The organism is Amaricoccus macauensis, from assembly GCF_049800915.1.
Classification (GTDB): Bacteria; Pseudomonadota; Alphaproteobacteria; order Rhodobacterales; family Rhodobacteraceae; genus Amaricoccus; species Amaricoccus macauensis_A.
Genome location: NZ_JBNAFY010000006.1, coordinates 1 through 114517 on the forward strand (window position 1 = coordinate 1; position 114517 = coordinate 114517).

105 protein-coding genes and 1 tRNA gene (1 of these 106 cut by a window edge) are annotated in these 114517 nt (G+C 63.3%); 54 read left to right on the forward strand and 52 right to left on the reverse strand.

The features are described from left to right. Positions 1 to 542: 542 nt before the first annotated feature. Genes ACP15W_RS15130 through ACP15W_RS15140 form a run of 3 tightly spaced genes read left to right on the forward strand, consistent with a single transcriptional unit; the run spans position 543 to position 3802 of the window. Positions 543 to 1967 carry a YcjX family protein gene (locus ACP15W_RS15130; protein ID WP_424933758.1) on the forward strand — a complete coding sequence of 475 codons (1425 nt, stop codon included), beginning with the start codon at positions 543 to 545 and terminating at the stop codon, positions 1965 to 1967. After that, positions 1964 to 2995, forward strand: coding sequence for a YcjF family protein (locus tag ACP15W_RS15135; RefSeq protein ID WP_424933759.1), 1032 nt, complete (start codon positions 1964 to 1966; stop codon positions 2993 to 2995). The genes ACP15W_RS15130 and ACP15W_RS15135 overlap by 4 nt, the downstream gene beginning before the upstream one ends. 51 nt (positions 2996 to 3046) lie before the next feature. Beyond that, positions 3047 to 3802 (forward strand): alpha/beta hydrolase, encoded by a 756-nt coding sequence (locus ACP15W_RS15140; protein WP_424934046.1) that lies wholly within the window; start codon positions 3047 to 3049, stop codon positions 3800 to 3802. A 21-nt stretch (positions 3803 to 3823) separates the two neighbouring features. Here the strand turns inward: ACP15W_RS15140 and ACP15W_RS15145 are convergent, their stop codons facing one another. From ACP15W_RS15145 to ACP15W_RS15155, 3 genes are all read right to left on the reverse strand, one after another. Further along, positions 3824 to 4825, reverse strand: coding sequence for an LLM class flavin-dependent oxidoreductase (locus ACP15W_RS15145; RefSeq protein ID WP_424933760.1), 1002 nt, complete (start codon positions 4823 to 4825; stop codon positions 3824 to 3826). A gap of 93 nt (positions 4826 to 4918) precedes the next feature. Beyond that, positions 4919 to 5728: a glycosyl transferase gene (locus tag ACP15W_RS15150; protein WP_424933761.1), complete on the reverse strand. Its 810-nt coding sequence runs from the start codon at positions 5726 to 5728 to the stop codon at positions 4919 to 4921. Between the two features lie 42 nt (positions 5729 to 5770). Further along, positions 5771 to 5959 carry a DUF1674 domain-containing protein gene (locus ACP15W_RS15155; RefSeq protein WP_424933762.1) on the reverse strand — a complete coding sequence of 63 codons (189 nt, stop codon included), beginning with the start codon at positions 5957 to 5959 and terminating at the stop codon, positions 5771 to 5773. A gap of 66 nt (positions 5960 to 6025) precedes the next feature. Between ACP15W_RS15155 and htpX the strand changes: the two genes are divergently transcribed. The 6 genes from htpX to ACP15W_RS15185 all read left to right on the forward strand — a co-directional run bounded on the left by htpX (position 6026) and on the right by ACP15W_RS15185 (position 12922). Beyond that, positions 6026 to 6943, forward strand: a complete 918-nt coding sequence (htpX, locus tag ACP15W_RS15160) for a zinc metalloprotease HtpX (protein ID WP_424933763.1) — start codon at positions 6026 to 6028, stop codon at positions 6941 to 6943. Then, positions 6940 to 8226, forward strand: coding sequence for an RsmB/NOP family class I SAM-dependent RNA methyltransferase (locus ACP15W_RS15165; RefSeq protein WP_424933764.1), 1287 nt, complete (start codon positions 6940 to 6942; stop codon positions 8224 to 8226). Before htpX ends, ACP15W_RS15165 begins: the two co-directional genes overlap by 4 nt. Positions 8227 to 8301: 75 nt before the next feature. Beyond that, on the forward strand, positions 8302 to 10044 hold the full coding sequence (locus tag ACP15W_RS15170; RefSeq protein WP_424933765.1) for a heparinase II/III family protein: 1743 nt from the start codon (positions 8302 to 8304) through the stop codon (positions 10042 to 10044). A gap of 131 nt (positions 10045 to 10175) precedes the next feature. Continuing rightward, on the forward strand, positions 10176 to 11768 hold the full coding sequence (gene purH, locus ACP15W_RS15175) for a bifunctional phosphoribosylaminoimidazolecarboxamide formyltransferase/IMP cyclohydrolase (RefSeq protein WP_424933766.1): 1593 nt from the start codon (positions 10176 to 10178) through the stop codon (positions 11766 to 11768). A gap of 13 nt (positions 11769 to 11781) precedes the next feature. Then, positions 11782 to 12252, forward strand: coding sequence for a signal peptidase II (gene lspA / locus ACP15W_RS15180; RefSeq protein ID WP_424934047.1), 471 nt, complete (start codon positions 11782 to 11784; stop codon positions 12250 to 12252). A gap of 130 nt (positions 12253 to 12382) precedes the next feature. Next, positions 12383 to 12922: a DUF3035 domain-containing protein gene (locus ACP15W_RS15185; RefSeq protein WP_424933767.1), complete on the forward strand. Its 540-nt coding sequence runs from the start codon at positions 12383 to 12385 to the stop codon at positions 12920 to 12922. Between the two features lie 33 nt (positions 12923 to 12955). On the opposite strand, the gene ACP15W_RS15190 is transcribed toward ACP15W_RS15185, so the two are convergent. The 4 genes from ACP15W_RS15190 to ACP15W_RS15205 all read right to left on the reverse strand — a co-directional run bounded on the left by ACP15W_RS15190 (position 12956) and on the right by ACP15W_RS15205 (position 17869). Continuing rightward, positions 12956 to 14146 (reverse strand): multidrug effflux MFS transporter, encoded by a 1191-nt coding sequence (locus ACP15W_RS15190; protein WP_424933768.1) that lies wholly within the window; start codon positions 14144 to 14146, stop codon positions 12956 to 12958. Between the two features lie 122 nt (positions 14147 to 14268). After that, positions 14269 to 15156 carry a formyltetrahydrofolate deformylase gene (purU, locus tag ACP15W_RS15195; RefSeq protein WP_424933769.1) on the reverse strand — a complete coding sequence of 296 codons (888 nt, stop codon included), beginning with the start codon at positions 15154 to 15156 and terminating at the stop codon, positions 14269 to 14271. 108 nt (positions 15157 to 15264) lie between these two features. After that, on the reverse strand, positions 15265 to 16581 hold the full coding sequence (locus tag ACP15W_RS15200; RefSeq protein WP_424933770.1) for a DUF3422 family protein: 1317 nt from the start codon (positions 16579 to 16581) through the stop codon (positions 15265 to 15267). A gap of 118 nt (positions 16582 to 16699) precedes the next feature. After that, positions 16700 to 17869 (reverse strand): exo-alpha-sialidase, encoded by a 1170-nt coding sequence (locus ACP15W_RS15205; RefSeq protein ID WP_424934048.1) that lies wholly within the window; start codon positions 17867 to 17869, stop codon positions 16700 to 16702. 114 nt (positions 17870 to 17983) lie between these two features. On the opposite strand from ACP15W_RS15205, the gene ACP15W_RS15210 reads away from it, so the two are divergent. After that, positions 17984 to 18349, forward strand: coding sequence for a YigZ family protein (locus ACP15W_RS15210; RefSeq protein ID WP_424933771.1), 366 nt, complete (start codon positions 17984 to 17986; stop codon positions 18347 to 18349). Here the strand turns inward: ACP15W_RS15210 and ACP15W_RS15215 are convergent. Beyond that, positions 18342 to 19490, reverse strand: coding sequence for a DNA recombination protein RmuC (locus ACP15W_RS15215; protein ID WP_424933772.1), 1149 nt, complete (start codon positions 19488 to 19490; stop codon positions 18342 to 18344). The two genes, ACP15W_RS15210 and ACP15W_RS15215, sit on opposite strands and share 8 nt — an antisense overlap. Then, entirely contained in the window at positions 19487 to 21367 is a 1881-nt protein-coding gene (mutL, locus tag ACP15W_RS15220; protein WP_424933773.1) for a DNA mismatch repair endonuclease MutL, read from the reverse strand. The genes ACP15W_RS15215 and mutL overlap by 4 nt, the downstream gene beginning before the upstream one ends. Positions 21368 to 21686: 319 nt before the next feature. Here mutL and ACP15W_RS15225 point away from each other — a divergent pair, with 319 nt between their 5' ends. Continuing rightward, entirely contained in the window at positions 21687 to 23357 is a 1671-nt protein-coding gene (locus ACP15W_RS15225; RefSeq protein WP_424933774.1) for a putative transporter, read from the forward strand. A gap of 55 nt (positions 23358 to 23412) precedes the next feature. Then, the gene (locus ACP15W_RS15230; protein WP_424933775.1) at positions 23413 to 24678 is read left to right on the forward strand and encodes a malonyl-CoA decarboxylase; all 1266 of its coding nucleotides are present in this window, start codon (positions 23413 to 23415) and stop codon (positions 24676 to 24678) included. Between the two features lie 24 nt (positions 24679 to 24702). Here ACP15W_RS15230 and ACP15W_RS15235 read toward each other — a convergent pair whose 3' ends face one another. Then, positions 24703 to 25086 carry a SnoaL-like domain-containing protein gene (locus tag ACP15W_RS15235; RefSeq protein ID WP_424933776.1) on the reverse strand — a complete coding sequence of 128 codons (384 nt, stop codon included), beginning with the start codon at positions 25084 to 25086 and terminating at the stop codon, positions 24703 to 24705. A gap of 201 nt (positions 25087 to 25287) precedes the next feature. Beyond that, positions 25288 to 26871, reverse strand: a complete 1584-nt coding sequence (locus tag ACP15W_RS15240; protein WP_424933777.1) for an alkaline phosphatase D family protein — start codon at positions 26869 to 26871, stop codon at positions 25288 to 25290. 224 nt (positions 26872 to 27095) lie between these two features. Here ACP15W_RS15240 and ACP15W_RS15245 point away from each other — a divergent pair, with 224 nt between their 5' ends. Further along, positions 27096 to 28775, forward strand: a complete 1680-nt coding sequence (locus ACP15W_RS15245; RefSeq protein WP_424933778.1) for an FMN-binding glutamate synthase family protein — start codon at positions 27096 to 27098, stop codon at positions 28773 to 28775. A gap of 137 nt (positions 28776 to 28912) precedes the next feature. Continuing rightward, a complete protein-coding gene (locus ACP15W_RS15250; RefSeq protein WP_424933779.1) occupies positions 28913 to 29923 on the forward strand; it encodes a methyltransferase in 1011 nt (336 codons plus the stop codon). 21 nt (positions 29924 to 29944) lie between these two features. Here the strand turns inward: ACP15W_RS15250 and ACP15W_RS15255 are convergent, their stop codons facing one another. The 11 genes from ACP15W_RS15255 to ACP15W_RS15305 all read right to left on the reverse strand — a co-directional run bounded on the left by ACP15W_RS15255 (position 29945) and on the right by ACP15W_RS15305 (position 39988). After that, complete coding sequence (locus ACP15W_RS15255) at positions 29945 to 30418, reverse strand: MaoC family dehydratase (protein ID WP_424933780.1); 474 nt, start codon at positions 30416 to 30418, stop codon at positions 29945 to 29947. A gap of 11 nt (positions 30419 to 30429) precedes the next feature. Continuing rightward, on the reverse strand, positions 30430 to 30846 hold the full coding sequence (locus ACP15W_RS15260) for a hypothetical protein (RefSeq protein WP_424933781.1): 417 nt from the start codon (positions 30844 to 30846) through the stop codon (positions 30430 to 30432). A gap of 52 nt (positions 30847 to 30898) precedes the next feature. Next, entirely contained in the window at positions 30899 to 31615 is a 717-nt protein-coding gene (locus ACP15W_RS15265) for a GNAT family N-acetyltransferase (protein WP_424933782.1), read from the reverse strand. Between the two features lie 19 nt (positions 31616 to 31634). Further along, positions 31635 to 32699 (reverse strand): hypothetical protein, encoded by a 1065-nt coding sequence (locus ACP15W_RS15270; protein ID WP_424933783.1) that lies wholly within the window; start codon positions 32697 to 32699, stop codon positions 31635 to 31637. Between the two features lie 87 nt (positions 32700 to 32786). Next, the gene (locus tag ACP15W_RS15275) at positions 32787 to 33677 is read right to left on the reverse strand and encodes a DMT family transporter (RefSeq protein ID WP_424933784.1); all 891 of its coding nucleotides are present in this window, start codon (positions 33675 to 33677) and stop codon (positions 32787 to 32789) included. A 445-nt stretch (positions 33678 to 34122) separates the two neighbouring features. Then, a complete protein-coding gene (gene nqrF / locus ACP15W_RS15280; RefSeq protein ID WP_424933785.1) occupies positions 34123 to 35343 on the reverse strand; it encodes an NADH:ubiquinone reductase (Na(+)-transporting) subunit F in 1221 nt (406 codons plus the stop codon). 12 nt (positions 35344 to 35355) lie between these two features. Further along, entirely contained in the window at positions 35356 to 35964 is a 609-nt protein-coding gene (gene nqrE, locus ACP15W_RS15285; protein ID WP_424933786.1) for an NADH:ubiquinone reductase (Na(+)-transporting) subunit E, read from the reverse strand. Between the two features lies 1 nt (position 35965). Then, a complete protein-coding gene (locus tag ACP15W_RS15290) occupies positions 35966 to 36619 on the reverse strand; it encodes an NADH:ubiquinone reductase (Na(+)-transporting) subunit D (RefSeq protein WP_424933787.1) in 654 nt (217 codons plus the stop codon). After that, the gene (locus tag ACP15W_RS15295; protein WP_424933788.1) at positions 36619 to 37425 is read right to left on the reverse strand and encodes a Na(+)-translocating NADH-quinone reductase subunit C; all 807 of its coding nucleotides are present in this window, start codon (positions 37423 to 37425) and stop codon (positions 36619 to 36621) included. Before ACP15W_RS15295 ends, ACP15W_RS15290 begins: the two co-directional genes overlap by 1 nt. Next, the gene (locus ACP15W_RS15300; RefSeq protein ID WP_424933789.1) at positions 37418 to 38626 is read right to left on the reverse strand and encodes an NADH:ubiquinone reductase (Na(+)-transporting) subunit B; all 1209 of its coding nucleotides are present in this window, start codon (positions 38624 to 38626) and stop codon (positions 37418 to 37420) included. Before ACP15W_RS15300 ends, ACP15W_RS15295 begins: the two co-directional genes overlap by 8 nt. A 3-nt stretch (positions 38627 to 38629) precedes the next feature. Then, complete coding sequence (locus tag ACP15W_RS15305; RefSeq protein WP_424933790.1) at positions 38630 to 39988, reverse strand: Na(+)-translocating NADH-quinone reductase subunit A; 1359 nt, start codon at positions 39986 to 39988, stop codon at positions 38630 to 38632. Between the two features lie 282 nt (positions 39989 to 40270). Here ACP15W_RS15305 and ACP15W_RS15310 point away from each other — a divergent pair, with 282 nt between their 5' ends. Then, a complete protein-coding gene (locus ACP15W_RS15310) occupies positions 40271 to 41284 on the forward strand; it encodes an FAD:protein FMN transferase (RefSeq protein WP_424933791.1) in 1014 nt (337 codons plus the stop codon). A gap of 36 nt (positions 41285 to 41320) precedes the next feature. Beyond that, complete coding sequence (gene nqrM, locus ACP15W_RS15315) at positions 41321 to 41539, forward strand: (Na+)-NQR maturation NqrM (protein ID WP_424933792.1); 219 nt, start codon at positions 41321 to 41323, stop codon at positions 41537 to 41539. A gap of 36 nt (positions 41540 to 41575) precedes the next feature. Here the strand turns inward: nqrM and ACP15W_RS15320 are convergent, their stop codons facing one another. Then, positions 41576 to 41800 carry a hypothetical protein gene (locus tag ACP15W_RS15320; protein ID WP_424933793.1) on the reverse strand — a complete coding sequence of 75 codons (225 nt, stop codon included), beginning with the start codon at positions 41798 to 41800 and terminating at the stop codon, positions 41576 to 41578. 213 nt (positions 41801 to 42013) lie between these two features. On the opposite strand from ACP15W_RS15320, the gene ACP15W_RS15325 reads away from it, so the two are divergent. The 5 genes from ACP15W_RS15325 to mdoH all read left to right on the forward strand — a co-directional run bounded on the left by ACP15W_RS15325 (position 42014) and on the right by mdoH (position 49542). Then, positions 42014 to 42478 carry a DUF302 domain-containing protein gene (locus ACP15W_RS15325; RefSeq protein WP_424934049.1) on the forward strand — a complete coding sequence of 155 codons (465 nt, stop codon included), beginning with the start codon at positions 42014 to 42016 and terminating at the stop codon, positions 42476 to 42478. A 4-nt stretch (positions 42479 to 42482) separates the two neighbouring features. Then, positions 42483 to 44108 carry a thiamine pyrophosphate-binding protein gene (locus tag ACP15W_RS15330; RefSeq protein WP_424933794.1) on the forward strand — a complete coding sequence of 542 codons (1626 nt, stop codon included), beginning with the start codon at positions 42483 to 42485 and terminating at the stop codon, positions 44106 to 44108. A gap of 24 nt (positions 44109 to 44132) precedes the next feature. Then, the gene (locus ACP15W_RS15335; protein WP_424933795.1) at positions 44133 to 45329 is read left to right on the forward strand and encodes a CaiB/BaiF CoA transferase family protein; all 1197 of its coding nucleotides are present in this window, start codon (positions 44133 to 44135) and stop codon (positions 45327 to 45329) included. Between the two features lie 716 nt (positions 45330 to 46045). Continuing rightward, entirely contained in the window at positions 46046 to 47608 is a 1563-nt protein-coding gene (locus ACP15W_RS15340) for a glucan biosynthesis protein (protein ID WP_424933796.1), read from the forward strand. Further along, positions 47605 to 49542, forward strand: a complete 1938-nt coding sequence (mdoH, locus tag ACP15W_RS15345) for a glucans biosynthesis glucosyltransferase MdoH (protein WP_424933797.1) — start codon at positions 47605 to 47607, stop codon at positions 49540 to 49542. Before ACP15W_RS15340 ends, mdoH begins: the two co-directional genes overlap by 4 nt. A gap of 387 nt (positions 49543 to 49929) precedes the next feature. On the opposite strand, the gene ACP15W_RS15350 is transcribed toward mdoH, so the two are convergent. Beyond that, a complete protein-coding gene (locus tag ACP15W_RS15350) occupies positions 49930 to 50844 on the reverse strand; it encodes an AraC family transcriptional regulator (protein WP_424933798.1) in 915 nt (304 codons plus the stop codon). A gap of 217 nt (positions 50845 to 51061) precedes the next feature. Between ACP15W_RS15350 and ACP15W_RS15355 the strand changes: the two genes are divergently transcribed. The 9 genes from ACP15W_RS15355 to arsH all read left to right on the forward strand — a co-directional run bounded on the left by ACP15W_RS15355 (position 51062) and on the right by arsH (position 61835). Next, on the forward strand, positions 51062 to 51943 hold the full coding sequence (locus ACP15W_RS15355; protein WP_424933799.1) for an NmrA family NAD(P)-binding protein: 882 nt from the start codon (positions 51062 to 51064) through the stop codon (positions 51941 to 51943). Positions 51944 to 52248: 305 nt separating this feature from the next. Then, positions 52249 to 52935, forward strand: coding sequence for a ZIP family metal transporter (locus ACP15W_RS15360; RefSeq protein ID WP_424933800.1), 687 nt, complete (start codon positions 52249 to 52251; stop codon positions 52933 to 52935). 125 nt (positions 52936 to 53060) lie between these two features. Continuing rightward, complete coding sequence (smc, locus tag ACP15W_RS15365) at positions 53061 to 56528, forward strand: chromosome segregation protein SMC (RefSeq protein ID WP_424933801.1); 3468 nt, start codon at positions 53061 to 53063, stop codon at positions 56526 to 56528. Positions 56529 to 56623: 95 nt separating this feature from the next. Then, positions 56624 to 57472 (forward strand): UDP-2,3-diacylglucosamine diphosphatase, encoded by an 849-nt coding sequence (locus tag ACP15W_RS15370; RefSeq protein ID WP_424933802.1) that lies wholly within the window; start codon positions 56624 to 56626, stop codon positions 57470 to 57472. 5 nt (positions 57473 to 57477) lie between these two features. Beyond that, positions 57478 to 58704: a DUF3419 family protein gene (locus tag ACP15W_RS15375; RefSeq protein WP_424933803.1), complete on the forward strand. Its 1227-nt coding sequence runs from the start codon at positions 57478 to 57480 to the stop codon at positions 58702 to 58704. Between the two features lie 4 nt (positions 58705 to 58708). Next, positions 58709 to 59356, forward strand: coding sequence for a class I SAM-dependent methyltransferase (locus tag ACP15W_RS15380; RefSeq protein WP_424933804.1), 648 nt, complete (start codon positions 58709 to 58711; stop codon positions 59354 to 59356). A gap of 349 nt (positions 59357 to 59705) precedes the next feature. Then, complete coding sequence (locus ACP15W_RS15385; RefSeq protein WP_424933805.1) at positions 59706 to 60056, forward strand: ArsR/SmtB family transcription factor; 351 nt, start codon at positions 59706 to 59708, stop codon at positions 60054 to 60056. Next, a complete protein-coding gene (arsB, locus tag ACP15W_RS15390) occupies positions 60053 to 61099 on the forward strand; it encodes an ACR3 family arsenite efflux transporter (RefSeq protein WP_424933806.1) in 1047 nt (348 codons plus the stop codon). Before ACP15W_RS15385 ends, arsB begins: the two co-directional genes overlap by 4 nt. A 25-nt stretch (positions 61100 to 61124) precedes the next feature. Further along, entirely contained in the window at positions 61125 to 61835 is a 711-nt protein-coding gene (gene arsH / locus ACP15W_RS15395; RefSeq protein ID WP_424933807.1) for an arsenical resistance protein ArsH, read from the forward strand. Between the two features lie 10 nt (positions 61836 to 61845). Here the strand turns inward: arsH and ACP15W_RS15400 are convergent, their stop codons facing one another. From ACP15W_RS15400 to ACP15W_RS15435, 8 genes are all read right to left on the reverse strand, one after another. Further along, positions 61846 to 62142, reverse strand: a complete 297-nt coding sequence (locus tag ACP15W_RS15400) for an antibiotic biosynthesis monooxygenase family protein (RefSeq protein WP_424933808.1) — start codon at positions 62140 to 62142, stop codon at positions 61846 to 61848. A gap of 68 nt (positions 62143 to 62210) precedes the next feature. Next, positions 62211 to 62741, reverse strand: coding sequence for a hypothetical protein (locus tag ACP15W_RS15405; protein WP_424933809.1), 531 nt, complete (start codon positions 62739 to 62741; stop codon positions 62211 to 62213). A 283-nt stretch (positions 62742 to 63024) separates the two neighbouring features. After that, positions 63025 to 63813, reverse strand: coding sequence for a cytochrome c1 (locus ACP15W_RS15410; protein WP_424933810.1), 789 nt, complete (start codon positions 63811 to 63813; stop codon positions 63025 to 63027). A gap of 21 nt (positions 63814 to 63834) precedes the next feature. Next, the gene (locus ACP15W_RS15415; protein WP_424933811.1) at positions 63835 to 65136 is read right to left on the reverse strand and encodes a cytochrome b; all 1302 of its coding nucleotides are present in this window, start codon (positions 65134 to 65136) and stop codon (positions 63835 to 63837) included. Between the two features lie 21 nt (positions 65137 to 65157). After that, on the reverse strand, positions 65158 to 65718 hold the full coding sequence (petA, locus tag ACP15W_RS15420; protein ID WP_424933812.1) for a ubiquinol-cytochrome c reductase iron-sulfur subunit: 561 nt from the start codon (positions 65716 to 65718) through the stop codon (positions 65158 to 65160). Positions 65719 to 66017: 299 nt separating this feature from the next. Then, positions 66018 to 67526 (reverse strand): M10 family metallopeptidase, encoded by a 1509-nt coding sequence (locus tag ACP15W_RS15425; RefSeq protein ID WP_424933813.1) that lies wholly within the window; start codon positions 67524 to 67526, stop codon positions 66018 to 66020. Between the two features lie 145 nt (positions 67527 to 67671). Beyond that, positions 67672 to 68571: an RNA polymerase sigma factor RpoH gene (gene rpoH, locus ACP15W_RS15430; protein ID WP_424933814.1), complete on the reverse strand. Its 900-nt coding sequence runs from the start codon at positions 68569 to 68571 to the stop codon at positions 67672 to 67674. A gap of 123 nt (positions 68572 to 68694) precedes the next feature. Beyond that, positions 68695 to 69708 (reverse strand): RluA family pseudouridine synthase, encoded by a 1014-nt coding sequence (locus ACP15W_RS15435; protein ID WP_424933815.1) that lies wholly within the window; start codon positions 69706 to 69708, stop codon positions 68695 to 68697. Here ACP15W_RS15435 and ACP15W_RS15440 point away from each other — a divergent pair. Next, on the forward strand, positions 69707 to 70045 hold the full coding sequence (locus tag ACP15W_RS15440; RefSeq protein ID WP_424933816.1) for a DUF6476 family protein: 339 nt from the start codon (positions 69707 to 69709) through the stop codon (positions 70043 to 70045). The genes ACP15W_RS15435 and ACP15W_RS15440 overlap by 2 nt on opposite strands. 737 nt (positions 70046 to 70782) lie before the next feature. Here ACP15W_RS15440 and ACP15W_RS15445 read toward each other — a convergent pair. Then, positions 70783 to 70856 (reverse strand) — tRNA-Gly (locus ACP15W_RS15445). A 58-nt stretch (positions 70857 to 70914) separates the two neighbouring features. Then, a complete protein-coding gene (gene sbmA, locus ACP15W_RS15450; RefSeq protein ID WP_424933817.1) occupies positions 70915 to 72180 on the reverse strand; it encodes a peptide antibiotic transporter SbmA in 1266 nt (421 codons plus the stop codon). A 204-nt stretch (positions 72181 to 72384) separates the two neighbouring features. Here sbmA and hslV point away from each other — a divergent pair, with 204 nt between their 5' ends. Further along, positions 72385 to 72942: an ATP-dependent protease subunit HslV gene (gene hslV, locus ACP15W_RS15455; protein WP_424933818.1), complete on the forward strand. Its 558-nt coding sequence runs from the start codon at positions 72385 to 72387 to the stop codon at positions 72940 to 72942. Between the two features lie 18 nt (positions 72943 to 72960). Here the strand turns inward: hslV and ACP15W_RS15460 are convergent, their stop codons facing one another. After that, positions 72961 to 73365, reverse strand: coding sequence for a DM13 domain-containing protein (locus ACP15W_RS15460; RefSeq protein ID WP_424933819.1), 405 nt, complete (start codon positions 73363 to 73365; stop codon positions 72961 to 72963). A 250-nt stretch (positions 73366 to 73615) separates the two neighbouring features. Here ACP15W_RS15460 and hslU point away from each other — a divergent pair, with 250 nt between their 5' ends. After that, positions 73616 to 74923, forward strand: a complete 1308-nt coding sequence (hslU, locus tag ACP15W_RS15465; protein ID WP_424934050.1) for an ATP-dependent protease ATPase subunit HslU — start codon at positions 73616 to 73618, stop codon at positions 74921 to 74923. Between the two features lie 3 nt (positions 74924 to 74926). Here the strand turns inward: hslU and ACP15W_RS15470 are convergent, their stop codons facing one another. From ACP15W_RS15470 to ACP15W_RS15485, 4 genes are all read right to left on the reverse strand, one after another. After that, the gene (locus ACP15W_RS15470) at positions 74927 to 75160 is read right to left on the reverse strand and encodes a hypothetical protein (RefSeq protein ID WP_424933820.1); all 234 of its coding nucleotides are present in this window, start codon (positions 75158 to 75160) and stop codon (positions 74927 to 74929) included. A gap of 190 nt (positions 75161 to 75350) precedes the next feature. Continuing rightward, complete coding sequence (locus tag ACP15W_RS15475; RefSeq protein WP_424933821.1) at positions 75351 to 76529, reverse strand: MFS transporter; 1179 nt, start codon at positions 76527 to 76529, stop codon at positions 75351 to 75353. Next, entirely contained in the window at positions 76526 to 77371 is an 846-nt protein-coding gene (locus ACP15W_RS15480; protein WP_424933822.1) for a purine-nucleoside phosphorylase, read from the reverse strand. Before ACP15W_RS15480 ends, ACP15W_RS15475 begins: the two co-directional genes overlap by 4 nt. Further along, positions 77368 to 78678, reverse strand: a complete 1311-nt coding sequence (locus tag ACP15W_RS15485; protein WP_424933823.1) for an amidohydrolase family protein — start codon at positions 78676 to 78678, stop codon at positions 77368 to 77370. Before ACP15W_RS15485 ends, ACP15W_RS15480 begins: the two co-directional genes overlap by 4 nt. Before the next feature lie 93 nt (positions 78679 to 78771). On the opposite strand from ACP15W_RS15485, the gene ACP15W_RS15490 reads away from it, so the two are divergent. From ACP15W_RS15490 to ACP15W_RS15505, 4 genes are all read left to right on the forward strand, one after another. Further along, on the forward strand, positions 78772 to 79146 hold the full coding sequence (locus tag ACP15W_RS15490) for a cupin domain-containing protein (protein WP_424933824.1): 375 nt from the start codon (positions 78772 to 78774) through the stop codon (positions 79144 to 79146). 299 nt (positions 79147 to 79445) lie between these two features. Continuing rightward, positions 79446 to 81389 (forward strand): acetate--CoA ligase, encoded by a 1944-nt coding sequence (acs, locus tag ACP15W_RS15495; protein ID WP_424933825.1) that lies wholly within the window; start codon positions 79446 to 79448, stop codon positions 81387 to 81389. Between the two features lie 173 nt (positions 81390 to 81562). After that, complete coding sequence (locus tag ACP15W_RS15500) at positions 81563 to 82012, forward strand: cell wall hydrolase (protein WP_424933826.1); 450 nt, start codon at positions 81563 to 81565, stop codon at positions 82010 to 82012. Positions 82013 to 82090: 78 nt separating this feature from the next. Next, positions 82091 to 82570: a cell wall hydrolase gene (locus tag ACP15W_RS15505; RefSeq protein ID WP_424933827.1), complete on the forward strand. Its 480-nt coding sequence runs from the start codon at positions 82091 to 82093 to the stop codon at positions 82568 to 82570. Positions 82571 to 82589: 19 nt separating this feature from the next. On the opposite strand, the gene ACP15W_RS15510 is transcribed toward ACP15W_RS15505, so the two are convergent. Beyond that, entirely contained in the window at positions 82590 to 84179 is a 1590-nt protein-coding gene (locus tag ACP15W_RS15510) for a lysine--tRNA ligase (RefSeq protein ID WP_424933828.1), read from the reverse strand. 126 nt (positions 84180 to 84305) lie between these two features. On the opposite strand from ACP15W_RS15510, the gene ACP15W_RS15515 reads away from it, so the two are divergent. Then, a complete protein-coding gene (locus ACP15W_RS15515) occupies positions 84306 to 84752 on the forward strand; it encodes a tellurite resistance TerB family protein (protein WP_424933829.1) in 447 nt (148 codons plus the stop codon). Positions 84753 to 84781: 29 nt separating this feature from the next. On the opposite strand, the gene ACP15W_RS15520 is transcribed toward ACP15W_RS15515, so the two are convergent. Then, positions 84782 to 85978 carry a DUF1566 domain-containing protein gene (locus ACP15W_RS15520; protein ID WP_424933830.1) on the reverse strand — a complete coding sequence of 399 codons (1197 nt, stop codon included), beginning with the start codon at positions 85976 to 85978 and terminating at the stop codon, positions 84782 to 84784. Positions 85979 to 86453: 475 nt separating this feature from the next. Continuing rightward, a complete protein-coding gene (locus ACP15W_RS15525) occupies positions 86454 to 87821 on the reverse strand; it encodes an NAD(P)/FAD-dependent oxidoreductase (RefSeq protein WP_424933831.1) in 1368 nt (455 codons plus the stop codon). A 177-nt stretch (positions 87822 to 87998) separates the two neighbouring features. Between ACP15W_RS15525 and ACP15W_RS15530 the strand changes: the two genes are divergently transcribed. After that, positions 87999 to 88667 (forward strand): GntR family transcriptional regulator, encoded by a 669-nt coding sequence (locus ACP15W_RS15530; RefSeq protein WP_424933832.1) that lies wholly within the window; start codon positions 87999 to 88001, stop codon positions 88665 to 88667. 99 nt (positions 88668 to 88766) lie between these two features. Here the strand turns inward: ACP15W_RS15530 and pgeF are convergent, their stop codons facing one another. Genes pgeF through lgt form a run of 3 tightly spaced genes read right to left on the reverse strand, consistent with a single transcriptional unit; the run spans position 88767 to position 91479 of the window. Beyond that, positions 88767 to 89528, reverse strand: a complete 762-nt coding sequence (gene pgeF, locus ACP15W_RS15535; RefSeq protein WP_424933833.1) for a peptidoglycan editing factor PgeF — start codon at positions 89526 to 89528, stop codon at positions 88767 to 88769. Beyond that, the gene (locus tag ACP15W_RS15540) at positions 89525 to 90595 is read right to left on the reverse strand and encodes a class I SAM-dependent methyltransferase (RefSeq protein ID WP_424933834.1); all 1071 of its coding nucleotides are present in this window, start codon (positions 90593 to 90595) and stop codon (positions 89525 to 89527) included. Before ACP15W_RS15540 ends, pgeF begins: the two co-directional genes overlap by 4 nt. Further along, positions 90592 to 91479, reverse strand: coding sequence for a prolipoprotein diacylglyceryl transferase (lgt, locus tag ACP15W_RS15545; RefSeq protein WP_424933835.1), 888 nt, complete (start codon positions 91477 to 91479; stop codon positions 90592 to 90594). Before lgt ends, ACP15W_RS15540 begins: the two co-directional genes overlap by 4 nt. A 115-nt stretch (positions 91480 to 91594) precedes the next feature. On the opposite strand from lgt, the gene ACP15W_RS15550 reads away from it, so the two are divergent. From ACP15W_RS15550 to ACP15W_RS15585, 8 genes are all read left to right on the forward strand, one after another. After that, positions 91595 to 91864, forward strand: coding sequence for an accessory factor UbiK family protein (locus ACP15W_RS15550; RefSeq protein ID WP_424933836.1), 270 nt, complete (start codon positions 91595 to 91597; stop codon positions 91862 to 91864). Between the two features lie 177 nt (positions 91865 to 92041). Then, positions 92042 to 92545 carry a YbjN domain-containing protein gene (locus tag ACP15W_RS15555; protein ID WP_424933837.1) on the forward strand — a complete coding sequence of 168 codons (504 nt, stop codon included), beginning with the start codon at positions 92042 to 92044 and terminating at the stop codon, positions 92543 to 92545. 111 nt (positions 92546 to 92656) lie between these two features. After that, positions 92657 to 93481 carry a pyrroline-5-carboxylate reductase gene (proC, locus tag ACP15W_RS15560; RefSeq protein ID WP_424933838.1) on the forward strand — a complete coding sequence of 275 codons (825 nt, stop codon included), beginning with the start codon at positions 92657 to 92659 and terminating at the stop codon, positions 93479 to 93481. Positions 93482 to 93669: 188 nt separating this feature from the next. Then, positions 93670 to 94137: a phasin family protein gene (locus tag ACP15W_RS15565; protein ID WP_424933839.1), complete on the forward strand. Its 468-nt coding sequence runs from the start codon at positions 93670 to 93672 to the stop codon at positions 94135 to 94137. Positions 94138 to 94328: 191 nt separating this feature from the next. Continuing rightward, positions 94329 to 94667 (forward strand): tRNA-binding protein, encoded by a 339-nt coding sequence (locus ACP15W_RS15570; RefSeq protein ID WP_424933840.1) that lies wholly within the window; start codon positions 94329 to 94331, stop codon positions 94665 to 94667. Positions 94668 to 94689: 22 nt separating this feature from the next. Further along, complete coding sequence (locus ACP15W_RS15575; protein WP_424933841.1) at positions 94690 to 95655, forward strand: 2-hydroxyacid dehydrogenase; 966 nt, start codon at positions 94690 to 94692, stop codon at positions 95653 to 95655. A gap of 82 nt (positions 95656 to 95737) precedes the next feature. Then, positions 95738 to 97552 carry a M3 family oligoendopeptidase gene (locus ACP15W_RS15580; RefSeq protein WP_424933842.1) on the forward strand — a complete coding sequence of 605 codons (1815 nt, stop codon included), beginning with the start codon at positions 95738 to 95740 and terminating at the stop codon, positions 97550 to 97552. A 26-nt stretch (positions 97553 to 97578) separates the two neighbouring features. After that, a complete protein-coding gene (locus ACP15W_RS15585) occupies positions 97579 to 98154 on the forward strand; it encodes a hypothetical protein (RefSeq protein ID WP_424933843.1) in 576 nt (191 codons plus the stop codon). A gap of 3 nt (positions 98155 to 98157) precedes the next feature. Here the strand turns inward: ACP15W_RS15585 and ACP15W_RS15590 are convergent, their stop codons facing one another. The 5 genes from ACP15W_RS15590 to ACP15W_RS15610 all read right to left on the reverse strand — a co-directional run bounded on the left by ACP15W_RS15590 (position 98158) and on the right by ACP15W_RS15610 (position 106472). Further along, a complete protein-coding gene (locus tag ACP15W_RS15590; protein ID WP_424933844.1) occupies positions 98158 to 101334 on the reverse strand; it encodes an efflux RND transporter permease subunit in 3177 nt (1058 codons plus the stop codon). Positions 101335 to 101338: 4 nt separating this feature from the next. Continuing rightward, on the reverse strand, positions 101339 to 102499 hold the full coding sequence (locus tag ACP15W_RS15595; RefSeq protein WP_424933845.1) for an efflux RND transporter periplasmic adaptor subunit: 1161 nt from the start codon (positions 102497 to 102499) through the stop codon (positions 101339 to 101341). A 110-nt stretch (positions 102500 to 102609) separates the two neighbouring features. Further along, positions 102610 to 103704 (reverse strand): cysteine synthase A, encoded by a 1095-nt coding sequence (gene cysK, locus ACP15W_RS15600; protein ID WP_424933846.1) that lies wholly within the window; start codon positions 103702 to 103704, stop codon positions 102610 to 102612. 209 nt (positions 103705 to 103913) lie between these two features. Beyond that, on the reverse strand, positions 103914 to 105359 hold the full coding sequence (locus ACP15W_RS15605; protein WP_424934051.1) for a Do family serine endopeptidase: 1446 nt from the start codon (positions 105357 to 105359) through the stop codon (positions 103914 to 103916). Between the two features lie 228 nt (positions 105360 to 105587). Next, positions 105588 to 106472 (reverse strand): branched-chain amino acid aminotransferase, encoded by an 885-nt coding sequence (locus tag ACP15W_RS15610; RefSeq protein ID WP_424933847.1) that lies wholly within the window; start codon positions 106470 to 106472, stop codon positions 105588 to 105590. 103 nt (positions 106473 to 106575) lie between these two features. Here ACP15W_RS15610 and ACP15W_RS15615 point away from each other — a divergent pair, with 103 nt between their 5' ends. Continuing rightward, the gene (locus ACP15W_RS15615; protein ID WP_424933848.1) at positions 106576 to 107139 is read left to right on the forward strand and encodes a MarR family winged helix-turn-helix transcriptional regulator; all 564 of its coding nucleotides are present in this window, start codon (positions 106576 to 106578) and stop codon (positions 107137 to 107139) included. Next, a complete protein-coding gene (locus tag ACP15W_RS15620; RefSeq protein ID WP_424933849.1) occupies positions 107136 to 107840 on the forward strand; it encodes a response regulator in 705 nt (234 codons plus the stop codon). The genes ACP15W_RS15615 and ACP15W_RS15620 overlap by 4 nt, the downstream gene beginning before the upstream one ends. A gap of 24 nt (positions 107841 to 107864) precedes the next feature. Here ACP15W_RS15620 and ACP15W_RS15625 read toward each other — a convergent pair whose 3' ends face one another. Both ACP15W_RS15625 and rsmD read right to left on the reverse strand, forming a co-directional pair. Beyond that, positions 107865 to 108644, reverse strand: a complete 780-nt coding sequence (locus tag ACP15W_RS15625; RefSeq protein WP_424933850.1) for a DUF1013 domain-containing protein — start codon at positions 108642 to 108644, stop codon at positions 107865 to 107867. A 213-nt stretch (positions 108645 to 108857) separates the two neighbouring features. Continuing rightward, positions 108858 to 109439, reverse strand: a complete 582-nt coding sequence (gene rsmD, locus ACP15W_RS15630; protein WP_424933851.1) for a 16S rRNA (guanine(966)-N(2))-methyltransferase RsmD — start codon at positions 109437 to 109439, stop codon at positions 108858 to 108860. A 106-nt stretch (positions 109440 to 109545) separates the two neighbouring features. Here rsmD and ACP15W_RS15635 point away from each other — a divergent pair, with 106 nt between their 5' ends. From ACP15W_RS15635 to flhB, 5 genes are all read left to right on the forward strand, one after another. Further along, positions 109546 to 110031 (forward strand): peroxiredoxin, encoded by a 486-nt coding sequence (locus ACP15W_RS15635; protein WP_424933852.1) that lies wholly within the window; start codon positions 109546 to 109548, stop codon positions 110029 to 110031. A gap of 541 nt (positions 110032 to 110572) precedes the next feature. Then, on the forward strand, positions 110573 to 111385 hold the full coding sequence (locus ACP15W_RS15640) for a lytic transglycosylase domain-containing protein (RefSeq protein WP_424933853.1): 813 nt from the start codon (positions 110573 to 110575) through the stop codon (positions 111383 to 111385). 13 nt (positions 111386 to 111398) lie between these two features. Next, positions 111399 to 113489: a flagellar biosynthesis protein FlhA gene (gene flhA, locus ACP15W_RS15645; RefSeq protein WP_424933854.1), complete on the forward strand. Its 2091-nt coding sequence runs from the start codon at positions 111399 to 111401 to the stop codon at positions 113487 to 113489. 1 nt (position 113490) lies between these two features. Further along, positions 113491 to 114270, forward strand: coding sequence for a flagellar biosynthetic protein FliR (locus ACP15W_RS15650; RefSeq protein WP_424933855.1), 780 nt, complete (start codon positions 113491 to 113493; stop codon positions 114268 to 114270). After that, a protein-coding gene (gene flhB, locus ACP15W_RS15655; protein WP_424933856.1) for a flagellar type III secretion system protein FlhB crosses the window boundary here: on the forward strand, positions 114267 to 114517 show its 5' portion. Its footprint extends 844 nt past the window's final position; 251 of the gene's 1095 nt are visible here — the first part of the coding sequence; it begins with the start codon at positions 114267 to 114269; its stop codon lies beyond the right edge, outside the window. Before ACP15W_RS15650 ends, flhB begins: the two co-directional genes overlap by 4 nt.

Genomic DNA, 114517 nt, shown 5'->3' on the forward strand with positions numbered 1-114517 from the left:
CGAAGCCGCCAAACAGTGAAGCTGACAATCCCATCATCGGGCCGAAACCCTAGAGATCCGATATGCAAGAAGTCCGTCCGTCGTATGACAGAACCAAACACCCCACATATCCCTTCATCAAGATAATCATGTCAAAGAGCGCCACTCAGTCGGCAAAACAAACTTGGAAGCGTCTTTCTCGACGCGCCCTCGTTTGCGCTTTCCGGTGCCCCGTAGCCTCTCGGTCAGTGCCTCGTCCGCTGCGGTGAGGGGCTATCTAGAGATGGCCCCGGTGACTCGCAAGCGAAAAAATCCCGAAATCAGTAAAAAACTTTCAAAGCACTGATCCCAAACGATTTCTTCCATCACATTCCTGACGCACCCACAAATCCGCACAGAATCACACCCCCGCCCAAACACCGCAGAAACCCCAGAACCCCACCAAACAGAGAACAACGGGAAAAGGAGCAGAGTCCCAAACCGGCAATGCGGCCATATGCCCGCGCCATTGCAGCATGCGGGTAAACGAACTACCTCACCTGTTAACCAGATGGAGGTCCGACTTGCTCCTGAACCGCATTACCCAGAGCGTCACTCGAAGCATCGAGGACACCATAGAGGGGATCGGCGAGGCTCTGTTCGATCCAGTGATACGGCTGGGCGTCACGGGTCTGAGCCGTGCAGGCAAGACGGTGTTCATCACCTCGCTTGTCGCGAACATGCTCGATCGCGGCCGCATGCCGCAGCTCAAGGCGGTCTCCGATGGTCGCATCCGCTCCACCTTCCTGCAGCCCCATCCCGATCACACGGTCCCTCGCTTCGCCTTCGAAGACCACATGGCCGCGCTCACGGCACCGGAGCCGCATTGGCCCGAGAGCACGCGGTCGATCTCGACGCTGCGCCTATCGCTCAAGGTCCGCCCCTCGGGCCTGCTGACCGGGCTCGGGGGGCAGCGGACCATCCATCTCGACATCATCGACTATCCCGGTGAATGGCTGCTCGACCTGCCCCTCATGTCGCAGAGCTACGAGCAGTGGTCGGCGGCCGCCCTGGAGGCTGCGCGGGCCCCGTCCCGTGCGTCGCAGGCCGAAAGCTGGCTTGCCCGGCTCGAGGACTGCGACCCCGCCGCGAAACTCGACGAGCGGACGGCCACCGAACTTGCTGAGGCCTTCACAGCCTATCTTGCGGCTTCCCGCGCGGCCGGTCTTTCCTCGATGGCCCCCGGTCGCTTCCTGATGCCCGGCGACATGGAAGGCACGCCGGCGCTTACCTTCGCGCCCTTGCCGAAACCCGCGAAACCCGGCAGCGGCTCCCTCTGGCGGACCTTCGAGTCACGGTTCGAGTCCTACAAGCGTGTCGTGGTCGAGCCCTTCTTCCGCAACCATTTCGCCAAATTCGATCGGCAGATCGTTCTGATCGACGCACTCGGCGCGATATCCGACGGCCCCCCGGCGGTAGAGGACCTGCGCACGGCCATGGCGGAGATCCTCGCGTGCTTCCGGCCGGGACAGAACTCCTGGCTCGCCCCGATCCTCGGGCGCCGGGTCGATCGGATCCTCTTTGCCGCGACGAAGGCCGACCACCTGCACCACACGCAGCACGCCCGCCTCGCCGCGATCACGGAGGCTCTCGTCAAGGATGCCCGCGACCGCGCCAATTTCCGCGGTGCGAAGACCGGTGCGCTGGCCATCGCCAGTCTGCGCGCCACCGTGGAGCAGACCATCGAGCGAAACGGTCGTCAGATCGATCTCGTGCGCGGGAGGCTCTCGGACAACGGCGAGGACGGCGCCCTATTCCCGGGCAATCTACCGGAAAACCCGTCACACATTCTCTCGCCGGCGCGCCACGGCTCAACGGAGTGGGAAGGCGCGGCCTACAACATCACCCGCTTCGCGCCACCCAAGCTCGACCTGCGCCCCGGCGAAGCGCCGCCCCATATTCGCCTCGACCGGGCGATGGAATTCCTGATCGGAGACAAGCTCGCATGACCGGCCCCGACAACAAGACGGATGACGACGGTTTTGCCCCTTTCGTCCTCCGCGCATCGGATCTGCCCGAAACCGAGACGTCCAGTCCTGCCGATGCACCGCCCCCACCGGAAGATGTGACGAACGAAGAAGCTGCGATGACCAAGGTCACGCGCATCGCGGGTCGCAAGCGCAGGGGTATCGGCGCGTGGTTCTGGTCGGTCTTCACAGCTTTCCTGGGGCTGGTGATCTCGATCGCGGCCTACGACTACATCTCCGACCTGATGATCCGCTTTCCTGCCATCGGGACAGCTGCGCTCATGCTTCTCGTCGCGCTCGTTCTGATGCTGCTGATCCAGATCGGGCGGGAGATGCTGGCCTTCCGGCGCCTTGCCCGTATCGACAGCTTCCGCCGCGATTCCGCCTCCGCACTCGCTTCGGCGGATCACAAGGCCGCTCATGCGCTCTCCGAGCGGCTCGAACAGTTCTATGCCTCGCGCAGCGAACTGGCCTGGGGTGCCCGGTCGCTCAGCGAAGGTCGGGCGGACATGCTGGACGCCGATGCCATCATCGCCCTGACCGAGCGCAGCCTCTGCGGGCCTCTGGACCTGGAGGCCCGTCGGGAGGTCGAGGCCGCGGCGCGCACGGTGGCCGGGGTGACCGCCCTCATTCCGCTGGCGCTGGCCGACGTGCTCTCGGCCCTTTCAATGAACATTCGCATGATCCGGCGGATTGCGGAGGTCTACGGGGCGCACGCGGGTTTCTTCGGCTCCTGGCGGCTCCTTCGCTCCGTCGCGACCCACCTGATCGCGACCGGCGCGGTGGCCGTTGGCGACGATTTCATTTCCTCCGTCGCGGGGGGAAGCATGCTGACCCGCATTTCCCGCCGGTTCGGCGAAGGCATGGTCAATGGCGCCCTCACCGCGCGGGTGGGGGTCGCCGCCATGGAAGTCTGCCGACCCCTGCCCTTCTCGGCGCTCGACCGGCCTTCCGTGCGCGGGATCATGCGCCGCTCGGTCACTGGCCTCTTTCCCGATACGCGCAAGTAGAGACCCGCCATTTTGGCCTAGAGATCGACCAGCCCGACTGTTACCAACGCGATCATGGAACCAAGCTATCTCGAAACGGGCGATGGTCGCCGCATCGCCTATCACTTCACCGAAGGCGCGGAGCCGACGCTCATCTTTCTGGGCGGCTTCCGCTCCGACATGACCGGCACCAAGGCCAGCGTCCTGGAGGGTTGGGCCAAGGGCGCGGGACATGCCTTCCTGCGCTTCGACTATACCGGGCATGGGGCGTCCTCAGGCGACTTTCTCGATGGAAGCATCGGAGACTGGGCGCGGGACGCAGAGGACGCCATCACCCGCCTGACATCCGGCCCGCTCGTTCTCGTGGGTTCGAGCATGGGCGGCTGGATCAGCCTTCTGATGGCACGGCGGATCCCCGAACGGACCGCAGGCCTCATTGGCATTGCCGCTGCGCCGGACTTCACCGAAGATTCGATGTTCGAGGGGTTTACCCCCGCCCAGCGCGCGGAACTGGAAAGCGCGGGGTTTGTCGACACGCCTTCGGACTATTCCGATGAGCCGTATCGCATCACCCGGCGGCTGATCGAGGATGGACGGAACAACCTTGTCCTGCGATCTCCGCTTGATCTGCCTTTCCCCGTCCGGTTGCTGCATGGGACCGCCGACACGGATGTCCCGGTTTCCGTCGCGTTGCGCACCATGGAGCACGCGACCGGGCCCGATATCCGGCTGACCCTGGTGAAGGATGCCGATCACCGGTTCAGTGAGCCAGACAACCTTGCCCTTGTCGCGCGCACCATCGAAGAACTCGTCGCTCTTCGCGGATGATTGCCATTAGGGCCGGGTGCGTCAGGCCGCTTCAGCCTTGGGCAGATCCGACAGGACCTCGGCCGCGATCTCGAAAGACCGGCAGCGCGCCGAATGGTCATGAATCTGGCCCGTGACGATCACCTCGTCCGGGCGGTAGCGCTTCACCAGTTCGCCAATCTGCCGGCGCACCGTCTCCTTGCTTCCCGTCGCGGAAATCCGAAGGGCCTCGTTCACCGCTGAAAGGAAATGCCGGGGCACGATGCCGGAGATATCCTCGACCGGGCGCGGGAGCTTGCCGGGGCGACCGAGCCGAAGATTGGCAAAGGCTTGTTGCATGGAAGTCCTGAGATAGGCACCTTCCTCATCGGTATCGGCTGCAAAGACATTCATCGCCAGCATGAAGCGCGGCTTGGCGTTTTGCGCCGATGGCTGGAACCCCGAGCGATAGATCGCGATGGCATCATCGAGCGCGGCCGGTGCGAAGTGGGAGGCAAACGCGTAGGGCAGGCCAAGTTTCGCTGCCAATTGCGCGCCGAAGAGCGAGGAACCGAGGATCCAGACCGGCACATGGGTTCCCTCGCCAGGGATCGCCCGCACGTTTGCGCCCGCCCGCTCAGTGCCGAGATAGTCCATCAGCTCGACCACATCCCGCGGGAAGCTGTCTTCGCCCTGCATGTTGCGTCTCAGGGCGCGTGCAACTGCCAGATCGCCACCCGGCGCACGCCCCAGGCCGAGATCGATCCGGTTCGGGTGCATTTCCGCAAGCGTGCCGAACTGCTCGGCGATGGTCAGCGGCGCATGATTGGGGAGCATGATGCCGCCTGCACCAACGCGAATCGATCTCGTCGCATCGGCCACATGACCGATCAGGACCGCGGTTGCGGCACTCGCGATACCCGGCATGGCGTGATGCTCGGCGAGCCAGAACCGGTGATAGCCCCAGCTTTCGGCGTGACGGGCGAGATCGACAGTGTTGGAAATGGCCTTTGCCGTGGTTTCGCCTTCAGGGACCGGCGCGAGATCGAGAACCGAGAATTTCATTGCAGAGTCCTTGCTGACTGTTGCGCCTTATTTTGTATCGGTCAGACCAGAATTGAACCCTGCGAGCACAAAAAGCCTTCCGTCACCCCGGCCCTAGTCCTCGGACCAGGCATTCCCGACCCAGTCAGCAGGTCGGATATAGTGGCGCAGGTATCGAAACGGCGGGTCGCGGCGATCCTTCGAGAACAATCCCTGAAAGTGCGCCATCGGACCCTCGGTTGTGTAGTATTTGTTGAACTGCCCGGCAATCACGTGCGGCGGAAGCGTTCCGCCGGGAAAGATCACGACCCTTGCGCCCTCGGGCTGTCTGGGCGCGAGGAAGTAATTCAGCGGGAAGGGCCGTGTGCAATCCCGCCGGAAATGCCGGACCCATCCCGATGGCCAGAACTTGATCCCGTCCGGCGCATTGCGCGTCACGAAGCGTTGCTCGAAACGATACTCGTCGGCGACCGCCTGAGGGTCGGCCTTGAAGCGCTCCAATAGCGGAAGGAGCTTGCCAACCGGGAAACGGAAGATGGAGGTCTGACCGAGCCTCTCGAAGGGTGTGCTCTGGTTGCGGGCGAGGATCACGTCCTGAGGCTCGCCCTCCTCGAAGAACCCGTCCAGGTTCCCGACAACGACCATATCGAGGTCCATGAAGAGCACGGGGCCCTCCAGATCCGCAAGCTGCGCGCTCCAGAGGCGGGCCTTGGGCCAGATGCCCTGGGTACCCGTGGGCATTTCCACGTCCAGCTCGGGCAAAGGCTCGGTTCGAACCTCGGGCCGGATCCCTTCCGGGTTGTCACAGAAACAGGTGAAGGTGAAAGGCGGGGTGATATTGCGCGCCACGCCGGCGTAGAGCCGGTTGATGTAGCGTGGACCGTATTTCCGGCCCCAATTGATGCATATGATCTGCTTGGTCATGGGAGTCCCGGTCATCGCGCAGCCAGTGGCGGCACAGGGGCTTCAGAAATCGGACAGGATTCCCTTCCGTTCCCAATCGCCGAAGCGCGTCGGTTCCGGCCCATCGCGCCCGCCAAGCTCGGTCGGAAGCTCGAGAGGCGCAGCCTTCTGTCGGCGCTCGGCAGCTTCTTCCAACGCGCGTTTCGCCGCTGCGGCGATCCGCTCCTCTTTTTCGCTCGGTGTCTCGGACATATATTTCCCCCAGATCGGGTCTTAGTATATGGCCCGGAGGTTACGTGCTGCAAGGCCGGAGGAAACATGAACTATTTCAGAACAATGCTTCTGTTGGCCGCCATGACCGCCCTCTTCATGGGCGTCGGCTACCTGATCGGGGGCACGGGCGGAATGCTGATCGCGCTGGTCTTCGCGATCGGAACCAATGCGTTTGCCTACTGGAACTCCGACAAGATGGTCCTGCGGATGCACAACGCGGAGCCTGTGACCCAAGCCAGCGCGCCGGACCTCTATCAGATGGTCGGGGAACTCGCGCGCAATGCGGACCTGCCGATGCCGCGGGTCTACATCATTCATGACCAGCAGCCCAACGCCTTTGCCACGGGGCGCAATCCCGACAATGCCGCCGTGGCCGTCACCGCGGGCATCATGCGGCTCCTGAACAGAGAGGAACTTGCAGGCGTGGTGGCGCATGAGCTTGCCCATATCAAGAACCGCGACACGCTCACGATGACGATTGCCGCAACGGTGGCCGGTGCGGTCTCGATGCTTGCGCAGTTTGGCCTCTTCTTCGGCGGAAGCAGGGATGAGCGCAGCCCGTTCGGTTTCGTTGGCGTCATTCTGGCTGCATTGCTCGCACCGCTCGCCGCCACCATGATCCAGATGATGATCAGCCGGACGCGCGAATACTCCGCCGACCGGTTGGGGGCCGAAATCTGCGGTCAGCCGATGGCGCTCGCTTCCGCCCTCAAGAAGATCTCCGGCTATGCCGGCCGCATCGAAATGGAGAGCGCGGAGCGCAACCCGGCCTCGGCGCATATGTTCATCATCAATCCGCTTTCAGGGGCGCGCATGGACAATCTTTTTTCCACCCACCCCAATGTGGAAAACCGCATCCGCGCCTTGAGTGAAATGAGCGGCACCATGCAGCCCCGCTCACAGGCCACTGTGCGCAAGAGCACCATTCCGCGCGTTTCACGCCGTTCAGGACCTTGGGGTTGAGCGCGCCGGGCATCGCTGCCAGGCGGGCAGCGGCCGACCTCCTGTCCGGCGTGGTCGATCGGCATGAGAGCCTCGCGGATCAACTCGCCGCCTCGAACCGTAAGCGCGAGGATCTCGATCCGGCGGAACGGGCGCGTGCGCAGTCCCTCGCGACACGGACATTGCGGCACCTTGACCGGATCGATGCCCTGCTCGGCCAGTTCCTCGACCGCGCGCCGCCAAAGCCGGCACGCAATGCACTGAGGCTAGCTGTCGCGGAGGTGCATCTTGATGGCATCCCGCCACATGCCGCTGTCGACGGTGCGGTCCGCCTGGCCAAGTCTCATCAGAAATCACGCCATCTCTCGGGCCTCGTCAATGCGGTAGCAAGGCGCGCGGCCAATGCGACCGCGGAATGGCACTCCGCCGAGACCGTCCCGACGCAGGACTGGCTCTCGGCACGCATTGAGGCAATCTACGGAACCGATCCTGCTGTGGCGATCCAGGCAGTCCACCGGACCGAGCCACCGCTCGACCTGACCCCGCGGCGCCCTGCCGAGGCGGAAGACATCGCCGCCGAGCTCGGCGGTCAGCTTTTGCCGACCGGGTCGATCCGGCTCGAAAACCCCGGCCGGGTCACTGAGCTTGCGGGATTCGAGGAGGGCAAATGGTGGGTGCAGGATGCCGCCGCCGCCCTGCCCGCCCGGCTTCTTGGCAAGGTGCGTGGCGAGAAGTTACTCGATCTTTGCGCGGCACCGGGCGGCAAGACACTTCAGTTGGCCGCCGCCGGTGGGCAGGTTACAGCGCTTGATGTGTCGAGCCGTCGCCTGAAGCGTCTGCGCGAGAACCTCGCTCGGACGAAGCTCCCGGCCCGGATCGTGACGGCGGATGCGCTATCATGGGGGCCTGATGCGACCTTTGATGCGATCCTGCTCGACGCGCCCTGCTCGGCGACCGGAACGCTCCGCCGACACCCCGACCTGCCCCATATCCGAAAGCCGGAGGATGTCGCTAGCCTTGTCACGTTGCAGCGGGACCTCCTGACGCGGGCCTGGGACTGGCTCGCACCGGGCGGACGGCTGATCTACTGCACCTGTTCGCTCTTGCCGGAAGAAGGTGAGGCGCAGATTTCCGCATTTCTCGAGAGCCAGCCTTCCGCTCGGCTGGGTGTCGTGGAAACCGATGCTCTCGGCATTGCACCCGACTGGCTGGATGCAGCGGGGAGCCTGCGGTTGCGGCCGGATTTCTGGGCCGAGAGGGGCGGCATGGATGGCTTCTATGCCGCAGTCCTGCACAAGATGTGATGCAGACAGGTGACACCGGGCCGGTCTCACCTGTAGGTAGTGAGACACAACATGGTCTGACGCCCGGAAAACGGCATGTCTTTGACAATCAAGGCACTGCGTGAACGACTGGCTCGCCCGAGGCGACGCTGGGGCAACCGCATGGCCGCCAGACGGGCCAACCTGGGCGCGACGCCGGATGTGGCAGAGATGCTGCCCGAACCGGTCCTCTTCGGGGATGCCGACAGGGGAATGGCGCTGGTCGGGGGGACGTGGCAGGCTCTCGGACACGAGATCGCACTGGGCGAGAAGACTATCTGGGCGGCGCGCCTTCCCGACGCACGGCTGGAACCGGCACGACAAAGCTTCGGATGGCTCGATGACCTTGGAGCCCTCGGCAACAAGGCCGCCCGCACCCGCGCACAGAACTGGCTGCTCGACTGGATCAAGCGCTACGGCGCCGGCCTTGGTCCCGGCTGGACGCCTGAATGCGCGGGTCTGCGCGCCCAGCAATGGACCGCGCACGCGGCCCTGCTGGCAAAGGGGCTGGAGCCGAAACATGAAGACAGGTTCTGGCGCGCGCTTGCCGGCCAGCAACGCTATCTGACCCAGACCTGGCAGCAGGCCGACGCCGGATTGCCCCGCCTGCGGGCCCTCGCCGGTCTCGTTTGGAGCGGTATCATATTGCCGCATCGTGGCCACAGGGTCGCCATGGCCGAATTGGGCCAACTGGCTGAGACCCTGATCGACGGCAGCGGAGAGGTTGCAAGCCGCCGCCCCGAAGATCTGGCTGAAGCCCTGATCCTGCTGATTTGGACGGCGCGCGTTCTGGAGAATGCAGGCCAGCACGCACCTCCCGCGCACCTCTCCGCGATCGTGCGCGGTGTGCCTGTCCTGCGCCCCCTGCGCATGGGGGATGCGACTTTTGCGCGCTTCCACGGTGGTAGCCAGGGCGATCCCGACAGGCTGGATCAGGCGCTTGCGGAGTTGCGGATCGGCGTTCAGGCCAAACCGCCGCTCTCGATGGGCTTCTGTCGGCTGACCGGCGGCCGCACCGCTGTCGTGCTTGATGCCGCCGTTCCGCCAGCGGGTCCCCACGCACATCATGCCCATGCCAGCACATTGGCCTTCGAGATGAGCGTGAGCCGCCAGCCCCTCGTGGTCAATTGCGGGCCGGGGGAACCGTTCGGGCCGTCCTGGCACCTCGCCTCCCGTCAGACCGCGTTTCACTCGACGGTCGAAGTTGGCGGTCAGTCCTCGGCCTGGATCCGGTCCGGCGGCATCGTGTCCGGCACATTCGGGGCCCGGCTCACGGAGGGTCCGTTGCTCGTCTCGGTTCGTCAGGCGCAGGACGCGACCGGGCAATGGCTGCTGGCAACCCATGACGGATATTCGGCCAGCCGCGGTGTCATCCACGAGCGGCGCATATTTGTCGATGCGCGGGGCGCGGAAATCCGGGGCGAGGACATCCTCACGGTGCCCGACGCCCGCGCGCGATCCCAGTTCGACAAGTCGTCGTATGGACGCCCGACCACCTATGCTGCCCGCTTCCACCTCCACCCGGATCTCCGCGTCGATCACGACACGGTGCGCCAGCTCGTGCTCATGCTCCTGCCCACGGGCGAGGCATGGGTATTCAGGTCTACCGGGGGCGAGATTTCGCTGGAGGATTCGACCTACTTCGATCCTCGCACCGCACAGCCCATCGCCACGTTCCAGATTGTCGTGAATGGCGAGATCAAGGATTACCTCGGCCAGGCTGTCTGGTCCTTCAAGAGGCTCAAGGAGGCCCCGCGCGAAACGCCGGCCGAACCGGACAACGCCTTTCCCGAGACTTGAACAGGCCAGAATCGCACGTACGGCAGTTGCCCCTCAAGCAAGCGTCGAGTATCGGGAAGCCGCGCGGCCCGATATCGCCAAGGCCGCTCCTTTCGCTCATGTATCCGGTCCGCAACAAGGGTTTTCGAACAATGTCCACCGATCTCGTGCCAGTGAAGCGGGCGCTGCTTTCCGTATCCGACAAGACCGGTCTCGAGGATCTTGCCCGATCCCTCGTCGCGCGCGACATCGAACTCGTCTCCACCGGCGGCACGGCGAAAGCGATCAGGGAAGCCGGCCTTCCGGTCCGGGATGTCTCGAAGATGACCGAGTTCCCGGAAATGCTCGATGGCCGGGTAAAAACGCTGCACCCGATGGTCCATGGCGGCCTTCTGGCCGTGCGCGACGACCCCGCACATGCAGCCTCCATGCGTGAGTATGGCATCGAGGCGATCGATCTGCTGGTGGTCAACCTCTATCCTTTCGAGGCAACGGTCGCGAAAGGCGCGGATTACGACACCTGCATCGAGAACATCGATATTGGCGGGCCGGCCATGCTGCGTGCCGCCGCGAAGAACCACCGCTACGTGAGCGTCGTGACCGACGTGGAAGACTACGGCGCGCTTCTCGCCGAGCTGGAAGCCAACAACGGTGCGACGTCCTACGCCTTCCGGCAGAAACTGGCGCTGACGACCTATGCGCGCACCGGCGCCTATGATGCGGCCGTTTCTTCGTGGTTCGCGGGCGCACTCGGAGAGACATCGCCACGCCGCCGGGTCGTCGCGGGAACCTTGGCCCAGGATCTGCGCTATGGCGAGAACCCGCACCAGAACGCTGCCTTCTACCGCGACAGCAGCACCCGCCCGGGCGTGGCAACGGCCAAACAGTTGCAGGGCAAGGCGCTCTCTTACAACAACATCAATGACACGGATGCCGCATTCGAACTGGTGGCCGAATTCGCGCCCTCCGACGGTCCGGCCTGCGCCATCATAAAGCACGCCAACCCCTGCGGTGTGGCGCGCGGCGCGACGCTCGTGGACGCCTATCGCTCCGCCTTCGATTGCGACCGCACTTCGGCCTTCGGCGGGATCATCGCGCTCAACCAGACGCTTGACGCCCAGACGGCCATGGCGATCAGCGAGATCTTCACCGAGGTCGTGATCGCGCCCCAGATCAGCGCTGAAGCCGCGGAGATCTTCGCGAAGAAGAAGAACCTGCGTCTGCTGGAAACCGGCGGCCTTCCCGACCCGACCGATCCGCTCTTCGCCTGGCGCCAGGTCGCGGGGGGCTTCCTTGCCCAGGACAAGGACACGGGCCGCATAGCGGAGACGGATCTTCGGGTCGTGACGAAACGTGCCCCGAGCAATGCCGAACTGGCCGATCTCCTGTTTGCCTGGAAGGTCGCAAAGCACGTGAAGTCCAATGCCATCGTCTACGCCAAGAGTGGTGCCACGGTCGGCGTCGGCGCGGGACAGATGAGCCGCGTCGATTCGACGCGAATCGCTGCGCGCAAGGCCCAGGACATGGCAGAAGCTGTCGGACTGTCCGAATCCCCCACCCGTGGGTCCGTCGTGGCATCCGATGCCTTCTTTCCCTTCGCTGATGGCCTGTTGACCGCTGCGGAGGCCGGCGCCACGGCGGTGATCCAACCCGGCGGCTCGGTTCGGGACGACGAGGTGATCGCGGCTGCAGACGAAGCGGGGCTTGCGATGGTCTTCACCGGCATGCGCCACTTTCGGCACTGATCGCCCGGTGCCGATGCTTCTGCGAGCGCTTGCCGTTGCTCTGCCGGTCTTTCTGCTCGACCGGCTGAGCAAATACTGGGTCGTCGAGGTAATCGATCTGCGTAACCGACTGTTCGTACCAGTGCTTGACCCCTGGCTGAACTTCACCATGGCGTGGAACGAGGGCATCAATTTCGGCCTGATGGACATGGGCGGCAACGGACGGTGGGTTCTGATCGGGTTGGCTCTCGCGATCGTGCTGGGACTTGCGATCTGGATCCGCAAACAGGACAGCTGGCTGGTCGCCGCCGGGGCAGGTGCCATCATGGGGGGCGCGCTCGGAAACGTCTGGGATCGGATCCAGTACGGAGCTGTGGCCGATTTCCTCAACATGAGCTGCTGCGGCATCCAGAACCCGTTTGCCTTCAATATTGCCGACGCGGCGATCTTCGGGGGCGCCATCTTCATTGCCTTGTTCGTCCGAAGCGACGATGCACCTCGCTGATAGCCCCATGATCAACACATCCAGCGGGATTGTGCGGAGCATGTCGGCAGAGACCTATTATCAGATGGCATTTCCATCTGAACCGGTTTTGGTCTAGAGACGAGACCGTCAAAAACGGATAGCGCCGATCATGCCGATACCGCCCCGAAAGGTGACATACGCCGTCCTTCTCCTGCCGCTCGCGCTGCTTCTTGGCGGATGCGGAAACGGTGGGCTCGCGGGCGCATTGCGCTCGTCCGGCGTGACCAGCACCCCGGACGAATTCCTGGTTCTGCCCACCCGGCCGCTCGAAATGCCCGACGATCTTGCGGCTCTTCCCACGCCGACGCCGGGTCAGCGGAGCCGAGTGGAATACGAGCCCGAGGCGATCGCCGTCGCGGGGCTGACCGGCCGGGAAAGCACGGCTCGCACCGCCAACGGCACGGCGCTGCTCGCGCGCGCAGGCGTTGCCTCCAACACGCCGCAGATCCGGCAGATCCTCGCCGAAGAGGACGTGGTCTACCAGCAGAACCACAAGGGGCGCTTGCTCGAGTGGGTCTTCTCGCCAGACAAGGAATCGCTGGTCTACCGCGACATGATCCTCGATCCGGGCGCGGCCTACGAGGCGATGCGCGCACGTGGGGTCAAGGTTCCTGCGGCACCGCCCGAACTTCTCGAGGGCGACAACTGAGTTCGCCCCGGAAATCGGGCGGATTCGGCGCGTCTACAGCTTCTTCACGAGCCCCAATGCGAATATCACGAGTGCGGCGCAGGCACAGACGGCCATGATTCCCGCCATCGGGTAGGCCGTCCCGTCCTGCAGCATTCCCACCATCCCGCTGACCACAGCACCGAACCCGAACTGCACGACGCCGACGATGGCCGATGCGCTGCCCGTGAGCCCGCTTGCGGCCTTGAGCGAGATTGCCACCGAATTGGCCGACGACATCGGTATCGGGGCGAGGCAGAAGAAAGCAAGAATCACGACAACAGTCAGGGAATCGGTCCCGGCCATTCCGAGCAGGGCCAGGCCCGCGACGGCTGTCACGATGGATGCCGCGATCAGAACGTGCCGCAACTGGTAGTATGAGAGAAACAAACGGTTGAGCTGGGACAAGCCGATCATCCCGATCGCATTGAGAGCGAAGAGCCAGCCGAAGAGTTGCGGGCTCGCCCCAAAGACTTCCATGTAGACGAAAGGGCATGCCGCGACGAACGTAAAGAGGGCCGCGAGGCTGAAGCCCGCCCCGAATGTCGGAACGAGGAAATCCCGGTTCGTGAGCACGAGGCCATAGTTGCGCAGGACGCTTCCAAGGTTGAACGGCTTGCGCTCCTCCCGCGGCAGGGTCTCCGGAAGCCCCAGGAACGCGGCGATCCAGCAGCCCGCCCCAATCACTGCCAGCAGGATGAAGATCAGGTGCCAGCTCGCATGCGCGACGATATAGGCGCCGGTCATGGGCGCCAGAACGGGCGCAAGCCCGATGGCCAGCATCAGGAGCGACATCACGCGGGCGACCTCGGTTTCCTCGAAGAGATCGCTGATGATTGCCCGCCCGATGATCATGCCAGCACACGCGCCCACCGCCTGAAAGAACCGCAGGATGACGAAGCTTTCGATATTGGGTGCCAGCGCAAGCAACAGCGATGTGAGAGTGAAGCCGCCGATCCCCGCGAGCAGCGCACCCCTGCGGCCATAACTGTCGATTAGCGGGCCGTAGAGCAACTGGCCCAGTGCCAGCCCGAGGAAGAAGAGGGAGAGCCCTAGCTGGACCTCGGCCGCCGTGGCGTCGAAAACCCGCGCGAGCTCGGGAAAGCTCGCAAGATACATGTCGATGGCGAATGGGCCTGTGGCCGTGAGAGCCCCCAGAATGGCCACAAGCCGGACGAATGCCCTGCCCTCGATATGTGCAGTCATGGCAGGACCCCCGCAATACTCGAAAATCAATGTCAGTTGCCGCTGTGTTTCGCAGAATTCCCGTGGGAGCAAGGGCCGCCCCCTTTAACTGCCGCTCACAGAACCGTGAATCGGCCCTCGACCTAGCCCATGCGCTCGGAGGCGAACCCGCCCGGGCTTGCAGGAAAGACCACCGTTCGGCTGCCATTCATGAAGACCCGGCGATGGATCACCGCGTGGATGGCTCGGGCCAGAACCTGGGCCTCCACGTCGCGGCCGATCGCGACATAATCATCCACGCTCTGAGCATGGGTCACGCGGGCGGTGTCCTGTTCGATGATCGGACCTTCATCGAGATCGGTCGTGACGAAATGCGCAGTCGCACCAATGAGCTTCACACCGCGTTCATGTGCCTGCTGATAGGGCCGCGCACCCTTGAAACTCGGCAGGAACGAGTGGTGGATATTGATGATCCGGCCCGACATCTTCTCGCACAGTGCACCGGAGAGCACCTGCATGTAGCGGGCCAGAACCACGAGTTCCGTGCCCGATTCCTCGACGATCTCGAGAAGCTCGGCCTCTGCCTTGGGCTTGTTTTCCTTAGTCACCTTGATGTGGTGGAATGGGAGGTCATGGTTCACGACCACTTTCTGGTAGGTCATGTGGTTGGAGACGACACCCGTGACCTCGATGGGCAGCGCGCCGATCCGCCAGCGATAGAGCAGATCGTTGAGGCAGTGCCCGAAACTCGAGACCATCAACAAGACCTTCATCTTCCTGGAACTGTCGTGAAATGCCCATTCCATCTCGAAGCGCTCGGCGACCGCCTGGAATGACTCGCGCAGTGTTTCGAGATCCGCGCCCGTCTCACTGTCGAAGCTGGTGCGCATGAAGAAGTTGCCGGTCTGGCGATCATCGAACTGCGCACTGTCGCGGATATTGCAACCGTAATCGGCCAGGAACGTGGAAACGGCAGCGACGATCCCACGTGTGGAGGGGCATTGCACGGTGAGCACGAAGGATGTGGACATCGGATCTCCAGCCGTTTCTTGATGGGCCTGACAGCGCCTTATGCCCGGAAGCGACACCACCCGCGGCACGAAAAGCGACACCTTGCGGCTGGTTTTGTGCGGCGTGCCTCAACCATGACCGTCCTCTCCGTCTGTGAGGGTGTGCTTCAGGCGCCGCACACCGAGCCAGACCGCGATGACCACCGGTACGGTCAGGAGCGCGACGACATGGGTCTTGTCGAGACCGAGCTTGTAGCCGATTGGCGCGAGAAGGCCGGCGGCGAGGTTGACCGCATAGTAGCTGATTGCGACGACCGAGAGGCCCTCGACCGTCTCCTGCAAGCGAAGCTGAAGCGCCGCCCGTCGGTCCATCGCTTTGAGAATCTCGACATTCTGCTCCTGATTGGCAACGTCCACGCGGGTTCGCAGGAGGTTCGCGGCGCGTTCGGCGCGGCCCGAGAGTTCCGCAAGCCTTCCCTTCGATGAGCGACAGGTGCGCATGGCCGGATCGAACCGACGCATCATGAACTCGCTCAGAAGCTGGTGATCACCGATCCGCCTTTCTCGAAGCGCGCTGATCCGATGCATGACAATGGCCTCATAGGCCTCGAAAGCGCCGAACCGGAATGCCGTGGCGGAGGAAAGTGCCTCGATCTCTGCGGTCATCGTCAGCAGCCGCCGTAGAACCTCGGCGGCCTCGTTGCTCTCCCGCGCCATTCCGGCCGCGTTCTCCGCGAGTTCCCGGTCCAGATGCGCCACCGTGCCGGAGACCTTACGTGCCGTTGGCAGGGTCAGCATGGCCATGCTCTTGTAGGTCTCGACCTCGAGCACACGCTGCACGATTCGGCCCAATCGGCTATCGGTGATGTCGGGATGCGCCAGAACGGCAAAGCGCATGTGCCCGTGTTCATCGATCTGGAAATCACCGACGACCACCGCAGTGTCCTCCGTCACCGCGCTCGCGGTGAGGCTCTCGGGCACGAACCAGCCGGGGAAGTTCCGGTTCATGTAGTCCTCGCGGTCTTCCGGCTCGACCGTTTCCACATTCACGACACAGGAGGTCACGATCCGGCCCGGCGCATCGGCCAGCCAGTCGCGGGGAAAGAGGTTGAACAGATCCGGCGAGAACGGCTCGCTATGCGGTTCGGTCGCAAAGAGCGTGTAGGTCACGAACTCGGTGTGCATCTCCCATTTCAGGAAACCACGGCCCAGCTTGCCCGAATACTGGTCAGCATTCGGTGCGGGACGGGAAGCGCCATAGCGATCGAGAAGGGCCTCGAGATGGGCGAGATCTTCCGAGCGGTCCCTTTCAGCAGCGTTCTCGACCTTCTTGATCGCGAGATACATCGCGCGGCATGGAGCCTTAAGCACCGGGAAGGGCCGGGCGTGCAGTTCATTGGCAAGCGCATAACGCATCGGATGATCGGGAAGCGGGGTCTGCGCCATTCTCTGCTCCGGTTGGCCGTTGCGAGCAGCTTACAAGCCTCGTCCGGGCGAGTCATTGCGCCGAAAGGCTCAGGCGCGAACCGGCCTGCATCCTGTGTCGCCAGTGCCGCGTCGAATCTCAGACGCGCCCCGCGTGGTCGAGAACCTCGACGCCAAGGACGGTCGGCAAGTGCCGCGCGATCTCTGACCAGGTCTCACCTTCGTCAAGGCTCGCGAACACCGATCCGCTGTTGGTCCCGAAATAGACCCCGACCGGATCGCGACCATCTGTGGCCATGGCCTGCCGCAAGACGGTGAAGAAGCAGCTTTTCTGGGGCAGCCCGTCGCGCATGGCCAGCCAGCTTGCCCCGCCGTCGTCGGAGCGCCAAACCGCGCAGGCCGCGTCGGGCGGAAAGCGGCCGGCCATGTCGCCATTGAGCGGCAGGGTCCAGACCGTTTGACCATCGCGCGGGTGAACGGCGATGGGAAAGCCGAAGGACGAGGGCAATCCGGGTGTGATGTCATCCCAACTTCGCCCGCCATCGCGCGAGCGCCAGACGCCATGGTGGTTCTGCTGGTAGAGCAGATCGGCATCCCCGGGGGCACGGACCATGTTATGGACGCAATGCCCGGTTTCGCCATCCCGCGGCGCGGCCGGGTGGTCGTGCTGGTCGCTGCATTCCGCATTCGACAGCCGGTTGCGCCGCTCCCAGCTTGCCCCGCCATCTTCGGTCGCGAAGACACCGGCCGCGGAGATCGCCACCCAGATCTTGCCGGGATCGGCGGGATGCGTGACGATGGTGTGCAGCACCAGCCCGGCGCCCCCCGGCGTCCAGCTCTCGGCAGAGGGGTGATCGGTCAGCCCCTCGACCTTTTCCCATGTCCTTCCGCCATCGCGACTCGAGATCAGGCTGGCGGGCTTGGTCCCTGCATGAAGCAGGCCATGCGCATGGTGAAGCGACCAGATCTGGGAGAAATCCTCGTTGAAGGGGAGCGGCGCGTCCGTCCAGCCGATCATGGCCGCGAAATCGGGATCGTTGGCAGCCCATTCATCCATCTGGCCTTTGGTGAGTTTCGCAAGAGACCAGGTTTCACCGCCATCCTCTGAACGCCAGACACCGGCCCCATTCCAGTCGCCGCCGCCTCCGGCCCAGATCGTGCCGGTTTCGGGATCGCCCGCCATGTGGTTGATCGGCCAGCCATTGCAGAACGGTCCGCGCACCTCCCAGCCCGCGCGCTCCGCACCGCCCTCGACCAGGAATGCGCCTTTGCTGGTACCGACCAGTATCGTCACGCCACCCGACACCATGCGCCAATCCTCCCCGATGCCTTGCCCAAGAATAGCATCAGATTGTCCGATGACACAGTCGCGCGTGCGCCACCCCAGCTTGAACAATTTCCTGGCCACGCCTAATCCGGTTCAATGCTTATTCTGGACCACATCCTGACAGACCGGGGCTCGAAATACGCGGTCTCCGGCGGACCTGCCCGTTCTGGGGAGGCCGCACGCGAATTCGTCAAGGAGCTCAAGCGACGGAAGAAATTCGCAAAGGCAACGCACAATACCTGGGGGCTACTCTGCGAAGAAGGCCCGCTCAAGAACGATGACGGCGAAAGCGGCACAGGGATGGTTATCCTGCGGATGCTCGAACGCGAAGGCCTGCGCGACCATGTGGTGGTGGTGACGCGCTGGTATGGGGGCAAGCATCTGGGCGGCGACCGGTTCCGCCACGTTCAGGAGGCCGTGCGAGCCTATATCGAAGCGCTCAGGGCCGGCGAGGTCAGGTAGAGCCGAGCCTTACGACACCTTCGCCCAGGTCCTTCTCGTTGTCATCGCTGAAATCGACCGCTTCGAGCTTGCGCGCACGTGTCTGGGCCTTGTTGGTCGAAATGCGGATTTCCTCCACATCCTTCTGAGCCTGGCCGAAATGCCGCTCGAGATTGCCGACACGCGAGGACATGCGCTCGACATCACGGTAGAGCAAACCCAACTCGCGCCGGATCGCATGGGCCTCGGCCCGCAGCCGGGTGTCCTTGAGCACGGCGCGGAGCGTATGAAGCGTCGCCATGCAGGTCGTGGGCGAAACGATCCAGACACGGGCCTCGAAACCCTCGCGCACGATCTCCGAAAAACGCGCATGAAGCTCGGCATAAACCGCTTCGGAGGGCAGGAACATCAGAGCGCCTTCGGCGGTCTCGCCTTCGATGATGTATTTCTCCGATATGGCCTTGATATGGGCGCGAAGGGCGGCGCGCATCTGCCGCCGCGCCTCGTTGGTTTCCTGCGGCGTGTTCGCGTTGACCAACGCCTCGTAGGGTTCGAGCGGGAACTTCGCGTCGATCACGATCGGGCCCGGCGGGTGTGGCATCAGGATCATGCAATCGGCGCGGGTGCCATTCGAGAGCGTGGTCTGGAAGCTCACCGCATCGGGCGGCAACGCCTTGGTCACGATCTCCCGGAGCTGGATCTCGCCGAACGCACCACGGGTCTGCTTGTTGGAGAGGATGTCCTGCAGGCCGAGCACGTCGCCCGAGAGCTTCTCGATCCGGGTCTGCGCCTTGTCGATGGATTGCAGCCGCTGTTGCAGGTCGCCCAGCGAACGCGCCGTGTGCTGGGCCGAGCGGCCAAGGCTCTCGCCCATCGCGTTGGTCACTTCCGCCAAACGCCGCTCCATCGCCTCCGCCATCCGCGCCTGGGCCGCGGCCTGGGCCTCCGCCACATGCGTGATCCCGCCATGGAGCTGGTTCTGCCCGTCGTTCAGCGCCCGCACGGCCCCATCGAGATCCGCGAGGTGGCGTGCCAGGGGTTCCGCCGCGCGCGCTGCCCGCAAGGTCGTGCGCAGGACCAGCAGCGCCAGAACAAGACCCGCGATGGCAAGCCAGAGCAGTGGGTTTTGGAGGGAGATGGTGAAATCGCCAAGTTCGATCATGTGCGTCCGAAGAGCCGTTCGATATCGGCCAGCTTGAGTTCGATATAGGTGGGCCGGCCATGGTTGCACTGCCCGGAATGGGGCGTCGCTTCCATCTCGCGCAGAAGCGCGTTCATCTCCGGGCCAGACATGCGACGGCCCGACCGCACGGAGCCGTGGCACGCCATTCGGCTGAGTATCGCGTCGATACGCGCCTCGAGTGACCCGCGCCCCGAGCCCTCGGCGAGCGCATCCGCAATATCGCGCAGGAGGCTCGTTCCATCGACTTCGCCCAGAATGGCCGGTGTTTCGCGCAGGCAAAGCGCATTGCCGCCGAAAGGCTCGAACGCTAGGCCCAGCGCCTCGAGATCTTCACATGCGTCGAGAAGGCGGGCGTGGGCATCGGGGTCGAGCTCGACGACTTCGGGGATCAGCAGCATCTGCCGTGCCACCGTCGCCTCCGCGCGCTGCGCCTTGAGCCGTTCGTAGACCAGCCGTTCATGCGCTGCGTGCTGATCGACAATCACCATGCCGTCCTCGGTCTGGGCGACCACGTAGTTCTCGTGAAGCTGGGCCCGCGCGACACCGAGCGGGAGCGATTCCTGCTCGGGCTGGGCCTCCGCAGGCTCGGTCCCGGCATGATCCACCCCTGCACCCTCATCTGCACTGGAGGGTGGAACCTCCTCCACCCGCGCGGACCAAATGTCGGTCCCGAGGGTGGGTGCCGACGGCCGGGGCGTCGGCCAGGACCGGCGCTGCGACATATGGCTGGTTGCGGGTCCGGCTAACTGTGTTTCAGGGCGAAACGCGCCAAGCATGCCGACGCCCGATGTGGTCGAACCGCGGAACCCCGCATCCGCCAGCACCGCCTTCAGCCCGCCGACGATCAGCCCCCGCACGAGCCCCGGGTCGCGGAAACGGACCTCAGCCTTTGCCGGATGGACATTCACGTCCACCTCTTCCGGCGGGCAATCGAGAAACAGCGCTGCAACGGGATGACGGTCCCGCGAAAGTGTATCGGAATACGCTGCACGAAGGGCACCGACCAGAAGCTTGTCGCGCACGGGTCGCCCATTGACGAAAAGATACTGCGCCACCGCCGCCCCTCGGGAATAGGTGGGCAAAGCGGCAAAGCCGGAAAGCTGGAGCTCCTCGCGCGCCGTGTCGACGGGAAGCGCGTTTTCGGCAAACCCGCTCCCGAGAATGGCCGTAAGCCGTGCCCGGCGGCTCTCGAACAGATCCTCCGGGCCTGCATCGAGACGCAGGATCTGCCGGGGCGCGCCCGCATCACTCATATCGGTGAGCAGGAACGAAACCTGCGGCGCGGCCATGGCCAATCGGCGCACCACATCGCCGATAGCCTGGGCTTCGGCCCGATCCGTGCGCAGAAACTTGAGACGTGCCGGCGTGGCGGAGAAGAGGCTCTCGACTTCGACCACCGTTCCGCGCGCGAGCGCTGCGGGACGGACCTTGTCGCTCCAGTCACCCCGCACGCAAAGGGTCGCAGCCTCACCCGCTCCTTCCGCACGGGAGGTCAGCGTCAGACGTCCCGCCGCGCCGAGCGAGGCCAGGGCCTCGCCGCGAAACCCGAAGCTGCGGATATTCGCCAGATCGTCACCATCGAGCTTCGATGTCGCGTGGCGCGAGAGGGCAAGCTCGAGCTGACCCTCGGGAATGCCGTGACCGTCATCCGTGACCCGGATCAGGCGCTTTCCGCCGTCGGCATAGGCGATCTCGATACGGCGCGCGCCGGCGTCGATCGCATTCTCCACCAGTTCCTTGATCGCAGATGCCGGCCGTTCGACGACCTCACCGGCCGCAATCCTGTTGGCCGCAGCCGCATCGAGCTGCCGGATCGGTCGATAACTTTCCTTTATCTTGGGGGTCGCGAGTTCCATACCGCAATGACTAGCACGGCCTGCCGTCCGGATGCCATGGTTAATCGGTTAAGGCATGGAGGCACCCAAGGCTTTTGCGCCGCGAGCAGACACCGCCTTCGCGCAGCTTGAAGCACCCGAATTCTCCTCTGAAAATCAGCAGGTGCCGTTAAAAAGGGCATGCATCGGAGCGGCAATCGATGCAAGCCACATGAAAACTTTTCTGAAGTCTTGACTTGGCCACCCGCGCTCGGTGACGCTCGCCCCGCGGGTTTTTGCGAAAAATTTTCCGAGGCCGAGTTCGGCCCGGCCAAACTGTCAGAATCGGAACCCATTCTCGATGATGAATGCCTTTTTGAACCTCTCGGACATTGGTCTTGCAACAGTCGCGCTTTCCCTGGCGGGGGCTCTCGGACTGCTGATCGGCAAGCTGCAGTTCCGCGGCGTGGGTCTGGGCATTGGCGGGGTGCTCTTTGCTGGAATTGCCGTGGGGCATTTCGCCGGCATGGCCCAGATCGAGTTCAATCCCGAAACGATGGAGTTCGTGCGGGAGTTCGGCCTCATTCTGTTCGTGTTCACCATCGGCATACAGGTGGGACCCGGCTTCTTCGCCACCCTTCAGACCGCTGGGCTGAGACTGAATGCCGCAGCGGCCTGTGTCGTTCTCCTCGGGGTCATGGTCACGATCGCGCTTCATTTCGCGTTGCAGATCCCGGTGCCGGTGCTTGTCGGGCTCATGTCCGGCGCCGTCACGAACACGCCCGGCCTGGGTGCGGCGACGCAGGTTCTTGTGGATACCGGTGCAACGCCCGAAACCGTTGCCCTTCCCGGCCTCGGCTATGCGGTGGCCTACCCCTTCGGTATTCTCGGCATTCTCACGACCATGCTGCTCATCCGCTTCATCTTGAAGATTTCTCTTGAGGACGAAGCCGAAGACTTCTCCGCGGCAAGCCGGTCCGGCGCAAGTTCGCTTCCCACCATGAACGTCATCGTGCGAAACGCCAACCTCGACGGTCTGACACTGTCCGACGTGCCGGGCCTCTTCGATTCCGGCGTGGTTGCCTCACGAATGATGCGCGACGGCAAACTCGCCGTTCCCAAGCGGGACATGCGGATCGAGCCCGGAGATGTTCTGCATCTCGTGGGTCCCGCAGAGAGACTTCGCGACATGCAGCTCATTCTCGGCGAGGAAGCCGATGTTCCGCTGACGACCAAGGGCTCCGCTCTCACCTGGACACGGCTTGTGGTGACCGAGCACAAGATCCTCGGACGCAAGCTTCGCTCTCTCGGGCTTACCGAGACCCACGGGGTCAGCATTTCCCGCATCAACCGCTCGGGTGTCGAGCTTCCGGCGATGGCGGACAGCGCTCTGCTCTTCGGGGATATCGTCACGGTGGTCGGCCCGCCGGAAGGCATCGACGCCGTGCGCGGGGAGCTCGGCGATCAGAAGCGCCGGCTCGACGAGGTCCAGTTCACCGCCGTCTTCGTGGGAATCGCGCTCGGTGTGCTCTTCGGGTCCATCCCCTTCGCGGTGCCCGGTCTGCCCGCGCCGATCAAGCTCGGCCTTGCCGGCGGACCGCTCGTCATCGCGATCCTGCTGTCGCGCCTCGGGCATTTTGGTCCTTTCGTCTGGTTCATGCCACCTGTTGCGAACCACGCGCTGCGCGAACTGGGTATCGTGCTTTTCCTCGCGGTCGTGGGCATCAAGGCAGGGGACAAGTTTCTTGAAACGCTCATTCACGGCGATGGCCTGCTCTGGATGCTCTACGGCGCAATCATCACGCTCGTCCCGCTGATGATCGTTGGGTTCGTGGCAAGGCTTGTCTTCCGGTTCAACTATCTCTCGCTTTGTGGCGTGCTGGCCGGCTCGATGACCGATCCGCCCGCGCTCGCCTTTGCCAGCGGGATGAGCACGTCTTCGGCCGCCCCGATCGGCTATGCGACGGTCTATCCGCTGGTGATGTGCATGCGCATACTTGCACCACAGATCATTGTCCTGACTCTCATGTGAGGGGTCTGATGGCCTTGCTCTGGGATGCTACGGTCTAACTTGAGGAGTGTGGAACATGAGTCTGCTGGCCGACCTTCTCTCGCCCCTGTTCGACAGGCGCTATGCCTCGGCCGAGACCCGCGACAATCGGCCCATGCGCGATCTCGCGCATGATCTGCTGACCAGTCGCGGAGAGGTTTCGGGGATGGCGCTCGCCCGCCAGATCCTCGACCGCTATGCCTCCATGGAGGACGAGAACAAGCGCACGTTTCTGGAGTATCTCGGGCGCGAACTCGATTTGGACCCGGATGCGGTGCAGGTCGCTCTCGAAACCTATCGCGGCGATCCCTCGCGTCGGAATTATGTAACTCTCATGAGCGCCTCGGAACCGCCCAGGCAGGAGTTGTTCCGCCGCCTCAACCAGGTTCCGGGCGCGACGGGCAAATTGGTCGCGATGCGCGCGGATCTCATTCGCTTCGCCGACGGCGATCCGGCGCTCGCGCGGGTCGAGTCGGATCTCAAGCATCTGTTCAAATCCTGGTTCAACCGCGGCTTTCTCGTGCTTCGGCCGATGAACTGGGAAAGTCCCGCGCATATCCTGGAGAAGATCACGCGCTACGAGGCGGTTCACGCCATTCACTCCTGGGAGGATCTGCGCAGGAGGCTACAGCCAGAAGACAGGCGATGCTTCGGCTTCTTCCACCCGGTCATGCCCGATGAACCCCTGATCTTCGTGCAGGTGGCACTGACGAAGGGCATTCCCGGTTCGATTCAGGGGCTTCTGGCCGAGGAACGCGAGAACCTGCCCGTGGGCGAGGCGGATACTGCGGTTTTCTACTCGATCTCGAACTGTCAGGCGGGGCTTGCGGGCATCTCCTTCGGCAACTCCCTGATCAAGCAGGTCGTCGAGGATCTGTCGCGCGATCTGCCGCAGTTGAAGACCTTTGTCACGCTCTCGCCCATCCCCGGTCTGATGGCCTGGATGCGATCTGTCGGGCTGGAAAGCCATATGTCCAACCCCGAAACGCTCGGGCCGCTCGCAGGGCATTACCTACTGAATGCAAAGGATAAATCGGGGCGGCCACTCGATCCCGTGGCCCGGTTTCACCTCAATAACGGAGCGCTGGTTCACGCGATCCACGCAAAGGGCGATCTTTCGCCCAACGGAATCGCGCAGTCGGGCGGCGCAATGGTGAACTACCTCTACGACCTCAAGCGCATTTCGCGGAACCACGAGGATTTTGCAAACAACAAGAAGGTTGTCGCGGCAAAGGACGTGCAGAACCTGGCCCGCACGCCCCTGCCGGAAACGCAAGATTCGCCGGCAGATGCCGGGACCTGAACCACCCCAACCCGAGGCCTCGGGCTACATCGTGTAGTAGAATTCCTCGCGGATGATCTTGCCCGCATCATTGGTGGTGTAGACCGCAACTTCCTTCATTTTCATACGGTTACCACTGGACTTATCGGTCGCATCGAAGTCGAAGATGATGGCGAAACGGTCGTCGCCATGGGGGAAGGGGCCTTCGAGGTTGGAGGAGTGAACCTCCATGTTGTTGAGCCACCATTCGTGCTTGCCCTTGATGGCGGGCACGCCGACCGTCTCGCGGCTGTCGGAGCCGGGGCCGACCATGGCCTCGACCGACACGGCATCGGGGTCATAGAGGGTGTCGAGACCCTCTATCGTGTTCTCGTTGCGGCAAAATTCGGCAAGCTTTTCAGCCGTTTGCATCAAGGTTTCACGCGACATCTGCACCTCCCGCTGTTCATGTTATGTTCTAGTCATACGCCAATCGGACCGATTCGAGAAGTCTCCTCACGGCGCCCCGAAGAGGCGTATTCCTTCGATGCATATTCCATGCATATTTCATGCATACGATTTCGCGGCGGAGCCCGAAATGTTGCACGATGACCGGGCGGAGCGCCCGCCCGGCCAGAAGAGACTGCGCGATCAGGTGGCGCGGGCCGGATCGAGGGTGATCGACCACAGCTCGACATCATCGCGGTCCATGAGACGGACGGTCATCTGCTCGGTGTCGCCGTCGATATCCACGAGACCGAAGAACTGGAAGCCCATCGAGGGCGGCAGGTTGACGCCCTGCTCCTCGGAAGGCGCCTTCACGAAACGCACCTCGGGACCGAAGGTCATGTCGAGGTTGTTCGGGCCGAAGGTGCCGGCGTGGAGCGGACCGGAGACGAATTCCCAGAACGGCGCGAATTCCTGGAAGGCGGCACGCGACGGATCGTAGTGATGGGCGGCGGTGTAGTGGACATCCGCCGTCAGCCACACGGTGTTCATGATGGCTTCATCTCGGATGTAGCGCAGCAGGTCGGCGATCTCGAGTTCGCGGCCCAGCGGCGCGCCATCATCGGCATTGGAGATCGCCTCGACGAACTTGGTGTTGTCGTCGATCGTGTCCTGCACCACGAGGCCGATCGGCATGTCGGAGGCGATGACCTTCCAGGTGGCATTGGAAGCCGCAAGCTCGCGCTTGAGCCAGTCGACCTGTTCCTTGCCGAGCACGCGGGCCTCGTCGGTCAACTCCTCCTGCATGCCCAGCGAGTTCGGGCCGCGATAGGTCCGCAGATCGAGGAAGAAGATGTCGAGCATCGGCCCGTAGTTGACCTTGCGATAGACCCGGCCCGGCTCGGTGGGCGTGTAGCTGATCGGGGTCATCTCGTGGAAGGCGCGGCCCGCGCGGGCGGCGAGCAGTTCGACCGATTTCTCGGTGTAGCGCTCGTCGAGCACCTTGGCGGGCGACCAGTTGTTGACGACCTCATGGTCATCCCACTGGTAGAAGGTCGGCACGAGCGCATTCATGGCGCGGACGTGCTCGTCCATCATGTTGTATTTCCACTGGCCGCGGAACTCGTCGAGGGTTTCGGCGACCTTGCGCTTCTCGTCGATCATCACGACGTTCTGCCAGGTGCCGCCCTGGGCGATTTCGACCTCGTCTTCCATCGGGCCGTCGGCATAGATCGTGTCGCCCGAGTGGATGAAGAAATCGAGATCGTGGCCCGCCATGGTCTGGTAGGTCTTCATGCCGGTCTCGTCGATGCCCCAGCCCTGACCGGCGGTATCGCCCGACCAGGCGAAGCGGATGCTGCGGCGCTCGGTGGGCGCGGTGCGGAACTGGCCGACGATGGGCTCGGAGGTGGCGTTGATGTCCGAGAGATCGGCCGCGACCATGCGGTAGAAGATCTGCTGGTCGGGAGCGAGGCCCGGAACGAGCTGCTTCACCGCGAGATCGCTCTCGGGCAGGGCATTGATCGCGGGCAGGCGTATCGGGTCGGAAAAGCTCTCGGTGGTCGAGATTTCCATCATCACGCGCGCAGGACGGTCGGTGCGCGTCCAGATCATGCCCGAATTCGCACGCACATCCCCCGACTGCACCCCGTGGGTGAAGGTCGGGCGGGACTGGGCGCGGCTGATCGAGGGCATGGCGAGACCGGAGGCAAGCGCGGCCCCGGCACTGGTCGCGAGGAAGCGGCGACGAGACAGGGGAAGCGGGCGGCGGGGAGCTGGCTTTACCATGGCGGAGATCCACTGGCTGGAAATGTATGGGATTTTGTCGCGAAGGACGCCCGGCGACATTCCTCTTGCCATGCGACCGGAACGTAATGGATGCATGAACTTTTCGTTAAGGTCGCGGGACCCGAAGGTCGTCTTGAACGCTTTACTGGACTTCTGGCCACGCGCGCGCAATTCAGGTGTTGCGACAAAAAGTCGCAGAGACAGCTAGAGCCAGGCCAAAAAACATGCACTTCCTGATGCACTACGTTCGCTACACGACGCTCATTCTCGTCACGCTTCTCACCCTCCTGTCGCTCTATTTCGCGGTGACATGGTCGGCTTGGATGTGGGTGCCGACTGTGCTGTTTGCCGCGCTTTCGATCCTCGGCGTGCATGACATCTTCCAGAAGAAGCACTCGATCCTGCGCAATTACCCGGTTCTGGCGCATCTGCGGTTCGTGCTCGAAGATATCCGGCCCGAGATGCGGCAGTATTTCTTCGAGTCCGACAAGGACGAGGAGCCGTTCAGCCGCGAGACCCGCAGCCTCGTCTATCAGCGGGCGAAGAACGTCGAAGACAAGCGCCCCTTCGGCACCACCGAGCGGGTCTACGATCCGGGCTATTCCTGGCTCACCCATTCGGTTTCGCCGAAGCACATCACCGATTTCAATTTCCGGGTGCATGTGGGCGGGCCGGATTGTCGCCAGCCCTATGAGGCCTCGCTGCTCAACATCTCGGCCATGAGTTTCGGCTCGCTCTCGGCCAATGCGATCCTGGCCCTCAACACCGGCGCGAAGAAGGGCGGCTTTGCCCATGACACCGGCGAGGGCGGGATCAGCCGCTATCACCGGCAGGCCGGCGGTGACCTGATCTACCAGGTGGCCTCGGGCTATTTCGGCTGTCGCAACGACGATGGCAGCTTCAACCCCGAGAAGTTCGCCGCGCAAGCCTGCGATCCGCAGATCAAGATGATCGAGATAAAGCTGAGCCAGGGCGCCAAGCCGGGCCATGGCGGGATGCTGCCGGCGGCGAAGATCTCGCCGGAGATCGCGGAGGCGCGCGGCATTCCCATGGATCGCGACTGCATTTCGCCGGCCGCCCATACCGCCTTCTCGACGCCGATAGAACTGGTGCAGTTCATCGGGCAGCTGCGAGAACTCTCGGGCGGCAAGCCCATCGGCTTCAAGCTCTGCATCGGGCATCGCCGCGAATTCATGTGCATCGTCAAGGCGATGCTCGAGACCGGGATCAAGCCGGACTTCATCATCGTCGACGGCAAGGAGGGCGGCACGGGCGCGGCCCCTCTGGAGTTTGCCAACCGGGTCGGGATGCCGATGCTCGAGGGGCTGCATTTCGTGCACAACACGCTGCGCGGGGCGGGGCTGCGCGACGAGATCCGCATCGGGGCTGCGGGCAAGATCACCAGCGCCTATCATCTCGCGCGTGCCCTCGCGCTCGGTGCGGACTGGTGCAACGCCGCGCGCGGCTTCATGTTCGCGGTGGGCTGCATCCAGGCGCAGGCCTGCCACACCAACAAGTGCCCGGTCGGCATCACCACCCAGGACAAGCAGCGGCAGCGGGCCATCGACGTGCCGGACAAGAGCGAGCGGGTCTACCAGTTCCATCGCAACACGATGCACGCCCTGGGCGAGATCGCGGGCGCGGCCGGGCTGGAGCACCCGATCGACTTCATGCCCTATCACTTCATGTTCCGCAGCAAGGGCGCGGAGTTCGTCGACGGGAACGAGGCCTATCCCTATCTGCCCGACGGGTTCCTGCTTGCGGATACCGAGATCGAGGAGCTGCGCGAGTGGCATCGGCGCTGGGACCGGGCAGCGGCCGACAGCTTCGCGCCGCCCGTGATCCCGCACGGGCCTTTCCTCACGCCTGCCGGCGGCGAGAAGCGGCAGGTCGCGGCCTCCTGACGTCGCGCAGGCCGCTGCGATCGTTCATTTGGCAGGCAGCGGGACCATCGGGCCCGGTCTTTCTGGCGCTGGCGGTTCCCGTTCGGGGTTCGAGCCTCTAGGCTGCGGGGAGTTTCTTGCAGCAAGGGGTATGCGTTGTGACCGTATTGACGTCCGCAGAGGAAATTTCCGACATCGCCTTCGGGTTCATGGGATCGAAGGCGCTGTTTGCGGCGCTGCACTATGGGCTTTTCACGCGTCTGGCAGAGGGTCCGCTCACGGCCGAGGCGGCGGGTGCGGCCTGCGGGCTGCATCCCGAGCGGGCGCGCACCCTGCTCACGGCGCTGGCAGGCCTCGGGGTCGTCACGGTCGAGGCGGGCCGTTTCGCCAACTCTCCGGCGGCGGAGGCGTTCCTCGTGAAGGGGGCGAAATACGATTTCGGGGATTACCTGCGGCTTCAGGTGGACCGGCAGATGTATTCCCTGCTCGACCAGATCGAGGCGGCTCTCGGCGACACCCTGCCCGAAGGCGCGATCGGTTCCTATGACGAGTGGTTCTCCGACCCGGAGCAGGCGCGGATCTACTCCGAGAGCCAGCATTCCGGCTCGCTGGGGCCGGCGCGGGGGCTGGCGAAGACCGTGGATCTCTCGAAGGCACGCAAGCTTCTTGATGTCGGGGGCGGGACGGGTGCCTTCGCGATCACGCTCTGCAAGGCATTCCCCGAGCTTGAAGTGACGATCGTGGATTTCCCGAACGTGGCCGCGATCGGCCGGGGTTTTGTCGAAGAGGCGGGGCTCGGCGAGCGCATCACCTATCAGACCGGGAATGCGCTCGAGGCGGAGTGGCCGGCGGGGCAGGACGGGATCCTGATGTCCTACCTGTTCTCGGGGGTTCCGGTGGACACCCATGCCGGGCTGATCGCGCGGGCCTTCGATCATCTCGCGCCGGGGGGGCGGATCATGATCCACGATTTCGTCGTCAATGCGGACCGGACGGGGCCGAAGCTCGCCGCCCTCTGGCAGCTTCAGCACACCGCCTTCACGCCCAAGGCCGGATCGCTCGACGATGCGGGGCTGGCGGCGATGATCGAGGCGGCGGGGTTCGCGGATGTCTCGGTGGGCGAGATGATCCCCGGCATGACGATGCTCGGCACCGGGCTGCGCCCCTGAGCCCGCGCCGCAACCGGCGCCTCAGCCGCGGCGGAACACCATGACCCGCGAGGTCATTTCCTGCACCGCTTCATCCTTCTGATTGAGCGTGCGGCTTTGCACCGTCACGAAGCCCCGGTCGGGCTTCGAGCGGGAGGGGCGCACCTCGATCACTTCACTGACGACGCGCAAGGTATCACCGGGCCGGACCGGCCGTGACCAGGCAAGCTCGACACCCGCGCCGATCATGCCGCCCTTGATGGGCAGCCCGCCCGTGACCAGCAGGCGCATGGTGAGCGCAGCCGTATGCCAACCGCTTGCGGCCAGCCCGCCGAAAAAGCTTCCGCGCGCCGCTATCTCGTCGAGATGGAACGGCTGCGGATCGAACCGGGCCGCGAACCCCTTGATATCGGCAGCATCGACGGTGAGCGTGCCGCTCTCGTAAATCTGCCCGACAGCGAAATCCTCGAGCCCGAGCGCAACCGGCGTCCCCTGCCCTGCCGATACCTGTTCCATGCCAGCGCGGGTCAGAGACCGCGGGCCTTGTCGAGCGCTGACATGCAGCCCTGCTCGTCGCCGGCTGCGAGCGCATCGCGGGCCTCCTGGATCGCGGCGGAGGTGTCGTCTGGCCCACCATCGCTTCCGCCAGTACCAAGATCGGATTCGGTTGCGTCCATTTCCCGCGCCAGTTCCTCGTTCTGGGCTTCGAGCTCGGCGAGATCGCCATCGAGACTTCCTGTCTCGGCGGTGCCTGCTTCGGCGCTCTCCCCGCTGGAGGGTTCGAGCGCATCGATGGTGCCGCTTCCCAAGCCGGACAGGCCCGCCTCGCCAGCGCCGCTGGACGCGAGAAAGGAATCGAGTTCCGCCTGGCAATCCGCGAGAGCCATGGTGCCCGAAAGGGAGACTGCTGCGGCGAGAGCGGCGGGGACGGCAAAACGTTGCATGATCGAAGCTCCTTTTCCGGCCTGGGCTGCCGGGGTCAAATCAGGGGATGCGTCAAAGCGGGATCGACCCGCGGATCTCTTGCAGTGCGCGCAGCTGAATCCCTTCTGGAGTGAAATTAGCCGGATCGAGCCATGCTTGGAAGGCGGATCTGACACGGGGCCATTCGCCATCGAGGATCGAGAACCAGGCCGTGTCGCGGTTGCGGTGCTTGTAGATCGTGGCCTGACGGAAGGTGCCTTCATAGGTGAAGCCCAGCCGCTCGGCGGCACGACGCGAGGCGGCATTGAGCGCATCGCATTTCCACTCGTAGCGCCGGTAGCCGAGATCATCGAAGGCGTGCGCCATCATGAGATACATGGCCTCGGTCGCGGCGGTGGTGCCCTGCAGGCGGGGCGAGAAGGCGATGAAGCCCACCTCGATCACGCCGGTTTCGGGTGCAATGCGGAGATAGCTGGCGATGCCGAGGCCCGCGCCGGTCTCCGCATCGAGGATCGCGTGAAACAGCGGATCGTGGCTGCGTTGGGCGGTTTCGAGCCAGCCATCGAAATCGGCCTGATCCGCGAAGGGGCCTACGGGCATGTAGGTCCAGACCCGGCCCTCCCGATCCTCAGCGAAGGCTTCGTGGAGCGAGCGCCCGTGCCGGGCCGCGCGGATCGGTTCGAGCCGCACGAGGCGCCCGTTCAACGTCACGAGCGGCGGGCGGTCGGCCGGTTTCCAGTCGGGAAGCTCGGGGCCGATCGGCTGGCCGAGAGGATTCAGTCGGGTCATGTCATCACAGTCCGCGTCTTCAGGTCCGGGTCATCAGAACGGCAACCGCCACGTAGCGGAAGGGGTATCGTTCCGGCGTATCCCGCACCAGGCGCTCCGCCCGGCGATAGATGTCCTCCACAAGGTCGTCGAGCTCGGCGATTTCCGCGAAGGAAAGCCGAAGAACCGCCTCGGTGAAGGCCCTGAAGAAATTGGTGTAGTCCCTCGCGTAGGCCGCGCGATCCCCGGTGCGTTCGAATGCCTCGTTGAATGGCACCGGGGCCTCGTAGCTTTCGGCGCGCTCGATCCGGAAGGGCATGTCATCGGCCTCCGCGATCGCGGTGATTTCCTCGAGCGTGCGAAAATAGACCGGCTGGTAATAGGCCTCATAGGTTTCGCGGCTGATCCCCCCGACCTTCAGCACCTCGAGAACCGCATCGTTGAGCACATCGTAGATCCCGTCACAGGTTCGCCGGTCGCCCTCCGCGCCGAAGACCTGCAGCAGGAGCTTCCCGCCCGGAACGAGTTCCTCTGCACGCGCCGACAGGAAGGCGCGGATGTCTTCGGCGGCCCTCTGCCGGAAGACGCGATGCTCCTCCTCGCTGACCCTGCCGATACCGCGCAGGCGGCTGGGACCGTTCGGAAGGATGTAGCGCGGCAGCCGGTCCAGGGGCTTCTCGCTCAGGAATCCGATGGCGTTGAAGGTCATTGCGAGATGAGTCGAAGCGCGGGGCAGAAGCCGGTCGAACATCGACCCCCCGACGGCGCAGGAGGAGACACCAGGCCCCCCGAAGACGGAGGTCCCCTCGGGTCTCAGATCGCGAAAGAGCGCCGAGAAATCGTTGGTCGGCAGATCGCTGTGAATGGTGAGAATGTCTGCGTCCGTCCGCGCGCGCAGGGCCGGGACAATGCGTTGCATCAGCGCGATGGAATTGCGGCCCTCGGAGCATCCGAAATCCGCGAGCCCGATCGCGCCCGGTCCTTCGAGCGGCAGCGCGCTTACCGCGGCATCGAGCCAGGGCAGGACGTGTTCGATGGCGGACATCTGGGGGGCGGAGTTCCGGTTGTAGAACCCCTGCCCCATCATTCCGGTGGTTACTTGCATTGATTTCCCCTCCCGGCGCTCTTGCATGGCGCTCGGCGGAAGGGTGCGCTTCCTCCGCGGTTTACTCAAGCCTCGTCGCGGCGCGCGTCATCTTGCGCGTTCGCGGTAGATGATGAACACGCCGCTGGCGATGATGATGGATGCGCCGACATAGGTGGCGAGGTCGGGCAGTTCGCCCCAGATCACCCAGCCGAGCGCCGTGGCCCAAAGAAGCGCGCTGTAGTCGATGGGCGCGACCACGGCGGCGGGGGCGAAGCGGAAGGCCTGGGTCATCATGGTGACGCCCGCCGTGCCGAAGAGTGCGATGGCCAGAAAGAGCGGGAGATGTGCGGCCTGGGGCGTGACCCAGAAGAATGGGACGATGAGGGCGCTGAAGAGCAGGCCGGTGCCTGTCATGTAGAAGAGCAGCGTCCAGACGCTTTCGCGCGGATCGACCCAGCGCGCAGCGATCATCAGGATGGCGTAGAACAGCGCGGTGGTGAGCGGGAAGAGCGATGCGGGCTGGAAGGCCGCGCCGCCGGGGCGGATCACGATCATCGCCCCGATGAACCCCACCAGCACGGCGGACCAGCGCCGCCAGCCGACCTGCTCGCGCAGGATGATCGCGGACAGCGCCGTGATGAAGATCGGAGCGACGAAGACGAGCGCCGTGGCCTCCGCGAGTTCGAGCTGCTTGAGACCGGAGAAGAACAGGATCGTGGCGCAGAGCCAGAGCGCGCCGCGGAGGAAATGCGGCTTCGGGCGCCGGGACCGCATGGCCTCCGCTCCTCCGGTGATGAGCACGCAGAAGACCGCGAAAGGCATGGCGATCAGGTTGCGCAGGAAGAAGATCTGCACCGGGGAATAGCTCTCGGTCAGGGTCTTGGCGAAGGCATCGTTGATGCAGAGGCAGCCCACGCCCGTGGCCATCAGGAAGATGCCGGTGAGAGCCTGCTGGCCGGGTTTGCCGGTCCGTGGCGGTTCGACTGCGTGGTCCATGGTGGTGCCGTTTCGGTAGTGCCGGGCGACGTGGGCGCCCCACCGGCTGGGTCGCCCATGGAAGGGCCAGCGTCAAAGGAAAAAATCACTGGGGTCAGGTGAGCGGCTGACCACCTGGAGACGACTCAGGCCGAAAGAGCGCCAATCGGAAAACTCCACGGGATTTGCGCCTGCCTGTCGGGCGGATGCGCGCAGGCCCGGCGGTGCTGCGCACCCTGGGGCCGGGCCGTTGCCGTTCGGAGCAGGTGTTGGCCTGTTGTCCCGGCGCTTCGTCCGAAAAGAAAAGCTGCGCTCGCATCGAGCGCAGCCAAATCAGGGTCTCGCTAGAGCGTTTTCCGGGCGCACCCTTGCCAGGGCTCCGCCCGTGATTTCTGGATCCGAGCCTTACCGGGGCTCCGCCCGTTCGCGGCTGAAACGCTCCACCGGAGCGTTTCCGAGACGCCGCTCACCCACCGAAGTCGTCGAGCATGATGTCCTCGCGGTCGACGCCGAGGTCGAGGAGCATGTTGATGACCGACTGGTTCATGATGGGCGGACCGCACATGTAGTATTCGCAGTCTTCCGGCGCGGGGTGGTTCTTGAGGTATTCCTCAAAGAGCACGTTGTGGATGAAGCCGGTGTAGCCGGTCCAGTTGTCCTCGGGCATCGCGTCCGAAAGCGCCACATGCCATTCGAAGTTGGGGTTCTCGGCGGCCAGGCCGTCGAAATCCTCGACGTAGAACATCTCGCGCTTGGAGCGCGCGCCATACCAGAAGGAGATCTTGCGGTCGGTCTTGATCCGCTTGAGCTGGTCGAAAATGTGGCTGCGCATCGGTGCCATGCCGGCCCCGCCGCCGACGAAGATCATTTCCTTGTCGGTGTCGCGGGCGAAGAACTCGCCGAACGGACCCGAGATCGTCACCTCATCGCCGGGTTTGAGGTTGAAGATGAAGGAAGACATCTTGCCCGCCGGGATGCCCTGCGAGCCCGGAGGCGGCGAGGCGATGCGGACGTTGAGCATGATGATGCCCTCTTCCTGCGGGTAGTTCGCCATGGAGTAGGCGCGCTCGACCGGCTCGCTCACCTTGGAGGTCACGTCCCAGATCTTGAAGCGATCCCAATCCGGGTGGTACTCCTCCTCGATGTCGAAATCCTTGTAGGAGATGTCGTAGGGCGGGCATTCGATCTGGATGTAGCCCCCGGCGCGGAAGTTGACGTTCTCGCCCTCGGGCAGTTCCAGCACCAGCTCCTTGATGAAGGTCGCCACGTTGTGGTTGGAGCGGACCTTGCAGCGCCATTTCTTGACCCCGAAGACCTCTTCCGGGACCTGGACCTTCATGTCCTGCTTGACGGCGACCTGGCAGGAGAGGCGGTCGCCCTCGCGGGCCTCGCGCTTGGAGATGTGGCTTTCCTCGGTCGGCAGGATCGACCCGCCGCCCTCGAAGATCTTCACCCGGCACTGGGCGCAGGTGCCGCCACCACCGCAGGCCGAGGGCACGAAGAGTTTCGCCTCCGCGAGCGTCTGCAGCAGCTTGCCACCCGTGGGCACCGAGATGGTCTTCTCGTCATTGATCGTGATGTTGACGTTGCCCTGCGGCACCAGCTTGCTCTTGGCGAACATGATGATCGACACCAGCGCCAGAACGATGAGGGTGAAGAGGAGAACGCCGAGAAGGAAAGTGCTCATGACCCCACTCCCTCAGAGCTTGACGCCGGAGAAGGACATGAACCCGAGGGCCATGAGTCCGGCGGTGATGAAGGTGATGCCGAGGCCCTGAAGCCCGTCGGGGATGTCGGAATACTTGAGCTTCTCGCGCACGCCCGCCATGGCGGTGATCGCCAGCGCCCAGCCGATGCCCGACGACAGGCCGTAGGTCGCAGCTTCGGGGAAGCTGTAGTCGCGTTCCACCATGAACAGCGAGCCACCGAGGATGGCGCAGTTCACGGTGATGAGCGGCAGGAAGATCCCGAGCGCGTTGTAGAGCGGCGGGAAGAACTTATCGAGGATCATCTCGAGGATCTGCACCATGGCGGCGATCATCCCGATGTAGGAGATGAGGCCGAGGAAGGTGAGGTCCACGTCCGGGAACCCCGCCCAGGAGAGCGCGCCGGGCTTGAGCAGCCCGTTCAGGATCAGGTTGTTGGCGGGCACGGTGATCGCCTGCACGACGGTCACCGAGATGCCGAGGCCGATGGCGGTCTCGATCTTCTTCGACACCGCGATGAATGTACACATGCCGAGGAAGAAGGAGAGCGCGAGGTTCTCGACGAAGATCGCCTTTACGGCAAGAGAGAGAAGGCCTTCCATCTCAGTGCGCCTCCACCGTCTGGATACGATACTCGCGGGCTTCGACCTGTTCGGGCTTCCAGGTGCGGAAGGCCCAGATCAGCAGCCCGATTACGAAGAAGGCCGAGGGCGGCAGCAGCAGCAGGCCGTTCGGCACATACCAGCCGCCGTTGTTGACGGTCTGCAGGATGGTGATGCCGAAGAGCGAGCCGGAGCCGAAAAGCTCGCGGATGAAGCCCACCAGCATCAGGATCAGCGAATAGCCCAGCCCGTTGCCGACACCGTCGAAGAAGGAGGCCACCGGCGGGTTCTTCATGGCGAAGGCTTCGGCGCGACCCATCACGATGCAGTTGGTGATGATGAGGCCGACGAAGACCGAGAGCGTCTTGGAGATCTCGTAGAAGAAGGCCTTCAGGATCTGGTCCACCACGATCACGAGGCTCGCGATGATGACCATCTGCACGATGATGCGGATCGCGGACGGGATGTGGTTGCGCAGGAGCGAGATGAAGAAGCTCGCGCAGCCCGTCACCGCGATCACGGCGAGCGACATCACCGCCGAAACCTGGAGCGAGGAGGTCACCGCCAGCGCGGAGCAGAGGCCCAGGACCTGCAGGGTGATCGGATTGTTGTCGACGAGCGGGTCGACGAGGAGTTCCTTGCGCGTCTGAGCCATCAGGCGTCTCCTTCTTTCAAGCGTTCGAGATAGGGGCCGAAGCCCTCCTCACCCATCCAGTAGCGCACGAGGTTGTCGACACCGACCGAGGTCAGCGTCGCGCCGGCCAGTGCGTCGACATGGAATTCCTGCCCGGCGGGGGGAACGGTCTTCGCCACGGTGATCTCGAGGTCACCCTCCTCGTCGCGGAGTTTCTTGCCGTTCCACTGCGTGCGCCAGCGGGGGTTGTCCACCTCCGCGCCGAGGCCCGGCGTTTCGGCGTGTTCGTAGAACTGGAGGCCGAAGATGTCGTTGCCGTTCGCCTCGAGGGCGATGAAGCCCCAGAGCGTGGACCAGAGGCCGTAGCCGTTGATCGGCAGGATGACCTTGTCGATGGAGCCGTCCTCGGCCTCGAGGAGGTAGACGGTCCGGTAGTTCGGCTTGCGGCCGATGCCGGCGGGATCGTCGGTCAGCGCGACCGACAGGGTGAGATCCTGCATTGCCGCACGATCATCGTAGGTCACGGCGTCGATCTCGTCATTGTATTCGCCGGTCTCGAGTTCGACGACCTTGGGCGTGAAGAACTCGGTGAAGGCGGCGTTCACGTCCATGCCTTCCTCGTAGATCCCCGCGACCTGCAGGATGTTGATCCGCTTGTCGCGAAGCTGGTTCGCCTCCTGCACGGGGCGCAGGCTGACGGCGGCGAAGGCCACCACCATCGAGCAGAACAGGCAGAGCGTGACCGCGACGAAGATCGTCTTCGGGGTCGAGTCGACCGGCATCGCCTTGAAACGGGCGAGGAAGCCCTGAGGGTTTTCATCAGGCATGACGCTTGGCCCTCCGTGCGATGTTGGCCTTGACGACGAAGTAGTCGATCAGCGGTGCAAAGATGTTGGCAAACAGGATCGCGAGCATCATGCCTTCGGGGAAGGCCGGGTTGATGACGCGGATCATGACGACCATGAAGCCGATCAGCGCCCCGTAGATGTAGCGACCCATGTTGGTGTGGCTGGCCGAGACGGGCTCGGTCACCATGAAGGCGAGGCCGAAGGCGTAGCCGCCGATCACCATGTGCCAGTACCAGGGCATCGCGAACATCGGGTTCGTGTCGCTGCCGATCAGGTTCAGCAGCAGCGAGAAGGCGATGGTGCCGACCACGCAGCCGACCACGAGGCGGTAGTTGGCGATCTTGGTGTAGAGCAGGAACGCGAGCCCGATCAGCGCGGCGAGCGCCGAGGTTTCGCCGAGGCACCCCTGGATCGCCCCGAAGAAGGACTGCCACCAGGTGATGTCGTAGGCGTTCAGTGCCTGATGGCCCTCGGCGGCGGAGACGGCGAGCGCGGTCGCGCCCGAGAAGCCGTCCACCGGGGTCCAGACCGTGTCGCCGGACATCTGTGCGGGATAGGCGAAGTAGAGGAAGGCGCGGCCGACCAGCGCGGGATTGAGGAAGTTTTTCCCCGTTCCGCCAAAGACTTCCTTGCCGATCACCACCCCGAAGGAGATGCCGAGCGCCACCTGCCAGAGCGGCGTGGAGGCCGGCAGGATGAGCACGTAGAGCATGGAGGAGACGAGGAAGCCCTCGTTGACCTCATGGCCGCGCACCGTGGCAAAGACCACTTCCCAGAAGCCCCCCACCGCGAGCGTGACTATATATATGGGCAGGAAGTAGAGGAACCCGTGCACGAAGCAGGCAAAGGCGTTGTCAGGGTTCAGCCCGATGCCGCTCGCCTGCATGATCCAGGCGCGCCAGCCCGTGGCGCTTTCCGGGCCCAGCAGCGCGATGGCCGAGTTGGTCTGGAATCCGGTGTTCCAGAGGCCGATCAGGATGCAGGGGATCGTGGAGATGACCACGTAGGTCATGATCCGCTTCATGTCGACGAAGCTGCGCGCGTGGGGCGCGACCGTCGTGACCGTCCGCGGTGTGTAGACAAGCGATTCCACCATTTCGTAGAGCGGGAAATACTTCTCGTAGCGCCCGCCCTTGGTGAAATTGGGCTCGATCTTGTCGAAGAAGTCTCTGACTCCCATGCCTCAGCCCTCCTTCTCGATCTTCTCGAGGCTTGCGCGGAGCGCCAGCCCGTACTCGTATTTCGCGGGACAGGCGAAGGTGCAGAGCGCGAGGTCTTCCTCGTCGAGCTCCAGCGCGCCCAGCGCCTGTGCCGTATCGGTATCCATTACCAGCAGCGCCCGCAGAAGCTGCGTTGGCAGGTAATCCTGCGGCATCAGCTCCTCGAAGATGCCCGTGGGCACCATGGCGCGGCGGCCACCGTTGAGATTGGTGGTCAGGTTGAAGAGCATTCCCCTCTTCCGCCCCGATGCAAGCACCGGATGCACCGCGTATTTTTCGCGCTGTGGCGAGATCCAGCCCAGCACTTCCTGGTCGTGGTTCTCGGTGATCAGCGTCACCTGCCGGGCATAGCGCCCGAGATAGGCATAGGGGCCTTCGGCGCTGCGACCCGAAAGGACCGAGCCCGAGATCACGCGGATCGGTTCGTGATCGCTGTATTCATCGGCCACCAGATCGGGGATGTAGGCGCCCGTGTAGGTGCGCACGAGGCGCGGGTTGAGCGCGCGCGGCCCGGCGATCGAGATGATGCGCGAAGGATGGATGTGACCGGTCAGGAAGAGCTTCCCGATCGCGATAACGTCCTGGTAGCCGATGTGCCAGACGAATTTCTCGGCCGTGGGCGGTTCAAGGAAGTGGATATGCGTGCCGGGAAGCCCCGCCGGGTGCGGCCCGCTGAACTCGTGGATCTCGACGCCGTGGACGCCTGCGTGGGGAAGCGTCCGGCCGCTTTCCTTGCAGACGTAGATCTTGCCGTCCGTGAGGCGGGTGAGCGCCGTGAGACCGGCCTCGAACGCATCCGTCTCGGCCTCGATGATCGGAACCGGGTCGGGCGCATGGGGTTCGGTGTCCATCGCGGTGACGAAGATCGCGGCCGGGACATCGTCCTGGGCCGGAACCTTGGAGTAGGGCCGCGTGCGGAAGGCGGTCCAGAGCCCGGAGGCGTAGAGCTTGGACTGGATATCCTCGCGCGGGGCCTCGGGGAGAGCCTCGAGCGCGACCGGCCCGAAATCCTGGCCGTGGTCGAGGGCGTCGTCCACGTCGATCACGACGCTCTGGAGCACGCGTCTCGCGCCGCGGTTGATCGCCCGCACCCGCCCGCTGGCCGGCGCGACGTAGAAGACATCCGGTGAGGTCTTGTGGCAGAAGAGCGGGTCGCCGCGGCGAACGGTATCGCCTTCCGCAACCAGCATCTTCGGCTTCAGCCCAAGATAGTCATCACCGACAACTGCAACTGAGGCGGGCGCCCTGCCCGCATCGACTACCTGCTCGGGCGCCCCGCTCATTGGCAGGTCGAGGCCCCGTTTCAACACATGTTCCGACATCCGCACCGCTGTATCGCTGTCCCTGTTCCATCTCTTAAAGGTAAACAATCCGAGATGCGAGGGTCCAACATGCGCTCAGACGGGAAAATGGCGCCAGTGTGACCGTTCGCTTGCAAATGATGACGATCCGGGCAGTTTCGCTGCCCGGTCGGGCGGATTCGCGCGGTCGCATTCCTTTGTGCGGCATCTTTTGGCTCCATGCGAAATCACGCGATTGGCCGAGTTGACACCGGCCGATCAAGCTGTTGATACGAATTTTCGTATTCTCAGACGGAACCGTTCATGCGACTGATCGCCTGCATTGCGACCGCCTTCCTCCTTCTGGCCTCCTGCGACCGGACACCCGAGGTCATCAGAATCGCCGGCGAGACCATGGGGACGACCTATCATGTCACGGTCGTCGATCCGCCGTCCGAGGAGGACGCGGAGACCTTGCGCGACGCCATCGAGGCAAAGCTCGCGGCTGTCAACGGCTGCATGTCGACCTGGGATCCCGATTCGGAGATCTCCCGCTTCAACGCGATGCAATCGTCCGAGCCCATGGAGATCACCGAGAACATGGCGGAAGTCGTGCGCGCGGCGGATGCGATCCACGCGCTCTCGCACGGCAAGTTCGACATTACCCTCGGGCCGCTGATCGACCTCTGGGGCTTCGGGGAGCCGCGGCCCGGCGAGCCGATACCCTCCGACGAGGCGATCGCGGAAGCGCTCGAGATCGTCGGGCAGGCCCGTCTGATCGACCTCAAGCCCGGCCCCAGCCTCGCCAAGCGCGATCCGCGTGTCAGAGTGAACCTGTCGGCGATCGCCAAGGGATACGGGATCGACCAGGTGGCGGCCGTGCTGGCGGAGAAAGGCATCGAGAACTACCTCGTGGAGATCGGCGGGGATCTCGTCGCCTCGGGGCAGAACCCGCTGGGCGACGCCTGGGTGATCGGGATCGAACGCCCCGACGCACAGCAGCGCGCGGTCGAGATGGTCCTGCCGCTGACCGATCTGGGCGCGGCGACCTCTGGCGACTACCGCAACTTCTTCGAGGAGGACGGGGTGCGCTACAGCCATATCATCGACCCGACCACGGGCCGGCCCGTCACCCACCGCACCACTTCCGTCACGGTGGTGGCGAAGAGCGCGATGCTGGCGGACGGGCTGGCCACAGCACTTCTGGCAACCGGCGAGCGCCGCGGCATCGATCTCGCGGAGGAGAACAACATCGCCGCGCTCTTCATCGTTCACGATGGCGAGGGATTCGTCACACGCTCCACAAGCGCGTTTGAAAAGATCGCCAATCTGAAATAGGTTCAGGTCAAGTTCGGGAAAGAGGGAGCGGCACGCATGGTTGCGACATTCATTCTGGCATTCGTGTTCCTGCTGCTCATCGTTGTGGGCATGTCGCTTGGCGTCATGCTGATGGGCAAGCGGATCAAGGGAAGCTGCGGCGGGCTCAACGCCATTTCGGGCGCGGACAAGTGCCTGGTGTGCAGCCAGCCGATCGATCCCGACAGCCCGATCCGCGACAAGCTGGCCTGCAAGCGCGCGCGCAGCCGGGCCTGATACGCGCACACCGGAGAACAGCGGGGGCGCGTGGCTTCAGGCGCCCTGAACCGGTATGAAGGCCAGGGCGAAGAAGGCGATGGCCGCGGGCACACCGAAAGCCCAGGCCCGCTGCTCCCAACCGGGCTCCTGCGCCTTCCAGTTCAGCCGGAACGACCGACCGGCAAACAGCATCACCAGAAGCAGCACGATCGCGATGGTCGGCGAGAGCGTGAGCGATCCGAAGTCGGGGCGCGCGATCAGGGCGGGTGTGGTCAACATGCGCGTTACATAGCGCCGCGGACCTGCGCGCGGAAGGCTCTCCGGGCAGCATGGCGATCAATTGATCGGGCCGACTGATCGGGTCGACTGATCGGGTCGGCGCGGGCACCGTCGCCGCTCTGACATTTGTGTGACCGGGCTCGACGAAACGGCTGGCACCCGTCAAACGAAACGGCAAAGAATGACCGAACACAGGGAGCCATCGTCATGCGCATGTTCATTGCCGCCGCCGCACTCACCTTCGCCGCCGCACAGGTGGGGGCGCAGTCCATGGAACCGCGCGAGGGATGGTCGGTCTCCCCGACGACCAAGAGCTACGCAGACCTGGTCGAAGCCACCAAGGACGCGATAACCGGCGAGGGCTTCGGCGTCGTGACGGAGGCAGGACCGACGGAAGCCGCTGCCCAGCGCGGCGTGGAGATCCCCGGCAACCGGGTGATCGGCGCGTTCAACAACGTCTATGCGGTGCGCATCCTAGAGCTTTCGGTGCCCGCGATGATAGAGGCGCCGGTGCGCTTCTACGTCACGGAGAACGAGGACGGCACGGCCATGCTCTCCTACAAGCTGCCGAGCCATGTATTCGCGCCGTACTACGACGATGCGGGAGAGGAGCTGGAAACGATCGCAGGCGAGCTCGATGCCGCCTTCGCCGCGATTGCCGAAGTTGCGGTGAACTGAGCCGATGAGCCCGCGCGAGACCATCCGTGCCGCCGATGCCCTTGCACGGCGGCTTCATGAGGCCGGCTGCCGCCATGCTTTCGGCATTCCCGGTGGCGAGGTTCTGACCCTCGTCGATGCGCTGGAACGCGCGGGCATCCGCTTTACCCTCGTCAAGCACGAGAACGCGGCCGGGTTCATGGCCGAAGGGGTCTGGCATCGCACGGGCGCGCCGGGCGTCATGGTGGCGACACTCGGCCCTGGTGCGCTCAACGCGGTCAATGTCGCGGCCAATGCCGAGCAGGACCGGGTGCCGCTCATCGTTCTGACCGGCTGCGTCGATGAGGACGAGGCGCTGACCTACACCCACCAGGTGCTCGATCACCAGGCGGTGTTCCGGCCCGTGACCAAGGCGAGCTTCCGGATGAGTGCGGCGGGCGCGGACACGCTTGCCGACAAGGCGCTCGCCATCGCGACCGAGGCGCGGCCCGGTCCGGTGCATGTAGATGTGCCGATCTCGGTGGCAGATGCGCCCTGCCCATCCGCCGTGACGCGTCGCCGCCCGCAGGCAAGCCCGGTGGCGCCCGCCCCCGGCCCGGATCTGGAGCGCGCGCGGCAATGGCTGGCGGAGGCCGAGCGGCCAGTGATGATCGCGGGCCTCGATGCGGTGCGCGACGGGGCCGGTGCGGAGATCCGCGCGTTCGCCGAAGAGCACGGCGTGCCGCTTGTCACCAGCTACAAGGCCAAGGGCCTCCTGCCCGAGGATCACGCCATGGCGCTCGGGGGCGCGGGCCTCTCGCCCAAGGCCGATGCACTGCTGCTGCCCTTCATCCGGCAGGCGGATCTGGTCATCTCCGCGGGCTACGATCCGATCGAGATGCGCACTGGTTGGCGCGAGATCTGGGACCCGGCGGACACGCGCGTCATCGAGATCGAGGCCACTCCGAGTCATCACTACATGCATCAGGCGGGCCTGCGCTTCGTGGCCGATAGCGCCGCCGGCCTGCACGCGCTGCGCGAGGGCGTGTCACCGCGGCCAACCTGGGCTGGCGGGGAGATCCCCGCGCTGAAGGCCGGGCTTGCGGCGGCTTTCCCGGAGGATGAGGCCTGGGGGCCGGGGGCGGTGATCGCCGAGTGCCGCGAGGCTCTTCCGCCCGAGACCATCGCCACGGTCGATTCGGGCGCGCACCGCATCCTTCTGTCGCAGATGTGGCGCTGCACGGAGCCTTCGACACTGCTGCAATCCACCGGGCTCTGCACCATGGGATGCGCCGTGCCGCTGGCCATCGGCGCGAAGATCGCCGATCCCACCCGGCCCGTGGTGTCCTTCTCGGGCGATGCGGGCCTTCTGATGATCGCAGGCGAGCTTGCCACCGCGGCGGAACTTAACCTTCCGGTGATCTTCGTGGTGTTTGTGGATCAGAGCCTCGCGCTGATCGAATTGAAGCAGCGCCAGCGCCAGATGGGTAATGCGGGCGTCGACTTCCCGCGCCATGATTTCGCCGCCATCGGGCGCGCCTTCGGCGGCGAGGGGCATACCGTCACTTCGCGGGCGGAGTTGCGCACGGCGCTCGACGCGGCCCTCGTGTCCGAGCGCTTCACGGTGATCGCGGCGGAGATCGACCGGCAGGGCTATGACGGGCGGATCTGAGGCAATCGGGAGACGGCAAGGCAGATGACGGGCGCGCTGGACGGTATCACGGTTCTCGATCTCTCGCGGATCCTGGCGGGCCCCACCTGCACCCAACTTCTGGGCGATCTGGGCGCGACGGTCATCAAGATCGAGAACCCGGCCACGGGCGGCGACGATACGCGCCAGTGGGGACCGCCCTACGCGACCGATGCGGATGGCAACCCGACCGACCTCAGCGCCTATTTCCTCTCGGCCAATCGCAACAAGTTCTCGGTTGCGCTCGATATCGCGACCGCGGAGGGCCAGGAGACGATCCGCGCGCTGGCGGCTGAGGCCGATGTTGTGATCGAGAACTTCAAGCCCGGCGGCCTCGCCAAATACGGGCTCGACCACGAAAGCCTGCTGGGGCTCAACCCGGGGCTGGTCTATTGCTCGATCTCGGGCTTCGGCCAGACCGGGCCGAATGCGGCGAAACCGGGCTACGACCTGATGGCGCAGGGCTTCGGCGGCATCATGAGCCTGACGGGTCAGCCCGAGGGCGAGCCGATGAAGGTGGGCGTGGGCATCGCGGACGTGATGTGCGGGATGTATGCCACCGTGGGCATTCTCGCCGCGCTGCGCCACCGGGACCGGACCGGCGAGGGCCAGCATATCGACATCGCGCTGGTGGATTCGCAGATCGCCTGGCTCATCAACGAGGGGCTGAACTACCTCGTGAGCGGCGAGGTGCCCGCGCGGCGCGGCAACGGCCACCCCAATATCGTCCCCTACCAGGTTTTCGGCACGGCGGACGGACATGTGATCGTGGCGGTGGGCAATGACAGCCAGTTCCGGCGGTTCGCGAAGTTCATCGGGCGGCCCGATCTGGCCGACGACCCGCGCTATGCCACCAACCCCGCACGGCTGGAACATCGCGAGGCGCTGGTGGCCGAGGTCGCGAAAGAGCTGGCCAGATTGACGACCCAGGCGGTCGTGACGGGGCTGGAGGCGCTGCGGGTGCCGGTGGGCCCGGTGAACCGGCTCGACGAGGTCTTCTCCTCCGATCAGGTGGCCGCCCGGGAGATGCGGCTCTCGCTCGATCACCCGGCAATCGGCGGAGCGCAGGTGCCGGCCATCGGCAATCCGCTCAAGCTTTCGCGCACGCCGGTGAGCTATCGCCGCCCGCCGCCTGTCTTCGGGCAGGATACAGAAGCGATTCTATCGGGTATCGGCAGGCGCGATCCCGCGAAAAAGACTTGAGTTCGAGCGCGCGGCCGGAGTAGATCGCGACCCGCCGAGCCATATTCTCACCGGGCGACCTGATGGCACATGCTGTCAAAATTTCGGGCGTTCGGTGCTCTCGCTGCACAAAATGCACGCTTTGGCAGGATTTTCTTGTGCGTTGCGGGATGGGAGGTGGCGATTTGATGCATATGTATACAGCATGAAACTTGAACTATTCGGATGGCATTGCCCTACATGGCAACTTCTTCAATGCATGAGCCTTTTAATTTCTCATACGCACCGACGCTCTTGTCTCACTGTTCGGATACGAGTTCGCGATTTAACGGCTCGGTAAGGTGCGACATTTCTGCAGGTATTGGCAAACTTTCGCCGAATTTTAACATCCTCACAGTCACGTTTCTTGCGACAGCACCGAAGCAGTATATATCCGGCCTATCAAAGCGACGCCGTGGGGACGGCAATGCAATATGGAGGGAGACGCCATGGGAAGGGAGGCGACGTTTGACGCGATCGTCTCGAAGTGAACCGAAAGCGTTCGGTATGTGGCGCGGGTTGACCGCAGCCCCGGCCCGGACCGAACGGCAGACTTCTCTGGTCTCATGAAATCACACATCCCTGACCAAACCGGTCGCGCCCATGGCGGCCCGAATGACCCTGCCCGGCTCTCGCATTCCCGGGTCCTCACGCCTCAACCGCCCCATTTCGGGCATTCTCTGAAGTCCAGTTCCGGTATGATGAATCGCAGATCGATCCTGACAAGTCTTCTCGGCCTCGCAGCGGCGGGGATCGGGGGCGGTGTCGCCTCCCTCGTGCGGGCCGAGACCGTCGACCCCAGACCGGGCCCGCAGCTCGGCGAGGAGGCCGTACCGTTTTCGCTCGAGGGATTGCACGAGATCGCCAGGGAACTCGCCGGGCACGGCTACGACCCGGTGCCGGAAGTTCCCGAAGCCTGGCGGAATCTCAACTACGAGCAGTATCGCTCTATCTGGTACAATTCCGGCCGGGGCCTCTGGCAGGGAAGCGACAGGCCCGTCCGGGTCGACATGTTCGCGCCCGGCGCGTTCTACACCCGTCCTGTCGAGATCAACATCGTCTCGGACGGCATGGCGCGGCCCATGCAGTTCGATTTCGACCTGTTCAAGACCGGCGAGCTTCTGCCCGCCGATCTGCCCATGGACGACACGCTGGGCTATTCCGGCTTCCGCCTGCGGGGCAATGTGGCCGATCCGGGCGAATACAAGGAATTCCTGGTTTTCCAGGGCGCGAGCTATTTCCGCGCGATCGCACGCGGCGAGAACTACGGCCTCTCGGCGCGCGGACTCGCGATCCGCACCGGCGACGAGCGCGGCGAGGAATTCCCGGCCTTCACCAGGTTCTGGATCGAGGCCCCGGAACCGGGCGCGGAAGTGACCGTGATCCACGCGCTGCTCGATTCGCCGAGCACCACCGGGATCTACACCTTCGAGGCAGAGCCGGGCGACGTGACGCGGATCGCGGTGCGCGCCTCGCTCTACCCGCGCACCGACATCGACCACCTCGGCCTCGCGCCGCTGACCTCGATGTTCCTGTTCGACGAGACCAACCGCAACCGGTTCGACGATTTCCGCCCTGCCGTGCACGATTCGGACGGGCTGCTGATGTGGAACGGCAACGGCGAGGTGCTGTGGCGTCCGCTGGCCAACCCGAACGGCCTGCAGATCAGCAACTTCATCGACGAGAACCCCAAGGGGTTCGGGCTGATGCAGCGCAGCCGGAACTTCTCCGATTTCGCGGATCTCGAAGCGCTCTATCACACACGGCCCAGCCTCTGGATCGAACCGGGCTCCGACTGGGGCAACGGCTCGGTGACGCTGGTCGAGATCCCGGCCGAAAAAGAGATCTACGACAACATCGTCGCCTACTGGCGGCCGCGTGACACGGTGGCTTCCGGCGAGCGCTACGACTTCTCCTACCGGATGTTCTGGGGCGGAGAACCGATCCTGGGTCGCGACGTGGCGCGGGTCACGAACACGCGAGTCGGTCGGAACCATCATGGGCCCGGCATCGTTGTAACGGTGGATTTCGCCGCGCATGAGGCGTTCCCGGACAATCCCCGCGACGTGGCGGTTGTCCTGAACGACAATCGCGGCGGTGTGGTGTCGGAGGGGGTTCTTCAGCGAAACCCGGAAACGGGGGGGCTGAGGCTCGCCTTTACCTTCGAGCCCGGCGACGAGACGACTATTGAAATGAGGGCGCAACTCCTCAAGGACGGGCAGGTCATCAGTGAGACCTGGCTTTACAGGTGGACAGCATGAATACGATTTCGATCAAGGCCAATCCACAGAACGCACCCGCGGGAGCAGCAGGGCGTGACACGCCGCTGATGCCGCCCGAGGCCCCGTTGCAGCGGCCGATCCAGAACCTCTACGCGCCTTATCGCGACACGGCGGCACCCGGCGTCCAGTCCGGCCCGAACGTGGGTCTGTGGCGGCTTGCGACCTTCCTTCCGGCGATCGTCATGACCGCGGGTCTCATCGCGGCCTTCACGGAATGGTTCAGCCCCGACGGACATACCTCCTTCGAGATCCTGCTGATCATCCTGATCGCGACGACCTTCTTCTGGATCGCCCTCTCGGTCAGCACCGTGACGGTGGGGATCATCAACCGGCTGCGCGAGCGCAACAGCGCGGAGGCCGACACCCCGCCCGAGCCGCTGAAGGTCGCACTTCTGGTGCCGATCTACAACGAGGTGCCGTGGGACGTTTACGGCAATGCCGCCGCCATGCTCGAGGAGCTTCTGGAGCGGGATTGCGTGCACGACTACACGCTCTTCATCCTCAGCGACACGCGCGACGAGGCCATCGCGAAGCAGGAGTTGCAGGCGCTCGAGGAACTGCGCCGCTCCTTCCCGGTGGCCGAGAAGATCTGCTATCGCCGCCGCGTGGAGAACACTGACCGCAAGGTGGGCAACCTCGCCGACTGGGTCGAGCGCTGGGGCGGCGCCTACGAGGCGATGCTGGTGCTCGATGCGGACAGCCTGATGGCGGGCTCGGCGATCTCCGAACTGGCTGACGAGCTTTCGCGCGATCCGACCGCCGGTCTGATCCAGTCCTTCCCGCAGCTTTTCGGCGCGCAGTCGCTCTTCGGCCGGGTGCAGCAGTTCTCCTCCGCGATCTACGGCAGCCTGCTCTCCGAGGGTCTGGCAAAGTGGACCGACCGCGAGGGCAACTACTGGGGCCACAACGCGATCATCCGCACGGCGGCCTTCGCCTCCTGTGCCGGTCTGCCGCGCATCTGGACGCCGCAGGAAAAGGACGCACTGATTCTGAGCCACGACTTCGTCGAGGCAGGCCTCCTGCGCCGCGCCGGCTGGTCGGTGCGCTTCCTGCCGCGCATCCGGGGCAGCTACGAGGAAGTGCCGGCGACGCTGGTGGATTACGTGATCCGCGATCGTCGCTGGTGCCAGGGCAACCTGCAGCACCTCAACATCCTGAACTCGCGCGGCTTCCACGCCGTCTCGCGCTTCCATCTCTTCCAGGGCGCGATGGCCTACCTGCTGTCGCCCGCGTGGTTCATGCTGCTCGTCTCCTGGGCAATCATCGGTAATGGCGGCGAGAACAACGTGATCTCGTATTTCTCCGCCGCGAACCCGATGTTCCCCGAGTGGCCCGAGATGTCCTCGGTGAACAACTTCTTCATCCTGCTCTTCATGTACGGGATGCTGCTGGCGCCGAAGTTCATGGGCGCGTCGTCGGTCTGGATGACGGGCATCACGCTGCAGAAGCTCGGCGGGCTGAAGCAGTTCGTCATGTCCTTCCTGATCGAGATCGTGCTCTCCATCGCCTTTGCGCCCGTGCTCATGGTGCAGCAGACGGTGGCCGTGGTCCGGACGCTCTTCGGGATCAAGGAGACCTGGAACCCGCAGCAGCGCGCGGGTGGCAAGTATTCCATCAAGGAACTGGCGAAGTTCCACTGGCTCGAGACCTCGATCGGTGTCCTGCTGCTTTCGGGCATGTATCTCGGCATCGTGTCGATCTGGCTTCTGCCGATTGCCCTGAGCCTTGCCATCGCCATCCTGCTCTCGGCACTTTCGGGCGTGAACCTGCGCGAGATGAAGTGGAGCCGGAACCACATGGGCACGCCGGAGGAGTTCGACGAGCCCAACATCATCCGGCTTGCACGCGATTATCGCCTGCGTCTGCGCGGCATCCTCGAAGCCGGACCGGCCGACAAGATCGCCGCCGAGTAAGGCCAGCAGGATCGACAGATGGGGGCGTGAATGCGCAAGCGTCAGGCCCCTTTCCCGATGTCTTGACGCGCCGCGCGGCGCGCCCACGGCGACAGGCCCTTTGATAGGCGAACGCCCTCGCAAAAATCTGCGAGGGCGTTTTGTTGCGGGATGTCGGCTTTGCGGGACGAAGCGCCAATTCGCTTCAGCAGATTTTAGTGACCGCTATTTCAAGAAAGCTACGAACGGCACGCATCCTTGGCGAGCATTCTCTGCATTAATTTATCAAACGCTGCCAGGAAATGTGGTTATGCATTGTGCGCTTCCCATCCGAACGCATCTTTAAGAAACCGGATCAGTCGCAAAGTAGCACTAAGCCTCCAATTGTGTCCTACGCGAATTTTCTTCTCACAGTTCTGTTTCGATCTGACGGACAAAAGTTCTCGGGGCCGCTCCCATGGTTCTTCGGAAAGCAGCGGCGAACGCACTTTCCGAGCCGTATCCGACTTCGGTCGCGACCGTTGCGACGGACGAGCCCGGTAAGCGCAGCCGTTCGACCGCCAGCAACATGCGCCACTTCGTTAGGTACTCAATGGGGGACTGCCCAACGACAGCGCGAAACCTGACCGCGAAGGTCGTTCGCGACTGTGCGGCCACCGCGGCGAGGTCTTGGACTGTCCACGCCCGCGCGGGATCGGCGTGGATCGCGGCGATCGCGGGCATGATCTTGGGGTTCGTTAGGGACGAGAGCCATCCGGTCTGTTCGGTGTCGCCTTGCGCCAGGGTGCTGCGGATCACATGCACCAGAAGGACGTGCGACAAATGCGTGATGGTCAGGGCACTGCCGATCTGCGGATTGCGTAGCTCGGCGGCGAGGCGCGACAGAACCCACGGGACGACCCCGTCGTCCGCACCGTGCCGAAGCACCAAAACAGGGGGTAGGGTGCCCAACAGCATCCGCGCGTTTGGCCCTGCGAGCAGGAACCGCGCGCCCGTCATGAAGAAGTCTTCGCCCTTCCCGTACCGGGCAGTTCCGCCGAGACGTGCCGGTGCGTAGATCGACCTCGCGTCGGCGGAACGGATCGCCGCGCCCGACGACATGACGAAGGGCAGTCCGTGGGGCAAGATAACGCAATCCCCCGCCTTGAGCGCGACAGTGGGGCCGTCGTTCACAGACAGATTGCAACTACCGTCCACGATGCCGTTGCACTTCAACCCCTCGTGCGCTTCGAAGTGGATCGACCAGGTGCCGCCCGCGACGAGACCGGCGGCGACGCAGTCGTGCGGACGCAGAAGCGATACGATATCTGACAATGGGTCCATACGGACTTTCGAACGATTGCGATGATTTTAGGGACGATAGCGCATAGGTCATTCGACACCTACATCGTATTCAGGGTCGGAACAACTGCACGGGCAGTCGAACACGCACTGTCAATTGCGGACCCTCCGACCAGGATCCCGTCCCAAATTCATACATAACCGAGAGCTTCTCGCCTGCTGTGCTGCCCCGAAACCGAAATAGATTGGAAGCACCGCTATGATCCTCGTGACAACCCCAACCGGCGACATCGGTTCGCGTGTCTTGGCGAAACTGCTGGAGGCCAAAGAAGACGTGCGCGTAATCGCCCGAAGCTCCTCGAAACTCTCCGACGACGTGAAGGGGGCTGTCGATGTCGTCGTTGGGTCACACGCTGATGAGGCCGTTATATGCAAGGCTCTGTATGGGGTGGATGCCGTGTTCTGGCTCCCTCCCGGCAGCCCTACCGACGCGAACGCACATGCGGGCTACGTCGAGTTTTCCGAGGCTTTCGTTCGGGCGCTGCCGACTTCGGGCGTCAAGAACGTCGTCGGTGTTTCCGCGCTGGGAAGGGGATGGGAAAAGCCTGCGGGCCTCGTGTCGGCGAGCCTGGCGATGGACGAGACGATCGCGAACACTGGCGTTGCTTACCGTGCGCTTGCCTGCGCATCCCTGATGGACAATCAGCTGCGTCAGCTGGCACCGATCCGGGCGGCAGGCACATTCTACGCGCCCCACCCCAGCGACCTGAAGCTGCCGCATGTCGCGAAATCCGACGTGGCCGACGTCGCCGTGGGCCTACTGACGTCGCGGGACTGGCGGGGCTTCGAGGACGTTCCGCTGCTCGGGCCCGAGGACATCACCTTCGAGGAGATGGGCCGCGTCATGTCGAACGTGCTGGGGCGCGAGATCACTTTCCAATCCATGCCCATTGAGCAGTTCGAAGGAGTGATGCGGTCGATTGGGGCGAGCAAGGGCATGGTGCACGACTACGCCAGCATGATGATCGCCAAAAATGAAGGCATGGACCACATGCTGCCGGACGCTCCGCGCACGAACACACCGACGACGTTCCGACAGTGGTGCGAGGACGAGCTGAAACCTGCGCTATTTGATGGCTAATTGTTCAGCTTACGCTATGCACATAGAAATAAGGCCCTTCAATAACCCAGAACTACAAGCAAGAGGCGAAACTCTATTTGATTTTTCCATGTATTATTTCCGCCAACTTAAGACCGGACTTTGGCTGCGATGCAGAAATTTGGTAAAGTGGGCTCGAAGCGGTCATTGCCCGGAGAACGGTCGGCCATGTTCGGCCGTGTTTCAGCACATCCGGCAAGGGGGCTTGCGAAAGCCTGCGCGCCCTTTTCTTTTGCGCTGTCAGATGCATGTAAGCATCAACCGGGGCCGGGGGACGAGACACCGAGATGACATCCACGCTCATCATTGCCGCAATCGCGCTGTCGCTGATCATCGGCGCGGCCTGGGGTCTCTTCCTGCCGCTGCCCGCGCGACTCAAGGGCAATGCGATGGCCTTCGGCGGCGGCGCGCTGCTCAGCTCGCTGGTGCTGGAGCTCTTCGTCCCGGCGATCAACAGCGCAGGCATGAGCGCCGCGGCGACGGCGCTGCTCCTGGGCGCACTGGTGTTCTCCGTGCTCGATCACGTGATCGACGAGGTCTGGACGAATGCGGGCGGCATTGCCGTGCTGGCCGCCATCTCGCTCGACGGCATCCCGGAGAATTTCGCGCTGGGGGCGGAAATGGCGCAGAGCTCGGGGGCGGGGCTTTCGGCGCTGGCCGGGGCGATCTTCCTTTCGAACCTGCCCGAAGCGGCGGCCGGTGCGCACAGCATGCGGGACCGCTGGTCGCGGCGCAGCGTGATGGCCCTCTGGACGGGAACCGCGCTGGTACTCTCGTCCTGCACCTTGGTGGGGCGGTGGGCCCTGACCGATGTGCAGCCCGAATCCCTGTCGCTCATCAGCGCCTTCGCCGGGGGCGCGGTCATTGCCTCGCTCGTCACGGAGATCTTCCCGCAGGCCCACCGGGAGGATGACGATCTCACCGGCATATCCTCGGCGCTCGGCGTGATCTGCGCCACCATGCTCAGCCGTTAACCCTTTTCTCGAAGTCTCGGCAATATTTTGATAACCGCCGAGAGCCGCTACCAGATCATGCGTCTCCGCTTGACAGGACTGGCCGGAAAACCGATTCTGCCCCGGCACCTACAGGAAAGCGCAATTTGCACTTCACCCGCCTGCGTCTCGTCGGATTCAAGAGCTTCGTCGATCCGACCGAATTGCTGATTTCCCCAGGCCTGACCGGTGTCGTGGGGCCGAATGGTTGCGGCAAGTCGAACCTTCTGGAAGCGCTGCGCTGGGTGATGGGCGAGAACCGGGCCAAGGCGATGCGCGGCTCCGGCATGGAGGACGTGATCTTCGCGGGTTCCGGCGACCGGCCTGCGCGCAATCATGCCGAGGTCACCCTTACGCTCGACAACCGCGAGCGGCTGGCGCCTGCGGCATTCAACGCCTCCGACACGCTCGAGGTGATCCGGCGGATCACCCGCGATGCCGGGTCCGCCTACCGGGCCAACGGCAAGGAAGCCCGCGCACGCGACGTGCAGATGCTGTTTGCGGACGCCTCTACCGGCGCGCATTCCCCTGCCCTTGTGCGGCAGGGCCAGATTTCGGAGCTCATCAACGCCAAGCCCACCGCGCGGCGCCGGGTTCTCGAGGAGGCGGCGGGGATCTCGGGCCTCTACCAGCGCCGCCACGAGGCCGAACTGAAGCTGCGCGCGACCGAGACCAACCTCGAGCGCGTGGCGGATGTGCTCGACGCGCTCGATGCGCAGATCTCGACGCTCGAGCGCCAGGCGAAACAGGCGCGGCGCTACCGCGAGATCGCCGAGGCCCTGCGGCACACCGAGGCGCTTCTGCTCTGGCGGCTCTGGCGCGATGCGGAGAGCGACCGCGAACAGGCAGCCGCAGCCCTGATGGCGGCGACCCGCAAGGCCGGGGTGAGCCAGACGGAAGCTGCTTCCGCGCTCAAACAGCAGGCCGAGGCCGAGGAAGCCATCCCCGCATTGCGCGAGGAGGATGCCATCGCGGGTGCGGTCCTGCAGCGGCTGACCATCGAGCGCGACCGGCAGTCCGCCAAGGCCGACGAGGCCAGGCGGCAGATCGACGAGCTTGAGGCAAAGAAGACCCAGATCGCTGCCGACCTCAGCCGCGAGGCCGCACTGAACTCCGATGCGGACGGCATGATCGCCAAGCTGCGCGAGGAGGCAGAAGCGCTCGAAGCCGAAGGCGACGGACATGACGAGGCGCTGGAAGTCGCGCGGGAGATCGCGGAGGAAGCCGCCGCCGGGCTTGCGGCTGCCGAGGCGCGTCTCGATGCGAAATCGCAGGAATCGGCCAAGCTGATCGCGGATCACCGCGCCGCCCAACGCGCGCTCGAGGAGGCGCGGAAGCGCGAGGCCGAGGCGGGCCGGGCACTGGCACAGAACGAAGAGGCGCTGGCCAAGGCCGAGGCCGAACTGGAAGCTGCGAGCGAGGCGCTGGAAACCGCGGCCGAAGAGGCGGATTTCGCCGCCCATGAGGCGGGTGCTGCGGATGAGGCGCTGGCCGAGGCCGAGGCATTGATGGCCGAAACCCAGGCGCAGGAACAGGCCATTCGCGCCAGGCTCGCAGATGCAGAGGGCGCCGAGCGGGCGCTCGCCACGGAGGTCTCCGGGCTTGAGCGACTGCTGGGCCAGGACACCGGCTCGGTCGACCAGATTCTTGATGCGATCACGGTGGAGCCGGGCTTCGAGGCAGCGCTTGGCGCGGTCTTTGCCGAGGAACTGGCACTGCCTGCGCTCGATGGCACGGACGGGGCATCGGGCTGGCGGGCGCTGCCCGATCTGGAGCCGCAGCCGTTCCCGAGCAGCGTCGCGGTGCTCGCCCGTCATGTGACGGCCCCGCCCGAACTGGCCCGGCGTCTGGCCGCGACCGGGATCGTGGAGGCCGCCGAGGCCCCTGCCCTTCAGGCGAGCCTCAGGCCCGGCCAATGCCTGGTGAGCCGCGACGGCGATCTCTGGCGCTGGGACGGTCTGAGCATGGCGGCAGGCAGTGCGCCTTCCGCAGCCGCGCTCCGGCTTCAGCAGAAGAACCGGCTCGCGACACTCACCGCCGAACGGGACGAGGCGCAGGCGCTCGCGGACGAATTGAGGGGCGAGGCCTCGGATGCGCGGGCGGCACGGGATGCGGCACGCGATCAGGAGGCCCAGGCCCGGCGCGCGCGCAAGGCCGCAGAACAGGCGGCGAATGACACGGCCCGCGCGCTCGCCCGCGCGCAGACCGCCCGCGAAACTCTCGAAGGCCGGCTGGAAACGCTGAACTCGGCGCTCCGTCGCCGCAAGCAGGACATGGAAGAACTCGCCGCCGCGCGTGCGAAGGCCGAAGGTGAGGCCGGCGCGCTCGCCGATCCGGCACTGGCGCAGGCTGCCGTCGACGAGGAGAGGACACGGGTCGAGGCGGCGCGCATCCTGATGATGACCCGCCGCGCCGAAGCCGACGAGCTCGACCGGGCGGGCAAGGCGCGCGAGCGCAGGCTTCAGGATGTGGCGCGCGAGGCGGATGGATGGGCGAAGCGTCAGGCCAATGCCGCCGGGCGTCTCGCCGATCTCGAGCGCCGGGCGCTTGCCACCGAAGAGGCGCTGACGGAGGCGCGTGCCCTGCCCGAGGCGCTGAAGGACGAACTCGAACAGATTACCCAGTCGCTCGAGGAGGCCGAGGCGCGGCGCAGGAAGGCGTCCGATGCCCTGGCCGAAGCCGAAACCCGACTGCGCAGCCTCACGGCGGCGGCTCGCGAGGCGGAGAAGACCGCCAGCGAGGCGCGGGAGGGGCGCGCGCGCGTCGAGGCCCTGTCGGAAGCCGCGGAGATCGCAGCGGCCGCGGCGGCCGAACGGATCGAGGCCGAGCGCAATGTCACCCCGCAGGTGCTCATCGAACAGCTCGGCGACGATCCCACCCTGGTTCAGAGCGCCGATGCGCTCGATGCGCGGGCCGGGCAGCTCCGCCGCCAGCGCGACGGGCTGGGCGCGGTCAACCTGCGCGCCGAAGAGGACAGCCGCGAGGTGATCGCCGAGCGCGAGGCTCTTGTGAGCGAGAAGTCCGACCTCGAGGAGGCGATCCGCAAGCTCCGCCAGGGCATCGCCAATCTCAACCGGGAGGGGCGCGAGCGCCTGCTCGAGGCCTTCGACGAGGTGAACCGCAATTTCGCCATGCTCTTCCGCCACCTCTTCGGCGGGGGCGAGGCGAATCTGGTGCTGGTCGAGAGCGACGATCCGCTCGAAGCCGGGCTCGAGATCATGTGTCAGCCGCCGGGAAAGAAGCTCTCCACCCTGTCGCTGCTCTCGGGCGGCGAACAAACGCTCACGGCGCTTTCGCTCATCTTCGCGGTGTTTCTCGCCAATCCTTCGCCGATCTGCGTGCTCGACGAGGTGGATGCCCCGCTCGACGACGCCAATGTCACGCGATTCTGCGATCTGCTCGACGAAATGACCCGCCGCACGAAGACCCGCTTCCTCATCATCACGCACCACGCTGTTACCATGGGTCGCATGGATCGCCTTTTTGGGGTAACCATGGCCGAACAGGGAGTGAGCAAGCTCGTCTCGGTCGATCTGGCGGCAGCCGAACGGATCATGGAGACGGCGGTGGCGTGAGGGGAGACAATGACAAGACCGGCAGGACCTCGATGCGGTGCGCCGAGGGGCGCGGCCGGAAGGGTCACATTTCTGTTGCGCGGCTGCGATAGACAATGCCCCGACAGGAGCAGGACAGGGACAAGATGGTGAAGTATCGCACGATTTTCCTGTCCGACATCCATCTCGGCACCCGTGGGTGCCAGGCCGAACTTCTGCTCGATTTCCTCGCGCAGCACGAGGCCGACACCTACTACCTCGTGGGCGACATTCTCGACGGCTGGCGGCTGCGGCGCGGCTGGCACTGGCCGCAATCCCACAACGACGTGGTCCAGGCGCTCCTGGCCCGTGCCCATGACGGCGCGACCGTCTACTACATTCCGGGCAACCACGACGAGATCATGCGCAAGTATCTCGGCACCCATTTCGGCGGCATCGAGGTCATGGAACGGGCGGAGTTCGTCACCGCCGATGACCGGCGCTTCCTCGTGACCCATGGCGACCAGTTCGACGCGGTGGTGGTGAACGCGAAATGGCTCGCCCATGTGGGCGACCGGGCCTACAACCTCGCGCTCTGGCTCAACACCTGGGCCAATCGCATCCGCAGGCTCTGGGGCGGGCAGTACTGGTCGCTGTCGAACTGGGCCAAGCAGCAGGTGAAGCAGGCCGTCAACTTCATCGGCGAATACGAATCCGTGCTGACCGAAGAGGCCCGGCGCGGGGATTACGACGGCATCATCTGCGGCCATATCCACAACGCGAACATGCGCGAACTGAACGGCATCACCTATATCAACACCGGCGATTGGGTGGAGAGCTGCACGGCGGTCGTCGAACGCGAGGACGGCTCCCTGCACCTGATCGACTGGGCCGCGACCCTGCGCAAACGCCGCTCGGTGCCCGCCCTCAAGCAACTGCCGGACGACCGGAACGTCCGCTACCGCAAAAAGAAACAGGCAGCCTGACCTCCATGCAACACGCCCAGATCGTCCAGGACCAACTCGGTGAAGCCGTCCTGCAGAAAGGCAAGCTGAGCCTTACCGGCCTCCAGGAGCGCCTTTTCTCGCGTCTCTTCCAGAACCTCGTCTATGCCCAGATCTGGGAAGACCCGGTCGCGGACATGATGGCGCTGGAGATCGGCCCGGAAGATCACGTGGTCTGTATCGCCTCGGGCGGCTGCAACGTGATGTCCTATCTCACGGCGAGCCCGGCCGCGATCACGGCAGTGGACCTTTCGCCGGCGCATGTGGCACTCCTCAAGCTCAAGCTGGCGGCGGCGAGGCACCTGCCCGATCACGCGCGCTTCTACGATCTCTTCGGCCATGCCGATCAGCCGACCAACCCCGAGCTCTACGACACCTATCTCAAGGACAAGCTCGACCCGGTCACCCGCGCCTACTGGGAAGGGCGACCCTACGGGCGGCGGCGCATCCGCATGTTCACGCAAGGGTTCTACCGCCACGGGCTGCTGGGGCGGTTCATCGGCTCGGCACATGTGGCCTCCCGGCTGGGACAGGTGAAATACGACGCGCTTCTCTCGGCGGAGACGCTCGAGGATCAGCGGCGGTTCTTCGAGGAGAACATGGAGCCGCTCTTCGACAAGCCGCTGGTGAAATTCCTCGGACGCCGTCCGGCAGCCCTCTTCGGGCTCGGCATTCCGCCCGCACAGTTCGACAAGCTCGCGGCCGATGGCTCCGGCGACGTGATCCCGGTGCTGCGCGAACGGCTGCGCAAGCTGATGTGCGACTTCCCGCTTAACGACAACTACTTCGCCTGGCAGGCCTTCAACCGCGGTTACGGCCCGGAGGGGCGCGGGGGCGTCCCGCCCTACCTGGCGGAGGAGAATTTCGCCACGCTCAAGGCCAACACCGATCGGGTCCGGGTGCTCAACCGCTCGCTGACCGACATGCTGGCCGGGGAACCCGCCGCCTCGCGGAACGCCTATGTGCTGCTCGATGCGCAGGACTGGATGAACGACGGGCAGCTCAACGATCTCTGGACCCAGATCACCCGCACCGCCGTCAAGGGCGCCCGCGTGGTGTTCCGCACCGGCGGCACGGAGGACATCCTGCCGGGCCGGGTGAAGGAGGAGATCCTGTCGCGCTGGACCTATGACGCGGAGATGTCGCGCGCCTGCTTCGAGGCGGACCGCTCGGCGATCTACGGCGGCTTCCACCTCTATCGCTTCAACGGTTGAGGGCATGACGATCTCGGAAGGAAACGAGCCCTCGCATGCTGCGCTGATGAATGAGACCTACCGCTACCAGCGGTGGATCTATGACGCCACGCGCAAGTATTTCCTCTTCGGCCGCGATCACCTGATCGCCGATCTCGCCCCGCCCCCGGGCGGCAGCGTTCTGGAGGTGGGCTGCGGCACCGGGCGCAACCTGCGTATCATCGACCACTGCTATCCCGGCTGTGCGCTGCACGGGCTCGATATCTCCTCGGAAATGCTGCGCTCGGCGCGCAAGAAGCTCGGCGACGACGCCGTGCTGGCCGAAGCGGATGCCACCGACTTCGACGCCCAGGAGGTCTTTGGCCGCGCGGGGTTCGACCGGGTGGTCCTCTCCTTCGCCCTGTCGATGATCCCGGACTGGCGCGCGGCGTTGCGGCAGGCGGCGGGCGCGGTCGCACCGGGCGGATCGCTCCACGTGGTCGATTTCGGCACGCAGGAGGGAATGCCCGGCTGGTTCCGCGGGCCGCTGAATGCCTGGCTCGCGAAGTTTCATGTCGAGCCGCGCCACGATCTCGGTGCGGCGATTGCAGACCTCGCGAAAGAGACCGGCGCGAGCGTCACCTGCGAGCAGCTGCACCGCAGCTACTCGATCTACGCGACATTGCAGCGCTGATCACGCCCATACTGTAAAATCGCCGCCACGTGAGCCTGCAACGCATTCCGTGTGCTACGAGACTACGGCACGGAACAAGCCGAAGGCGCCGTGCCTGCGACGGCCCGTTCCGGCGGGCTGGCGCATCGTCGATGCAGGGGCATACCGCCGAACTAGGCCGTGTCGTCACCATAAACTGCGTCGAACAACCGGAATTGCGCCACCCCCCGGTCCGCCGCCGGCACGGCTTCACGAGTTGCAGCGGCTCGCGCAAGATCGAAACGCCGCGCCGCTGATTCCTTTTCCCACATCGTGAAATCGCCCCCGCACGGGCTTGACGCCAATAAGATATATCCATAGTTCCCGAAATATGGATATGAACCAGGCGCTCACTGCATTCTCGGCCCTGTCGCAGGACACGCGGCTTCGTGTTTTCCGGCTTCTCGTCAGGGCGGGCCCGAAGGGCATGCCGGCCGGAGAAATCAGCGAGGCGCTCGCCGTGCGACAGAACACCCTGTCGGCCAATCTCTCGATCCTGCTCGGCGCCGGTCTCGTGCGCAACACCCGCGAGGGCCGCTCGATCCGGTATTTCGCCGATTTCGACGGGCTCACCTCCCTGCTGAGGTTCCTGATGGAGGATTGCTGCGGCGGAAGCCCCGAGTTGTGCCAGACGCTGCTGGACGAAATTGCGTGCGACCCAAACCGCGAGGACTGCACATGACCGATACCCCGATGGAACAGGGCTCCCCGATGGGCCTGTTCGAACGTTACCTGTCTCTCTGGATTCTCATGGCCATCATCGTGGGCCTCATCCTGGGCGGCCTTGCGCCGGGGGTGGCCGAGGCCATCGCCAGCGCCGAGGTCGCATCCGTGAACCTCGTCGTGGCCGTGCTGATCTGGGCCATGGTCTACCCGATGATGGTGAATGTCGATTTCGGCGCGGTGAAGGGCGTGGCGAAGCAACCCCGCGGCCTCCTGATCACGCTTCTGGTCAACTGGCTCATCAAGCCCTTCACCATGGCAGGGCTCGCCGTCCTCTTCTTCGAGTATATCTTCGCCCCGCTGATCGCACCGGAGGATGCCGCACAATATATTGCCGGCCTCATCCTTCTGGGGGCCGCGCCCTGCACTGCGATGGTCTTCGTCTGGTCGCAGCTCACCCGCGGGGATGCCACCTATACACTGGTGCAGGTCTCGGTGAACGATCTCATCATGGTCGTGGCCTTCGCGCCCATCGTGGCCCTGCTGCTCGGCGTGACCGATATCCAGGTGCCGTGGGAGACGCTGCTCCTCTCCGTTGTGCTCTACGTGGTGCTGCCGCTCTGCGCCGGGCTCTACACCCGCAGCGTGCTCGGGTCCGACGAGGCGATCCACCGCTTCACGGAAAAGGTCAAACCCTTCTCGGTGATCGGCCTGATCGTGACGGTCATGATCCTCTTCAGTCTTCAGGGGCCGGTGATCCTGCAGAACCCCCTGGTGATCCTGCTCATTGCGATCCCCATCGTGATCCAGAGCTACGGGATCTTCGTCATCGCCTATGGCGCGGCATGGGCGCTAAAGGTCCCACACAAGATCGCCGCTCCCTGCGCGATGATTGGCACCTCGAACTTCTTCGAGCTTGCCGTCGCGGTCGCCATCAGCCTCTTCGGCCTTCATTCGGGTGCTGCCCTCGCGACCGTGGTGGGCGTGCTGGTGGAAGTGCCGGTCATGCTTTCGCTCGTGGCCTTCGCGAACCGCACGCGCGCCCGTTTCCCGGCCGCCTGACGCCCCTCTGCCAAGGTATCCTGCCGTGACCGATCTCCCGAACATCGACTTTGCCCAGCTTCAGCCCATCGACCCCACGCTCTACGCGCCGGCGGGCGATCCGGGCCATCCGCCGCGCATTCTTCTGCTCTACGGCTCGCTGCGCGAGCGGTCCTTCTCCCGCTTCCTGGCCGAGGAAGCGGGGCGCCTGCTCGAGTGGTATGGCGCCGAAACCCGCTTCTTCGATCCCCGCGGGCTGCCGCTGCCGGACGCGGAGACCGCGGACCATCCGAAAGTGGCCGAACTGCGGGATCTCGCCATGTGGGCCGAAGGCATGGTCTGGGTCTCGCCCGAGCGCCACGGCGCCATGACCGGCATCCTCAAGGCCCAGATCGACTGGCTGCCGCTCTCGCTCGGCGGCGTGCGGCCCACCCAGGGCAAGACGCTGGCGCTCGCGCAAGTCTCGGGCGGCTCGCAGAGCTTCAACACGCTCAACCAGATGCGCGTGCTCGGCCGATGGATGCGGATGGTGACGATCCCGAACCAGTCCTCGGTCGCCAAGGCCTGGGACGAGTTCGACGAGACCGGCCGCATGAAGCCCTCGGCCTACTACCTGCGGCTGGTGGATGTCATGGAGGAACTGATGAAATTCACCTGGATGACCCGCGCCCGCTCCGCGCACCTCACGGACCGCTACTCGGAGCGGGTCGAAAGCGCCGCGGAGCTCTCAAAGCGCGTGAACCAGGCGCGCATCTGATCCGGCGGCTTCAGACCTCGACGAGATCGTAGTGACTGATGCTGCGGCTCGCGACGATCTCGGCCTCCGCCGGGTCGATATGCGGGCTCGTGTAGTCTTCACCCACGAAGGCCTTGAGCGCGTCGAGGTCCCGCCAGATCATGACGAAGCTGAACGCGTTGGGCGTCTCCGGTCGCGCAGCCCCCGGCAGCACCTCGACGATCCCCTCCGTTCCCTTCATGAGCGGGATCGCGGTTTCGTGGAAGAACCGGCTGAAGTCCTTCTCCTTGCCCGGATGTGTCGTGACCTGGAAAATGCGCATGATCATCTTGCCCTCCCCCACCGGTCGCGGCCGCGACCGATGTGCCAAAGGCAGAGCATAACACATTCCCGCCCTCAGTAGCGGCGGCGCAGCCCGAGAACGATGGCGTTGGAACTCCCCGGCTGCTCGAACGTGTCAAACCCGTTCGAACGGTGGTGGAGCCGAAGGAACGGGTTGAAGCGCTGACGCGCATAGCCGAACTCCGCCTCCATGTACCAGTAGAACAGCACCCGCTGCGAGGCACCGCCCTTGTCGACCTCGATATCGGGCACGTCCGTCGTCAGCGATGGCCCGAGACCATAGGCGAAACTGCGCACCGGCAGCGACCATTTCGGCTCGTAGCGCAGCACGAAGGGCAGGTTGAACTCTCCATAGGTCTGGCCACCGAAATGCAGATTAGCCTGCGCCTCGACACCGCCGTAGATCCCGAAGCGCCCGAAGGGCCTGAACTGGGCGTAGGAAATCCCGATCAGCCCGTCGTCGTAGAATTCCTCGCTGTCAGGATGGCTCACCACATCCTGCCAGACCTGGCTCGACTGGATGCCGCCATAAAGCGCGGCTTCCCCCCGCCTTTCGGCACCGAATGCCTCGGCGCGAACCGCCATCAGGCATGACAAAAACAGACAAAGACAAATGAAAAACCGCACCAAACCGATCACCCATATCGCGGGAACACCCACAAGACCGGATCAGAGGGCGTTGTGCCCGCGTTGAAGCCCCCTCAACGCCCCCGTGCGGAAGCGCGGGGTCTCCGATCGCGCGCGCCGGATCTGCTCCGAACCGGTTCCCACGTTCGCGCGGCACGCGCCCTCAAGCTATAGCCTGCGATCGCGCACAAAAAAACCGGCAGAGCCGTGGCCCTGCCGGTTTTCTCGGTCACCGAGGTTGTCAGTGCTTGCCCTTGTGCGGCGCCCAGAGCTTCTTGTTGGTGAAGTAGAGCAGCACGGTGAGAACGACGAGGAAAAGCACGCCCGTCATGCCGGCACTCTTGCGCGCCATCATCTTCGGCTCCGCGGTCCACATCAGGAAGGCCGCGACATCCATCGCTTCCTGTTCCATCGTGGCCGGGGTGCCGTCCTCGTAGGTGACGTCATCGCCGTAGAGAACCGGGTTCATGGCCATGTAGCCGCCATAGGCCTCGTTCTCGTAAAGGATCGTGCCCGCCATTTCCTCTTCCTCGCCGGTGAACCCGACGAGCATGCTGGCGATGTATTCCGGGCCACCCATGCCGTTGACGAACTGGCTGATCCCGGTGCCGAGCGGCCCGTGGAAGCCCGCACGCGCCTTGGCCATCAGGCTCAGGTCCGGCGCGTTCGAGATCGAGGACTCGGGGAAGTGATCGGGCGGCGTGGCCGTGCGGAAATCGTCCAGTTCCGGGTCGAAGACCTCGTACTGGGCGGCATAGGCCCGCATCTGGTCTTCGGGCAGCGCCGGACCGCCCGGGTCCGACAGCGTGCGGAAGGCCACGTATTTCAGGCCGTGGCACGCCGCGCAGACCTCGGTGTAGACCTGAAGGCCGCGCTGGAGCTGGGCCTGGTCGTAGCTGCCGAAGGGCCCCTCGAACGAGAAGCTGTAGTCGTGGACATGGCCTTCCCCGCCGGCCGCGAGACCGGGCGCGGCACTGGCCGCGACGATCCCGAGAGCGGCAAGCCCGGAGAGAAGCGTTTTCTTCAACATCAGATCAATCCTCTCTCAAGCTTACTCGGCCGGGGTCTCTTCACCGGGCAACTTCATCGGGTAGTGCGCCTTGAAGTCCTGCTCGATCGTCTCGGGCTGCGGCAGGGGTTTCTCGATGAGCCCCAGGAGCGGCAGGATGACGAGGAAGTAGGCGAACCAGTAGAGCGTGCCGAGCTGGCTGATGATCACGAAGGGCTGTTCGGCGGGCATCGCACCGCACCACATCAGCAGGAAGAAGTCGAAGACCAGGATCCAGAACCAGATCTTGAACTGCGGCCGGAAGCGACCCGAACGCACCCGGCTGGTGTCGAGCCAGGGGGCCAGAGCCATGATGGCGATCGAGCCGAACATGGCGATGACGCCGCCGAGCTTCGAGTTGATGAACAGGATGTCGAAGGTGATCGCACGGAGCATCGCGTAGAACGGCAGGAAATACCATTCGGGCACGATATGCGCCGGTGTCACCAGCGGATCGGCTTCGATGTAGTTGTCCGGGTGGCCGAGATAGTTCGGCATGAAGCCCACGATCGCGGCAAAGACGGCCAGGATCAGGGCGAGTGCGAACAGGTCCTTGATGACGAAATAGGGCCAGAAGGGGAGCGTGTCGGCCTGGGCTTCCGCCTTCGACGTGCGCCGCACCTCGACACCGGTGGGGTTGTTGTTCCCGGTGGTGTGGAACGCCCAGATGTGGACGGCGACGAGGGCCGCGATCACGAAGGGCAGCAGGTAGTGCAGCGAGAAGAAGTGGGTCAGCGTGGCATTGTCCACCGCCGGTCCGCCGAGCAGCCAGGTCTGGATGTCGTCGCCGATGACCGGGATCGCGCCGAAGAGGCCGGTGATCACGGTGGCGCCCCAGAAGGACATCTGGCCCCAGGGAAGCACGTAGCCCATGAAGGCGGTGCCCATCATCAGCAGGAAGATCAGCATCCCGATGATCCATGTGATCTCGCGCGGCGTCTTGTAGGAGCCGTAGTAGAGACCGCGGAAGATGTGGGCATAGACCGCGATGAAGAAGAGCGACGCCCCGTTCATGTGGGCATAGCGCAGCGCCCAGCCGCCGTTCACGTCACGCATGATGTGCTCGACGGAGGCGAAGGCGAGGCTGGTGTCGGGGGTGTAGTGCATCACGAGGGTGATGCCGGTGATGATCTGCAACGCGAGGCAGAAGGTCAGCACGATGCCCCAGATCCACATCCAGTTGAGGTTCTTGGGGGTTGGGATGGTCAGGGTCGCGTGCAGCAGGCCGAGGATCGGCAGGCGGCTCTCGACCCATTTCTCCGCGCCGGTCTTCGGCTCGTAATGATCGTGTGGAATGCCACTCATGGACGGTTTCCTCCTGCTAGTTCAACCCAGTTCCACGACGGTTTCCGACACGAACTGCGCGACGGGAATCGGAAGGTTCTCCGGCGCCGGTCCTTTGCGGATCCGGCCCGACGTGTCGTAGTGCGATCCGTGGCACGGGCAGAACCAGCCACCGAAATCACCCGCTTCGCCGAGCGGAATGCAGCCCAGGTGGGTGCAGACGCCCGTCATGAGGAGCCACTCGCCGGCTTCGTCCATGGTGCGGTTCTCGTCGAGCGCCGGATCTTCGGCAGCGTGGTTCGCGTTCCGCGCGAGCGGGTCCTTGAGCTCGGACACCGGCGTCTCGCGGGCGGCTTCGATCTCTTCGGGCGTTCTGCGACGGATGAAGACCGGCTTGCCGAGGAACTTGACGGTGATCTGGCTGCCCACCTCGACACCTGCGATATCGACCTGGATCGAGGAAAGTGCCTGAACGTCCGCTGCCGGGTTCATCTGATTGACGAGGGGCCAGATTGCGGCACCGGCGGTAACTGCACCCGCGGCCCCTGTCGCTACGTAGAGGAAATCCCTCCGGGTTCCACCTTGGTCTTCAACGTGGGCCACGTTGCATACTCCTTGCCTAAGCTCCCATCCGGGGCGCGGGTGGTCGTACGAACCAGACCGTTTTCTGCAATGCAAGAAAGGGTCGGATTCCGGTGTGGTTTAATTAGTTTGTTACCCGCGGTCCAGTCAGTTCAGCACCACACTAGACCAAAAGGAGTTCAGGTGAAAACTCCGCAATGCATGGTTCTTGCACATAATCATTGGTTGCGGCCCGGAACTTTTTCCGACCGATTTTCTCTGATTAGCGCCCTCACCTTTGCCTTTCCGGGCGGGCGGGAGGGATTCGCGCAACCAGTGTTTCAGAGTATGAAATCCGCGACGGAGTAATCCGCGGCCTGCACATCGCCATCGACGATACTGATGCGGAAATCCGCGCCGTCCTTGCCGTCGACATTTCCCTGCACCAGCGTGTTGCCGCCCTTGTCGCGCAGCCAGATCGTGCCCTTTTCCTTCGTGTCGGAGAGGGTGAAGGCCTGGTTGCCGCTCCGCGACGTGTTCGCGTCGATCCGGCTCAGGTCGATCAGGTCGCCCTTGCCCGCGCCGGGCTTCTGGAAGGCCTCGGCATTTCCCCCCGCCACGATCCTGTCCGGCGCGCCCGTCGTGCTGTCGCTCGTCGACTTGAAGCGGAAGATGTCGCCGCCGCGCCCGCCGATCAGCTCGTCCCGGTCCTTGCCCCCCATCAGCGTGTCCGCGCCCTTGCCGCCCTTCAGCGTGTCCTTGCCTTCCCCGCCCATGAACTTGTTGCCGGTGTCGTTGCCCGTCAGGAGATCGTCGCCGCTGCCGCCCCTGGCGTTCTCGATGAGCGAACGCTTGTCGCCCTCGAAAAGCAGCGCGTTGAAGATGTTGCCCCGCGCGAAGCCATCGTTCGGCCCGCCGCCGAGATCCGCAAGCTGGGCCGCGTCGAAGGTGGAATACCCGCCGGCCCGCAGGCTGATGTCGAGATCCGTGTCGTAATCGGAGAGGTCATAGGTGTCGGTGCCGCCGCCATCCCAGATCGTCGCGAAGATCCGGTTGGCGCCGGGCTCGATCACCCGCACGCCGTCGACACGGGTCACGCCGCTGCCCTCCTTCCAGGAATAGGTCGTATCGCCCGAGTTCACCGCGTAGTTCGCGCCATACATGTATTGCAGCGCGGCGATATCGAGCATCATGAAGCTCTGCGCATAGCCCCATTTCTCCCCCCCGAAGGGCGCGTAGATGCCGCCCCCCTCGTAGGGCCGATAGGTCATGACGGTGAATTCCGGGCTGTCGTGTTCCTCCGGCAGGGCCTCGAAGGACAGTTCCGCCTCATGGGCGTGCTTCAGGCCCAGCGCGTGGCCCAGTTCGTGGAGCATCGCGAAATGGTCGTAGTTGCCCGCGATGGGCTTCGCACCCGCGCCACCGAACCAGGCATCACCGCCGGTCTCCACCCGGTTGGGGTAGTAGGCATAGGCGGTCGCGGCATCCCCGGAATTGGCGACCCGGATCTCTGCCTCGCCGCTGCCGTAGCCCGCATAGGTCAGTTCGAGACCCGTGAAGCCCTCGACCGAGAAGCCTGCACCCGCCGTGACCGCCCCGCCCTTCTCCGAATCGAGATAGGCGCGCAGAACCGCGATCTGCCGGTTCGAGAGGGGCGAGAAACCGTCATCCTCCGCCGAGAGGCCATCGCCGTCATCGTCGGAGAAATCGAAGATGTTGTAGTCGAAGGGGCTGTCCGGGGCGCCGAAGAAGATCTCGTCCTCGGACCAGCGCACGCCGATCAGAAGCCCGTCGATCCGGTCGTCGCCGCTCGCCGAGACACGGCTTGATCCTGAATGGCTGAAGGACATGGCGGCGGCCTCCCGGGGAGATGAGGATGATCACCCCGGAGAGCCGGCCACCGGGGATCAGGGAAAGGGTTCTCCCTGACTAGCCCCGTGAGGATAACGGAAAGTTTAGCCTGCGGCGGGCGCGCCGCCACCAGTCAGTCGTGTTTCAGGTGTTCACCGAGGGAACCAGCCCGCGCTCGATGGCCAGTTCGCGCATCTTCTTCTGCAGCTTCTCGAAGGCGCGAACCTCGATCTGGCGAATGCGCTCGCGGCTGACGTCATAGACCTGGCTGAGGTCTTCGAGCGTCACCGGCTCGTCCTTCAGGCGCCGCTCGGTGAGGATGTGACGCTCGCGCTCGTTGAGCGCCTGCATCGCCTCGATCAGCAGCTCCTGCCGGCTCTTGTATTCATCCTGCTCGGCATAGGCGGCCGCCTGGTCGGCATCCTCGTCCTCGAGCCAGTCCTGCCACTCGGCCGCGCCCTCGCCATCGTTCTTGATCTGCGAGTTGAGGCTGGCATCCCCGCCGGACATGCGGCGGTTCATCGAGATGACCTCGTCTTCGGTGACGTTAAGATCCTTCGCGATCCGCTCGACGTTCTCGGGGCGAAGCTCGCCATCCTCGAGCGCGCCGATGCGGTTCTTCGCCTTGCGCAGGTTGAAGAAGAGCTTCTTCTGCGCCGCGGTGGTACCGAGCTTCACGAGGCTCCAGGACCGCAGGATGTATTCCTGGATGCTCGCGCGGATCCACCACATGGCATAGGTCGCAAGCCGGAAGCCCTTTTCCGGGTCGAAACGCTTGACCGCCTGCATCAGGCCGACATTGGCCTCGGACACGACCTCCGAAGTCGGCAGGCCGTAGCCGCGATAGCCCATGGCGATCTTGGCCGCGAGCCGCAGGTGGCTGGTAACGAGCTGATGTGCGGCATCCTTGTCGCCGTGATCGACCCACGCCTTGGCCAGCATGTATTCCTGTTCCGGTTCCAGCATCGGGAACTTGCGGATTTCCTGCATGTAGCGCGACAGCCCCTGTTCCGGGGACGGTGCGGGAAGATTAGCGTAACTCAATCGAACCTCCTTCAGGATCGCTTTTCCATCGGCATCTGGAACAGAAGCCCAAACGAAACCGATCCGTTTGGTTTCAGATTATCGATATAGTGACGAATTCACAAACTCTAACCCCTTTCGGGGCTATTTGCGTCGCAGAGATGTGATGAGATCGGCCATATCGGGGGGTATGGGGGCATCGAACTGTAACATTTCGCGACTGACCGGATGCACGAATCCCAGTCGCGCGGCATGAAGTGCCTGGCGCGGAAAGGTCGCGAGCGGCGCGAAACCGCCCTTCCGGCCATAGACCTGATCGCCCGCGAGCGCATGGCCCGCGAAGGTGAGATGCACCCGGATCTGGTGGGTGCGGCCGGTTTCCAGCCGGCATTCGACCAGCGCTCCCACGGGCTTTTCCCCGGCCTCGAACCGCTCGACGACGCGCGCACGCGTCACGGCGCGCTTGCCCCCCCGGTTCAGCACCGCCATGCGCTTCCGGTCGCCCGGATGACGGCCGATGTTGCCCTCGATCCGAAGCGTGCCGCCCCCCTCCCAGCTGATTCCCGCCAGCCCCGAGAGCCGCGGGTCCGACCGCTCCGGCACGCCATGGGTGATGGCCAGATAGCGTCGGTCGATGCTGTGATCCGCGAATTGCTCCGCAAGCCCGTGGTGGGCGCGGTCGCTCTTGGCCACCACGAGCAGCCCGGAGGTGTCTTTGTCGATCCGGTGGACGATGCCCGGCCGGATCGTGCCACCGATCCCCGACAGGCTCCCGCCGCAATGATGCAGGAGCGCATTGACCAGCGTGCCGCGCGGCGCGCCGGCCGCCGGGTGCACCACCAGCCCCGCCGGCTTGTCGATCACGATGAGATCCTCATCCTCGTGCACGATGACAAGCGGAATGTCCTCGGGCTCGGCCCGGTCCGGCGTTGCGGGGGGCGGCGTGATGACGATCTCGGTGCCGGGCGCCAGCGCGATGCGGGGGTCGATCAGCACGGCGCCATCGGCCTGCGTCACCGCACCCTCCGCGATCAGCGCCTGAAGCCGCGAGCGGCTCAGCCCCGCTTCCTCTGGCACCGCGGCGGCAAGCGCCTTATCAAGGCGCTGCGCGGGCCCCGGCCCGAGCGTGACCCGGATCGTCTCGACGGATGTGGACATGGCAGGCAAGATACTCCCGGATGGGCAGGAAGACGGCGCAGAGCCTCCAAAAATTCGGCAACTGCGCCTGCTCGTCAATGGGCTCATGCTCACGCTGACCGTGGGTTTCATCATTATCGTCGTGGCGATGCTCACCCGGCTCAACCAGGTGCCCGCCCCGGTGGCGCTGCCCGAGAGCGTCGAGCTTCCCACGGGCGAGAGCGCACGGGCCGTGACGATGGGCTCCGACTGGGTGGCGCTGGTGACCGCGGATGCCGATGGTCAGGAGCGCATCCGGGTCTATGACCGCATGAGCGGCGCACCACGGGGCGAGATCGCGATCGAGGGCGGGAACTAGGGGCCGCAGCAGAGCTGCCATTTGTGCTAGACGATAATAGCACGGAACAAGCCGAAGGCGCCGTGCTTGCGGCGGCCCGTCCCCCGGGCTGGCGCATCGTCAATGCGGGGACAACGAGACGATCTAGGCAATGTCGTCACTGTAAACCGCGTCAAACAAGCGGAGTTGCGCCAACCCCCGGCCCGCCGCGGGCACGGCTTCCTCTAAAGCCCACACCGTGGGTAGTCAAAGCACGCCAACGTCAACATCATCTCTCGGTCGCCGCGAAATGCGGCAATACCCGGGGTTGCCGCTGAATTTCACCCTATTTCGAAATATGCTTGGGGAATTATTTCACGCGCGCATCTACGCCAAACCAGACCTGCGGTATGCCCCTGCATCGACGATGCGCCAGCCCGTCGTGCCGGAGGCACGCCGCCTTAATCTGTCTCGCCTCGGGCGCGGCGGACGGGCCGTCGCAGGCACGGCGCTTTCGGCTTGTTCCGTGCCAATGGCTCCTGGCACAAGCGCGCCAAACCAAACGGGCGGCTTTCCCTTTGTGCATTCCCCCAAGCATGGGCACCGCTCGGCACGTGCCCGATCATCACGGCCATTAATCCCTCGCCCCAAACCGTAATTCGTATGCATGGAATATGCATGAAATATGCATGCAATGCACACGACCCAAGCGACTGTTAACGCGAGCCAATTCCGCCCCGAAGCCACTCCGGCCGTTCAAGCATGTGAAATGTGCGGCTTGGAGCGGCTGAAGGGAATCGAACCCTCGTATTCTGGATGGGAACCAGACGCTCTACCATTGAGCTACAGCCGCGTGAGGCGGTGAGATACCACCACCGCCCGCACCCCATCAAGCGGATTTTGCGCAGCCCCTATTCCGCAGGGGCCGCACCGTCATCCGACTGCCCCTCCAGGAACCGCCGGTCGATCTCCGGCAGTTCCTCGCCACTGAGCGCCGCCTCGAAGGACCGCAGACGCTTGTAGATCGAAAGCAGCTCAACCACCGTCGTCCAGGAGTTCACCAGATACTGGAACGAGGTCCGTACCTGGTTGAAAGCATTGAGAATCTGGTTCATCAGACCGAGCGTGATCGTGCCCGCCACGATGGCTGGCGCCAGCACGATGAAGCCGAAGACGTTGTCCGCCTGAAGGTAGAAGATCCGGGCGATGTTGAAATACATGTAGTGGAAGTAGAGCCGGAAATAGTTCCGCCGCACGTTGCGAAACAGCTCCTGCGTGGTCGGCGGCTGGGCGCGATCGGGGTCGTCCTCGCCATAGACCAGCTCCTTGCGATAGGCCGCCTCGACCCGCTGGTTACGGAACTCCAGCCCCGGCAGCTTGATGCCCACGAGCGCGAGGAACCCGGTGCCGAACACCGACCAGACGATGGCCGCCACCACCAGCGGATAAGGCACCGTGCCCAGAATCGGCACCTCGGTGATCTCGGCCGAAAGCCGCACGAGCACCGGAAGGAAGGCGATGAGCGTCATGACCGCATCGACAAGACTGACCCCGAGCCCTTCCATCGTGGCGGAGAACCGCATCGTGTCTTCCTGCACGCGCTGCGCCGCGCCTTCGATATGGCGCAGCCGGCCCCAGTTCTCCATGTAGTAGTCGTTCATCGCCGTGCGCCAGCGGAAGATCCAGTGGCTCACGAAGAACCGCGTCAGCACGCCGACGACCACCGCCACCAGCGCGATGCCGAGGAACTGCCCGATTCCACGGTAGAAATCCCCGAGCGTCACATCCTGGGTCTGGGCAAGCGCGGCCTGCACGAGGTCGTAGAACGGCCCGTACCAGTCGTTGATCGCGACGCTCACCTGCACCTGGAAATAGGTGGTGAAAAGGATCAGCGCCGAGCCGAGAATCGACCATTTCTCCCAAGGATGCGGCGAATAGAAATGCCAAAACAGCGCGAAGACACCGACGGAGAGCGCGTAGTAGATGTAGAACCAGACGAACTGTGCCGACCAGAAACGCTCGACGCCCAGCGCGCGTTCCGCCCCTTCCTCCCCCACGAGGCCCAGGGCCGCGCCGAGTTCCGACCCGCCCGCATACCAGCTCAGCATGCACAGGATCGTCCAGAGGATCGCGGACCAGATGAAAAGCTTCGGGCTTGGAAAGAAGGATACAAACACGTCGGATACGGCCCATCGATGGTTGAACGAAGTCTGCCAAGCACATCTGCCGCCTCGCGGCAACACAAGACGCCAAAACGTCTTCGTGTGCAAATTGCTTCCGGCCGATGCGACTGCGACACCATATCCCGCACAGTCCCGGCGTCCCGCCTAGGCAACCTCCGGCAACCTCCCTATATCGGAACGCAAACCGATGGAGGGTGCATGAGCGAGAACAAATTTCCCGGCTGGCATGGAACGACGATCGTCGCGGTGCGCAAGGGCGGTCGTGTCGTGGTCGCGGGCGATGGCCAAGTGAGCCTCGGCAACACCGTGATCAAGGGCTCGGCCCGCAAGGTGCGACGGATCTCACCGGGCGGCCGCCCGGTCGTCTGCGGTTTTGCCGGCTCGACGGCAGATGCGTTTACCCTGCTCGAACGACTGGAAAAGAAGCTCGAGGCGGCACCCGGCCAGCTTCAGCGCGCAGCCGTGGAACTCGCCAAGGACTGGCGCACGGACAAATACCTGCGCAACCTCGAAGCCATGCTGATCGTGACCGACGGCGCGGACCTCTTCGTGATCACCGGCGCAGGGGACGTGCTGGAACCGGAGCATGATGTCACCGCGATCGGCTCCGGCGGAAACTATGCCCTCGCTGCTGCACGTGCGCTCTACGACACCGATGCGGATGCCGAGACCATCGCACGCAAGGCGCTGACGATCGCCGCCGAGATCTGCGTCTTCACCAATGGCAACATGATCGTGGAGGAGTTGAGCGCCTGAGCGCCCGGCCCCACCTGTCTAGCCGATGGACGCGACCCCGAGCGGCACGTCGAACCGCTCGCACCAGACCCAGATCTCGTTGTAGTCGGCGGGGTTGAACCCCTCTGGCAGGGCATAGGTCTGCGCGCCTGCGTTGCTTTGGAGCGGCCCGAGGATCGTGTCGCCGTCATAGCCGTCGCGACCCAGCGCGACCTTCGGGTCCGGCGCCCCGTCGAAGCTGAAATCGTGCCCCAGGCTCACGAAATGCCGGCCATCCTGCTCGGTAATGGCGGCGGAACCGGTGGTGACATGGGCACTGCGGCCCGAAAAGCTGCCCTGCTTGAGCACGCGGAGCTCCTCGGCGCGCAGGGCGGCAGGAAGCGGCGCGAGCGAAACGGCCAGCCCGGCCAGTGTGGTGCGCAGGAAATCACGGCGAAGGGTCATGGAATGGATCCTCGATCGAATTGCGTTGGTGATCCATTCGCCTGCCTGACCCAACCCTTACCGGATCACGGAAAGTTTGGCGCGGAACTGGACCGTTCTGGCCTGCGATGAGCCAATTCACCCCGCCCTTGCGCTCCTGCGCTGCCAATGAGATAGCCATGCCGGTCTTGTTCCACAGGATTGCGTGCATATCTCGGCAGGATCGCAGGAAGCGCCCGCACAGGGTTTCAACAGGAAAGGCATGAGCCAGGTGACCGAACTCACTCCCCGCGAGATCGTTTCCGAACTTGACCGTTTCATCATCGGACAGAAGGACGCGAAGCGTGCGGTTGCCGTGGCGCTTCGGAACCGCTGGCGGCGCAAGCAGCTGCCCGATGACATCCGCGACGAGGTCTATCCGAAGAACATCCTGATGATCGGTCCGACCGGCGTCGGCAAGACCGAGATCTCGCGCCGCCTCGCCAAGCTCGCCAGAGCGCCCTTCGTCAAGGTCGAGGCGACGAAATTCACCGAAGTCGGTTATGTGGGCCGCGACGTGGAGCAGATCGTGCGCGACCTGGTGGATGCGGCCATCGTCATGGTCCGTGCGGAGATGCGCGAGAGCGTGAAGGCCGCCGCCCACGAAGCCGCCGAGAATCGCGTGATCGAGGCGCTGGCCGGCCAGGGCGCACGCGATCAGACCCGCGAGATGTTCCGCAAGAAGCTGCGCGACGGCGTGCTCGACGACAAGGAAATTGAACTGGACGTGGCGGACACCTCCAACCCGTTCTCCACCATGGAAATCCCCGGCCAGCCGGGCATGAACATGGGCGCGATCAATCTTGGCGACATGTTCGGCAAGGCCTTCGGCGGGCGCACCACCCGGCGGCGTCTGAGCGTCGCGGCCTCCTACGAACTCCTGATCGCCGAGGAAGCCGACAAGCTGATCGACGCCGAGGCCGTGAACCGCAACGCCATCGAGGCGGTGGAGCAGAACGGCATCGTGTTCCTCGACGAGATCGACAAGGTCTGCGCACGGGCCGAGGCGCGCGGCGGCGACGTGAGCCGCGAGGGCGTTCAGCGCGACCTCCTGCCGCTGATCGAGGGCACGACCGTCTCGACGAAGCATGGCCCGGTGAAGACAGACCACATCCTCTTCATCGCATCGGGCGCCTTCCACATCGCGAAACCCTCCGATCTCCTGCCCGAACTTCAGGGCCGTCTGCCGATTCGCGTCGAACTGCGGGCACTCACGGAAGAGGATTTCGTCCGCATCCTGACCGAGACGGACAACGCGCTGACAAGGCAGTATACCGCGCTGATGGCGACCGAGAACGTCACCGCAACCTTCTCGCAGGACGGGATCGAGGCGCTGGCGCAGATCGCGGCGGAAGTGAACCGCACGGTCGAGAACATCGGCGCGCGCCGACTTTACACGGTGATGGAGCGGGTGTTCGAGGAATTGAGCTTCACCGCCCCGGACAAGTCTGGCGAGGCGGTCGAAGTGGACCGGGCCTTCGTGGAGGCCCATCTCGGGGAGCTCATGGCATCGAGCGACCTGAGCCGCTACGTGCTCTGAGGATCAGGTGCTCTGCACGCGGGGGATGGCGGCGTCCGCAGTCTTGCCGGACGTCTTCCCCCGCTCTTCCGCTTCCTGGGCGCGGGAGTAGCTCCAGAGCGCCAGAAGCACGAGCACGGTCGAAGCCGTGAAGGAGTAGACGATCAGGGACACGAGGATCCCGTTTCCGAAGACCAGCGCTGCACCTCCCGCGACCGCGCCGATGATCATTGATATGGACATTAGGCCGACAAGCATTTTTACGCTTTTCCTTTTCAGCTCGCACGCCGATTGATTTTAGACCAACACATACCACTTAGACGGTAGCCTGACCACGGGGTTACGGCAACTGATTATTGCGCAAAACCCTAACCAAACGATAACATTCGAACTCGGCACTCGGCGGAGGGCGGCTTTTGGCGCGGCTGGATCGGTGAGTCAAGACACTTCAGACGATTCGTATCAGCCGTCGCATCGCATCTATTCCATATATGGGCCCGAAAACCATGATTGCCAGAGCCGCCTGCCAGCCGAAGGCCTGCGCGAAGAAGGGCATGGCCTGCACCGTGAAGAACGTCATCGTGAAACCGATAGCCGTCTGGAAGGTCATCAGGCTGCCCGCGCGGTCGGGCGGAGCCGAATCGGCGACAAGTGCCGAAAATTGCGCGGAATCCGGGATCACCGAGGCGCCCCACAGAATCGCCAGCGCCGCGACGAGCCAGACGGGCCCGCCGAAGGCCGCCGCCGTGGCGAGCCCCGAGACGCCGCTCACGATCAGTGAAATCTTCGCGACCTGTGCCTTGCCGATCCGATCCGCGAACCAGCCAGCCGGCACGCACATGACCCCGCCCAGCGCGATCGCGACGAAAGTGACGAGCTTGGCGGCGGACTGGGCGTCCTCCAGGGCGAGTTGCGCGGAAAAGGAAACCGCAAGCGCCGCCCCGATCCAGGCCCAGTAGGTATAGAGCTCCCACATGTGCCCGAGATACCCCGCATAGGCGAGCCGTATGCGCCGGTCCGTCCAGGCCATGCGAATCGCGCCCGGATCGAAGGCCCGCGCCTGGGCATGGGCCGGACCAAGCGAAGTCATGAGCGCGAGCCCGGCGGAAACGAGCGCAAGCGCGGAGGACCCCGCCACGGTCACGCGCCAGTTCGTGCCGCCCAGAAAGGCAAAGAGGTGCGGCAGCGCCGAGCCAAGCGTGAGCGCGCCCACGAGCAGCCCGACGAGCAGCCCGCGATCCTTCGTGCCCCAGCCGACGATGATCTTCATCCCCACCGGATAGACGCCTGCGAGGCAGATCCCGGTGATGCCGCGCAGGAGCACCTGCACCACGCCGCCAATGGGCGTGACGAGCAGCGCAAGATTGGCCACGCTGCCGATGACCGCACAGACCGCGATCACTCGCCTCGGGTCGATCCGATCCGGCGTGCCATGCACTGCCATGCCCAGCGCCCCGAGCACGAAGCCGATCTGCACCGCACTCGTCAGCAATGCGGCGCGGAAATGGCCGATGTCGCCTTCCGCGATCAGTTCCGGCAGGATCGCGGCCGAAACGAACCAGAGGCTCATCGTCATCACCTCGACAACCGCGAGGATGCCGACACTTCTCGCTTTTCCGGGCATCATGATCTGGATGTCACCTCGGGCGCGGCCATGCGCGGCAGGATGTATTCGAGCAGCGTCGCGATCTTCTCGCCAGCGATGGCGGCGTTGGCGAGTACCTCCTCGATGGTGTCCGGCTGCTGGTCCACCCCACCGGTCGCGGAATTTGTCACCGCCGAAAGTCCCAGAACCCTGAGGCCGGCATGGACAGCCGCGATCACCTCGACAACCGTGGACATGCCCACCGCATCGCCGCCCGAATTGCGCAGAAAGCGCCGCTCGGCGGACGTCTCGAGCGATGGACCCGTGATGCCGGCATAGATCCCCCGTCGCAGATCCGGCCCGCCAGCAGAGATCGCGAGTTCCCGCCATTCGGGATCATAGGCGCGCGACATGTCGGGAAACCGCAAGCCGACACTTTCATCGTTGTCACCGATGAGCGGGTTGGCCCCCGTCAGGTTGAGATGGTCCTCGATCAGCATCACGTCCCCCGGTGCAAAATCGGGGTTCAGTGCGCCGGCCGCATTGGTCACGACGAGCGATTTGGCCCCCATGGCGCGGAGGAGGTATATGGGGAAGGCGACCTCTTGCGCAGACCGACCTTCGTAGAGATGGATCCGCCCCTGCATCAGCGCGCAGCGAACGCCGGAAAGCTCCCCGATGACGAACTGCCCCACGTGTCCCGGCGCCGTCGAAGAGGCCATGCCGGGAACCGAGAGATAGGAGATGCGCACCGCGCCCTGAACCTTGTCCGCCAGCCCGCCAAGGCCCGAGCCCAACACGATCCCAAGCTCGACGGGCGCGCCGGACAGTTCTCCCATCGAGGTGATTGCGCCGTCGATCTTCGTCTTGAGAAACCCGTTCATGCGATGCTGGCCGCGATGGCGGGCTCCAGCGTGCGCACCGCCGCCAGCGTTTCGGCCAGGTCCGATTTCACCAGCGCCCCGTCGCGCACCACCTGCTCGCCCGCAACGAACACATGCCGCACATCGGATTTCGCCGCCGAGTAGACGATATGGGTCATTGGGTCGAACATCGGCACCGCATGGGCCCGGTCGGTCGCGAGCAGGATCATGTCGGCCTCCTTGCCCACTTCCAGCGAGCCGATCCGCTCGCCCGCGCCCAGCGCCTCGGCACCGTTCTGCGTGACCATCCGGAGCGCCTGCGCCGTGGTGACGGCATCCGCCCGGAGCGTCGTCGCCTTGGGCATCGTCGCCGCCATGCGAAGCGCCATCCACATGTCGAGATCGTTGCCCGAGATCGCACCATCCGTGCCGACCGTCACCCGCACGCCCGCCGCGAGCATGTCGGCGATCCGAGCGAAACCGCTGGCGAGTTTCAGGTTCGACATCGGGTTATGCGCCACAGTCACCTTGCGCCGCGCAAGAATGTCGATCTCCTCGTCGTCGAGCCAGACGCAATGGGCCAGAACCGCGCGCTCATCCAACAGGCCGAGGTGTTCCAGATGCCGGATCACCGTGCGCCCGTAGCGGCTCTCGATATCGGCAAGCTCCGCTTTCGTTTCGGCGGCATGGGTGCAGAAGAGCCCGCCATGGCGGTCGGTCGCGTCGCGCGCGGCCCGCAGGTTCTCGGGATTGACCGTGTAGGCTCCGTGCGGAAATGTGCCGGGCAGCACCATCGGGTCCGCGCCGAACTCCTCGAAGAAGGCCTCCGCATCCCTGACCCGGCGCTCGGGCCCGTGCTTGTCCATGCCGGGAAAGTCGAAGAATATGCCGCCAGTGGAGACCCGCAGTCCCACGTCCCGCGCCGCTCCAACCGTTTCGGTGGGATGCCAGAACATGTCCATGACGGTGGTGACACCGCCGAGCAGCAGTTCCGAGAACCCGAGCCGCGCCCCGAGCCGCACCGTTTCGCGGTTGAGAATGGCGCCTTCCGCCTTCCAGACTGTCTGGAGCCAGGGTTCGAGCGGCAGATCCTCGATCAGACCCCGAAAGAGACTGTCCGCCGCATGGCAATGGGTGTTGATCAGCCCGGGCATCAGGATCATGCCGGCCGCGTCGATGACCTTTCCCGCGTTGCCGGAGAGATCCGCCGCAGGCCCGATCGCCGCGATCCTGCCACCGGAGACGGCAAGCGCGCCATCCCGAACCACGGTATCGCTCTCATCGGCCGTGACGATGATGGCATTGGTAATAACGAAATCGAATGACATGAGCCCCGCCGCGCAAGTTCCCGTTTGGCTTGCACACGCTTGGCCGGGCTGTCAACCAGAGCGGTATGTCACGTCTCGCGGAGGAGAATCGCCATGCCCCCCGACTGGCTCCTGCCCGGCCCGGTCCCGCCCGAATTCGCCACCGACGAACTCTGCCATATCACCGAACTCCTCAACGATCCCGCCTGCCCTGAGGTTTCCCTGGCACGCGCTAGGGTTGAGCCTGGCGTGACGACCCGCCTGCACCGGGTCATGGCGACGGCGGAGCGCTACGTGATCACGCAAGGCACGGGCCTGGTCGAGATCGATGGCGAAAGCCGGGAAGTGAGGGCCGGCGACCGCGTGCTGATTCCTCCCGGCGCGGCGCAGAGGATCACCAATACCGGCGCGCAGGACCTGATTTTCGACTGCATCTGCACGCCTCGCTTCGATCCCGCTGCCTATATCGACATCGACCGGGCGAAATAGCACTACCCCTGATGCCGGATCGGGCAAAACCTGTAGTCAGAATGTATAATTGATCGACATGTTGCGGAATCACTATAGTAGGTTCCAAGATGTTGATTCACACGATGGGCAAGACAATGCTCTTTTTGCCGGCGTCGGCCTCATAATATTTTACAACCACCTATTTCGCTTTTATAAAAATGCGCAACGGGTGTCGGGTGGGCGCTTCTGGGGAGAAACGCGCCGACAACCTGTGTAAGTTGTCCGCGCTGGGGAGTGCGGCTGCAGTACCCAAGAAACATAGTGAAGTGGAAACGCCAATGACCGACCAGATGCATAAGCCCTCGGCCGAGATCGTCGCGAATGCTCATGCAGATGCCGCGAGGTACGAAGAGCTCTACAAGGCTTCGGTTACGGATCCCGACGCGTTCTGGGGAGAACACGGCAAGCGGCTTGACTGGATCAAGCCCTACACCAAGGTCAAGAACACGTCCTACGACTACCACAACGTGTCGATCAAATGGTTCGAGGATGGCGAGCTGAACGTCTCCGCGAACTGCATCGACCGTCACCTCGAAACCCGCGGCGACCAGACGGCAATCATCTGGGAAAGCGATGACCCGAACGTCAGCGAGAACATTACCTACCGGCAGCTCCACGAGAAGGTCTGCAAGTTCTCCAACGTTCTCAAGAATCTGGGCGTCTCGCGCGGCGATCGCGTCGTTCTCTACCTCCCGATGATCCCCGAAGCGGCCTACGCCATGCTGGCCTGCACCCGCATCGGCGCGGTGCACTCCATCGTGTTCGCCGGTTTCTCGCCGGACGCGCTGAAGGCCCGTGTCGAGGGTTCCGGCGCCAAGCTCGTCGTCACCGCCGACCAGGCCCCCCGCGGCGGCCGCATGACCCCGCTCAAGACCAATGCCGACAAGGCGCTCGAAGGCCTCTCGGGCGTGAAGCAGCTCGTGGTCAAGCGCTCCGGCGCGGACATTCCCTGGGAATCGGGCCGTGATTTCTGGGTGCATGAGGAGATGGAGAAGGCCTCCGCCGAATGCGCGCCCGAGGCGATGAACGCGGAAGACCCGCTCTTCATCCTCTACACCTCCGGCTCCACCGGCGCACCGAAGGGCGTGGTCCACACCACCGGCGGCTACCTCGTCTACGCCTCCATGACCCACGAATACATCTTCGACTACCACGAGGGCGACATCTACTGGTGCACGGCGGACGTGGGCTGGGTCACGGGCCACAGCTACATCGTCTACGGGCCGCTCGCCAACGGCGCGACGACCCTGATGTTCGAGGGCGTGCCGACCTACCCGGATGCCGGCCGGTTCTGGGACGTCTGCCAGAAGCACAAGGTCAACATCTTCTACACCGCGCCCACCGCGATCCGCGCGCTGATGGGCAAGGGCCGCGAGTTCGTCGACAAATACGACCTCTCCGACCTGCGCATCCTCGGCTCCGTGGGCGAGCCGATCAATCCCGAAGCCTGGAACTGGTATAACGATGTCGTCGGCAAGGGGAACTGCCCGATCGTCGACACCTGGTGGCAGACCGAAACCGGCGGCATCCTGATCTCGCCGCTTCCGGGCGCCACGCCCACCAAGCCCGGCTCGGCCACCAAGCCGTTCTTCGGCGTGCAGCCTGTGGTCCTCGAACCCACCTCGGGCCAGGAGATCGAGGAGACCCAATGCGAAGGCGTGCTGGCCATCAAGGACAGCTGGCCGGGCCAGATGCGCACGGTCTACGGCGATCACGACCGCTTCGTGCAGACCTATTTCAGCCAGTACAAGGGCTACTACTTCTCCGGTGACGGCTGCCGCCGCGACTCGGACGGCTACTACTGGATCACCGGCCGCGTCGATGACGTGATCAACGTCTCCGGCCACCGCATGGGCACGGCGGAAGTGGAAAGCGCCCTGGTCGCGCACGCCAAGGTCGCCGAAGCCGCCGTGGTGGGCTACCCCCACGAGGTCAAGGGCCAGGGCATCTACGCCTATGTGACGCTCAACGCCGGCGAGGAATACACCGAGGAACTGCGGAAGGAACTGCGCAACTGGGTCCGCAAGGAAATCGGCCCGATCGCCAGCCCCGACCTGATCCAGTGGGCACCCGGCCTGCCGAAGACCCGTTCGGGCAAGATCATGCGCCGCATCCTGCGCAAGATTGCCGAGAACGACTACGGCGCATTGGGCGATACTTCCACGCTGGCCGATCCGAGCGTGGTGGACGAGCTGATCGACAACCGGATGAACGACGGCTGAACCCGTTAACCATTCCGGAACGTGATGGGCGGGGCTTCGGCTCCGCCTTTTGCTTATGTTGCAGCGCAGCAACGCTCAGGATCGTAGAAGCGCGCGCTCCATGCCTCGGACTGGACAAGCGCACCTTGCCCGTGTTTTCTTCCCCCCATCTGTAACAACACGGATCGACCGCATTGAGCATCAGAACTGCGCTGGCCCTCTGTCTGGGCATCGCTGCAACCGTTCCGGCGCAAGCCTCGGAATCAGATCAGCCCAGCCCCGAGGCCGTCGCATGTCTTGCGGAAGCGGTCTACTTCGAGGCCCGTGGAACCACGGATCGCGGCGCGCTGGCCGTGGCGCATGTGGTTGTCAATCGCCGGGAGAACGACGAGTTTCCCGGAACCATCTGCGGCGTCGTCGAGGATGGCTGCCAGTTCTCATACAAATGCGACGGTAAGCCGGAGGTTCTCGCGAACCCCGATGAGCGCGAACGTGCCTTCGAGGCCGCCGAAGCCGTTCTCGCCGGGGATGCACCGGACCCGACCGACGGCGCGCTGTTCTTCCATGCCAGCAGCGTCGATCCCGGCTGGTTCGCCTCCCGCCCGCGCGTGGGCGAGATCGCCGGAAACGTCTTTTATCGCTGAAGCCAACGAGCCGATCCGCAAAATTTTCATGAAGTGTTCATGAAGTATCGCGGATCTTCCTGGTCAGGAATGAAGCCCATGAAACCAATACGCAATCTTCTGGCCGCACTCGGTGCGGCCGCCCTGGTCACCGGTTGTGCGATGCCGCCCGAAACCCCCGAGGTCGAGGCACCGCCGAGCCGCGCCGCGGCCAACCCGCAGGATCTGAGCTGCCTCGCGGAAGCGATCTATTTCGAGGCGCGCGGCACCGGGCAGGCCGGAACGGAAGCGGTGGCGCATGTTGTGGTCAACCGCGCCAAGAACCCGGAATTCCCCAATTCGGTCTGCGGCGTGGTCGCGGACCGCTGCCAGTTCGCCTACCGCTGCGACGGTATCCCGGAAACCTATGCCGAGCCGCTCGAGCGTGAGAAAGCGCTGAGAACGGCGGAGAAGGTCCTGACCGGCGCCCCGGACATCACCAAGGGCGCGCTCTTCTTCCACGCGGCCTGGGCCGAACCGGGCTGGTTCAACACCCGCCCCCGCGTCGGCAAGTTCGGCGGGAACGTGTTCTACCGGTAAGAGAAGATCGACCGGGGCTTCAGGCCCCGGTCTTTACCAACTCGCCCGCCAGCGCCTTGTCGATCAGCGCGATGGTCTCGTTCACGCCGTAAAGCGCGATGAACCCGCCGAAACGCGGACCCTGTTTCGCCCCGAGCAGCACCTCGTAGATCGCGCCGAACCAGGCTCGAAGCGGATCGAAGCCGTGCTCGTTCCCGACCGCGAACACCACCGTCTGGAGCGCCTCGCCCTCGATCTCGCCATCGTAAGCCGCAAGCCGGTCGCGTAGATCCTTGAGCGCCGCCGCCTCTTTCTCGTCCGCCGCCCGGTAGACCTTCTCGGGCAGGACGAAATCCTCGAAATAGCGCACCGCGCGCCCGGCAGCCGCATCGAGACCCGGATGGCTCTCCGGGCTCGCCTCGGGGGCGTATTTGCGGATGAAGCCCCAGAGCACGTCCTTGTCATGCGCACCCGAAGCGGAGGCGAGGTTCAGCAGCATCGAGAACGGCACCACCATGTCGGAGGCTGGCGGCTTGCCGCCATGGATGTGCCAGGCGGGATTGGCCAGTTGCTGGTCCGGCGTCTGCCCAGGGAAGGCCCGCAGATGCTGGTGATATTCGTCCACAGCCTTCGGGATCACGTCGAAGAACAGCCGCTTGGCGGTCTTCGGCTTCTGGAACATGAAGTTTGCCAGCGATTCCGGGCTCGCATAGGTGAGCCACTCGTCGATCGAGATCCCGTTTCCGGTGGATTTCGAGATCTTGCCGCCCTTCTCGTCGAGGAACAGCTCGTAGACGAAGTGCTCCGGCGGGTTGCCCCCAAGGATGCGGCAGATCCTGTCGTAAATCGGCGTGTTGGAGCTGTGATCCTTGCCGTACATCTCGAAATCGACGTCGAGTGCGGCCCAGCGCGCGCCGAAATCCGGCTTCCATTGCAGCTTCACCTGCCCGCCGGTGACGGGAAGCGTCCATTCGCGCCCCTCCTCGTCGTCGAAGGTGATGGTGCCCTCGGCCCCGTCCACATGCTTCATCGGCACGTAGAGCACCCGCCCCGTTTCCGGGTGGATCGGCAGGAAGCAGGAATAGGTCTGCTGGCGCTCCTCGCGGAGCGATTTCAGCATCACCTTCATGATGTCATCATAGCGCTCGGCAGCGCGCAGAAGCACTGCGTCGAACTGGCCGGACTTGTAGAAGTCCGTCGCCGAGATGAACTCGTATTCGAAGCCGAACGTGTCGAGAAACCGCCGCAGCATGGCGTTGTTGTGGTGCCCGAAGCTCTCGAACTCCCCGAACGGATCGGGCACGCTCGTCAGCGGCTTCTGGAGATGTTCGCGCAGCGCGTCGCGGTTCGGCACGTTCTCCGGCACCTTGCGCATCCCGTCCATGTCGTCCGAGAAGCAGATCAGCCGCGTCGGAATGTCCGAGATCAGCTCGAAGGCGCGCCGGATCATCGTCGTGCGCGCAACCTCGCCGAAGGTCCCGATATGCGGCAGTCCCGAAGGCCCGTAGCCGGTCTCGAACAGCACGTAGCCCTTTTTGGGCGGGGCTTTCTCATAGCGTTTGGCAAGCGCACGAGCCTCCTGGAAGGGCCATGCCTTCGATGTCTCAGCCGCCTTGCGCAAATCGTCCATTGCCGTGCCCTCGATGCACACATTTTCCTGATGGGCGGGCATGAGCCGCCACTTGCGCTTCCTATTGCCCGGCCCTGCGGCGGTCAATAGAACGGCAGGGACGTTTGACCCCTCCCAGGAGTGACCATGCCTGCTTCCGACTACTCGGTTCCGCCGCTTTCCGCACAGGATGCGCTCGTGGCGATCATGGTTGCCGTCTCCGCCTCGGACGAGCACATCACCAGCAACGAGCTGCTGTCCATCGGCCGCATGATCGAGGCGCTGCCGGTCTTCGACGGTTTCGACCGCGACCACCTGCCCCGCATCAGCCAGACGGTCTTCGATCTCTTCGAGGAAGAGGACGGACTCGAGGCCTTCTTCGGCATCGTCCGCGACGCGCTGCCCGACAATCTCCAGGAAACCGCCTACGCGCTGGCCTGCGACGTGGCCGCCGCCGATGGCCACGCCTTCCAGGCCGAACTGCGCTTCCTCGAGGAACTGCGCTACGAGTTCGACATCGACCGGCTCCACGCAGCCGCCATCGAACGCGGAAGTGCTGCCCGCCACCGGAGACTGATGCCCGAGGCCGACTGAGCCCTCACCGCACGCAGCGCGGGAGATCGTCACCGCACGCAGCGCACGAGGTTGTCGGACCGGTTGTAGTCGCAGGCATTGATCGAACAGGTGGTGTCCTCGGTCATCTCCTGGCCGATGACCGTCTTGATCGACGAGCGCTGCGCCCCGGCACCGTGCCAATCCGTGTAGTCGGTCTGATCGCCCGATCTGCTGAGCGCCTTTCCGAACGCAATGACGTTGGCATAAGTCTTCCAGTCGCCGAAGGTCGTGCTGGTCCAGTAGTCCAGCGTCTCGGAATCCTGCGTGACACCGAAGATGTCGTCGATCGCCGGAATGCTGGTGCGCTCGTAATCCACGATGCTCTGGAGTGCCTTGCTGTCGGGCAGGCGCCAGTCGCTGTGCCCGCCAAGTTCGAGCGCCTCGCAATAGGCCAGCGCCTCGGACCATTCCCGGCGGGTGCCGTCATCGGCCTGCTGCCACATCAGACCGGTCGCCGCGTCGGTCACCGTGCCGTCACCATTGTCGCTGAAGGCATTCACGCCATAGACGCCCGCCTCTCCCGCCACGCAACGCACGAAATTGCCCGGCGCCTTGCCATCCGGACCGGTCAGTCCGCCGGAGGCCGCCGCACCGGTGAAGAAATCGAGCCCGGTTCCGTAGGCCTTGATATGACCGTCGGCAAAGTTGAACCCGAACGCCGCCTGGTTTCGGCCGTTCTGTACCGGACCCTTCACGTAAAGCGTGCTGCTCCAGTATTGCCCGGCAAAGGCCATCGGCCCCTGCGGATAGGAGAAATCGAACACGCCCGTATCGATATAAGGCGTGGGTGTGCCCTCTTCGGGCTTGAGCAACTCGCCCCGATTGTCGGCCAGCGAATAGAGCTCCTTGATCGACGGCACGCGCCAGTCCGTCCGGCCGCCAAGCTCAAGCGCCGCGCAATAGGACATGGCCTCGGCATATTGCAGACGGTCCTCGGGAGGGGTCTGCTGCCACGAGAGCCCCGTGACGGTATCGCTCACGGTGCCGTCGCCATTGTCGGCATAGGCTGATTCGGTCCGGGCGTATTGCGCATCCTGCCCGTAAAGCGCGTCCCCTTCGGCAGGGCAGTCGATGGCGTCACCGGCAAGATCGAAACAGCGGTCCTGCATGGTATCGACCACCGGATAGGTGAGATCCTGCGCCGCGCAGACCTGGGCCCCGAGGGCCACCGTACCGACAATGAGGGAAGTGGGAAGAACGCGCATGAACCGGCTCCAGTCCTGACAGTCTTTATAGCGAACGGGAAAGGGCCGCGCGACAATGGGCGGCACCCTTCGCGCGGACACTAGAGCCTGCCGCGGCGTACCGAATTGATCTGGATCGTGAAGTGAGGCGTTGTGCCGATTAACCGCGGTTCCCCCTACAGGACGAGCCGGTCGCCGCAGGTCGCTCCAAGGGCGGCAGTGCGGACCTAGCTGCCGTTGTCAAAGCCGGGTCAGCGGCCGTCCGAGGGTGGCGCGTCCTGCGGACTGTGCAGCGCAATTTATGGTGTCGACACCACGCGCGACCGGTCTTGAAAATGGCGGAAAAGAAAGCGCCCGCCATCGTGCAGAATGCACGCCTCCGACGTAACGGGCGGACGGGCGCTGGCCCGGCGGTGCTACGCACCTCGATTCCGGGCCATGAACGTTAGGCCCCAATGTTCCATACGGGCTCCGATCCGCTGTTAGCCGCCTGGCCTCAAAGCACCCCCTTCGCACTCTCCCGCAGCACCTGCATCAGCGCCTCGTCCTCGTATCGCGCGAGCGAGAACCCCGCGCCGTAAGGTGCAACCTGCGCCCCCGCCACCCAGGCCGCGGCCAATTCGCCCCCGGCACAGGCCGCCATGGTCCCGAACCCGGAATAGGCGCAGTTCATGAACGCCCCCTCCGGTCCCATGGGGCCGATCAGCGGCCAGTTCTCCCCGGTCATGGTGTACCAGCCGCCGTAGTGGTGCATGTTGCGCGGAAGCTGGCCGTAATAGGCCTTTAGGCTCGGGTTCAGCCGCGCCGCCCCGCGCAGCACGATCTCGGGGAAATTGTCGTCGAGCGCCGCCTCCCAGCCTGCTTCCGCCGGGCTGTCGTTATAGGCCCAGCCCAGCTTCACCCAGGAGCCCCGGTCGCCACCGTCCGGACGGCAGTGGATCGCGCCGGGCATGTCTCCGGCCAGCCAGCGGAAATCCGGGTCTTCGGCCAGCATCTCCCGCTCCTCCGCCGACCAGTCGATCCGCTGCCCGTCGAGATCGATGGTGAAGGGCATGGCGCGCGGAATCGCCCCCTCCCGGTCCTCGAAGGCGATCTTCTGCTGAAACGTGTTGCGAAGCGGAAGCTCCACGCCCAGCATCGCCGCGATCCTGCCCGCGAAAGGCCCGGCAGCGTTGACGATCCTCTCGGCCCGGATCTGCCGCGCCCCATCCGCCCCGGAAAGTTCGAGCGCGAACCCGTCCCTGCCCAAGATTCCCTCGACCGAGGCCTCGATCCGCTCGAGCCCGGTGCCTTTCAGCGCCTCGAGCATGTGCATGCCGAGCTGCTGGCCGCTGATATCGCCCCCGCGCCGGATATGGATCACTGTTCGTACATCCGTCGCATAGGAGGGAAAGGCCTCCCGAATGAGCGAGACGTCCCGCAGGATATCCACCCCCACCGGCGCGGTCTCCCAGTCCGGGTCCACGGGCGGCTGGTAACCGGAGCCCTGCCCCGCCTCATGATACCGGATCAGATTTCCTGCGGTCTCGCCCAGCCCGTCATGAAGCTGCTGCACTAGCGCGTCGATCTCCGTCTCCCGCGTCACCAGCGCATAGCCGCGCCGGGTCATGTTGATCCGGTTGCCGCTCTCCCGCGCGATCCCTTCCAGCAGGTCGATCGAGCGATTGGTGAAGGCCACCATCGCGGGATGGGGCCACCAGTTGCGGTAGTTCTCGCCCGATTGCGCCGAGGTGAAACCCATCGGCGCGCCCCGGTCGATCAGGGCGATGCGGCGCATCCCGTGGTTCCGGTGAAGATAGAACGCCGTCGCGATGCCGATGATCCCCGCACCGATGATCGCGACCTCATAGGAGTTTTCCGTCATTCCCCTCGTGGCTCCCGCCCGTGTTCCACATCCCGTCCGAATCGTCGGACAATGGCAATTCCAAAATCGTATTCGATCATGATATAAACGAATACGATTCTCAATACCCGACCAGATCGGGGGAATGGCAATGTGGCAAATGTGCGAATACCCTCCCGGAAAAAGCGAGCGAGCCAGATGACTTCACAGCGATCCGACCTTCGGGAGCAACCGGCCCTCTCGGCCTCGCAGCCGATCTACGAGGGGCTGCGCAACGACATCCTTTCGGGCAAGCTCACACCGGGCGCGCCCTTGCGCCAGGACGACATCGCCCGGCAGCACGGGGTCAGCAAGATGCCCGTGCGCGAGGCGCTGATGAAGCTCGAGGCGGATGGTTATGTGCTGTTCCGCAAGAACCGGGGGGCGATCGTGCGCGAGGTCTCCGTCGCGGAGCTTCTCAACCTGATGGACATTCGCATCGCACTCGAATGCAAGGCGCTCGAGCTTGCGATCCCGAACCAGGTCGCCGCCGATCATGAGCAGGCCGGGCGCTTGCTCGACGATTACGCCAGCCATCGAAGCTCGGCGCAGTGGAGCGAGATGAACCGGGCCTTCCACCACATGCTCTACGAGCCCTGCGGCAATCCCCAGCTTCTCGAAATGATCACCGACATCCAGCGCCGCATCGGCCCCGCCACGCGGTTGCTGGTGAGCGAGACCTCAGGGCTGGAACGCCCCGACAGGGAGCATCGCGAGATCCTGCGTGCCTGCATCGAAGGCGATGTCGCTCGCGGCGTCGATCTGTTGAAGGCGCATATCACCACCACCAGGAAGGAGATTGCGGCGCAATTCCGCCGCAGAGGGTGATCTCCGGACCAGCCTGTGACCCCGGCATTTTGCACCCTCGTATGCATATCAAATATGCATGGAATATGCATGGAATATGCATACGCCAAATGGCCGGATTCAGAGGGCGATTGCGGAGATCAGCCGGCCATAATCCGGCTCTTTGAGATGGGTCGAACGGCGGTAGGAAAAGAACCTGTCGGGCTCGGAATAGGTGCAGGCCCGGATCCACGCCGCCGAGCCAACGCCCGCCTCCCGAAGCCGCCAGAGCACGAAGCCCGGCAGGTCGAACTGGTATTTCCCAGGCGCGCGGCCATTCACGAAAAACTGCGTGTATTCAGGGCCTTCCGCTAGAAATTCCTCGAAGAATTCCTCGCCCACCTCGTAGTTGCGCTGGCTGATCGTCGGCCCCACCACGGCGCTGATCGAACCCCGCTCCGCACCGAGGCGCACCATCGCCGCGACCGTTTCCTCGAGCACGCCGCCGAATGCTCCGCGCCAGCCCGCGTGGGCCGCCCCGATTACGCCCGCGTCACTGTCCGCGAACAGCACCGGCGCGCAATCGGCCGTTAGCACCGCCAGCGCAATCCCCTCGTGTTTTGTCACCATCCCGTCCGCCTTCGGCCGCTCTTCCCAGCCTTCGGGTCCGGCGACAACCACCTCCGCCGAATGATACTGTTGCAAAGACAACAACTTAGGAGGATCGACATCCATTGCTTCCGCCACCCGCTGGCGGTTGAGCCCGACCGCTGCGCGCTGATCCGATGACCCCGGCCCACAATTGAGACCCTGATAAACACCCGAAGACGCGCCGCCCCGTCGGGTGAAAAAGCCATGTCTGGCAGGCGCGAGGTCCTCGCTGGTCAGTATTTCAAGGGTCATTCATCAAATCCCGGCAATGGCGGGGCGCCCTCACCCGTAAGCGCGAGCACCTGAAAGAGGTTTCCCATTTCCTCGGGATGGGTCAAGCGCCGATGCGCCGCGACATGGTTCGTCAGGGCCTCGCCCTTGAGCCCACGCGCCAGAACCTGCGCCCGGGCCGTGATTCCGAGCCGTTCCAGAAAAACACCTTGCGGCACCGTGCCGACGGCCCGCGCGGGTCGCGCCGCCTCCGCCAGCGCGCGAAAGCGGACATGAGCAGTGACATCCGCCTCCCCCGGTGCATCAAGCGGATCGTAGGACGCATGTTGCCGCAGGGCCTGAAGGGTATCTCCGGTGCCGTCCCAAGCGCCATAATCGATGAAGAGCGCAGCACCGCCTCGCTCGGCGATACGCTTTCCGATCCAGCCTGCCACATGCTCGCCCAAGGGGTTCACTTCGACGATCACCCCATCCGGTGCGGCCACGAATGACCTGTCGAGATCAGGGTTCGCCACCGGGCGCGCCCATTGGAATCCAAGGCTTTTATCAGCTTCAAGCCTGACTTTCCGCTCTGCCCAGAAGTCTCCGGTTCGACTGTACTGCCGGATGGGAAGCGCGTCGAAAAACTCGTTCGCCACGAGGAAAAGAGGCGCATCGGGCAAGACCTCCACGCGCTCCGCCCAATGCACGGCGTGACCGGCAAGGGTTTCTCTCTGCACATCGCGCAGACCGGTGCTGGTCTCCACAAGCCATATTTCGGCAGCCTCCAGGAAACCCGGAAGTGCCGTTGCTGCCCGCAGAATGTCGCGCATGAGCGTGCCGCGCCCTGGCCCCAATTCGGCCAGGACGAATGGTGCGGGTCTGCCATGATCGTGCCAGACCTGCGCGAGCCACAGGCCAATCATTTCGCCGAACATCTGGCTGATTTCCGGCGCGGTGGTGAAATCACCTGCAGCGCCGATCCGCCCGGGCGCCATGTAGTATCCATGCTCGGGATGGGCGAGACACCATGACATGTATTCCGCGACACTGATGGGGCCGATCTCGGAGATCCGGTTCCGGATCAGTCTTTCGAGCGCCTCGCTCACGCCCGCCGCCGTGCGGTCCAGAGCAGGAGCGCGAGCCCCGCGACGACCATCGGTAGTGACAGGATCTGGCCCATTGTGAGCCCCGCTTCCATCCCGAAGCGTATGACATGTCCCGAGGGATTATCAGACGTGATGAATTGTGCGTCAGCCTGCCGAAAGCCCTCAACGAACGTCCGTGCCAGGCCATAGCCGATCAGGAAGAGAGCGATTATCCGGCCTGGCCGCTTGAGCGCGCCTCGCCGACAGGCAATGAAAAGCACCGCGAATAGAACGACGCCTTCGAGTCCCGCCTCGTAGAGTTGGGACGGATGGCGCGCGCATACTGCCTCCCAGATTGGTGGGCAGGTTTGGGCCTCCACGCCCGGGAAGATCACGCCCCATGGAAGCTCGGTCGGTCGCCCCCAAAGTTCGGCATTGATGAAATTCGCGATCCGACCGAAAAAGAGCCCGATGGGAGCGGCCGCCGCCACCGCGTCACCGATGCGAACCGCATCGAGCCCATTGCGCAAGGCATAGCCCAGAATGCCAACAATCACGCCGAGAAAACCGCCGTGGAACGACATGCCGCCCTGCCAGATGGCGAGGATTTCCGCCGGATGTGCCAGATAGTACGCGGGCTTATAGAAGAACACGAAACCGAGCCGCCCTCCGAGGATCACGCCGAGGATCATCCAGGTCAGCAGATCGTCGGTTTGCTCGGGTTTCATGGGCGGCGCGCCCCCCCAAAGCGCCGGCCTGCGGCAGAGGCCCGCCACAAAGCGCCATCCGAGAAGAAGACCGGCAATATAGGCCAGTGCATACCAGCGAATCGCAAGCTCGATGCCAAAAAGCTCGACAGAGAACAGAACAGGATCGATTTCGGGAAATGGCAGAACGAGCTGCATTGGGGCTCCGTGCTGAATTCGGGCCCTGCATCTCCGGGGCAGACACGGGTGTCAAGCGGCCTTGGCACGAGCCGCCGCGGAGACCATATAAGGGAATAGGTTCAAGGAGGCTCACATGCAATCGCGTAACAAGGTACTCGACGACGTCGCTCAGCTTTTCACAAACGCGATGGGCGTTGCCCAAGGCGCACGTTCGGAGGCGGAAACTGCTTTCAAGGGAATGCTGGACCGCTGGCTCGCAGATCGCAACTTCGTGACCCGCGAGGAATTTGACGCGGTTCGGGTGATGGCACAGAAGGCGCGCGAGGAGAATGAGGCGCTGAAGTCAAGAATTGAGGCGCTTGAGGCGCGCAAGGGCGCACCCTCGGACCTTGCGGACGGTTAAGTGCCGTTTACCCGACTCCCAGATGTTTTCCCGGAAGAGAACATTTCTCTTTACAGGTCATTTTCCATCTCCCACCATATGTAGTGGATGAGGGGTGGTGAACCTCTCATCATTGTCAACCTCACAGCCCCCGCGCGGGCTCGGTTCCGCCGGAGGCCATTAAGAGAGGCATCGGGTATGAGCTACGTCGAGCGTGACTTTGACTGCGAGGAACTTCATCCCATCGATATCGTGGAAACTCTCGCCGAAGAGCGGGACTGGGATTTCGATCGTATTGGAGATGATCAGATTGCCATGGCAATCGAAGGCACCTGGAGCACGTATTCCGTGACCCTCGCCCTCTCTCATCAGGATCAGAGCCTCCGCCTCATCTGCGCCTTCCCGATGGATCCGCCCGAAGAGCGTCTTCGGGAACTTTATACCGTCATGGGCATGGCAAACGACAAGTGCTGGTCTGGAGCCTTCACCATGTGGAGCGAGCAGAGCCTGATGGCGTATCGCTACAGTCTCAACCTCGCAGGCGGGGCGCAGGCCTCTTCGGCCCAGATCAATGACATGGTCCGATGCGCCATCGCCGTCTGCGAGCGGTTCTATCCGGCCTTCCAGCTTGTGGCCGCCGGAGAGGATTCCGCCGAGAATTCCCTTGGAATGGCGATGGCGGAGGCCTACGGTCGGGCCTGAGCGACCCCGCGTCCTACCGATTGATCGGGGCGGAAAAGACTCGGACCATCTTGGTTCGGGTCGAGTTGTCCGCCCCGCTCCACAGTTGCGGGGCCGGACAAAGGGGGAAGAATGTCACTCGAAGCGATCCAGGACCGTGGCCTCGTTCTGCTCGGCTGCGGCAAGATGGGTTCGGCCCTTCTGGCCGGCTGGCTGGAAAGGGGGCTGGCGCCCGGTGCCTTTACCATTATCGATCCGAAGCCGTCACCCTGGCTCGAGGAGCTTGCGCAGAAGGGCCTTCGCCTGAACGCGGAGGTGCCTGATGCGCCTGCGGCCGCAATGTTTGCGGTCAAACCACAGATGATGGACGAGGCGCTTCCCAGCCTGCGTGCGCTTGGAGGAGGGGAGACGGTGCTGCTCTCCATTGCGGCTGGGACACCGATAGGACGGTTCGAAACGGAATTCGGCAGCGAGACACCAATCGTCCGCGCCATGCCGAACACGCCTGCATCCATTGGAAGGGGTGTGACGGCACTTGTCGGCAATGAACCGGCTCAGGGAAGCCCGCTTGATCTTTCGGAAGCGCTCATGTCAGCCGTGGGGGAAACAGTTCGACTGACGAGCGAGGATCAGATGGATGCGGTTACGGCCGTGTCCGGTTCCGGCCCGGCCTATGTCTTTCTCATGGTCGAAGCGTTGGCCGCTGCCGGAGAGGCGGAAGGGCTCGAACCCGAGTTGGCGCTAACACTCGCCCGCGCGACTGTCTCTGGGGCAGGCGCGATGGCCTTGGCCCAGGACATCCCGCCGGGCCAACTGCGCGAGAACGTGACGAGCCCCGGCGGAACAACGGCCGCCGCCCTCTCGGTTCTGATGCGAGAGGGAGACGGGCTGCCCCGGCTCTTGCGCGAAGCGGTGGCCGCTGCAGCCCAGCGCGGCCGCGAACTCGCCAGGGGCTGAATGATGCAGGCGGGAACACAAGACCCATCGGCCCGCAGAGACAATCAGGATCACGCGGAAAACGCGTGAACGTCTCGCGCTTCACCGCGGGGCAAATTTATTGTGCGGTGCAGCATAAAACTTGACTTTCATGCTGCACCGCACAATATCCGGAGTGTCGCAAGGACACAGCAAGGAAGGAGAGCCCGATGTTCGACCCCAAGACCTACGCATTCGACGTTGAGAAGATGACCGAATTCTTCAAGCAGAACGACTTTACCAAGCAGTTCAGCAACATGAAGCTGCCGAATGTTGACGCGGAATCCATCATGGCCGCGCAGCAGAAGAACATGGATGCGCTGATCGAAGCCAACAAGGCAGCCGCAGCCGGCTATCAGGATCTGTTCAAGAAGCAGATGGCCGTGTTCGAAGAGACGATGGCTGAAGCTCAAAAGTACATGGGCTCGATGGATACCACGAAGCTCGATCCCGAAGCCGCCAAGGCCCAGGCCGAACTTGCAAAGGCTGCCTTCGAGAAGGCCCTCGCAAACATGCAGGCCCTTGCCGAGAGCGCCCAGAAAGCCAACTCGGAAGCCTATGAGATCGTCTCCGCTCGTGTTCAGGAGAGCCTGAACGAACTGCGCGAATACGCTTCCAAGATCGCCACCAACGCCTGATCCTTCAGGTTCAGCGCCGAATGTCGAAACCGCTTGCCCTATCAGGGCTGGCGGTTTTTGTTATGCGCGGCTTCCATTGCCGGTTTGCATGTGTTTGGGGGTAGCGTCTTGCTCCCGCGCGGGAAACGGGGCAGGCAGGCGGTCATGGGCTGCAGTGGCCAGAGCGGAACCGGCGACAGGAGAAGGAGCGTATGAAGCAGATCGGGTTCGAAGATTTCCTGAAGGTGGATATTCGCGTCGGACGGATCACTCGAGCCGAACCGTTCCCGGAAGCGCGGAAACCGGCCTTCAAGCTCTGGATTGATTTCGGCCCCGAGATCGGCGAGCGCAAATCCTCCGCGCAGATTACGAAGCATTACGATCCGGAAAGACTTGTCGGCCGCCAAGTCATGGCCGTGGTGAATTTCCCGCCCCGCCAGATCGGCCCGGTCCGCTCGGAAGTTCTGGTGCTTGGAGTCTCCGATGCCGAAGGCGGCATCGTGCTTCTCACCCCCGACCAAACCGTGCCGCTCGGCGCACGGATGCATTGACCCTCACCAACCGAGACACGCCATGAGCCCTCCGAGAATTATCGTGACGCGCAAACTGCCGAAACCGGTTGAGGACCGCCTTCGCGATAGCTTCATCGTTGCCCTGAATCCGGATGACACACCCTTCACAAGCGATCGGCTGACGCTAGCACTCAAGCATGCCGATGGTATGCTCTGCACCGTGACCGATCTCTTCGACGAGGAGATCCTCTCGGCAGAGGGCAGGCGCAGGACGCGGATTATCGCGAATTTCGGTGTGGGTGTGAACAATATCGATCTCGACGCAGCAGAGGCGCAGGGTCTTACGATCACGAACACTCCGGACGTGCTTACCGACGCGACGGCCGATCTCGCCATGGCGCTGATCCTTGCCGCGACCCGGCGCATGACCGAGAGCGAAGCGATCCTGCGGCGTGGGGAATGGAAGCAGTTCGCACCAACTGGCTTTCTTGGCACCGGGCTGCAGGGCAAGACCCTCGGCATTGTCGGCATGGGGCGGATCGGTGAGGCAACTGCACGTCGGGCTCATTTCGGCTTCGGAATGAAGATTGCCTATCATAGCCGGTCGCCCAAGGGGCCGTTCGATTTTCCGGCCGACGGCCTCACTTCGCTGAAGCGGCTGCTGGCGGTTTCCGATGTTGTTTCGCTACACCTCCCCGGCGGCGGATCGAACAGCGGGCTGATCTCGGCCGAGGAACTGGCGGCAATGAAGCCGGGCGCATACCTCGTGAATACTGCACGAGGCGATCTGGTGAATGAGGCCGCCCTTGCCCATGCGCTGCGGGAAGGTCGTCTGGCGGGCGCCGGTCTCGATGTTTTCGCCGAAGAGCCTCATGTTCCCGAGGCTCTACTGACGCTGCCGAACGTCACGCTCCTGCCGCATATCGGCAGTGCGACCGTAGAGACGCGAACGGCCATGGGTATGCTGGCGGTGGACAACCTTGAGGCGTTCTTCGACGGTCGGGAACTGCCGAGCAAAGTCGTGTAGAACGGCCCCATTTCTCCGCGTCGTTGCCATCGACTTTGGGCCATCGGACGCCTAAATGTGCGTGACAAACCACGGAGGTCCGATGCACACGCCCCTATTCGACGCCCGCGATGCAGCCGCCGGTGACACTCTTGGCGACCTGCCCGAATGGAACCTCGACGATCTCTACACAGGGCCGGATGCGCCTGAGATTGCACGCGACATGGATTGGCTGCGCGCCGAATGCCAGGCATTTGCCGCAGATTTCGAAGGCAAGCTCGGCACGCTCGATGCCGCGGGTCTGCTCGGCGCAATCCGGCGCTACGAGAAGATCCAGACAGTTTCGGGCCGCATCATGAGCTATGCGGGCCTGCGCTATTATCAAAATACGACCGATGCGAACCGTGCCAAGTTCTTTGGGGACAAGCAGGGCGAGATAACGGATATCTCTACGCCCCTGGTCTTCTTTTCACTCGAACTGAACCGTATTGACGATGGAGCGCTCGACGCGCGGCTGGCAGAAGATGACGAACTCGCGCGCTACAAGCCGGTAATTGATCGCATCCGCGCCATGAAACCCTACCAGCTCTCGGACGAGCTGGAAAAGTTTCTCCATGACCAATCCGTCGTCGGCGCAGCTGCCTGGAACCGGCTCTTTGACGAGACGATGGCGGGGCTGACCTTCGACGTTGATGGCGAAATCCTCACGCTCGAGGCGACGCTGAACCTTCTGACCGAGCAGGATCGCGCAAGGCGTCAGGCCGGGGCCGAGGCGCTTGCAGGCGTTTTCAAAGAGAACCTCCCGCTGTTTGCGCGCATCACCAATACGCTGGCGAAGGAAAAGGAAATCGAGGACCGCTGGCGCAAGCTACCGACCCCTCAAACCGCTCGCCATCTCTCGAACGATGTTGAACCCGAGGTCGTCGAGGCACTGCGCAACGCGGTGGTCAGCGCGTATCCGAAGCTCTCGCATCGCTACTATGCCCTGAAAGCCAAATGGCTGGGACTGGAGCAACTCGAAGTCTGGGATCGCAATGCGCCGCTGCCGATGGAGGACGATCGCAAGATCGGCTGGACCGAGGCGCGCGAAACCGTGCTTGGGGCCTATTCGGGCTTTGATCCGAAGATGGCCGAGATTGCCGAGCCGTTTTTCGAGAAAGGCTGGATCGACGCCCCGGTAAAGCCCGGCAAGGCTCCGGGCGCTTTTGCGCATCCCACCGTAACCGAGGTGCATCCCTACGTGATGCTTAACTATCTCGGCAAACCGCGCGATGTGATGACACTTGCTCATGAACTGGGGCATGGCGTTCACCAGGTTCTCGCGGCTGAACAGGGCGAGTTGCTCTCCTCTACGCCACTTACGTTGGCTGAGACTGCAAGCGTTTTCGGGGAGATGCTGACCTTCCGCCGGTTGCTGGATGCCGCCCCCGACCAGAAGACCCGCAAGGTTCTGCTCGCCGGCAAGGTCGAGGACATGATCAACACGGTCGTGCGTCAGATCGCCTTCTATGATTTCGAATGCAAGCTTCATGCAGCGCGCCGCGAGGGCGAACTGACGCCAGATGATATCAATGAGATCTGGATGAGCATCCAGGCCGAAAGCCTTGGTCCGGTATTCAACTTCATGGAAGGCTACGAGACCTTCTGGACGTATATCCCGCATTTCATCCATTCGCCGTTCTACGTTTATGCCTATGCGTTCGGCGATGGGCTGGTGAATGCACTTTACGCCGTCTACCAGGACGGTGACCCAGCCTTCGCGGAGAAGTATTGCGAGATGCTGAAGGCCGGCGGCTCGAAGCATCACAAGGAGCTTCTGGCGCCCTTCGGGCTCGATGCATCCGACCCCAAATTCTGGGATAAGGGGCTCGACCTCATTTCCTCTATGATCGACGAGCTCGAGGCGATGGAAGGGTGAGCCTTGCGAAAAGCGTGAGCTCGCCGATGACTTGGGAAGAGCGGATCGAGAGCTATGCGCGGGAAACGAGATACCCGCGCAGCCTTTTCGTGGCCGAGGATGGCCGCGTCGTCGGCACGTGGATCATGGGCAACAACTACCGGGTGAAATCCGAGTACTACGGAGGTTACCCGGCAGGCTATCTTCGCCGGATAAAAGCGCTTTTTCCGGATAAACAGCGGGTATTGCACCTCTTCAGCGGGCGGGTCGATACGGAGCTCTTCCCCGGCGACACGGTCGACATTAACCCGGACCTGAAGCCCACTTACCTCGACGATGCCCAGAGCCTCGAAGGCGTGCCGCTTGGACAGTATGACCTCGTCCTCGCGGATCCGCCCTACAGCGTCGAGGATTGCGATCACTACGGCACAAGCATGGTGAGCCGGAACAAGGTCATGCGCGCATTGTCCCGTGTGAGGCCGGGAACCCACGTGGTTTGGCTCGACCAGGTGCTGCCGATGTATCGCAAGGACACATTCGACATTGAAGCGGTGATCGGCATGTGGAAATCCACCAATCACCGCTTCAGGGGCATCACGATCTTCTGCCGCCGCACGGACTGAGCCTTATGCCGGCGCGGTCGGCTCTACCAAGCCCTTTTCTGACTCTGGTGCATCCAGCGGTGTGTAGATGCCTTGGTATTGCCGTTTGCTCCATTCGCGCGCGGCTTGGATCGCAACGTAGAGTACCGGGATAAGGATCAGTCCGAGGGTGGTTGCGGCCAGCATGCCACCAAAAACCGCAACTCCGATCGAGCTTTGGCTCGCAGCACCCGCACCAGATGCGATTACGAGCGGGAAAACTCCGAGCAGGAAGGAAAGTGCTGTCATGAGCACAGCTCTGAACCGGAGACGAGCGGCGGTGAGTGCGGCATCGTAGATCGAGGCACCCTTGGCGCGCGTCTCCATGGCGAACTCCACCACGAGAATGGCATTCTTCGCGCCCATACCGACCAACATGATCATTCCGATCTGGGTGTAGAGATTCGCATCCTTGCCTGCGACCCAGACCGCGCAATAGGCGCCGAAAATGGCGACAATGACCGTAAGGAGGATTGCGATGGGCATCGTCCAGCTTTCGTACTGCGCCACGAGAAACAGGTAGGCGAAGATAACCGCTAGCCCGAGGATGAGCGCGACGAGTCCGCCGGCCTCCTGTTCCTGCACCGCAGACCCCGTCCATTCGAAAGCGTAACCAGGGGGAAGCGCGTCGGATGCAACCTCCTCTAGTGCCGCGATGGCCGATCCGGTGGAATAGCCCGGCGCCGGATTGGCGGTCACGCTGGCGGCACGGAACATGTTGAACCGGTTGAGGCTCATCGGTCCAAGAATGTTATCGACCGTGACCAATGTGCTCATCGGTACCATTTCGCCACCATTCGAGCGGACATAGAGCTTGCCAATGTCATCCACCGTGTCGCGGTAGCCGCTGTCGGCCTGCATCATCACCTTGTAGACCCGACCGAACATGTTGAAGTCGTTGACGTAGTAGGAGCCCAGATACGCTTGCAAGGTGCCGAAGACCTCGGAGACATTCACATCGAGCGTCTTGGCCTTCTCGCGATCGAGATCGACGAAGAGCTGCGGAACGTTGGCCCGGAAGGTGGAATAGGCCAGCGCAATTTCGGGGCGCTGATTGGCGGCGTAGACCATGCTACCGATGGCCGAGGCAAGATCCTGAGGAGAGCCGCCACCCGTCTGCTGAATTTTCATCTCGACACCACCCGCACTGCCCAACCCAGCGATGGGCGGCGGGTTGAAGGCGATAATCGAAGCTGACGGGATGGTATTGAACATGCCCTGAATCTTTGCGAGCAGCGCCTGCGCGGAAAGCTCGGGCTCGGTGCGTTCGGACCATGGCGTAAGCGTTATCGCCATGAAGGCCGCGTTCGACGACGCACCTCCGTTCAGCATCGAGAAGCCGTCGACGGTCACGAGATGGGCAATACCCGGCACCTCTTCGAGCATGGCCTCCATCTCGCGACTCACCGCTTCGGTACGATTGAGTGAAGCGCCCTCGGGGAGTTGCACATCGACCATAAGAAAGCCCTGATCCTCGTCGGGCAGAAAACCCGAGGGCACCACTCCGGAAAGGCCTCCAATCCCGGCAACTACAAGCGCGATTGCGACGAGGCCGAAGACCGCCTTCCGCGCAAGAGCCGCGACAATTGCGGCATATCCGTCCCTCGCGACCCCGATCGTGCGCTCGAATCCCGCGAGCAGTCCCTTGGGCGGCCCCTGGCGCGGCTTCAGAATGAGCGCGCAAAGCGCGGGAGAAAGGGTCAGCGCATTGATCGACGAAATGATGACGGCTCCGGAGATCGTAATGGCGAACTGGCTATAAAGCCGGCCAGTGATCCCCGGCATGATCGTGACCGGCACAAAAACAGCAAGAAGCACAAGGGTCGTCGCTATGACCGGGGCCGTGATTTCTCGCATGGCAAGCCGGGTCGCATCCCGCGGCGAAAGACCTTCTGCGATGTGATGCTCGACGTTTTCCACCACGATAATCGCGTCATCCACCACAATACCGATGGCGAGCACGAGCGCGAAGAGCGTCACCGTGTTCAGTGACATGCCCAATGCAAACATGATCGCGAAGGCACCGATAAGTGAGACTGGAATCGCGACCATGGGAACGATGGTGGCACGCAAGTTCCCCAGGAAGATGAAAACAACCGAAATCACCAAGACGAAGGCAATCAGAAGTGTCTCGATCACGTCGTCTAGCGAACTCTCGACGAATGCTGTGGTGTTGAAGGGCACTTCATAGTCCACCCCCTGGGGGAAGCGTGCCTTTAAACGGTCCAACTCCGCCAGCACACCTTCAGAGACGTCGAGTGCGTTCGCACCGGGAGCCTGATAGACAGCCATTACCGTCGCGCTTTCGCGGTCGTAACGTCCGGCGAAGCTGTAAACCTGAGAACCCAGCTCCACGCGCGCTACATCTCCAACCGTGACAATCGCGCCATCTTCACCGGTGCGCAGAACGATTTGCTCAAACTCGGCTGGGTCAGACAGGCGGCCTTTGGCCTTCACGGTATACTGAAATTGCTGATCGGCGGCGGCTGGTGGTGCACCGATCTGGCCGGCCGGCACGATGGCATTCTGATCGGAGATCGCATTGGCGAAATCGGTAGGTGTCATGCCAAGGCTGGCCAGCCTGTCAGGATCGAGCCAGATGCGCATTCCGTAGGAGAAGTCAGTCATCACATCGACGCGGCCGACCCCGGTGACCCGGCTCAATGCGTCGCGCAAATTGATCGAGGCGAAGTTCGACAGGAACACCTCGTCATAGCCTTCGTCCTCGGAGAAGACCGTCACCAGCATGAGCATGTTGGTGCTCGATTTCTGTGTCGAGACACCGTTCTGGTTCACCTCGGCCGGCAATTGGTTGACCGCCTGGCTTACACGGTTCTGGGTATTTACCGTTGCAAGGTCAGGATCCGTGCCGACAGCGAAGGTCACATCGAGGCTGTAGGACCCGCTGTCCGCACTGGTGGATGACATATAGAGCATGTCATCCACCCCGTTGACCTGGGCTTCGATCGGGGCGGCGACGGTTTCTTCGAGTGTCTCCGCGCTCGCGCCGGTGAAACTGGCGGAAACCCGCACGACGGGCGGGGTGATCTGCGGAAACTGTTCGACGGGAAGCACAATGTAAGCGATCCCACCGATGAGTGAGATCACGATGGAGATTACCAGTGCGAATTTCGGGCGGTCGATAAAGGTAGACGAAATCATCGCCTCAGCCCTCCGTTCCGCCGGCCACCACCGCGTTCACCGGAACGCCCGGCCGAACACGCTGAAGCCCCTCCGTGATAACGCTTTCGCCTTCCTGCAGACCACTGCGGAGTATGAAATCCGTACCGTCGGTCGGCCCTATTTCGACATAGCGCTGTTCGACAGTTCCTTCGCTGCCCACGACAAGCACAAAGCTGCCGCGCTGGTCTCGCTGCACCGCAGCCTGCGGCACGACGAGGCGGGATACTGGAGCTTCCTGTTCGACCTCGACGGCAACGTAGATCCCGGGAGCAAGGAGGTTGTCCGCGTTGTCAAACCGCGCGCGCACCGTGATCGTACCGGTTTGTGGATCGACCGTATTGTTGACAAAGATGATCTTACCGATCTCGCCATAGGCATTCCCGTTGGGCAGGATGAGTTTGATGGGCGTGCTCTCCGGGCCGTCATGGGTACCGAGCGTCTCGGTGCCGATATGCTGCAAGATATCGAGGTATGTGCTCTCGCTAAGGGAAAAGCTGACCTCGATCGGGCTAAGGCTCACGAGTCGAGTAAGTGTCACACCTGGTCCGACGGTATCGCCTTCACTTACCTGAATCTCGCCAATGCGGCCCGAGAAGGGCGCATGAATCTTTGTGTAGTCTAGGTTGAGCTGGGCAAGCGATATCTGTGCGTTTGCGGCTTCCAGGCTCGCCTTTGTGGCGTCGCGCTGCGCCAGTGAGGCGTCGTATTGGGCCTGAGCGACGGTGTTTGACTGCAGAAGCTTGGTATTTCGTTCCAGTTCGATTTCCGCCAGCGCGAGTTCTGCTTCCTGTTGCGCCGCAGCCGCTTGTGCCGCCGTCAGGTCAGCCTCGAACTCTTCAGGCTCGATCTCGAACAGGAGATCTCCCTGCTTGACCCAGGAGCCATCCGTTACTGCCGGCGCCTTGAGAAAACCCTGAACACGCGGCACGAGATCGATGGAATCAACCGCTCTCACACGGCCGACGAAACTGAAGACGCTGGTAATCTCACGGGAGGAAATTCCGGCCACGGTAACACTGGGGGCCGCTGCCGCTCCTCCGCCCTCAGCGTCACTCTGCTCGTCATCACACCCTGCGATGGCCGTGAGCGCGAACAACAGGAGGAAGGGTCGCACCCAAGTCACATTCAAAGCGCGAAGAAGCATGGCAATTACATCCCAATGTAGTGAAGAGGCCCTGTTCGGTCCTCGACAAACGATGTCAGTTGCCGGGCCGCAATCCGTGCAAACGCGGCCCACGCAGATATCTGTTGCCCTCAGTCGAGCTGGTAACCCGGCGTCGAACGCGAGATCTCTACTTCCTCGTCGTTCATGTCCGCACCAAAAGGCTCGAAGAGCGGAGTCGAAAGATAGCGTTCTCCAGTGTCAGGCAACATGGCGAGGATGACCGAACCTGGCGCGGCCCTCTCTGCGATCTGCATCGCAATTGCAAAGGTCGAACCGCCAGAGACGCCTGTAAAAATGCCCTCCTTCGCGGCAAGTTCGCGCGCCCATTTCATGCCGTCCGGCCCCGAAACGGGGATAAGTTCATCGTAGTAGTTTCCGTCAATGGCTTCTTGAAGCACATGAGGGATAAAGTCGGGCGTCCATCCTTGGATCGGATGGGGTTCGAAGGATGGGTGGCTCTCGGCCGGGCCGTGGTCCTCCGTGCGCTTCTGCGGTGTTCCTGAGCCGACAAGCTGCGCGTTGGCAGGCTCCGAAAGAATGATCCTGGCTTCGGGCCATGTTTTCTTCAGAACGCGGCCTACGCCGGCGACTGTGCCACCCGTTCCATAGCCCGTAATGAAATAGTCGAGCTTCTGACCGGCGAAATCGGCCAGGATCTCCCGGGCTGTGGTGTTTTCATGAATTTCGGCATTGGCGTCGGTTTCGAACTGACGCGCGAGAAACCACCCGTTCTTCTCAGCCAATTCCTTGGCTTTCATGTACATACCGGTGCCCTTCTGGCCCTTTGGTGTCAGGATGACCTTCGCTCCGAGGTAGCGCATGACCTGGCGACGCTCGACCGAAAAGCTTTCGGCCATGGTCACCACGAGTGGATACCCCTTTGCGGCACACACCATGGCGAGACCAATACCGGTGTTTCCTGATGTCGCCTCTACGACCGTCTGACCGGGTTTGAGGGATCCGTCGCGCTCGGCCGCCTCAATAATGTTGAGTGCCAGCCTATCTTTCACCGAAGAGGCCGGATTGAAGAACTCGCATTTGACGTAGATTGTCACGCCATCGGGAGCGAGACGGTTGATGCGGACGCATGGCGTGTTCCCTACGGTCTCGATAATGCTGTCAAAGGTCTGCCCGAGCCCCTCGGTCTGACGCACTTTGCCGCTCGATCCAACTGCTGAAGCCATTTTCTCCCCCCTTCCAGATTTCACCCCAGAGGACCCGAATTTGCGGGCCTTTCACTCTGCAGCTTCAGGTCTAAACCTATAACCGGACCACGGCTACGGCCAAACCGTTTTGCCGAAAATGAGGGTTTCCTGTGTGTGTCGGCCATCTACAAGATGGGGCCGCACATCGCGATGCACGACCCCAAAAGTCAGTCAAGAAATGAGCAGCATCAACGGCTGAGGTTCAGTGCAACGAACCGCGGCGCTCCATCGCGACGAACAAGAAGAAGAATCGAGTTTCGGCCTGCCGCTTCGGCCGCTTCAATCCGCTTGTTCATGTCTTGAGGGCTTCGAACGCTTTCTTGGCCGACCTCCGCGATCACATCGCCTTCGCGCATACCCTTCGAATAGGCGTCGGAACTGCTTTCCACTTCGAGAACAAGGAGGCCGCGGACGTCTGCATCAAGACCATACTGATCACGCAGATTGTCATCGAGTTCGGAAACGGACATGCCGAGAATTGCGCTTTCCTCAGGCTGGCCAGCATCATCCGGGCTGTCAACGGTGGCAGCCGCCAATGTCGGCTCATCCTCAAGCAGCCCGATCTTCACGGAAAGCGTTTCTTCCTTTCCATTGCGGAGCACGACGACATCGACCTCTTTCCCCACCTGAGTATCGGCCACGATCCTGACAAGTTCGCGAGTATCGTCGATCACCTCGCCATCGAACTCAAGGATCACGTCGCCCGTCTGCATGCCCCCCTGACGCGCAGGCCCTTCGGGCACATCCGTGACCATTGCACCATCGGTGGAATTGCGTCCAAGGGCTTCGGCCATGTCCGGGTCCACGTTCTGGATACGAACTCCGAGCCAACCGCGGCGCGTCTCGCCAAAATTGCGAAGCTGCATCACCACGCGCTCGACAACAGCCGAAGACATGGCAAAACCGATACCGATCGAACCGCCATTCGGGCTCAGGATCGCGGTATTCACCCCGATCACGTCGCCATCCATGTTGAAGAGCGGGCCTCCAGAATTGCCGCGGTTGATCGCCGCGTCGGTCTGGATGAAATCATCGTAGTTGCCCTGTAGGGTGCGGTTGCGAGCAGAGACAATGCCGGCAGAAACCGAAAACCCCTGCCCGAGCGGATTGCCGATGGCCAGAACCCATTCCCCGACCCGCGCGGCATCCGAGTCACCGAATGTCACGAAGGGAAGCGGGTCCTCGCGCTCGACCTTCAAAAGTGCGAGATCGGTTCTCGGGTCACGGCCGACAATATTTGCGTCTAGCATCTCACCGGAGAAAAGCTCAACGCTAATTTCATCGGCGGATTCTATGACATGATTATTCGTGACGATGTAGCCGTCCTCGGAAATGAGAAAGCCGGAACCAAGCGCGCTTGAGCGGCGCTGACGTCGAGGCTCACCATTCTGCTGACGGTCCAGGAAGTCCCGAAAGAGATCCTCGAAAGGGGAGCCTTCGGGAACGATCGGCCGCATTCCGTCTGCCTGCGCGACATTGGTTGTTGTGGTGATATTGACCACGGAAGGACTGAGAGTTTCGGCAAGATCGGCAAAACTCTCCGGCAGGGGACCGCGTGCCCAAGACGGAGATGAACCTGCGAAGACCAACAGACAGGCTACCGTGATCAACACCCCGAGGAAGCCTGTTGCCAAGCCCTTCGAACTTCGTGAGCCGACCTCGGTGATCGCAGCTCGTGCAGCCGAACGTGCCAAATGATGCCCTCCTCTCGGTGCGATTGCGGATCTCATTCAGAGACAGTCACCAATCGTAGCGCCGATTTTGACAACTGTCTCCCGAGATCTGATAACACGCTATCACACGCCCGTGCGCATCGTTGTCGATTGAAGCCCGAAGCCTTCAACCAAACCGCGATCAACGGGTCAGGCCGCCTGAAGGACGCCCCTTACGAGCTTCTCGTAGGCTGAAGCTATATCTCGGGTCAGCGCACCTACCTCGAATGTGTAGTCACCGATTTGCCCCACAGGTGTGACTTCTGCCGCCGTGCCAGTCAGCCAGCACTGCTCGAAGCCTTCCATTTCGGCCGGGTCAATGTGACGTTCGATGACTTTGACACCACGCTCCTTAAGAAGGTCGATTACTGTCCGGCGGGTGATGCCATCGAGGAAGCAATCAGGCTTGGGCGTATGCACTTCCCCATCTTTCACGAAGAACACGTTGGCTCCGGTAGCCTCGGCGACGTAGCCGCGGTAGTCCATCATCAGCGCGTCGGAGCAGCCCTTGGCCTCCGCGGCATGCTTTGACATCGTGCAGATCATGTAGAGACCGCTAGCCTTAGCCTTTGAGGGGATTGTCTCCGGGCTAGGTCGTTTCCACTTGGAGATGTCGAGCTTAGCGCCGTTCATCTTCGCATCGCCGTAGTATGCACCCCATTCCCACACGGCAATCGAGGTGCAGACCGGATTGCGCGCGGATGCCACACCCATATCCGGGCCCGACCCCCGGAAGATGAGTGCACGGACATAGGCATCCTGCAATCCGCTCCGCTCGAGTGCTTCGCTCTTCGCCGCCTCGAGCTCATCGACGCTGTAGGGGCGCGGTATGTCGAGCAGATCGCACGAGGTGAGCAGGCGCTCGCTGTGTTCCCGGCTCTTGAAGATCTTCCCCGAATAGGCGCGCTCGCCCTCGAAAACCGCACTTGCATAATGAAGCGCGTGGGTCAGCACATGTACCTTTGCCTCGCGCCACGGCACGAACGTGCCATCCATCCAGATGACTCCATCCCGATCGTCATATGCGCCAGACATGCTGAACTCCAAGTTTGTCAGATATTACCGAATCCCCGCGGGTTGCGACAGCTTATTTCGCCGCAGGTGTGCTTGGCTATCATTTGAGTCTTGGAATGTCAACATGACTGACATAAACTGCGTGAACTTCCGAATATGGAGCGACTTTGTGCCCGAGCGCGGCTTTCCGACAAACTTCTCCCGCAGCGATCAGCTTCTTTTCTTGACGGACGAGCAGCTCCGCCAGGGAATTGAGTTGATGTATTTCGCCTATCGCAGCTTTACGGCCGATCCGGATCGGATACTCGCAAAACGGCACTATGGGCGAGCGCATCACCGAGCGATCCATTTTATCAACAGAGCTCCGGGCCTGACCGTAAATGAGCTTCTGGCCACGCTTGGTGTCACCAAACAGAGCCTCAATCGCGTACTACGGCAACTCGTTGAAGACGGCTTGGTCGAGAGCAGAGTGGGGGCTGAAGATCGGCGTCAGCGACTGCTCTACCTCACCGAGCAAGGCAAGGCGCTCGAGACCGAACTCTCCGCGGCCCAACGCCAGCGAATGCGAACTGCCTTCTCGAATGCCGGACCCGAGGCGGTAGTTGGATTTCGGAAGGTTCTGGAGCAAATGGTAGACGCTCATCTCCGGGAAAGGGTTCTTACTCCTGTCGAGAACAACCGGTCATGAGTGGTAGCGAACAGTCGCATATTCTGGTCGTGGATGACGATGCACGCATTCGCACCTTGCTGCAGAAGTTCCTGGCGCGAAGTGGCTTTCTGGTTACACCTGCTCGAGATGCAGCCCATGCGCGTGTTCTTCTTGAGGGATTGGAATTTGATTTGATCGTCCTCGACGTCATGATGCCGGGAGAGGACGGTCTTTCCCTCACCACCTCGCTGAGGGCGACGATGACAACTCCGATCTTGCTACTGACTGCGCGGGGTGAAGCGGACGATCGTATCAAGGGGCTTGAGGCAGGTGCAGATGACTACCTCCCAAAGCCATTCGAGCCGCGTGAACTTCTGCTTCGAATCAACGCGATCCTTCGTCGCGTGCCTGCGGTCCCAACAAAGGCGGAGCCACCCAAGACAATCCATCTCGGGGACTACCGCTACGATCTTTCGCGAGGAGAACTCTGGCGGGGCAAGGAACTCATTCGGCTGACTTCCACCGAAGCGCTTCTGATGCGGATATTCGCCCAGCGCGCACATGAACCGGTCAGCCGGATCGAGCTCGTAGAAGAACTGGGGGGCGGCGTCGCGGAAGCCCAGGAACGCGCGGTGGATGTGCAGATTACCCGGCTTCGGCGAAAGCTCGAAGCCGATCCAAAAGCGCCGCGCTACCTACAGACAGTGCGCGGCGCGGGCTATATGCTCGCTCCCGACTGAGCTTGATCGGCCTGATCGAAGCGATCAGTTCCGATCATTGTCCTCATCTTCGCTGTCTTCGCCACGGGGATCCGTCGGGAAAGAAAACAGGCTCTCCGCGTCATGGGCCGCCTCTTCCGCGCTCTTGGTATCTTCCTCTTCGTTCGAATCGCCCGCGAGAGTGAAGTTTTCGAGTCCGGCCATGTTGGCGGGAATGCGCGGCTCAACGTCCATCGAGAGTGACTGCTCGGTCGAAACCAGCTTCATCCGCTCGTCGTTTGACATCACGGTACCCTCCGCTTCCGCTTTCTTCACGGCCTTCGCCACGGCAGCATCAAGCTCGCCCTGCCGGCACATGCCCAGCGCAACCGGATCAACAGGAGAGATATTCGCGATGTTCCAGTGAGTACGATTGCGAATCGACTCGATCGTCGGCTTGGTGGTTCCGACAAGTTTGGAAATCTGGCCATCCGATAGTTCCGGATGGAACTTCACCAGCCAGGCGATGGCCGCCGGCCTGTCTTGCCTCTTGGAGAGCGGCGTGTAGCGCGGCCCCTTACGCTTCATCTCACCGTCAGCGGCCGGATTGTGCATAAGCTGCAGCTTGGCGCGCGGGTTCTCTTCGCAGCGCTTGATCTCGGCGACCGTCAGCTGGCTGTTCGCGATCGGGTCGAAACCCTTGATCCCCTGCGCGACTTCCCCATCCGCAATGCCATTCACCTCAAGCTCGTGCAGCCCGCAGAAATCCGCGATCTGCTTGAAGGACAGTGTCGTGTTGTCGACCAGCCAGACGGCGGTCGCCTTTTGCATCAATGGTAGCGCCATGGCTCGGCTCCCTTCGTCATGCCAAAGTCCGTCCCAGTCCGAAAACTCGGTTGCGCGGCTGCGCGGGAGACGGTTTTCGTGGGAGAATGGCGAGCATATAGGGAAGATCGGGGCGATAATAAAGTATTTTGTTGGCTGGCATGACACCCACCCAAGATGCTCTTGGTCTCAAACTGCAAAAATCGCTGCTCGCAGGCTCCCAGCGATTGGCACTTATGTCCGGGTCAGAAAATGGACGATCGTATCGCCATAGCGGCGGATGTCCTGCATCGCAAAGCCGTCCGGTGGCGAGACATCACGGCCCTCCTCCCACACGACGACTGCATTAGCGGCGATCCAGTTTCCCTGCAATGCGGCGCCAAGGGCCTTCTCGCCCAAGCCCTTATTGTAGGGCGGGTCAAGAAAGACGAGATCGTATCCCACGCCTTCGTTCAGCCCGGGCCGGAGCGCATCACACGACAGTACCTGCGTCGTCCTTGTTGCGGAGAGGGTTTCGATGTTCTGCTTGAGGAGTTTCAGAGCAGGCCGACCGCTTTCGAAGAAAGTGACGGTATCCGCCCCCCGAGACAGAGCTTCGAGACCCAATGCCCCTGTGCCGGCAAAGAGATCCAGCACGCGTGCACCTTCTGGAATCTCCCGGTCGAGAAAGGCAGCATGCGCGAGTAGATTGAAAATGCTCTCTCGCACTCTGTCAGATGTTGGGCGCAGACGGGCTTTGGCGTCTCCCGCGCCTATCGCGGCAAGCGCGCGTCCCCGGTGCACACCACCAATGATCCGCATCAGGTTCGCCTCCAAGTGCCGCTATCTGCCAGTATCATACTCGCAACCCGTTGTGGCAATTCCCGAAGGCCCTCTTATAAGGTGCCAAAGACTGCCTGCAACATGAGAGGGACACGCGACAATGGCGATCGAAGTAGGGGACAGACTACCCGAGAGTACCTTCCTGGTCTTCGGTTCGGAGGGCCCCAAGGAAGTGCCTTCCGGCGATGTTTTTTCGGGCCGGAAGGTCGTGGTCTTTGCAGTGCCTGGTGCCTACACGCCCACTTGCACTAAAGAGCATGTGCCAAGTTTCGTCAAAGCGGCTGAAGCCCTTTCGGGCAAAGGCGTTGACGAGATCGTCTGTATTTCTGTCAACGATCCGTTCGTGATGTCAGAATGGGGCGAATCGACTGGCGCGACCTCCGCAGGAATCCGTATGCTGGCTGACCCAAAGGGTGATTTCACCTCTGCAATTGGCCTTGCATTCGATGCGCCGCCCGCAGGTCTCTTTGGCCGGTCCAAACGCTATTCGATGCTTGTTGAGGACACCGTGGTTTCGAAACTGAACATTGAGCCGGCCACAGCTTGCACAATCAGCGGCGGCGAAACCATTCTAGAGCAGATCTGAGGCATTCAGAGACTATCGGAGCGTGGCTTTCAGGTGGCGCTCCGACCCGAAATGCCGTTCAAGCGACAGCCTGCTGTTTTGTGTCTCCCAACATGCGGGCAACCCGTGCCAATACGGCATTGCGGAAGGCCTGATCGGTGAGGGTGAGGCCTGGAACAGACGCCCAATCGCGCGCTGCCCGAACGGCGTCCGTTCCGAATCTGGACAAAAGCCGAGTCGCCTCATCCTGGATCCGGCGCCCATAGGCAATTCTTTCTGACATAGCTGAATTCATGATCCTGCCCCCGTTCTCCAGGTGAGATCATGCCTTTTCATCAAATTTGAAACAAGATTTTCACGCTGATGGGGTTAATTGCCCCCCTGCAAGCTGTGGCGAAAGCGCAAAGAATCTGGGCGAACCTGACATGCGCGAAGTCCAAAGGTTAGCGCTCCACCGTTGTTGCTAACTTGCTGGTAACCAAGCGGGCCTACTTCTCATTTGATATAACGAGGTGAGGAGTGTCTCGAGTTGTTGCCCCGCCTGGCCTTCGGGCTTTGCACAATGATCGCGTTCCTTTCCGCCGCGCCATCCCTGGCGGAAGGCGCAGCAGACGACGAGCGCAATGCACAGCTCTGTGAACGGGCAATCGTCAATGGTGCCCGTCGCGGGGGTGTTCCCCCGGAAGTCCTCTATGCCATTTCACTGACGGAAACCGGACGAATGACAGGCGGCCGCCTTCGCCCTTGGCCGTGGGCAATCAACCGCGAGGGGAAGGGGCATTGGTTCAAAAATCGCGAAGAAGCCGTGGCTTTCGGCAAGCAAAGCCTTGCGGATGGCCGAAAGAGCTTCGATGTGGGTTGCGTCCAGATCAACTATCGCTGGCATGGCCATGCCTTCCCAAGCCTCGACGACATGTTTGACCCGGAGTGGACGGCGACCTATGCGGCGCAGTTCCTTCGCACGCTCTACGAGGAGCGGGGCAACTGGTCCGAAGCCGCAGGCGCATATCATTCCCTGACGCCGCAGTATTCCTCAATCTACCGGAAGAGGTTCGATCGAATCCTCGCTGGCATAGACTCGACCTTTCTGCTCGAGAGCGCGAACACGCGATTCGCGGCCGGGGCGCCAAGCAGTGGTCGGGTGGGACCACCACGCGCGGGCACGCGGATGACTCTAGAGCAGCGTCAGGAAACCGCGCGAGCAACATTCGAGGAACGCAGGCGCGCACTCGGTCCCCCACCCGAACCCGCGCCGGGTGGCATTGCCGGCACAATCTTTCTTCCAGCGACCGGCTCTCTGCTCAATGAGGGCCGGTCTTCGCTCCTGACCGAAGGCAAGCCGCTCCTGACGGCCCCACGCGGCAGCCTGTATTGACGCAGCGAGACTCATGCCCAAGAACCTGACTATCGCAGATCTCTTTCAACCCACCATCCTGCTGTCGATGGCCCTGATGGCCGTCATCGTGATGATGGTCCTGCCGATGCCGTCTTGGGTGCTTGACCTTGGACTCGCGGGCTCCTTCGGTCTGGCAATCCTCATCTTCACGATCACGCTCTTCATTCAGCGACCTCTGGACTTTTCCGCCTTCCCGACGGTGCTACTCGCGAGCCTGATGCTGAGGCTTTCGCTGAATGTCTCATCAACCAAGCTCATCATTGGCGAGGGCCATACGGGCACATCCGCTGCAGGCAATGTCATCGAGGGCTTCTCGATGTTCGTCATGGGTGGCTCGGTCTTTCTGGGCCTTGTGGTGTTCTGCGTTCTAATGATCGTGAACTTCATCGTCATCACCAAGGGCGCGGGCCGCATGGCCGAAGTGGGGGCTCGTTTTGCCCTCGACGGAATGCCCGGCAAGCAACTTGCGATCGACAGCGATATGGCCGCGGGTGCCATCAGTCACAAAGAGGCCGCCGAACGTCGACGTATTGAACAGGAAGAAACTACGTTCTTCGGCTCTCTAGACGGTGCGTCGAAATTTGTGAAGGGCGATGCGATTGCGGGGCTGCTCATCACGCTCCTGAACCTCGTCATGGGGCTCGCCATGGGCGTGCTGGTTCACGGGATGCCGATTGGCAAAGCCTTTCAGACCTACTCGATCCTGACTGTCGGCGACGGTCTGGTGAGCCAGATTCCTTCGGTCATCATCTCCATCGCCACTGCCATGCTGCTCTCGAAGGGGGGTGTCGTGGGTTCCACCGACAGCGCCCTGATGCGCCAGTTGGGTGGTTTCCCAAAGGCACTCGGGACGGTCGCAGTGCTGATGGCATTTTTTGCCTTCATCCCCGGCATGCCCTTCGTTCCCTTCGTAGCCGGGGCCGCCTGTCTTGCCGGCGCCGCGGTTCTGTCCAAGTTGGGCAAAGACAAGGATGAAGCAAAGGCCCTTGCAATCCAGCAGGAGGAAACGAAGAAGCCCTCTTCCCGCAAGTCGCTCGGCGACCTTCTGGATGTTGACGAGATTCACATGGAGTTTGCTCCTGATCTCGTGCCTGTCGTCATGGATGAGGTTTCCGGTCTGGATGCGCGCATCATGAACATGCGGAATCATATTGCGACCGAATTCGGACTCATCATGCCCGAGATCCGCCTGACCGATAACCCGGCCCTTGAGCAGGGCTTCTATGTGATCCGAATACAAGGGGTCGAGACAGCACGCGCCCAGATTGAAACCCGCAAGGTTCTCGTTTTGCTGCCCGATGAGAATGCCGAGGCTCCCGATGGCCGACTGGTTGCAGAACCGGTCTATGGTGCACCGGCACGCTGGATCGACCCGGCCAAGCAGGAAGAAGCCGCGCTCATGGGGCTCTCAGTCGTTAACCCCACGGAGGTGGTGGCCACACATCTTCTGGAAATCGTCAAGTCGAGTTTCGGCCGCCTCTTCAACCGTCGGGCAATGCGCAGGCTTCTCGACGAGTTCACGTCCTTGTCCGATCCGAAGAGGGCGGAGACCAACAAGAAGATGCTCGATGAGTTCGTTCCGGACAAGTTCCCGGTTGACACCCTTCAAGCCGTTCTGCGGCTCTTGCTCGAAGAACGTGTCTCCATCCGCAATCTGCCGCTGATATTCGAGGCCATCGGAGAGGTCTACTCTCCTCAGGTGAGCCCGGAAGCCATCTGCGAGCATGTGCGTCACCGACTTGGCTTCCAGCTCATCGCAGACATGCGGGAGGCCGATGGAGCGCTGCCTCTGATCCAGCTGAACCCGACCTGGGAAGAGCTTTTCCAGCGCTACCAGCTCCCCGAGGGATCCGGCGTCGTTGATGTTGCGCTGCCTCCCGCCGAATTCAACAAGCTCGCCAACTCGATTGCGGAGAAGATCGCCAATGCCGGTGGGCAGGGCCGCTACCCGGCTGTCGTGACCTCTACAAAGCGCCGTCGTTTCCTCCATACGGTTCTGAGCGCAAAGGGCATTCGCAACCCGGTGTTCTCATTCGAAGAGATAGGCACTTCAGCTCGACCTGCCGTGCTGGGACTGGCCTGAAATGATCGAGGGCCTCGCCCGCCTGACAGACATGGCCGAGAGCGGATTGGCATCATTCGTGCTCGTGTTCATGCGGATCGGTGCGGTGATGTTCCTGCTCCCCGGTTTTGGCGACAACTCCATCCCGCAGCGTGTAAGGCTTGCTCTTACATTCGCCTTTGCGCTCGTCGTATGGCCGATGATCGCACCTACACTCGATCCGCCTTCCCCCGAAAGGCCTCTCTTCTTCCAGATGATCATAGAAGCCTGCGCAGGGTTGTTGCTCGGTCTCTCGCTCCGGCTGATGATCTTCGCATTGCAATTTGCAGGCTCGGTCGCGGCGCAGTCCACGTCACTTGCCCAGATCTTCGGGTCAGGTGTCGCACCCGATCCGATGCCCGCAATTGGCAACCTGATGATGCTTGCTGGTGTCGCCCTCGCCGTCACGACAGGCCTGCATGTAAAGGTTGCGATCCTTCTCGCGCGCTCCTACGAGATTCTGCCGCTCGGGTTGCCCATTCCTTCCCAAGACGTTGCAACCTGGGGAACGGCGAGAGTAGGTGCCGCATTTGCACTTGGCTTCTCTCTCGCGGCGCCATTCGTCCTCACAGCCTTCGCCTACAACGTTGCCCTTGGAGCGATCAACCGCGCGATGCCCACGCTCATGGTTGCCTTCATTGGTGCCCCGGCAATCGTGGGCGCTTCCATTTTGCTGCTTCTGCTTGCCTCGCCTCTCATGCTGACCTTCTGGAATGCCAGGCTCGATGACGTGATAATGAACCCCTTGGCGGTGCCGCGATGAGCGACGAGTCGAGTGGTGGTGGCGAGAAGTCATTCGATCCTACCCCGCAGCGCCTGGAGGAGGCGCGCAAGAAAGGCGATATTCCTCGCTCCAACGATCTCACTGCAGCAGCCGTCTACCTCGCTTTCCTTGGCGTGGTAGTTACGGTCGGTGGATTTGCGGTCGAACAGGCAGCGTCGACACTGATGATCTTCATCAGTCACCCCGACAGGCTCGCGGGCGTTATCCTTGGCCCGGCAGGTCCCAC

Coding starts and splice junctions, on each gene's coding strand:
- ACP15W_RS15400 (WP_424933808.1), bottom strand. CDS start 62,142: ATGATCATGCGCATTTTCCAGGTCACGACACATCCGGGCAAGGAGAAG.
- proC (WP_424933838.1), top strand. CDS start 92,657: ATGTCACTCGAAGCGATCCAGGACCGTGGCCTCGTTCTGCTCGGCTGC.
- lgt (WP_424933835.1), bottom strand. CDS start 91,479: ATGCAGCTCGTTCTGCCATTTCCCGAAATCGATCCTGTTCTGTTCTCT.
- nqrF (WP_424933785.1), bottom strand. CDS start 35,343: ATGAGCACTTTCCTTCTCGGCGTTCTCCTCTTCACCCTCATCGTTCTG.
- ACP15W_RS15320 (WP_424933793.1), bottom strand. CDS start 41,800: ATGTTGACCACACCCGCCCTGATCGCGCGCCCCGACTTCGGATCGCTC.
- ACP15W_RS15305 (WP_424933790.1), bottom strand. CDS start 39,988: ATGTCGGAACATGTGTTGAAACGGGGCCTCGACCTGCCAATGAGCGGG.
- htpX (WP_424933763.1), top strand. CDS start 6,026: ATGAACTATTTCAGAACAATGCTTCTGTTGGCCGCCATGACCGCCCTC.
- pgeF (WP_424933833.1), bottom strand. CDS start 89,528: ATGACCCTTGAAATACTGACCAGCGAGGACCTCGCGCCTGCCAGACAT.
- ACP15W_RS15425 (WP_424933813.1), bottom strand. CDS start 67,526: ATGTCCTTCAGCCATTCAGGATCAAGCCGTGTCTCGGCGAGCGGCGAC.
- ACP15W_RS15485 (WP_424933823.1), bottom strand. CDS start 78,678: ATGTCATTCGATTTCGTTATTACCAATGCCATCATCGTCACGGCCGAT.
- ACP15W_RS15615 (WP_424933848.1), top strand. CDS start 106,576: ATGACTGACATAAACTGCGTGAACTTCCGAATATGGAGCGACTTTGTG.
- ACP15W_RS15290 (WP_424933787.1), bottom strand. CDS start 36,619: ATGGCTCAGACGCGCAAGGAACTCCTCGTCGACCCGCTCGTCGACAAC.
- ACP15W_RS15215 (WP_424933772.1), bottom strand. CDS start 19,490: ATGATCGAACTTGGCGATTTCACCATCTCCCTCCAAAACCCACTGCTC.
- mutL (WP_424933773.1), bottom strand. CDS start 21,367: ATGGAACTCGCGACCCCCAAGATAAAGGAAAGTTATCGACCGATCCGG.
- cysK (WP_424933846.1), bottom strand. CDS start 103,704: ATGGCTTCAGCAGTTGGATCGAGCGGCAAAGTGCGTCAGACCGAGGGG.
- ACP15W_RS15490 (WP_424933824.1), top strand. CDS start 78,772: ATGCCCCCCGACTGGCTCCTGCCCGGCCCGGTCCCGCCCGAATTCGCC.
- ACP15W_RS15580 (WP_424933842.1), top strand. CDS start 95,738: ATGCACACGCCCCTATTCGACGCCCGCGATGCAGCCGCCGGTGACACT.
- ACP15W_RS15185 (WP_424933767.1), top strand. CDS start 12,383: ATGCCGATACCGCCCCGAAAGGTGACATACGCCGTCCTTCTCCTGCCG.
- ACP15W_RS15435 (WP_424933815.1), bottom strand. CDS start 69,708: ATGTCCACATCCGTCGAGACGATCCGGGTCACGCTCGGGCCGGGGCCC.
- ACP15W_RS15230 (WP_424933775.1), top strand. CDS start 23,413: ATGAGTCTGCTGGCCGACCTTCTCTCGCCCCTGTTCGACAGGCGCTAT.
- ACP15W_RS15590 (WP_424933844.1), bottom strand. CDS start 101,334: ATGATTTCGTCTACCTTTATCGACCGCCCGAAATTCGCACTGGTAATC.
- ACP15W_RS15155 (WP_424933762.1), bottom strand. CDS start 5,959: ATGTCCGAGACACCGAGCGAAAAAGAGGAGCGGATCGCCGCAGCGGCG.
- ACP15W_RS15520 (WP_424933830.1), bottom strand. CDS start 85,978: ATGCGCGTTCTTCCCACTTCCCTCATTGTCGGTACGGTGGCCCTCGGG.
- ACP15W_RS15245 (WP_424933778.1), top strand. CDS start 27,096: ATGCACTTCCTGATGCACTACGTTCGCTACACGACGCTCATTCTCGTC.
- ACP15W_RS15170 (WP_424933765.1), top strand. CDS start 8,302: ATGTCTTTGACAATCAAGGCACTGCGTGAACGACTGGCTCGCCCGAGG.
- ACP15W_RS15635 (WP_424933852.1), top strand. CDS start 109,546: ATGGCGATCGAAGTAGGGGACAGACTACCCGAGAGTACCTTCCTGGTC.
- ACP15W_RS15555 (WP_424933837.1), top strand. CDS start 92,042: ATGAGCTACGTCGAGCGTGACTTTGACTGCGAGGAACTTCATCCCATC.
- flhA (WP_424933854.1), top strand. CDS start 111,399: ATGCCCAAGAACCTGACTATCGCAGATCTCTTTCAACCCACCATCCTG.
- ACP15W_RS15295 (WP_424933788.1), bottom strand. CDS start 37,425: ATGCCTGATGAAAACCCTCAGGGCTTCCTCGCCCGTTTCAAGGCGATG.
- ACP15W_RS15505 (WP_424933827.1), top strand. CDS start 82,091: ATGAAACCAATACGCAATCTTCTGGCCGCACTCGGTGCGGCCGCCCTG.
- ACP15W_RS15200 (WP_424933770.1), bottom strand. CDS start 16,581: ATGGCGCAGACCCCGCTTCCCGATCATCCGATGCGTTATGCGCTTGCC.
- ACP15W_RS15410 (WP_424933810.1), bottom strand. CDS start 63,813: ATGTTGAAGAAAACGCTTCTCTCCGGGCTTGCCGCTCTCGGGATCGTC.
- ACP15W_RS15525 (WP_424933831.1), bottom strand. CDS start 87,821: ATGACGGAAAACTCCTATGAGGTCGCGATCATCGGTGCGGGGATCATC.
- ACP15W_RS15470 (WP_424933820.1), bottom strand. CDS start 75,160: ATGCTTGTCGGCCTAATGTCCATATCAATGATCATCGGCGCGGTCGCG.
- ACP15W_RS15385 (WP_424933805.1), top strand. CDS start 59,706: ATGGATATGAACCAGGCGCTCACTGCATTCTCGGCCCTGTCGCAGGAC.
- ACP15W_RS15370 (WP_424933802.1), top strand. CDS start 56,624: ATGCCCCGACAGGAGCAGGACAGGGACAAGATGGTGAAGTATCGCACG.
- ACP15W_RS15480 (WP_424933822.1), bottom strand. CDS start 77,371: ATGAACGGGTTTCTCAAGACGAAGATCGACGGCGCAATCACCTCGATG.
- ACP15W_RS15510 (WP_424933828.1), bottom strand. CDS start 84,179: ATGGACGATTTGCGCAAGGCGGCTGAGACATCGAAGGCATGGCCCTTC.
- ACP15W_RS15330 (WP_424933794.1), top strand. CDS start 42,483: ATGAGCCCGCGCGAGACCATCCGTGCCGCCGATGCCCTTGCACGGCGG.
- hslV (WP_424933818.1), top strand. CDS start 72,385: ATGAGCGAGAACAAATTTCCCGGCTGGCATGGAACGACGATCGTCGCG.
- ACP15W_RS15335 (WP_424933795.1), top strand. CDS start 44,133: ATGACGGGCGCGCTGGACGGTATCACGGTTCTCGATCTCTCGCGGATC.
- ACP15W_RS15210 (WP_424933771.1), top strand. CDS start 17,984: ATGCTTATTCTGGACCACATCCTGACAGACCGGGGCTCGAAATACGCG.
- ACP15W_RS15530 (WP_424933832.1), top strand. CDS start 87,999: ATGACTTCACAGCGATCCGACCTTCGGGAGCAACCGGCCCTCTCGGCC.
- ACP15W_RS15235 (WP_424933776.1), bottom strand. CDS start 25,086: ATGTCGCGTGAAACCTTGATGCAAACGGCTGAAAAGCTTGCCGAATTT.
- ACP15W_RS15135 (WP_424933759.1), top strand. CDS start 1,964: ATGACCGGCCCCGACAACAAGACGGATGACGACGGTTTTGCCCCTTTC.
- acs (WP_424933825.1), top strand. CDS start 79,446: ATGACCGACCAGATGCATAAGCCCTCGGCCGAGATCGTCGCGAATGCT.
- purU (WP_424933769.1), bottom strand. CDS start 15,156: ATGTCCACATCCTTCGTGCTCACCGTGCAATGCCCCTCCACACGTGGG.
- ACP15W_RS15300 (WP_424933789.1), bottom strand. CDS start 38,626: ATGGGAGTCAGAGACTTCTTCGACAAGATCGAGCCCAATTTCACCAAG.
- ACP15W_RS15415 (WP_424933811.1), bottom strand. CDS start 65,136: ATGAGTGGCATTCCACACGATCATTACGAGCCGAAGACCGGCGCGGAG.
- ACP15W_RS15270 (WP_424933783.1), bottom strand. CDS start 32,699: ATGCAAGTAACCACCGGAATGATGGGGCAGGGGTTCTACAACCGGAAC.
- ACP15W_RS15570 (WP_424933840.1), top strand. CDS start 94,329: ATGAAGCAGATCGGGTTCGAAGATTTCCTGAAGGTGGATATTCGCGTC.
- mdoH (WP_424933797.1), top strand. CDS start 47,605: ATGAATACGATTTCGATCAAGGCCAATCCACAGAACGCACCCGCGGGA.
- ACP15W_RS15475 (WP_424933821.1), bottom strand. CDS start 76,529: ATGATGCCCGGAAAAGCGAGAAGTGTCGGCATCCTCGCGGTTGTCGAG.
- ACP15W_RS15360 (WP_424933800.1), top strand. CDS start 52,249: ATGACATCCACGCTCATCATTGCCGCAATCGCGCTGTCGCTGATCATC.
- nqrM (WP_424933792.1), top strand. CDS start 41,321: ATGGTTGCGACATTCATTCTGGCATTCGTGTTCCTGCTGCTCATCGTT.
- ACP15W_RS15550 (WP_424933836.1), top strand. CDS start 91,595: ATGCAATCGCGTAACAAGGTACTCGACGACGTCGCTCAGCTTTTCACA.
- ACP15W_RS15355 (WP_424933799.1), top strand. CDS start 51,062: ATGATCCTCGTGACAACCCCAACCGGCGACATCGGTTCGCGTGTCTTG.
- ACP15W_RS15625 (WP_424933850.1), bottom strand. CDS start 108,644: ATGGCGCTACCATTGATGCAAAAGGCGACCGCCGTCTGGCTGGTCGAC.
- ACP15W_RS15640 (WP_424933853.1), top strand. CDS start 110,573: ATGATCGCGTTCCTTTCCGCCGCGCCATCCCTGGCGGAAGGCGCAGCA.
- ACP15W_RS15610 (WP_424933847.1), bottom strand. CDS start 106,472: ATGTCTGGCGCATATGACGATCGGGATGGAGTCATCTGGATGGATGGC.
- ACP15W_RS15375 (WP_424933803.1), top strand. CDS start 57,478: ATGCAACACGCCCAGATCGTCCAGGACCAACTCGGTGAAGCCGTCCTG.
- ACP15W_RS15380 (WP_424933804.1), top strand. CDS start 58,709: ATGACGATCTCGGAAGGAAACGAGCCCTCGCATGCTGCGCTGATGAAT.
- ACP15W_RS15585 (WP_424933843.1), top strand. CDS start 97,579: ATGACTTGGGAAGAGCGGATCGAGAGCTATGCGCGGGAAACGAGATAC.
- ACP15W_RS15145 (WP_424933760.1), bottom strand. CDS start 4,825: ATGAAATTCTCGGTTCTCGATCTCGCGCCGGTCCCTGAAGGCGAAACC.
- lspA (WP_424934047.1), top strand. CDS start 11,782: ATGCTTCTGCGAGCGCTTGCCGTTGCTCTGCCGGTCTTTCTGCTCGAC.
- ACP15W_RS15205 (WP_424934048.1), bottom strand. CDS start 17,869: ATGGTGTCGGGTGGCGTGACGATACTGGTCGGTACCAGCAAAGGCGCA.
- ACP15W_RS15310 (WP_424933791.1), top strand. CDS start 40,271: ATGCGACTGATCGCCTGCATTGCGACCGCCTTCCTCCTTCTGGCCTCC.
- ACP15W_RS15190 (WP_424933768.1), bottom strand. CDS start 14,146: ATGACTGCACATATCGAGGGCAGGGCATTCGTCCGGCTTGTGGCCATT.
- ACP15W_RS15260 (WP_424933781.1), bottom strand. CDS start 30,846: ATGCAACGTTTTGCCGTCCCCGCCGCTCTCGCCGCAGCAGTCTCCCTT.
- ACP15W_RS15405 (WP_424933809.1), bottom strand. CDS start 62,741: ATGGCGGTTCGCGCCGAGGCATTCGGTGCCGAAAGGCGGGGGGAAGCC.
- ACP15W_RS15460 (WP_424933819.1), bottom strand. CDS start 73,365: ATGACCCTTCGCCGTGATTTCCTGCGCACCACACTGGCCGGGCTGGCC.
- ACP15W_RS15650 (WP_424933855.1), top strand. CDS start 113,491: ATGATCGAGGGCCTCGCCCGCCTGACAGACATGGCCGAGAGCGGATTG.
- ACP15W_RS15340 (WP_424933796.1), top strand. CDS start 46,046: ATGATGAATCGCAGATCGATCCTGACAAGTCTTCTCGGCCTCGCAGCG.
- ACP15W_RS15515 (WP_424933829.1), top strand. CDS start 84,306: ATGCCTGCTTCCGACTACTCGGTTCCGCCGCTTTCCGCACAGGATGCG.
- ACP15W_RS15240 (WP_424933777.1), bottom strand. CDS start 26,871: ATGGTAAAGCCAGCTCCCCGCCGCCCGCTTCCCCTGTCTCGTCGCCGC.
- ACP15W_RS15565 (WP_424933839.1), top strand. CDS start 93,670: ATGTTCGACCCCAAGACCTACGCATTCGACGTTGAGAAGATGACCGAA.
- nqrE (WP_424933786.1), bottom strand. CDS start 35,964: ATGGAAGGCCTTCTCTCTCTTGCCGTAAAGGCGATCTTCGTCGAGAAC.
- ACP15W_RS15325 (WP_424934049.1), top strand. CDS start 42,014: ATGTTCATTGCCGCCGCCGCACTCACCTTCGCCGCCGCACAGGTGGGG.
- ACP15W_RS15225 (WP_424933774.1), top strand. CDS start 21,687: ATGATGAATGCCTTTTTGAACCTCTCGGACATTGGTCTTGCAACAGTC.
- ACP15W_RS15575 (WP_424933841.1), top strand. CDS start 94,690: ATGAGCCCTCCGAGAATTATCGTGACGCGCAAACTGCCGAAACCGGTT.
- ACP15W_RS15265 (WP_424933782.1), bottom strand. CDS start 31,615: ATGACCCGACTGAATCCTCTCGGCCAGCCGATCGGCCCCGAGCTTCCC.
- ACP15W_RS15350 (WP_424933798.1), bottom strand. CDS start 50,844: ATGGACCCATTGTCAGATATCGTATCGCTTCTGCGTCCGCACGACTGC.
- ACP15W_RS15620 (WP_424933849.1), top strand. CDS start 107,136: ATGAGTGGTAGCGAACAGTCGCATATTCTGGTCGTGGATGACGATGCA.
- ACP15W_RS15255 (WP_424933780.1), bottom strand. CDS start 30,418: ATGGAACAGGTATCGGCAGGGCAGGGGACGCCGGTTGCGCTCGGGCTC.
- ACP15W_RS15595 (WP_424933845.1), bottom strand. CDS start 102,499: ATGCTTCTTCGCGCTTTGAATGTGACTTGGGTGCGACCCTTCCTCCTG.
- ACP15W_RS15275 (WP_424933784.1), bottom strand. CDS start 33,677: ATGGACCACGCAGTCGAACCGCCACGGACCGGCAAACCCGGCCAGCAG.
- ACP15W_RS15440 (WP_424933816.1), top strand. CDS start 69,707: ATGGCAGGCAAGATACTCCCGGATGGGCAGGAAGACGGCGCAGAGCCT.
- purH (WP_424933766.1), top strand. CDS start 10,176: ATGTCCACCGATCTCGTGCCAGTGAAGCGGGCGCTGCTTTCCGTATCC.
- arsB (WP_424933806.1), top strand. CDS start 60,053: ATGACCGATACCCCGATGGAACAGGGCTCCCCGATGGGCCTGTTCGAA.
- ACP15W_RS15150 (WP_424933761.1), bottom strand. CDS start 5,728: ATGACCAAGCAGATCATATGCATCAATTGGGGCCGGAAATACGGTCCA.